This is a genomic window from Bradyrhizobium sp. dw_78, assembly GCF_018449525.1.
GTDB lineage: Bacteria > Pseudomonadota > Alphaproteobacteria > Rhizobiales > Xanthobacteraceae > Bradyrhizobium.
Window position 1 is genome coordinate 56,678 of the sequence record NZ_JAAVUS010000012.1, and the last position, 91,987, is coordinate 148,664.

At 61.8% G+C, this 91,987-nt stretch carries 84 protein-coding genes and 2 tRNA genes (1 of these 86 only partly in view); 27 read left to right on the forward strand and 59 right to left on the reverse strand.

Annotation, left to right across the window (positions count from 1 at the left end):
• Positions 1-1,024, reverse strand: the 5' portion of a protein-coding gene (locus tag HB630_RS28525; RefSeq protein ID WP_249781052.1) for a VOC family protein. The gene continues 395 nt to the left of window position 1, outside the view; the window shows 1,024 of its 1,419 coding nt (coding positions 1-1,024); its start codon is at positions 1,022-1,024; the stop codon falls past the left edge of the window.
• Positions 1,025-1,382: 358 nt separating this feature from the next.
• Between HB630_RS28525 and HB630_RS25175 the strand changes: the two genes are divergently transcribed.
• From HB630_RS25175 to HB630_RS25185, 3 genes are all read left to right on the forward strand, one after another.
• Positions 1,383-3,737, forward strand: coding sequence for a TOMM precursor leader peptide-binding protein (locus tag HB630_RS25175; RefSeq protein ID WP_213775412.1), 2,355 nt, complete (start codon positions 1,383-1,385; stop codon positions 3,735-3,737).
• Between the two features lie 85 nt (positions 3,738-3,822).
• The gene (locus HB630_RS25180; protein WP_213775494.1) at positions 3,823-5,223 is read left to right on the forward strand and encodes a SagB family peptide dehydrogenase; all 1,401 of its coding nucleotides are present in this window, start codon (positions 3,823-3,825) and stop codon (positions 5,221-5,223) included.
• 12 nt (positions 5,224-5,235) lie between these two features.
• A complete protein-coding gene (locus tag HB630_RS25185) occupies positions 5,236-5,436 on the forward strand; it encodes a hypothetical protein (RefSeq protein WP_213775413.1) in 201 nt (66 codons plus the stop codon).
• A 49-nt stretch (positions 5,437-5,485) separates the two neighbouring features.
• On the opposite strand, the gene HB630_RS25190 is transcribed toward HB630_RS25185, so the two are convergent.
• From HB630_RS25190 to HB630_RS25225, 8 genes are all read right to left on the reverse strand, one after another.
• A complete protein-coding gene (locus HB630_RS25190; protein WP_249781053.1) occupies positions 5,486-5,779 on the reverse strand; it encodes a hypothetical protein in 294 nt (97 codons plus the stop codon).
• Positions 5,776-6,057 carry a hypothetical protein gene (locus tag HB630_RS25195; protein ID WP_213775415.1) on the reverse strand — a complete coding sequence of 94 codons (282 nt, stop codon included), beginning with the start codon at positions 6,055-6,057 and terminating at the stop codon, positions 5,776-5,778. Before HB630_RS25195 ends, HB630_RS25190 begins: the two co-directional genes overlap by 4 nt.
• 4 nt (positions 6,058-6,061) lie before the next feature.
• Positions 6,062-6,283, reverse strand: a complete 222-nt coding sequence (locus HB630_RS25200) for a hypothetical protein (protein WP_213775416.1) — start codon at positions 6,281-6,283, stop codon at positions 6,062-6,064.
• Positions 6,284-6,596: 313 nt separating this feature from the next.
• Positions 6,597-6,673 (reverse strand) — tRNA-Pro (locus HB630_RS25205).
• Between the two features lie 160 nt (positions 6,674-6,833).
• Positions 6,834-7,322 carry a DUF192 domain-containing protein gene (locus HB630_RS25210; protein ID WP_213775417.1) on the reverse strand — a complete coding sequence of 163 codons (489 nt, stop codon included), beginning with the start codon at positions 7,320-7,322 and terminating at the stop codon, positions 6,834-6,836.
• A 172-nt stretch (positions 7,323-7,494) separates the two neighbouring features.
• On the reverse strand, positions 7,495-8,160 hold the full coding sequence (locus HB630_RS25215) for a cold-shock protein (RefSeq protein ID WP_213775495.1): 666 nt from the start codon (positions 8,158-8,160) through the stop codon (positions 7,495-7,497).
• 197 nt (positions 8,161-8,357) lie between these two features.
• Positions 8,358-9,119 (reverse strand): Sir2 family NAD-dependent protein deacetylase, encoded by a 762-nt coding sequence (locus tag HB630_RS25220; RefSeq protein WP_213775418.1) that lies wholly within the window; start codon positions 9,117-9,119, stop codon positions 8,358-8,360.
• A gap of 85 nt (positions 9,120-9,204) precedes the next feature.
• A complete protein-coding gene (locus HB630_RS25225; protein ID WP_213775419.1) occupies positions 9,205-9,450 on the reverse strand; it encodes a hypothetical protein in 246 nt (81 codons plus the stop codon).
• 192 nt (positions 9,451-9,642) lie between these two features.
• Between HB630_RS25225 and HB630_RS25230 the strand changes: the two genes are divergently transcribed.
• A complete protein-coding gene (locus HB630_RS25230; protein ID WP_213775420.1) occupies positions 9,643-9,810 on the forward strand; it encodes a hypothetical protein in 168 nt (55 codons plus the stop codon).
• A 173-nt stretch (positions 9,811-9,983) separates the two neighbouring features.
• Here the strand turns inward: HB630_RS25230 and HB630_RS25235 are convergent, their stop codons facing one another.
• Positions 9,984-10,343 (reverse strand): hypothetical protein, encoded by a 360-nt coding sequence (locus HB630_RS25235; protein WP_213775421.1) that lies wholly within the window; start codon positions 10,341-10,343, stop codon positions 9,984-9,986.
• Between the two features lie 436 nt (positions 10,344-10,779).
• Between HB630_RS25235 and HB630_RS25240 the strand changes: the two genes are divergently transcribed.
• On the forward strand, positions 10,780-10,941 hold the full coding sequence (locus tag HB630_RS25240; protein WP_213775422.1) for a hypothetical protein: 162 nt from the start codon (positions 10,780-10,782) through the stop codon (positions 10,939-10,941).
• 548 nt (positions 10,942-11,489) lie between these two features.
• Here HB630_RS25240 and HB630_RS25245 read toward each other — a convergent pair.
• Positions 11,490-11,834 carry a GrlR family regulatory protein gene (locus HB630_RS25245; RefSeq protein ID WP_213775423.1) on the reverse strand — a complete coding sequence of 115 codons (345 nt, stop codon included), beginning with the start codon at positions 11,832-11,834 and terminating at the stop codon, positions 11,490-11,492.
• Between the two features lie 538 nt (positions 11,835-12,372).
• On the opposite strand from HB630_RS25245, the gene HB630_RS25250 reads away from it, so the two are divergent.
• A complete protein-coding gene (locus tag HB630_RS25250; RefSeq protein ID WP_213775424.1) occupies positions 12,373-12,825 on the forward strand; it encodes a VOC family protein in 453 nt (150 codons plus the stop codon).
• A gap of 295 nt (positions 12,826-13,120) precedes the next feature.
• Positions 13,121-13,762: a glutathione S-transferase N-terminal domain-containing protein gene (locus HB630_RS25255; protein ID WP_213775425.1), complete on the forward strand. Its 642-nt coding sequence runs from the start codon at positions 13,121-13,123 to the stop codon at positions 13,760-13,762.
• 28 nt (positions 13,763-13,790) lie between these two features.
• Here the strand turns inward: HB630_RS25255 and HB630_RS25260 are convergent, their stop codons facing one another.
• From HB630_RS25260 to HB630_RS25270, 3 genes are read right to left on the reverse strand one after another with little or no spacing between them, the layout of a single operon-like run.
• Positions 13,791-13,943 (reverse strand): hypothetical protein, encoded by a 153-nt coding sequence (locus tag HB630_RS25260; protein WP_249781057.1) that lies wholly within the window; start codon positions 13,941-13,943, stop codon positions 13,791-13,793.
• Between the two features lie 22 nt (positions 13,944-13,965).
• Positions 13,966-14,217 carry a porin gene (locus tag HB630_RS25265; RefSeq protein WP_249781054.1) on the reverse strand — a complete coding sequence of 84 codons (252 nt, stop codon included), beginning with the start codon at positions 14,215-14,217 and terminating at the stop codon, positions 13,966-13,968.
• Between the two features lie 32 nt (positions 14,218-14,249).
• The gene (locus tag HB630_RS25270; RefSeq protein WP_213775427.1) at positions 14,250-14,507 is read right to left on the reverse strand and encodes a PilZ domain-containing protein; all 258 of its coding nucleotides are present in this window, start codon (positions 14,505-14,507) and stop codon (positions 14,250-14,252) included.
• Between the two features lie 193 nt (positions 14,508-14,700).
• On the opposite strand from HB630_RS25270, the gene HB630_RS25275 reads away from it, so the two are divergent.
• A tRNA-Glu gene (locus tag HB630_RS25275) sits at positions 14,701-14,775 on the forward strand.
• A 440-nt stretch (positions 14,776-15,215) separates the two neighbouring features.
• Here the strand turns inward: HB630_RS25275 and HB630_RS25280 are convergent.
• The 19 genes from HB630_RS25280 to HB630_RS25365 all read right to left on the reverse strand — a co-directional run bounded on the left by HB630_RS25280 (position 15,216) and on the right by HB630_RS25365 (position 32,772).
• A complete protein-coding gene (locus HB630_RS25280; RefSeq protein ID WP_213775428.1) occupies positions 15,216-15,779 on the reverse strand; it encodes a hypothetical protein in 564 nt (187 codons plus the stop codon).
• Positions 15,780-15,942: 163 nt separating this feature from the next.
• Complete coding sequence (locus tag HB630_RS25285; protein WP_213775429.1) at positions 15,943-16,716, reverse strand: hypothetical protein; 774 nt, start codon at positions 16,714-16,716, stop codon at positions 15,943-15,945.
• A 925-nt stretch (positions 16,717-17,641) separates the two neighbouring features.
• Positions 17,642-17,845, reverse strand: coding sequence for a glycosyl hydrolase 108 family protein (locus tag HB630_RS25290; protein WP_346656139.1), 204 nt, complete (start codon positions 17,843-17,845; stop codon positions 17,642-17,644).
• Between the two features lie 81 nt (positions 17,846-17,926).
• Positions 17,927-18,973: an acyltransferase gene (locus HB630_RS25295; RefSeq protein ID WP_213775430.1), complete on the reverse strand. Its 1,047-nt coding sequence runs from the start codon at positions 18,971-18,973 to the stop codon at positions 17,927-17,929.
• Between the two features lie 100 nt (positions 18,974-19,073).
• Positions 19,074-21,230 (reverse strand): hypothetical protein, encoded by a 2,157-nt coding sequence (locus HB630_RS25300; RefSeq protein ID WP_213775431.1) that lies wholly within the window; start codon positions 21,228-21,230, stop codon positions 19,074-19,076.
• Complete coding sequence (locus HB630_RS25305) at positions 21,227-21,511, reverse strand: hypothetical protein (RefSeq protein ID WP_213775432.1); 285 nt, start codon at positions 21,509-21,511, stop codon at positions 21,227-21,229. Before HB630_RS25305 ends, HB630_RS25300 begins: the two co-directional genes overlap by 4 nt.
• A 54-nt stretch (positions 21,512-21,565) precedes the next feature.
• Positions 21,566-25,195 (reverse strand): phage tail tip lysozyme, encoded by a 3,630-nt coding sequence (locus HB630_RS25310; RefSeq protein ID WP_213775433.1) that lies wholly within the window; start codon positions 25,193-25,195, stop codon positions 21,566-21,568.
• A complete protein-coding gene (locus HB630_RS28710; protein ID WP_276571642.1) occupies positions 25,188-25,322 on the reverse strand; it encodes a hypothetical protein in 135 nt (44 codons plus the stop codon). The genes HB630_RS25310 and HB630_RS28710 overlap by 8 nt, the downstream gene beginning before the upstream one ends.
• 28 nt (positions 25,323-25,350) lie before the next feature.
• Positions 25,351-25,752: a hypothetical protein gene (locus HB630_RS25315; RefSeq protein ID WP_213775434.1), complete on the reverse strand. Its 402-nt coding sequence runs from the start codon at positions 25,750-25,752 to the stop codon at positions 25,351-25,353.
• Positions 25,753-25,768: 16 nt separating this feature from the next.
• The gene (locus tag HB630_RS25320) at positions 25,769-26,182 is read right to left on the reverse strand and encodes a hypothetical protein (protein ID WP_213775435.1); all 414 of its coding nucleotides are present in this window, start codon (positions 26,180-26,182) and stop codon (positions 25,769-25,771) included.
• Between the two features lie 25 nt (positions 26,183-26,207).
• A complete protein-coding gene (locus HB630_RS25325) occupies positions 26,208-26,411 on the reverse strand; it encodes a hypothetical protein (RefSeq protein ID WP_213775436.1) in 204 nt (67 codons plus the stop codon).
• A 1,024-nt stretch (positions 26,412-27,435) separates the two neighbouring features.
• Positions 27,436-28,731: an AAA family ATPase gene (locus tag HB630_RS25330; protein WP_213775437.1), complete on the reverse strand. Its 1,296-nt coding sequence runs from the start codon at positions 28,729-28,731 to the stop codon at positions 27,436-27,438.
• Entirely contained in the window at positions 28,710-29,177 is a 468-nt protein-coding gene (locus HB630_RS25335; protein WP_213775438.1) for a hypothetical protein, read from the reverse strand. The genes HB630_RS25330 and HB630_RS25335 overlap by 22 nt, the downstream gene beginning before the upstream one ends.
• Positions 29,174-29,545 (reverse strand): transcriptional coactivator p15/PC4 family protein, encoded by a 372-nt coding sequence (locus HB630_RS25340; protein ID WP_213775439.1) that lies wholly within the window; start codon positions 29,543-29,545, stop codon positions 29,174-29,176. The genes HB630_RS25335 and HB630_RS25340 overlap by 4 nt, the downstream gene beginning before the upstream one ends.
• On the reverse strand, positions 29,542-29,748 hold the full coding sequence (locus HB630_RS25345) for a DNA-binding protein (protein WP_218626238.1): 207 nt from the start codon (positions 29,746-29,748) through the stop codon (positions 29,542-29,544). The genes HB630_RS25340 and HB630_RS25345 overlap by 4 nt, the downstream gene beginning before the upstream one ends.
• 73 nt (positions 29,749-29,821) lie before the next feature.
• A complete protein-coding gene (locus tag HB630_RS25350) occupies positions 29,822-30,409 on the reverse strand; it encodes a hypothetical protein (RefSeq protein WP_213775440.1) in 588 nt (195 codons plus the stop codon).
• On the reverse strand, positions 30,406-31,689 hold the full coding sequence (locus HB630_RS25355; protein WP_213775441.1) for a site-specific integrase: 1,284 nt from the start codon (positions 31,687-31,689) through the stop codon (positions 30,406-30,408). The genes HB630_RS25350 and HB630_RS25355 overlap by 4 nt, the downstream gene beginning before the upstream one ends.
• A 289-nt stretch (positions 31,690-31,978) precedes the next feature.
• On the reverse strand, positions 31,979-32,356 hold the full coding sequence (locus HB630_RS25360; protein WP_213775442.1) for a hypothetical protein: 378 nt from the start codon (positions 32,354-32,356) through the stop codon (positions 31,979-31,981).
• Between the two features lie 197 nt (positions 32,357-32,553).
• On the reverse strand, positions 32,554-32,772 hold the full coding sequence (locus HB630_RS25365) for a hypothetical protein (RefSeq protein WP_213775443.1): 219 nt from the start codon (positions 32,770-32,772) through the stop codon (positions 32,554-32,556).
• A 1,033-nt stretch (positions 32,773-33,805) separates the two neighbouring features.
• Between HB630_RS25365 and HB630_RS25370 the strand changes: the two genes are divergently transcribed.
• Positions 33,806-34,840 (forward strand): PrsW family glutamic-type intramembrane protease, encoded by a 1,035-nt coding sequence (locus HB630_RS25370; protein WP_213775444.1) that lies wholly within the window; start codon positions 33,806-33,808, stop codon positions 34,838-34,840.
• 155 nt (positions 34,841-34,995) lie between these two features.
• Positions 34,996-35,574 carry an HdeD family acid-resistance protein gene (locus tag HB630_RS25375; protein WP_213775445.1) on the forward strand — a complete coding sequence of 193 codons (579 nt, stop codon included), beginning with the start codon at positions 34,996-34,998 and terminating at the stop codon, positions 35,572-35,574.
• Between the two features lie 92 nt (positions 35,575-35,666).
• Here the strand turns inward: HB630_RS25375 and HB630_RS25380 are convergent, their stop codons facing one another.
• From HB630_RS25380 to epmA, 3 genes are all read right to left on the reverse strand, one after another.
• On the reverse strand, positions 35,667-35,933 hold the full coding sequence (locus tag HB630_RS25380) for a hypothetical protein (protein WP_213775446.1): 267 nt from the start codon (positions 35,931-35,933) through the stop codon (positions 35,667-35,669).
• Positions 35,934-36,009: 76 nt separating this feature from the next.
• Complete coding sequence (locus HB630_RS25385) at positions 36,010-37,125, reverse strand: lysine-2,3-aminomutase-like protein (RefSeq protein WP_213775447.1); 1,116 nt, start codon at positions 37,123-37,125, stop codon at positions 36,010-36,012.
• Positions 37,122-38,174 (reverse strand): EF-P lysine aminoacylase EpmA, encoded by a 1,053-nt coding sequence (gene epmA, locus HB630_RS25390; protein ID WP_213775448.1) that lies wholly within the window; start codon positions 38,172-38,174, stop codon positions 37,122-37,124. Before epmA ends, HB630_RS25385 begins: the two co-directional genes overlap by 4 nt.
• 126 nt (positions 38,175-38,300) lie before the next feature.
• Here epmA and efp point away from each other — a divergent pair, with 126 nt between their 5' ends.
• Positions 38,301-38,867 (forward strand): elongation factor P, encoded by a 567-nt coding sequence (gene efp, locus HB630_RS25395; protein WP_213775449.1) that lies wholly within the window; start codon positions 38,301-38,303, stop codon positions 38,865-38,867.
• A gap of 12 nt (positions 38,868-38,879) precedes the next feature.
• The gene (locus HB630_RS25400; RefSeq protein ID WP_213775450.1) at positions 38,880-40,511 is read left to right on the forward strand and encodes a M23 family metallopeptidase; all 1,632 of its coding nucleotides are present in this window, start codon (positions 38,880-38,882) and stop codon (positions 40,509-40,511) included.
• A gap of 109 nt (positions 40,512-40,620) precedes the next feature.
• Here the strand turns inward: HB630_RS25400 and recJ are convergent, their stop codons facing one another.
• Positions 40,621-42,462 (reverse strand): single-stranded-DNA-specific exonuclease RecJ, encoded by a 1,842-nt coding sequence (gene recJ, locus HB630_RS25405; RefSeq protein ID WP_213775451.1) that lies wholly within the window; start codon positions 42,460-42,462, stop codon positions 40,621-40,623.
• A 342-nt stretch (positions 42,463-42,804) separates the two neighbouring features.
• Here recJ and HB630_RS25410 point away from each other — a divergent pair, with 342 nt between their 5' ends.
• Positions 42,805-43,905: a methyl-accepting chemotaxis protein gene (locus HB630_RS25410; RefSeq protein ID WP_213775452.1), complete on the forward strand. Its 1,101-nt coding sequence runs from the start codon at positions 42,805-42,807 to the stop codon at positions 43,903-43,905.
• A 26-nt stretch (positions 43,906-43,931) separates the two neighbouring features.
• On the opposite strand, the gene HB630_RS25415 is transcribed toward HB630_RS25410, so the two are convergent.
• The 5 genes from HB630_RS25415 to HB630_RS25435 all read right to left on the reverse strand — a co-directional run bounded on the left by HB630_RS25415 (position 43,932) and on the right by HB630_RS25435 (position 48,932).
• Complete coding sequence (locus tag HB630_RS25415) at positions 43,932-44,651, reverse strand: haloacid dehalogenase type II (RefSeq protein WP_213775453.1); 720 nt, start codon at positions 44,649-44,651, stop codon at positions 43,932-43,934.
• A 70-nt stretch (positions 44,652-44,721) separates the two neighbouring features.
• Positions 44,722-45,723, reverse strand: a complete 1,002-nt coding sequence (gene glpX, locus HB630_RS25420) for a class II fructose-bisphosphatase (RefSeq protein ID WP_213775454.1) — start codon at positions 45,721-45,723, stop codon at positions 44,722-44,724.
• An 82-nt stretch (positions 45,724-45,805) separates the two neighbouring features.
• Entirely contained in the window at positions 45,806-47,125 is a 1,320-nt protein-coding gene (locus HB630_RS25425; protein WP_213775455.1) for a homoserine dehydrogenase, read from the reverse strand.
• Between the two features lie 66 nt (positions 47,126-47,191).
• Positions 47,192-48,412 (reverse strand): LL-diaminopimelate aminotransferase, encoded by a 1,221-nt coding sequence (locus HB630_RS25430; RefSeq protein WP_213775456.1) that lies wholly within the window; start codon positions 48,410-48,412, stop codon positions 47,192-47,194.
• A gap of 196 nt (positions 48,413-48,608) precedes the next feature.
• Positions 48,609-48,932: a hypothetical protein gene (locus HB630_RS25435; protein WP_213775457.1), complete on the reverse strand. Its 324-nt coding sequence runs from the start codon at positions 48,930-48,932 to the stop codon at positions 48,609-48,611.
• 265 nt (positions 48,933-49,197) lie between these two features.
• Between HB630_RS25435 and phaC the strand changes: the two genes are divergently transcribed.
• Both phaC and HB630_RS25445 read left to right on the forward strand, forming a co-directional pair.
• Positions 49,198-51,003 carry a class I poly(R)-hydroxyalkanoic acid synthase gene (phaC, locus tag HB630_RS25440; RefSeq protein WP_213775458.1) on the forward strand — a complete coding sequence of 602 codons (1,806 nt, stop codon included), beginning with the start codon at positions 49,198-49,200 and terminating at the stop codon, positions 51,001-51,003.
• 78 nt (positions 51,004-51,081) lie between these two features.
• Positions 51,082-51,480 carry an MAPEG family protein gene (locus HB630_RS25445; protein WP_213775459.1) on the forward strand — a complete coding sequence of 133 codons (399 nt, stop codon included), beginning with the start codon at positions 51,082-51,084 and terminating at the stop codon, positions 51,478-51,480.
• A 141-nt stretch (positions 51,481-51,621) separates the two neighbouring features.
• Here HB630_RS25445 and argC read toward each other — a convergent pair whose 3' ends face one another.
• From argC to HB630_RS25460, 3 genes are all read right to left on the reverse strand, one after another.
• Positions 51,622-52,602 (reverse strand): N-acetyl-gamma-glutamyl-phosphate reductase, encoded by a 981-nt coding sequence (gene argC / locus HB630_RS25450; RefSeq protein ID WP_213775460.1) that lies wholly within the window; start codon positions 52,600-52,602, stop codon positions 51,622-51,624.
• The gene (locus tag HB630_RS25455) at positions 52,599-53,267 is read right to left on the reverse strand and encodes an FMN-binding negative transcriptional regulator (protein ID WP_213775461.1); all 669 of its coding nucleotides are present in this window, start codon (positions 53,265-53,267) and stop codon (positions 52,599-52,601) included. The genes argC and HB630_RS25455 overlap by 4 nt, the downstream gene beginning before the upstream one ends.
• Positions 53,268-53,537: 270 nt before the next feature.
• Positions 53,538-54,068 (reverse strand): DedA family protein, encoded by a 531-nt coding sequence (locus HB630_RS25460; protein ID WP_213775462.1) that lies wholly within the window; start codon positions 54,066-54,068, stop codon positions 53,538-53,540.
• A gap of 375 nt (positions 54,069-54,443) precedes the next feature.
• Between HB630_RS25460 and parE the strand changes: the two genes are divergently transcribed.
• The 3 genes from parE to HB630_RS25475 all read left to right on the forward strand — a co-directional run bounded on the left by parE (position 54,444) and on the right by HB630_RS25475 (position 58,501).
• Positions 54,444-56,501, forward strand: a complete 2,058-nt coding sequence (parE, locus tag HB630_RS25465; protein WP_213775463.1) for a DNA topoisomerase IV subunit B — start codon at positions 54,444-54,446, stop codon at positions 56,499-56,501.
• A 221-nt stretch (positions 56,502-56,722) separates the two neighbouring features.
• Positions 56,723-57,517: a porin family protein gene (locus HB630_RS25470; RefSeq protein ID WP_213775464.1), complete on the forward strand. Its 795-nt coding sequence runs from the start codon at positions 56,723-56,725 to the stop codon at positions 57,515-57,517.
• A gap of 213 nt (positions 57,518-57,730) precedes the next feature.
• Positions 57,731-58,501 carry a glucose 1-dehydrogenase gene (locus tag HB630_RS25475; protein ID WP_213775465.1) on the forward strand — a complete coding sequence of 257 codons (771 nt, stop codon included), beginning with the start codon at positions 57,731-57,733 and terminating at the stop codon, positions 58,499-58,501.
• Positions 58,502-58,618: 117 nt separating this feature from the next.
• Here the strand turns inward: HB630_RS25475 and HB630_RS25480 are convergent, their stop codons facing one another.
• Positions 58,619-59,887, reverse strand: a complete 1,269-nt coding sequence (locus HB630_RS25480; protein WP_213775466.1) for an FAD-dependent oxidoreductase — start codon at positions 59,885-59,887, stop codon at positions 58,619-58,621.
• 338 nt (positions 59,888-60,225) lie between these two features.
• On the opposite strand from HB630_RS25480, the gene HB630_RS25485 reads away from it, so the two are divergent.
• Both HB630_RS25485 and HB630_RS25490 read left to right on the forward strand, forming a co-directional pair.
• A complete protein-coding gene (locus HB630_RS25485) occupies positions 60,226-61,659 on the forward strand; it encodes a DEAD/DEAH box helicase (RefSeq protein WP_213775467.1) in 1,434 nt (477 codons plus the stop codon).
• A gap of 332 nt (positions 61,660-61,991) precedes the next feature.
• Positions 61,992-63,050: a diguanylate cyclase gene (locus tag HB630_RS25490; protein WP_213775468.1), complete on the forward strand. Its 1,059-nt coding sequence runs from the start codon at positions 61,992-61,994 to the stop codon at positions 63,048-63,050.
• A 63-nt stretch (positions 63,051-63,113) separates the two neighbouring features.
• Here the strand turns inward: HB630_RS25490 and HB630_RS25495 are convergent, their stop codons facing one another.
• The 8 genes from HB630_RS25495 to HB630_RS25530 form a co-directional block, all read right to left on the reverse strand.
• Positions 63,114-63,569, reverse strand: a complete 456-nt coding sequence (locus HB630_RS25495; RefSeq protein WP_213775469.1) for a TfoX/Sxy family protein — start codon at positions 63,567-63,569, stop codon at positions 63,114-63,116.
• A 56-nt stretch (positions 63,570-63,625) separates the two neighbouring features.
• On the reverse strand, positions 63,626-64,030 hold the full coding sequence (locus HB630_RS25500) for an iron-sulfur cluster assembly accessory protein (RefSeq protein ID WP_213775470.1): 405 nt from the start codon (positions 64,028-64,030) through the stop codon (positions 63,626-63,628).
• A gap of 67 nt (positions 64,031-64,097) precedes the next feature.
• Positions 64,098-64,469 (reverse strand): SUF system Fe-S cluster assembly protein, encoded by a 372-nt coding sequence (locus HB630_RS25505; protein ID WP_213775471.1) that lies wholly within the window; start codon positions 64,467-64,469, stop codon positions 64,098-64,100.
• Positions 64,466-65,713: a cysteine desulfurase gene (locus HB630_RS25510; RefSeq protein ID WP_213775472.1), complete on the reverse strand. Its 1,248-nt coding sequence runs from the start codon at positions 65,711-65,713 to the stop codon at positions 64,466-64,468. Before HB630_RS25510 ends, HB630_RS25505 begins: the two co-directional genes overlap by 4 nt.
• The gene (sufD, locus tag HB630_RS25515) at positions 65,710-67,032 is read right to left on the reverse strand and encodes a Fe-S cluster assembly protein SufD (RefSeq protein ID WP_213775473.1); all 1,323 of its coding nucleotides are present in this window, start codon (positions 67,030-67,032) and stop codon (positions 65,710-65,712) included. Before sufD ends, HB630_RS25510 begins: the two co-directional genes overlap by 4 nt.
• An 18-nt stretch (positions 67,033-67,050) precedes the next feature.
• Positions 67,051-67,803 carry a Fe-S cluster assembly ATPase SufC gene (gene sufC, locus HB630_RS25520; protein WP_213775474.1) on the reverse strand — a complete coding sequence of 251 codons (753 nt, stop codon included), beginning with the start codon at positions 67,801-67,803 and terminating at the stop codon, positions 67,051-67,053.
• 129 nt (positions 67,804-67,932) lie between these two features.
• Positions 67,933-69,429, reverse strand: coding sequence for a Fe-S cluster assembly protein SufB (gene sufB, locus HB630_RS25525; protein WP_213775475.1), 1,497 nt, complete (start codon positions 69,427-69,429; stop codon positions 67,933-67,935).
• 94 nt (positions 69,430-69,523) lie between these two features.
• Positions 69,524-70,678 carry a cysteine desulfurase family protein gene (locus tag HB630_RS25530; RefSeq protein ID WP_213775476.1) on the reverse strand — a complete coding sequence of 385 codons (1,155 nt, stop codon included), beginning with the start codon at positions 70,676-70,678 and terminating at the stop codon, positions 69,524-69,526.
• Positions 70,679-70,980: 302 nt separating this feature from the next.
• Here HB630_RS25530 and HB630_RS25535 point away from each other — a divergent pair, with 302 nt between their 5' ends.
• Positions 70,981-71,628: an alpha/beta hydrolase gene (locus tag HB630_RS25535; protein WP_213775477.1), complete on the forward strand. Its 648-nt coding sequence runs from the start codon at positions 70,981-70,983 to the stop codon at positions 71,626-71,628.
• Positions 71,629-71,652: 24 nt separating this feature from the next.
• Here the strand turns inward: HB630_RS25535 and HB630_RS25540 are convergent, their stop codons facing one another.
• A complete protein-coding gene (locus HB630_RS25540) occupies positions 71,653-72,756 on the reverse strand; it encodes an anhydro-N-acetylmuramic acid kinase (RefSeq protein WP_213775478.1) in 1,104 nt (367 codons plus the stop codon).
• A 170-nt stretch (positions 72,757-72,926) separates the two neighbouring features.
• Between HB630_RS25540 and tyrS the strand changes: the two genes are divergently transcribed.
• The 3 genes from tyrS (at position 72,927) to HB630_RS25555 (ending at position 77,357) form a co-directional block, all read left to right on the forward strand.
• Positions 72,927-74,183, forward strand: coding sequence for a tyrosine--tRNA ligase (gene tyrS, locus HB630_RS25545; protein ID WP_213775479.1), 1,257 nt, complete (start codon positions 72,927-72,929; stop codon positions 74,181-74,183).
• A gap of 66 nt (positions 74,184-74,249) precedes the next feature.
• The gene (locus HB630_RS25550) at positions 74,250-75,509 is read left to right on the forward strand and encodes an MFS transporter (protein ID WP_213775499.1); all 1,260 of its coding nucleotides are present in this window, start codon (positions 74,250-74,252) and stop codon (positions 75,507-75,509) included.
• Positions 75,510-75,662: 153 nt separating this feature from the next.
• Positions 75,663-77,357, forward strand: a complete 1,695-nt coding sequence (locus tag HB630_RS25555; RefSeq protein ID WP_213775480.1) for a methyl-accepting chemotaxis protein — start codon at positions 75,663-75,665, stop codon at positions 77,355-77,357.
• Between the two features lie 39 nt (positions 77,358-77,396).
• Here the strand turns inward: HB630_RS25555 and HB630_RS25560 are convergent, their stop codons facing one another.
• Positions 77,397-81,149: a DUF3971 domain-containing protein gene (locus tag HB630_RS25560; RefSeq protein ID WP_213775481.1), complete on the reverse strand. Its 3,753-nt coding sequence runs from the start codon at positions 81,147-81,149 to the stop codon at positions 77,397-77,399.
• 220 nt (positions 81,150-81,369) lie between these two features.
• Between HB630_RS25560 and HB630_RS25565 the strand changes: the two genes are divergently transcribed.
• Both HB630_RS25565 and HB630_RS25570 read left to right on the forward strand, forming a co-directional pair.
• On the forward strand, positions 81,370-82,083 hold the full coding sequence (locus HB630_RS25565; protein ID WP_213775500.1) for a peroxiredoxin: 714 nt from the start codon (positions 81,370-81,372) through the stop codon (positions 82,081-82,083).
• Between the two features lie 191 nt (positions 82,084-82,274).
• Positions 82,275-83,633, forward strand: coding sequence for a M23 family metallopeptidase (locus tag HB630_RS25570; protein ID WP_213775482.1), 1,359 nt, complete (start codon positions 82,275-82,277; stop codon positions 83,631-83,633).
• Positions 83,634-83,671: 38 nt separating this feature from the next.
• Here HB630_RS25570 and prfB read toward each other — a convergent pair.
• The 3 genes from prfB to HB630_RS25585 all read right to left on the reverse strand — a co-directional run bounded on the left by prfB (position 83,672) and on the right by HB630_RS25585 (position 88,931).
• A protein-coding gene (gene prfB, locus HB630_RS25575; RefSeq protein ID WP_213775483.1) for a peptide chain release factor 2 occupies positions 83,672-84,803 on the reverse strand; the annotation gives its coding sequence in 2 pieces (ribosomal slippage) (positions 83,672-84,733 and positions 84,735-84,803; 1,131 coding nt in all).
• Between the two features lie 108 nt (positions 84,804-84,911).
• Complete coding sequence (locus tag HB630_RS25580) at positions 84,912-87,398, reverse strand: penicillin-binding protein 1A (protein WP_213775484.1); 2,487 nt, start codon at positions 87,396-87,398, stop codon at positions 84,912-84,914.
• 171 nt (positions 87,399-87,569) lie between these two features.
• Entirely contained in the window at positions 87,570-88,931 is a 1,362-nt protein-coding gene (locus HB630_RS25585; protein ID WP_213775485.1) for an N-acetylmuramoyl-L-alanine amidase, read from the reverse strand.
• 701 nt (positions 88,932-89,632) lie between these two features.
• On the opposite strand from HB630_RS25585, the gene HB630_RS25590 reads away from it, so the two are divergent.
• Positions 89,633-91,987, forward strand: a 2,355-nt coding sequence (locus HB630_RS25590) for a ribonuclease E/G (protein ID WP_213775486.1), incomplete at its 3' end; no start/stop codon positions are given.

Genomic DNA, 91,987 nt, shown 5'->3' on the forward strand with positions numbered 1-91,987 from the left:
AGCCCAAAAGCTCACCGTAGAACGCAACGGCCTTGTCCGGATCGGCGGCAAGCAATTCATGCCAGCCCACGCGCCCGGGCTGGTCCACTGCGGCGGCATCATGCCGGCCCAGTTTCAATCCATCGACCAGCGCAAGCGTCGCGCCTTGCGGGTCGGCGACGACCGAAATGCGGCCAATATTGGTGTCGGTCGGCGGAACATAAACCGTTCCGCCCAGACGCTTGAGGCGGCCTGTCACGGCGGCCACATCGTCGACGCCGACATACCCCATCCATCGCGGCGTCGCGCCTTTTTTCGTCGCCTCCGGAGGCAGGTCCATGAGGCCGCCGATCTCGGTCGTTCCCGAAATGAACAGCGTGTAGGCGAGACCGGAGGTTGACGCATCCCGGGCATCCCAGCCGACGATCTCGGCATAGAAGGCCTTGGCAGAGGTGACGTCCGTCGTCATCAGCTCGTGCCAGGCGAAACGCCCATGATTGTCGGCCACGTCTTGTCTCCCTGCGAATCCGAAACAGTTGCGATGGATTGATCGGTAACTGCCGGTCTCGATAGATTCTACGAATTGTTTTCGGGGTACGTGAAGTGCAAGTGCCACGTGGTTGACGCCGGCTTTCTCCTGGTTGCCGTCGATAGCATCGATGATGAACAATGGATGAATAGATAGGCCAATCTCGTTCATCAAGATGAACCAAATACCTGCCGGTAACGACCAATTCAGCGCAACAGATGCAATCGCCTTGCACGGCGAATTTGCAAAGGATAAACTTACTGCGCTGGAGTCAGACCAATTACAGGTATGGAGGTTGCGACTATGCAACGTGTAAAACAAGCGTCGAAGAAAAAGCACGTGACGAAATCCGTTCCGGTGCTGGGGGCAGCCGGCTTGACGTTTTCCATGGTTGGCGGTGCGTCGGCAGCCGCTGTGCCGACGGCGGACGTGACGCAGGCGCCGGCCGCCGGCCTTGGCCAACAGCTTATGCTGGGTGACGAAGAAATCGCCGACGTCAGCCTGGCGACGTTCCATCTGTTCGACAAAGAGAATGTCGCGAGTAGCGGCGGCGTTCAGGTGGCCCGCGCTTGCGGCGGCTGCCGGGGTTGTCGCGGGTGCCGAGGCTGCCGTGGTTGCGGATGTCGTGGCTGCCGGGGTTGCGGTGGTTGTGGCGGCTGCTGCGCCTCCTGGGGAGCCTGCCGCTTTTGCTAAGCCACGCGGCCTTCCGATCAAGTTGACAGAAGCAGTTCGTTATGGCCGGGTTCGACAATGTCGACCCGGCCAATCCATGTCTAGTTTGTACTGCTCTTGTCTGCACCGCTCTTGTTTGCACTGCGAAACCGCCCGCGCGCGGCGGCAGGTCCTTACATGACCGCCGAGTAGGTCTTCAGCCTTGTCGAAAAAAGCCCGCGTCCAAGCAGGACGAAAAAAATCCGTCGTTCGGAAAGCACGCCCCAAGCCTGCGAAACGAAGCGGTCAGCGCACCAAAGGCGCGGGCGCTGCAAAACGCAGGACCGCGCCGGCGCGGCGCCCCGCCCCGGACGTTCCGCAATTCGCGCCGAATTTCACCGTCTATGTGCTGCCGCCCGACGCGGTGTGCCTCTATTCCGAGGATCGGAAATTCTTTCTTCATGGCGAACTCTATTGCGCGATCGCGACGGCGATCGGTAAAGGCGGAAAGAACTTCGCCGAGCTCGCTCAAGAACTGGCCAAGAATTTTCCGGCCGACAAGATCGAGGAAGCGCTCAAACGGCTGATGGAGCGCCGCTACATCGTTCCGGCGTCCCCTTCCTCCCCCAATGCCATGGACGGCTATTGGGCCAGCCTTGGTCTGCCACCCGGTGTCGCCGAGCAAAATCTCTCAAATTGCCGTGTGCGCGTCGAAGCGATCGATGTGCAAGGCGCCGCCGAACTCAGCGCGGCCCTGAGCGGACTTGGCGTCCAGGTGGTCAAACGTTCTCCCGACCTGACGGTGACGCTGGTCAACGACTATCTCGAGCGGCGGCTGGCCGAGATGAACCGGCAGCGGGTATCGGAGCGCACCCCGTGGTTGCTCGTGCAACCTTCCGGCGCGTTTCCGCTGGTGGGGCCGGTGTTCGATCCCGGCAAGACCGCCTGCTGGACCTGCCTGTTCGATCGCATGATCCGCAACCGGGAAATCAAGGGCTTCCTCGACCGCGGATCGGCGCGGCCGGTCGCCGTTTCGCCGCTCGTACACAACACGCTCGGACAGGGCGCAATCCAGTTCGCGGCGATCGAAGTCGCCAAGGCCATTGCGACGGGCTTTCGGACCGAATTGAACGATCACATCGTCAGCCATGATTTCATGGGCATGAATGTCGCCAAGCATTACGTGGCCAAACGCCCGCAATGTCCGACCTGCGGCGACCGGAAGCTGATTGACCCGCGCCGGACGCCGCAGCCGGTCGAGCTAAGTGACGGCGCAAAGCTGGTGATGACAAGCGGCGGCTATCGCACCGTATCGTCGCGCTCGACGGTGGCCCGCTTCCGCAAGCATGTGAGCCCGCTCACCGGCGTGCTGACGCGGCTCGAGCGGATCGAAGCCGATTTGCCGATGAACACCAATTTCTTCGCGCAGCATAATTTTTCCGCACCGGCCCAAAGCATCGACCAGCTCCGCGACGGATTGAGCGGCGGCAGCTTCGGCAAGGGCTCGACCGCCGAGCAGGCCGAAGCCAGCGCGCTGATGGAGGCGATCGAGCGTTATTCGGGAATCTTCCAGGGCGACGAGATCAGGATGACGCGCCGCTTCACCGATTTCGCAGCGGGCGACGCCATCCGTCCCAACGACGTGCTGCTGTTCAGCGACGCGCAAAGGCAGGCCGACCAGGCGTTGTCCGATGTCGCCGAGCAGACGATCCCCACCCCGTTCGATCCCACAGCCGAGATCGAGTGGTCGCCGGTCTGGTCCTTGCGCGACGGCCGCTTCAAATATCTGCCGACCAGCCTGTTGTATTTTTTCTACAGCGGTCCTGCCGCCTTTCAGGCGGATTCCAATGGCTGCGCCGCCGGCAACACGCTGGAAGAAGCCATCGTTCAGGGCTTCCTCGAACTGGTCGAGCGCGACGCCTACGCGATCTGGTGGTACAATCAATCACAGCGCGCGGAAGTCGATTTTGGCCAGTTCAACGACTCCTATATCGCTGATCTCAAAGCCCAGCTCGCCGACACCGGCCGCAAATTATGGGTGCTCGACGTCACCAGCGATCTCGGTATTCCGACCTATGTCGCGATCCTGCACTGGATGCAGAACGGGCAGGAAAATATCGAGTTCGGCTCCGGCGCGCATTTCGACAAACGCATCGCCATGCTGCGCACGCTGACGGAGCTGAACCAGTTCCTGTCGATCGGCCTGATGGACGGCGGCAGCGGCGAGAAGCCGAGCCTCGACGGCACGACGCCGCTGTACCTGCCGGATTACCCGTTCCTGATCCCGAACAACGCGGTGAAGATCCCGGCCGCTTCGGACTTCGGCCCGCTCGACCATACACGCAACCAGGTGCTGGCCTGCGTCGAGATCGCAAGGCGTGCCGGCCTCGATTTCCTTGTCCTCAACCAGACGCGGCCCGACGTGGAAGTGCCTGTCGTCAGGGTCATCGTTCCCGGCTTAAGACATTTCTACCGCCGCTTCGGGCCGGGCCGGCTATACGACATTCCGGTCAAGCTCGGATTGCGCGATCAGCCGATCCCCGAAAGCGAGCTGACGCCGTTCCTTCCCCACAGCTAGGATTGGCCGCTTGCGCGCTCCCGTGAAAAAGACCGGGCGGAAGAACGCGGCGCCGGCCATTTCCGTGCGGCTGAGCGATCGCGTCATGCTCGAGGCGCAGGCGGACGGCAGCCTCGACGCCTGGTTCGACGGCTATTCAACCGGTCTTGGAAACTTCAGCGCCGCCGCGATCGGTCGCGCGCAAGATTTAAGCACGGGCCTGCGGCTCAGTTCCTTTTCCCCCGATGGCAAACCCGTCGAGAAGGAAATCGATGTGCTGGTCCGGCGATTGGCCCGGCGCGGTCTTGTGGAATACCGCCTGGCGCACCCGGCCGATGCGAAGGAGCTGGTGGCGATCGAGCCGCAGCTTCCCGATTATTGGCCGCGAACGCTGAAACCCGACAATGCGGACGTGATCGCGCTATCGCGGTTCGCCTATTTGCGTCGCCGCGGCGGCGAGATGGTCCTGGAATCGCCGCGCGCCGGGGCATTGTTCAGGATCGGCGATCCGAAAATCGCCTCCATCCTCGCCTTGCTGGCGACGCCGCAAAAAATCAGCAGGCTCCGCCGGCAGGACGGCTTTCCGGGAATGGAGTTTCTCGGCCTGCTGATGGATTGCCGGATCCTGTTCAAGGTCGAGGCCGAAGGCGATGGGTTCCGCGCCGACGAAGGCGACGACAATCTCGTGCTCTGGGACTTTCACGATCTCCTGTTCCATGCGCGCAGCACCGAAGGCCGGCAAGCCAATCCGATCGGTGGACTTTACCCCTTTGCCGGCATCATGCCCCCGCCGCCGGCTGTGCGGCCGAGCTGGCCGGGAAAACAAATCGACATGGACGGGTTCCTGGACGGGTTCAATGCGCTTTCGGAGCCATTGCCGGGGATCGCAGGCGTGTTGCGCGAGCGCCATTCGGTGCGCGATTTCGACGACACGCGACCGGTCACGCTCACCGAGCTTTCGCGCTTTCTCGATGGCAGCGCACGGATTCTGTCGAAATGGGAAAGCCCGCTGGATCCCGAGGACGGCGATAGCCCCCTCATCGACTATACGACACGGCCCTACCCGTCCGGCGGCAGCAGCTACGAGCTCGAACTCTATCTTGCCGCCGCCAATTGCGAGGGATTGACCCGCGGCTTCTATCACTACGATGCCGGCCGGCACGCGCTGACGCCGATCGATGTGCGGCCGCAGGATTTCGACGCGATGCTGACCTCGGCCGAACTGGCGATGGACGCGCCCGGCGCGCCCCAGATCCTGATCACGATCGCCGCACGCTTCGGCCGGATTTCATGGAAATACAGCGGGCTCGCCTATTCGTTGATCCTGAAAGATGTCGGCGTATTGATGCAGACGTTCTACATGGTGGCGACCGGCATGGGCCTCGGTGGATGCGCCATCGGGACCAACAATATCGAACTGTTCGCAAAGATGACCCACATCGACTTTCATGTCGAAGGGCCGGTCGGTCAATTCGCCGTCGGCCGCGCCCTGCCGGACCAACCATAAAGACGTTGCACGATGGATGATCCTACAAACCATCCCAGGAACGACTCCGATCGAGGCGAAAGCAGACGCCCGGCGATTGCAGGTCTCGTGATCGCGGCGGTGTTGCTGGTGGCGGGACTGTGGCTTGCCCATGAGTTGACGGCAGCCAGCAAGATGCAGGATTGCCTGATGTCAGGCCGCACCAACTGCAACGTGATTGAGCCGGCCCAATAGGCCGGATCTCATCCCCCTCGATTCTGATTCAATCAGAGCCGATCATGCTCTAATTGCAGGAATGGCGCTGACCGTCCTGGCCCCGGTAGTTCGCGGAAGACCGTTCGCAATATCGGCCGAAGCCATCGTAAATCCCGTATGGCCTGCCGGTCACGGGATAAACCACGCGATCGGGTGGCACGTTGGTGCCGGGATAAAAATCCGGCGGCCCATAATTATGCAAGTAGATATCGTCCGCACCGTGCGCGTGCCTGTGATGGTGCCGGATATGCATGTCGGCGTCGGCCGCAAATGACGGCGCTGAAACCGTCAGCAGGATCGCCGCAGCAGTCAAAAACCTCATTTGCATTGCCTGTCCTCGTGATTCGGGGCGCCATCATCCCGTTCGTTCCGCCTTGAGTCAAAATCTTGGGCGGCCATGACTTCAGTGTTTCCCAAGGCATCGACGAGAGCAACAAAAAGCAACGTAGGCCGACGGTTTTCCGACAAAAGTGCCCGAATCGGCACATCTCGGGCAGAAATCTTCGGCCACAAGGCGCGCCGCTTCATCATATGGAAATATGCGATCGAGTTTTGAAGACGAATGGTGCCGTCGAACAAGCCCGTCAGCGCCCCCGCCACGTCCTCATTCGAACAGACGCTCTTCGCTCAACAGCCACGCGTGGATGACCCGCCACTTGTCACGCCCCCTCGACCGGAAATTCAGGAGCGGAGACCGTATATCCTGCAACTCAAAAAAGAACTTCAATGAGTGTTTGCCGGTAGGGCCGCCGGGTTCGTCCGGCTGCGCCTGAAGCCAGCGATCCCATTCCTGGATAATGAGGGTTCTTACTTCTTTCTGCTTCATCCAAGCACGCGTCCTTAACCGCAAGGCGAACCCGATGAGGGCCCGAGGTGGTCGCGCTGGATTTGAAGATTGTGGATGATGCCGATCGGTGGACGATCAGCCAGCCACATCGAAGGCGATGGGGGTGATTGGCCTGCCGCCGTGCCAATCGATGCCTTCAGGTTCCCTTGTGACAGGAAGACCTTAAACGTTCCTAAACGTATATGAACACACCCGCTGGCGGGTTGGCAATTCGCGAAATCAGCGGGAAATCGTCGTGCAGGCGTAGACCCCCCTGCATGTCGACGCCTGCCCTGGCAGGGATTGAGAATTTTGGTCGGGGCACACGGATTCGAACCGTGGACCTGCAGTACCCAAAACTGCCGCGCTACCAGGCTGCGCTATACCCCGCCGATCTCCGAAACGACGTCGATACACGCTTCAACCGCGGCCAGCAAGAAGCTAACGGCTCGGCCCCGGTTCGAACCGGCCTTCGGCGGCCATTAAGCATTTTCTACACGGAAACCATGACCACCCATGTCACCGGCGGCCTTTGCCCGAGGATATGATCTCAATGGCTGCCGAAAAGCGGATGCGCCACACGGTCTCCGGGCCGGATCCCGTATTTCTGCGCGGTGCCGGCAATCACCTCCAGCACCCCCTTCACCGGTCCGTTCGACGGGATGATCCTGGTCGACAGCGGCTCGGTATTTTCGGCTATGCGCAGGATCCGGCCATCGGCCCGGATGAAAATCATGTCGAGGGAGATGTAGGTGTTTTTCATCCACATCGACACCTCCTGCTCCGGCGAGAAATCGAACAGCATCCCCTTCCCGTCAGCCAATTCCTTGCGGTACATCAGCCCGGTGGTCTTCTCTTCCTCCGTCGTCGCCATCTCGACCGAGAATACATGCACGCCGGTCTTGGTCGCGATCTCAAGCGGCTGAACGCTCGCCGCCTGCGCGCCACGGCCGCTGAAAACACAAAGCGCAATGGCCGCAACGACGACGCAAAGCCAAGCCCGCAGACAAAACCAGCCAGCAACCCGATCAAAATTCATGGACACACTTAAACCCGGCCGTGAAGAAATTCGCTCACCCGGACCGTAGCCGGACGATCATGGCAAATAGCAGACGGAGAGCCCCACCGCGACATCAATTTGCGCGTGGCCCATGACTTCTCTCACACTTCCGTCGGGTAACACGGAAGTGTTACGCCTCGAAGTCCCCTGCTTAATGCGACGACAGGGCTGGCGAACCGTTCTCAGGGTGAATTTCGGCTGCCATCATGCCCTTGGAGCCGGGCCCGAACCGGACCAGCACATACTGGCCGGGACGCAGTTCAGTCATTCCAAAACGGCGCAATGTTTCCATGTGAACGAAGATATCCGGCGTTCCCTCGCCGCAGGTCAGGAAACCGAACCCGCGCAGCCGGTTGAACCATTTGACCTGCGCCCGCTCCAGGCCGCTGGTCGGGGTAACACTGACATGAGTCCGGGGCGGCAACATTTGCGCGGGATGGATCGCCGTCGACTCGTCCATCGAAACGATCCGGAACGCCTGATAACCCTTCGCCCGTTGCACGCATTCACAAACCAGCCGCGCCCCCTCATAAGCCGTCTGGTAACCGTCGCGCCTGAGCACCGTCACGTGCAGCAGCACGTCGGGCGAGCCATTGTCAGGAACAATGAAGCCGTAGCCCTTCGAGGCATCGAACCATTTGATGACACCGCTCACCTCGACAAGGTTGGCGCTGTCACCAAGAACCGATAGCGCATCGAACGCCGCATCCCGGTCAGGACCCGCAGAAAATTCGCCCGGTCCCAGTCTGCGACCCGGCCCTGTCGCGCCCGACGACAGGCCTCCTAACTTCTTGGACTCAAATCCGTCCGACCCCATGACCCCGGACCCCACACTTGTCCATAGCCCATCCTTGACAAGATGGTGCTGCTCACGCGCCCGCCTGTGAACATTCACGACGACATCACGCGAATCTCTCAAGACAAAAGATAACACTCCCTCCCGCCGCGCATAGCTAAAAAACGAATCTGTCAGCATCTATGAACAATCTTGCGCGGTCGCGAATCAATCCGTCATCAGTTGCCGACGAACGGCCCGAGCGTCTCACCGATGTCGTGCCGGATCACCAGATCGGCGATATCGTCCTGTTCGGTGGGCTCGTTGTTGATGATGACCAGCTTGGCGCCGCTATTCCTGGCCATCAGCGGAAAGCCCGCGGCCGGCCACACCACCAGCGAGGATCCAATCGCCAGGAACAGGTCGCATTGCTGCGCAAGTTCGGCGGCGCGGCGCATCGCATCCTCCGGCATCGCCTGACCGAAGGAAATGGTCGCAGTCTTGACCGGCTCCGCGCAGATCATGCAGTCCGGCGCGGTCCCCGCCGCATCGAAACGCTGCCTGACCCACGGCAGATCGTAAGCCTGACCGCAACCGATGCAGCGTGCGTAAGTGGTATTGCCGTGAAGTTCCACGACATGATCCGCCGCAAAACCAGACACCTGATGCAGATTGTCAATGTTTTGCGTCACGATGGCGGGAATCTTGTCCGCCTTGTAGAGCGAGGCAAGCGCGCGGTGGCCGCGCCCGGGCCGTGCCGCAGCAAAAGCCGGCTCCATCGCAAAACGCCGGCGCCAAGCTTCATCTCGCGCATCGGAACTCGCGACGAAATCGGCGAACGGGATGGGACGGTTGCGAGTCCACAATCCGCCCGGAGAGCGAAAATCGGGAATCCCGCATTCGGTCGAGATGCCGGCCCCGGTAAAAGGCACAATCACAGACGACTCGGCGATCATCACGCCGAGTCGTTCCACGCCGCTGCGAAGATCCGATGCAATCAAACCCGACTGTCCGAAAATCTGCCTTTCAGACTATAGCACGGCCTTCCGGCGCGATCTCATGCAACCTCGTCAGGCCGCCTTCTCGTCAAGCGGCCTTGGCGACCGGCTCATTGGTCCCGGCAGCGCTTTTCTCTTCGTTCTTCTTGGCCTTCGCGACGGGGGTGGCGCCCTGAGGCTTTTTCGCGGACTTGCCGTACTGGGACAGCTTGTCCAATTCGGCTTCGAGTTCAGCCTGTCGCGCCGCTACCTTTTCCGCAAGCTTCTCGATCGCGAGGTCGCGCAAGTTTGCGAGCTCTTCGATGCTCAATGAATCCAGATCGATCTTTGCCATACAGGCCTCCCAGTTTCCCTTGTTTCGCTACCGGGAAGGCATGAGAGCAACAAGCGCGGCATGGCTCTTATCCACCGGGAAGATTGCGTGTGAACAAAGCATCCACAGTCTTGCAACGCCGTGTCCCATTCACGCCCCAATCCCGGCGGCCAATACATTACGAGTAAGACTCAAAATTAAAAAGGACCGGCAATGACCGAACAAAAAGATCGCCTCGCGCGTGCGCGGGAAGAAATCGCGGCACGCGTCGCGCGATTCAAGGCCACGCAGGAAAAATTCGAGCGGGAACGTGAGCAATATTGTACGACGACACTCGAAAACGCGCTGAACGGATTCGAGGGCAAACCGTTCTGGTCTTGAAAACGTTCGGATACTCGGGTCCTCGGAAAGAGTCCGTCGCTTCGTCTGCTGGAGTCGTTGTTGAGGTAGCGTGGTTGAAATCGCGTGATCGCCTGTGTGCTGTCAGACTCCTGCGTAGCGGATGAAAAGCGACACTCAAAAAAGCCCGGAACCGATGTTCCGGGCTTTTTGCTTCACCAATGGCGCCAGTAGCGGCGATGATAATAGGGTCCGCCGTAATAGGCATACGGTCCGGAGCCGTAATAGGCCGGCGCATAATAGGCGGGGGCATAATAGCGAGGACCGTAATAACCGTAATAGCGAGGACGATAATAGCCGGGATAGCCGTAGCCATAATAGCTGGGACCATAATATGAATATGGCGCCCCCCAGGCGCCATAGGCGCCCGCGGCAAGCGCGCCCGCAGCCAGCCCGAATGCGAGACCTGGCCCGAAGCGTCCGAAGCCGAACCCCCGCGCCTCGGCGGGCGGCGCGGTGACTGCGGTAACGCCGACGGCGGCCACGGTCGCCAGAATTGCCAATGTCTTTTTCATGCGCAACTCCTCCATTGAGAACCGCAAGATAACGCCGAAATTTTTCAATGGTTGCAGGGAGCCGATCGTTCTCAGGGCAACCGGCAATTGTCGCAGCAACGATCCATGAACAACCGCCACGACAAATGCGACGGACCATCGGCAATCACAGCCGCTCAGCCTTGGCCCGGAATCCCGCTGCCAGACGCGCCCTGAAACAAATGATTTGATTTAAGGAACGACTATTCGTTTTCGGCATTGAGCCGTGACATCGTCACCCGAACGGAATGGCCGTGATTTTCAAGTGGTTCAAACGATTGCGCCGGAAAGATGTGCCGCCTCCACCGCCGAGACGCGAGGATAATAGCAGCATGGCGCTTCTTGTCCGACTGCTGCAGGAACAGACGGAACCTGCCGAGTAATCCGTTCGGCCTGGAGACGTTCCGAAGGCCCTCGAATGGTCAAAGCCGGCCACTACAAATACCCGCGCGGAACCAACGCCCGCGACGCGGTTTGCCTCGGCATGCAGTGGATCGAAGTCCTCATCAACCTCCTGGCCTTCGCCGGATTTATCGGCATCGCGTCGCATTCGTCTCGCAAACACCGTGCCGACAAATAAGCCGAATAACAAAGGGACCAAGTCCAGTTCGCGAGCCCAGTTCACAGGTCCAGTTTCAGAACCGGCTTTGCCTGCGGTCGGACCGAGCAGCCTTCCATGAGACAGCGCCGGAACAGCGTTGCGGTCAGCCCGCCATGTGTCTCACATTCGCGTGAAATTCTCCGAGCCGCCTTTCAAGGTCGCGAAACCTGTGGCGACCGCGCGACTTGTTCCCTCCATTGGCATCGCTCGGCGAAGTCCTTGCGTTTTCAGCGTAAATTGTTTTGAACCTTTTGCTCGGATCCCTAGACCTAATTTGTGCTGGGGATTTAAGGGCCCAGTGAATAGAGCAGCGCCACCTAGCGAATATACTCCGCTTAGGGGGCGCTGTTGTTTTCTGGCCTTGAGTGCCTATGTCTCGGCGTACGACGCCAGCGACGACGCGCCCTTGCGATCCCCAGACGCTGGCGGCCGAAAACCCCGCTCACCCCCTGTGCGGGGTTTTCTTTGCCATTAAGAACCGTCATATACGGCCTTTCGTGACGATCTCATCGCCACGCTACAGCTCATCAATCCGCCAGCTTCTTCAACGTCGCGCGAAAACTCAGGCTGCGATTGCCTGCCAGCGTGGTGCCGAAAACCTCGGCACGGCCGGCGGCAAAGGTCCCGGAAAATCCGCTGGTCACTTCCTGCCCGCCAAATAACGGCCGGATGAACGGATCGGAAAACGGCGTGTGCTGATTGGTGCTGAGCTGTCCCTTCCAGGTTCCACCGCCGACGGTGTAAGTGCCGACGGACCAGAAATAAGGCCCGCCGCCGAACAGCACACCGTCGCGGAGAATGAGCACGCCGCTGTCGCGGCCTTTTACGCCGTCGAGCATGTGGATGTGGATGGAATAGAGCCCATTCTGCATGAAAAAGCCGCCGCCCTTCCGGCAGCGCACAATACAGCCTGTGCGGATGAGCGTCGAGAAGCGGAAGATGATCGGCTGGCGTCGCGAACGGCCGCCAGCAAAACTCCGGCCCTAACGCGAAACACCCCGCCCTTTTCAGACGGGGTGTACTCACACCGCGGACGGTACGCATACTCTCTACCCGCCCGCGACATACGATGTCGGCAAAGGATTAAAAAAAAGAAAAGTATTGGAAAGATCGACAGGCATCTTCAGGGAACCGGATGATCTTCGGACATGGCCGACACCTGAACAGCAAACGGCGCTTCCGGCCCGAAAATTTTTGCAGGCAGGCCCGCGCTAATACACGCCGCACAGACCGGATTTCCGGGCCACGAAGAACCGCTCGACCGCCGGCGAGCCCGAACCGCATTCGCCGCTCATCGTATTTACTCCTCCAGACATCGCACGGCCCCTGCCCTCTGCGCCACTTTACTGCTATTCAATGCCCCGCCCGAACCCACACGGCAAAATCTCCAAATGTTCAAGGAGCAAGAACATGCGTTATCTCCACACCATGCTGCGTGTCCGCAATCTCGATGTCGCGCTGAAATTCTATCAGGACGCCCTGGGATTGAAGGAGGTGCGCCGCATCGACAATGAGAAAGGGAGATTCACACTGTTGTTCCTGTGCGCACCCCAGGATGAGAGTCTGCTGAAGAATCTTCCTGCGACACGCGGCGCGCCGCTGGTCGAGCTCACCTATAATTGGGATGAAGAGAAATACGGCGAGGATCGCTTTTTCGGTCATCTCGCCTATGAGGTCGACGACATCTACGCCACTTGCGACCGCCTGATGAAGCTCGGCATCACCATCAACCGCCCGCCGCGCGACGGCCAGATGGCCTTCGTCCGATCGCCCGATCTGCATTCGATCGAGCTGTTGCAGAAGGGCGAGGCCAAGCCGCCCGCAGAGCCATGGGCTTCGATGCCGAACACAGGACATTGGTAAGCGGTGCTTCACCCATTGCAGGAACAAGCTCTCCCCTCGCACGTTCTCTCTTCAATGAAAGCTTTGAAGGAGGAGACGATGGGACGAGGAATTCTGCTTTGGCTTTTAGGCGTGCCTATACCGGTGATTATCTTGTTGTGGCTGTTTCTGGGTCGTTGAATATTGCGGCCATGCACATCGGGCCCCGCGCCATGCGCGGGGCTTTTTGCGTGGCGCTATTTTTTAAGGCGGTGCGCGCTTCCGAAAATTCCGATATGACCCGCGAACAAGGTCAATGGGCCATCGGAGCAAACGCGTGCCGGACAAGGGACAAATCACGATTTGGGGCCGGGCCAACTCGGTCAATGTGCAGAAGGTGCTGTGGTGCCTGGCGGAGTTCGACCTCGCCTATGAACGGATCGATGCCGGCATGGCATTCGGCCGCAATCGCGAGCCTGATTACCTTGCGATGAACCCCAATGCGCGCGTGCCGACGCTGGTGGATGGCGACTTCGTGCTCTGGGAATCCAATTCGATCATGCGTTATCTCGCGCTGGCCTATCGTCCGGAATCGCCAATCTACCCGCAAGCGCCGCAACGGCGCGCGGCCATCGACCGCTGGCTCGACTGGACGCTTTCCACCGTGCAGCCGGCCGATCGTCCGGTATTCTGGGCGCTGGTGCGCACCCCTGCGGCACAGCGGGACATGGTTGCGATCCAGAAGGACGCCGACGCGGAGGCTATCGTTTGGCGGATCGCCGACGAACAATTGGCGACGCGGCGCTTCCTCGAAGGCGACGATTTCACGCTGGCCGACATCTCGGTCGGGGCCTACGCCCGGCGCTGGTTCGGCGTCGAAGGCATCAGCAAGCCGAAGCTGCCGCATCTTGAACGCTGGTTTGCGCAATTTTCCCGCCGTCCGGGCTTTCAGCGATTCCTCGCGCCGCCGATGTCGTAGCGCGCCAACGAGCGGCGTCGAACCCCGATCAGAAGCCGCCACGCTCGAACAGCAAAACGCCGATGATGACGGCCAACGTCACGGCCGTCACCGCCAGCCGCCTGGTCCAGCTCAGCCTGCGGCCGATCCACCACAGCATCGCGCAGCACATCATGACGGGAACAAGGATGTCAGGGCGCAACGGAGGGGGGCTTTCTGCTCGATCAGCGCGGCCCCGCGGACCCGCTGACATCAACGCGAACGGCGCCGCCGACCTTCATGCAGGTATCGGTACCCTCAACTTTCATAAAGCCGGGACCGAACGCGGCGCAGGGATTGCCGGCGCCCATGCCCTTGACCGGGAGCAGCCTGCCGGGCGAGACGGCATAGTCCGGCTTTTGGCGGGCCGCCGGATCGGCCAGAACCGTCGAGCCCGACAGGACGGTAACAAGCATGGCGAGGAAGACAGTCCGCATCGCGCCTGTTTATCGCTTGCAGGCCGATTTTGCTACCGCACGAATTTCAGGCCCAGCGACTTTCCCCGGCGCCAGACCACCTCGCAGCTATGTCCCGTTCTGGCATCGCGCGAAAATGCCAACCGCAACCGGCCGGCCAACGCGCTGGGATCGTCAAGCGTGATCATGGCGCCCGAACTCGAAATGTCCTGCACCACACATGGCCGTGCGGCAAAGCCGCCGTCGAGGGTGATCCAGCCGGGCCGGCGCAGCGATTTGCGCGGGTCCCGTTTCCTGGTTCCTGCCTTCATTCGGGTTGCTCCTGGAGCCGCCCTTTACTGTCGCGGTGCTTTAAAAACCGTTGCAACCGGCATGGAATCATGGGCTATTCCGGGTGCTGGAACATGCCCGATTTGCCCCCAGAAGCCTGATATCGGCGGCTTGCCCGGCTGCCGAAAGGTCATTATACGTCTGCCGGGCCGTGGCCTTATGGCCAATAGTCTAGCTCCCTTCGTCTATCGGTTAGGACGCCACCCTTTCACGGTGGAGAGAGCGGTTCGATTCCGCTAGGGAGCGCCAGCAAAATCAAGCACTTAGGCAATCCGCCTCGCCGAGTGTCCAACATCTGTCCAATATACGGGTGTGGATGTACGTGGAAGCGCTGCTCTTAATGGCAGTGCTCGTGGCGCTCATGGTGATCGTATTCGTCTTGTCTCTGTGGCCGATTCGGTCCGAGCGGCAGCTTGCCTTACGGGAGGCACTCATCTGCGGCCGCCGCGAGGCAGATCATCCTCGCGATATTTGATGGCCACCGCCGCAGCGGGAGAAAATCACGCGGCACGGTAAGGCGGCCGAATTCGACGTGTTAGGCGCAGCGTAATTATTATTTGGGATTCGGCCATTGCTGGCCCGGAGCGATGGGCTTTGACGGTGCAGGCCCCGGCAACGGAGGCAGCGTGATTTCTAGCATCTTCCATTCTCCCAAATGCGTACGGACATAGGAACAAGAGATCAGCTATTCAATGAATTGCAGTATTATCACGATCGCCGTTACTTTTCCCTTCGTCCTTCAAAACAGCTTCAATTTTGCTTTTCAATGTGGCCGCATTGTCACGTGCATAGTCGCGATGCTCTACCCCGCACTGGTGGAGAAGATCCCCCAGTCTCTTGCTGAATGCCTGCCAGCGATCGAGTAGTTCGCTCTCCGTGATTTTCCCCAATTTCACGTACTCAGAGAAAAATTCCACTTCCTCGGCGAGGGCATGGAAGCGTGCGGCGTGACCGAACCATTCGAAACGTTTTCCACCGCTGCCAACGACCAGGCTATAAATCGCTAGGAACGTAGCGAGAGCACCGAATACAGCCCATACGGGCGTAAGCGCTGGCGGATTAAGCTTGTCAAGCGCACCGGTGACCAACGAGATAAGGACGGAGATAAGGACGGACCATCGGACAAGCCCCTCGATTTGACTGGCGCGCCGCATGAGCTCGTCGCAGATCAACTCGTTGTATCGAAAGCGTGTGTACAATTCAAAAAGCTTGGTCTTGTACTGTTCGATATTTGCAATGAGACCGGTGCTCACCAATTAATCCCCCCACTAACAGCAAGCAAAGATCAGTATACCATCGTTAGTTATTTCAACCAATAGGCGAATCAGGAAATGGGTCGTCAGGTTACGAGTCGGGCAACCTAGCCGCCTGGCGCGAGATGCGGCCGGTTACGCCGGCGCATCTCGCGGAGATGTCTCACGCGGCTTCTTCTTCGTCTCGCTCGATCGGAAAGCCGCTGAGTGATGACAGCAAACGGACGATCATGCCCAACTCTTCGTAGTGCGATTCCTTGATAATCCCGTCGTGCAAGTAGAGAACGTGAGCGATAGCCTGAACTCGCAAGCCTGCGGGCGTTTGCGCCTGGATCTTCGTCATCCGATCGAAGACGCTATATAGTTGGTCCGAGATCTCGTCTTCGGCTTTGTTCGCCTCTCGAATTCCCGTTGCCTCCCCCACTTCATGGATGGCTCGCTTATAGTTGTCCCAGACTGAAAGCAGCTCAGTTGCCCGCTTTTGACGGTGAGTATCCGGCCAGGATTCCCATAGATGCTCAAACCCTTTGACTGGCGGAAGACCGTCCGTGTCCTCCGGTCTCTCCAGGTGGAGCTTTTTGTAATCATCCTCGGAGCCTTTGAAGGCCCATTGCCTAAACTCGCGGCCGCGGCAGTTTTCGAGTTCACCGGTGTTGCACCAAAGCTGCCTTTTCCCATCCTCGGTGCGGATCACGTAGCCTACTGGGTCGTCGAGACGCCAGCGTAATGCCTCGGGCATCTCAGGTTTGGCTTTTAGGTAGTCTTTGCGCCGAGCGGAGGTTTCAGTGGACGCTAGACCGAGGCGCAGCTTTAGGTCCTGCAGTTGATCGAATAGCTCGATAAGAACCTCGTCACCATTCGAGCTGTAGCGCTCCGGAAGGTCCGGGGCGCTCGTCGGAACGAACGTGGCGATCGGCAGTGCAACGATTGAATTCATGAGGAAACTCCTACGGGTACTGATAGCGGGCGCAGATACACTCGACGCGTCGACCGGTGGGGAATTTCCGTGCGTTAAGGTTGTCATGAGAAGGCTCACTGGTTTTCGGCTTTCGACAGCCGTCGCCCCGTGTCAGACGAGACAGCCGGGGGGTCGAAACCAGCCAGTGAGACTGGTAGAGCGTTTTTACGGTTTCCCGCTGGACAGCGCGCTCTCCCCCGGCCATATTCGGCCGGTCGGAGCCACGCCGCCAAGCGTGCCCGTTGAGCCCCTGGGCTCATATCCGCGGCCCTCGACGCCAATCGAGAGCACTGATCCTTAGATGGATTGCGGGTAGTCACTGGTCCGGGTTTCGACACCCACAGACATACTCTCATTGATTTGGTGATTTTTCAATTAATTTCCCCTCATCGGGGAATCGTGTTTGCATGGCTAGGCCATGGATGCACCAGACGTCATCACTCCCAAGGAATTGGCAAGGCGGCTCGGCTGGTCTGAGCGGCGCGTGCGCAACCTAGCGAGGGAGATCGGGGCTTGCCGCGTTCTCGGCAACCGCATGGTACTCATCAAGGAGGATGTCGAAGCGATTTTGGAGGCGACCAAGCCAAAGCCGCTACCGACTTTTTCGCCTCGCCGGCTATGGCGGTCAGGACCAGCGTTCCCGAGCGGCGGCTACGCTGAACTTTTGAAACTTCGGGAGCAAACGGAAAAGCCAAAGCGGCCTCGCCGGCCAAGAGGGAGATTGTCAAGATTCAAGCCGAAAGACGAAGTCTGACCCATCCCATCGGGACGCTTTCGCGCGCGCGGAGGTTGCGCTAGGCTTGGCACTCTTGCCTTCGACCTTCGGTTGCGCTTGGATACCGCCGGGCCTGGGGGAGATTTCTTTGCAATGAGGATCTGGATTGTCGTAGCGCTTTGTGCTGCCTTAGTCGGCTGCGCAGCGTCGAGACAGGAAGTCGCTGCGCAACGGCAGACCCTTTGACCGCCGGTATTTGTCGTATTCCCGCTGAATGATGCCTTTATGCGTCCGGCCGCCGGGATCATGCGGATCGTCCGAGTTGCCGCCCTCCTGCTTCAGGGTAAACGGCAGGCAGATCGCGAAGCGCGTATTTTCGGAGGTGTCGACCACGGCAGGTCTCCCATTGCGGGATGACCTTCAGGGGAGCATGGATGTGTCGCAACGCACCGCCAGATCAAGGTAGGGAAGCAGCTATTCCGCAGCCACGACTTCAACGTGGGCGGCAGAGTCAAGCTTAAATTTGCCTGACAGAATAGCTGACAGCGGCTTGATCAGCCTGCGCTCGACGAAGAAATAGACCAGCCACGCCACCAGAGCCATACAAGCCGGCACGGCAACGGCGCGTAATATCCATGCGTTCGCCGGGACGTTTAGCCACTTGATAATCATGAGACCGATTTCTTGGTGAACCAGATAAAGCGGATAGCTGATCAAGCCGATCCATGAGATCGGGCGTAAAACCGCAACTATGTATCTGTTGCGGGGGCAAAAGGCGGCGGCCGCTACGAGAAGCGTGGAGACCCAAAGAAATTCGGTCCTGCCTTGGCCTATTGGCGCCGACGGCTGCACAAAACCAAATTTCAGATGATACAGATCGAGAGCCCAAGCGAAGAGAATTGCCGCCACTCCCGTGGAGACCTTGCGACGGACGATCGCCGCAATCCCCATGCCGCAGATAAAAAATGGAAAAAAATCAAACGAACCGTTTATCGCCAATCCGGTCGTCAGCGTGTGCAAGAGCGCAACAATACACACGAACCAGATCAACCGATCCCGAGCGCCGACGATTATTCCAGCGAAGCATACAACGTAGAACTGAAACTCAACAAGCAGTGACCAGTAGGCTCCGTCCGGCATTTGAAAAGGAACCCGAAAAATTCCAAGCGTCGGAGCCGACACTAAAAAACTGACATAATCCCACCACGAAATAACCTGCCGATCCGACAACATCAGCTCTGGGAACTTCGATTTCAGATATGTCGTGAGCGCACCACAGACGATCAGAGCCGGCATCAACCGTCCCAATCTCTTGGCATAGAACTGCCATCCAGAATGGGAACTCTCAACGCTGAATGGGATGCAATATCCGCTGATCACGAAGAACAGCAGGACGCCATAGAAGCCATGATTCAATATTGGGATCTGGACATAGTGATACCAGACGACAGTCAGAATCGAGGCACCACGCAAAAAATCGATTGCGGTTGATCGATCGACGCCTGCCCCACGAACCTCCATGACGCGCGAAGCATAGCGACATCACGGAAAGGTTGCAACATCACGTTAGAAAACCGTGGGCGCGATAATATTGGCGCCTACCTGCGGACCTTGAAATTCGTCAGAATGCCTGATCTTCGCCGATTGCGCCGGTAACGAGAGTGCCGCCGTTGTTGACAGTCGTAGTGCATCCGTTCGGCTCTACGCCGCCAACGATAAGGGCTCCCGCATTGCTACCGCTTTGCTTGGTGATGAGATTTTGGCAGATTCCGCCACCACCGCCAGTGACAGTGTGAAGCCTGACGATCGTACTGCCAGTGACGAAGGAATAGATTGGATTGGCAAGACCTTCGGAATGCCATCCATCAATATCAACCACTCCGCCAGTGGTAATGTCGAGGCCGTAGGTGCCCGAAACCGGACCCCCGCTCTCAACCACGGTATCGACAAGATGGATATATGCTGCACCGTACGTAATAACAACGCCCGGATTGGTAGTGGTTCCGTAGAGATTGCAATATAGGTTGCGGCCACTGAAGTTCGCCGCGCCGCCGTAACCAGTGTCACCTAGAAGGCATATGCGGTCGCCCGGATATATAGTGACATTGTCGTAGATCAGGTTTTGTTGTGCGCAATTCGTATACAGCATCGCGATGCCGCTACCGGCACCGCCGGTTCCCGTGAACAGTTGCATATCACGGATGGAGACGCCGAAGCAGGCGAGTTGCGCCGCCCGATCACCTAGGACAACAAAAGTGACATTGGGGCCATCACTATCGCATTGCTTCAAGATGCTTGAGGTCGGCCCCGCTGCACGAAAGACGACTCCCATGGGCACGACCAGTCCGTTGCAGACCTTGGAAGCGCCGGCCGGGACGTACACACTTCCATTAGTATGCCCACCGGCATCAGGCGAATAGACAACATAGCCAGCAAAGGCCAGAGCGGCATTGATGGAGGGACCGTCATCGGTAGCAGCGGCGTCCCCGCCCGCATGAGTGTAATTTTGAACCGCGCCGAACTGGCGGATGTTGGTGTTCTGATCCGCGATGATTTGCCAATGATTCCCGACAGCGTCGGTGAAAGAGCCTAAAGGGGATGTGACGGCAGTTATCGTAATGGTAGGCTGGGTTGTACATGGCAAATCGCGGCCCAGAGATCCTGAACCGCCCAAAGTGAGGACATTGTTTACGTTGTACGCGTTGCCGGCATTTGAGATACTAAATGCCAACATCGCTCCACCGGAGATCGTGACTGTGGCTGTAAGCCCAACACCGTCGCCCCCCGTGGCTTTAACCCCCGGATAAGTACCTGCCGTACAACCAGCGCCGGCATTGGTGGTGGTTTCTGAAGAGACAAAGCTGTCGATGAAGGCTGCCGATCCGACATTCTTAAACGTCGCACCGCCGCCATCGCCGGGCTGGGCATAGCCGCCAGTCTGGATCATGCCGAAGGTGTGAAGATCGGTTGCCGCTGCGGCTGCTCTTGATGGCAAGAGTACGGCGCCGTTAGAGCTGCCTCCGGCCGATATCACCGTTGGGTTAGTCCCAGTGAAAGCGATCCCAGTGCCGGGGACAAAGGTTGGCGTCGAGATGGTGGTGGGGTTAGCGCCGGTGAATGTGATGCCGTCGCCGGCCGCAAATGATCCGGATGGCGCGCCAATACAGGGCGTGAGATTTGCGCTGCTGTCGAAGCACGCTCCCATGTTGGCCCGGTTGGCGGCGGGCGGCAGCGTGGCGAGCGTCTCGCCGGCGGGCGCGCGGATCACACGTCCAGTGACATCGTTGATCTTGTCCCAGACCTCCCGCAGCATCGCGACGATATCGGTCAGCACCTGGTTGAGGTTGCGGGCCGGAACGCCGGTGTTCTCATTGAACTGAGAGACGCGCCGCGGTCGGCGGGCGCCGACGATCTGGACGGTCCCGGTCTGTACATTCGTGAAGGTTAGTACAGCGTTCGTGATCGGACGCGGCAAATTGGCAAGCGGACCGCTCGGGCTGGTGATCGTCCATCCGAACGTCGGGTCATTGAAGGCGACGTTGACGCCATTCAACCAGACTTCGACCCAATCCTGGTAGTCGGTCGAATCCCCGTAAATCGCGAAATTGACCGCACAGGCGCAGTTCGATGCCGTGATACTGTAAGAAGTCCGCCGCTCAGTATCGGGAAGCGCCGGAACTGGCGTGGGCACTCCGGCGACACTGGCCGCGATCGACGACAGCGTAATGGCTGTTGTAAGGGCAGCGAGAACCAAAGCGCGGATGCGGCGGGTGATCACTTCCCGATCACCTCAAGACGATCAGCGAGCTCCTCAAACGTATCTGCGATCGCGCGAAGGTATGCCGCACTGTCGCGGGCGTCATGGATCATTCCCCCGTAGATCGACGGCTCGGCCTTGACCGCAGCCAAGAGCGCTGCGCGAGGCAGCGCGCCTAATCGCGCGGTGATCTCGGTCAGCGTCGGTACGGTCGCGAGATGTTGGGCAACATCGAATGCTGCGGGGGAAATGTCCCGGCCGAGATAGATGGGCGCGAAGTCATCGTGCGTTTCATCGGTCATAGACCGATGAAAGTCGGCCCAACGTTTAGTCGCAACGCACCGAAGCGCGTCGCCCTATCCCGCTATCGCCATCGTGCTGTCGATCGGCGAATTGACGATGTCCCTCTTGCGATAGGCCTGCACGGCTTCGTCATGGTACGGCTGGCTCGGGTCAAACCGGATGCGCGCGGGGCGACCGTTCTGACCCATCATCATGCCCCACCGGCCATTCGGGTCTTGCAAAATGACCTGATAGCTTGGCGGCCGGCCTTGAGCGATGTCAGACTGCGTGGTGGGATCAGATACAAGCGCGCGTGGCGCTGCGTATTGTCTCTGACCGACGATTGAGCGTCTGTCCTCCGCGTACTTCACATCCCTGTCCATGTAGGGCTGCATCTGCTGATACCGTGCGGCAGCGGCTTCCGGCGTGGCATAGGACGGGAATTTGTCCCAGCCAACCCTTTCGACATGTTCGAGCGCTTGCTGCGACGGCTTGGCGGCGAGCCCGCTCTCGTCCGCATTCGGCGCCACGTCCGTGAGCACCTTGCCGCCCCACACCGTCGGGATGCTGTAATAGCGGCCGTCGTGCTCCTGCGGTATCGCCGCAAGCGTGAGGCGAGAACCGTCCGGAGAGCTGACGCCGCCCGGACCGGTAACGTTCGATTGGTGGATCTTGAAAAGATTCTGCTCCTCCGGCGTCAGATGCAGATCGGTAAGCGCACTATAAAAATTGCGCGCAGGATTATTACCCGCCTCGATGATTTTGCTGAACGGCGTGATGTCAGCGGCGCTGCGGCCGCCCTGCTGTCGCGCTTCGTAGGCGTTCGGATACGAGCGGCGCGGCGACTGTTCGACGCCAAGCGCGTTCGCGACCTCCTGATCGAGTTGCTTTGCGATCCAATCGTAGGAACCGTTGACCATCGGATAGTAGGCTGGATTTTCCGGCGCATAGGCCATAACCCGGTTATTGTTCGTCGGCGAGACGGCGTATTTCATCTTCAGCCGTTCCATCGCGTATTGGTCCGCCATCGTGGCGTCCCGGCTAACGGCAAATCCTTCGCGGTAATTCGCATCGTAATCGGCCTTCAAAGCTCCAGCAGCCATGGCTGGGGCCTCGCCCGCAGGCGCATTGGCGGTGGTCCCGATCAGGGGCCAGCCCGTCGAGAATTTCGACACCACCTTGTCGGGCGAGACGTTTTTCAGCGCTTCATCGGCGACGTCATCGGACGCCTTGCGGGCCTCGATTTCCTGCGGCAAGTTGAGGGTCTCCATCTTCTTCGCCAATGCGTCCGGCGTGTAGAATGAGATCATCGACTGCCATGCGCGCAGGTCGCGCAAGCCGTCGGGAAATTGTTTGTTGAATTGCATGGGATTCTGCCGTTGCAGGCTATCCATGAACGAAAACGCAGCGTTCATTTTGGCCTGGTCACCCGACCGGGACATGCCGGTGATGCTGTCGGCCAGTTTCGTCTTGTCGAACAGCGTGGTCAGGTCCTGAGGTTGCAGTCCGGACGAGAGACCTGCGAGCACGTCCGGCCCGTTCGGCCCCTGCAGAGCGGCCTGCACCTGGCCAACGTCCTGTTTGTCGAGCACGGACAGCGGTGCCGTTTGCCAGTTCTGCGCGCCGAACTTGGCAATTCTGCTGCGCGCCGCGAGTCCTGCGGCGAGCCCTTGGGCCGAAGAGACGTCCAGCGGCCCCGGATCCTTCACCTTGTCCGGGAAGTTCGCCACGGTGGTAGCGATCGGATTTTCGTTCAGACCGGTGTTGATCGCGTTGTACCTGCGCTGCAGATCGGTGATCAGTTGCGAATTGCCGGGCGATAGACGGCCGGCGTTGCCCGCGGCGGTCAGGTCGGTGATGTTGGACTGCTGCACCACCAGTGGCGCGCGTGCGCTCTGTCCGGCAAGGTCCATGACCTCGCTGTCGTGGGCGATGGTATCGAGCAGAGCGGGATCTCGTGCCACCCGTGCGGCGTTCACAATGTCATTGGCCAGTTGCAACGGCGGCCGGCTACCGCTCTCGCGGTAATCCTTCATGATCGTCTGCCACTGGGTATAGGCGGCGGTCCCGAGCGTGCGCGCCCGGTTGGCCTCGAGCCACATGCTGCCGGCCGGCCCCATCGACATGTCCGCGGGCCTGCCGTTGAAGATCTGCCGCGCCAACGCCCTCCTGGACTCGTAGCCGAGTCCAGCGGCGGGGTTTTGCTGCGTCCAGCCCTGCGGCCGCTCATAATCGATGAACGCACCAGCGGCGTCCTCTGGCGTCGTGGCGGCCTGTAGCTTGGCGAGCGTGCCGGCTTCGGTGGTGTGCAGCTCATGATCGATAAAGTCGACCTGGGTCTGTAGGTCGGACACGGGCTTGCCCTGCGCAGCCGCGAAGGCCTTCAGCGCCGTCAGCCGCTCATTGTGCCACTGCGCGAGGCCGCCGGACGTCCCATTGTCGCCAACAGCGGTCGGATCGACACCCGATTCATGAACCACATTGCCGACAATGCCGGCTGCTGCGATCGGGGAATAGCCTTTGGCGATCAGAGCCGAGTTTACGAAGGTGATGGCATTGGCCCCGTGCAGGGCCGCAAGCTGCTTGGTCTGCTCTGCAAGCGGCTGCTGGCCGAAGGAGTCGTTCAGAGGCTTCCGGATGAACGAGGAATAGACCGCAGCGGCAAGCCCGGGGTCGCCCGCCTTGCGCGCGCTATCGGCAACATGCTCGACCATGTCAGAACTGACCTCGCCGCCGGCCGCGCTCACCATCGACAGGTCGTTAAATGAGGCTCGGGCTTCCGCCACATCCTGATGGCGCAGCGCCTCGTTGGCGCGAATGTCGGCAGTGGCCTTGTGGAAATAGGCTTCGCGCTGTGGCTGGGAAAGCTGGTAGGCTGGGTTGACGAGGATATCCTGGGCCTTTGCCATAGCGCCGGCATAGCCCTGATTTTTGTAGGTCGAGTCTACGTCATACAACCATCTGCTGGCGCCGGCCTCAGAGTGAAAGGTCTGCCGATCAAAGTCGGCCTGTTCCTTTGAGTATCCGAACAGCGGATTGGCCGCGCGGGCCGATATCGCGGCGTCCACCTGTGCGAGACGGCTCTGCACCGCGGGATCGGCGAGCGACGCACCGCCGCGCAACATGGCCAGCACGTCATCCTGGGCGCTGGTCTGCGTCGCCGTGAGCGCGCCGTGCTGCCTGGTAAGGTCTAAATTGGCGGCCGTGTTCGTGATTGCATTGAAGTGCTGGGTCTGAAGCTGATCCGCCTGCTGCTGGATCGCGAGGCCGACTTCGCCGCCGCCATGATCAGCGGTGTATCTGGCCTTCCACGCATTGGCAGCCGCATTAAAGCCGGCCGGATCAGTCGGGTATTTCTGGTGAATGTCGTTCATCTCCTGCGAGATGACATTCGAGTGCTGGGCGATCGTGCCTGCTTGCACGGCTGCGCCATACGCCTCACCGGCTCGTCCAAAGATGACCGAGTTGGCAGGATTGACGATGTTAACCGAGCCGTCGGCGTTCAGCGTGACCTTCTGATTTTGCAGATCGTCCGCCGCTTGCTTCTTCGCCATGTCGGTGGCGATATCCATGGTGGTATCGGCCACCTTGGACATGGCATTCGCCATCAGGTCAGCATTCTGCTGGATATCGCCGCGCGACACCGACGACTGCGGCGCGGTCGAGGTGACGATCTGATTTCCGACTGTGGGAAGGTCAACCATCTGTCGGTGTCCCGTTCGAGGCAAATGCCGCGTCGATATTCGCCAAGGCGCGCGTGAGCGAACTGATCAGCGGTTCTGGCGGCGGCGCCGGGCGCAGCTTTGCGCGCATCTCGGCGAGGTTGATCACCTTCGCGAACGATTCCTCATTCGAATCGCTAGCCATATTTGCTGCCCCGCCTTTTCGCGGTGTCCGCGACGGGCGCGGCTAATTCATGATCCCTCGGCGTGAGCCGCGACGCATTGCCAAAGCGCTGGTTGGAGCGATCAACTGGCGTGCGAAGCGCGAGCGTGCGGGCAGTGGCGACGTCGTTCTCGATGATGAGGATCTTCAGGCCTAGCACACCGAGCATCGCTTCGAGAGCATAGGGCCACATCTTCTTGTTCTTGCGTCGGGGCTCACCAGCGTCCCTGCCAAGGATTTTCCCGGCATATCCGACCGGCAATCCGCCAAGCCGATCGATTTCCAGGCGGGAGATCCCGAGTTCATCCGCGCGGGCCCGACAGGTCTCGACCAGCCCGCGGTAATCGTTGATCAGCCGGCCAAGCTGGGCACCCATGTCGAGGCCTCGCCCGTCAGACGCCTGCGACGCGCGGAATCAGTGGTGTGGTGATCTTCGGCAAAGGATTCGAGAGGCCATCGTCGAGATGTATCTGGCCATCGCGCCATGGCGAGCGCTGCAAGCGCGATTTCTGGCGGGAGGTGAAAAACTCGAGAACCCGCTGAGCGCTGAAATTCAACGGGGTCATTGTTCCCGGGTTCGGCCACTCGGTGGTTTCAATGGCCTCACCGGCCTTGTGGATCCGCTCGCCGTACTGCCAGACATCGCTTTCCGAACTACTCGAAAAAGGGGGTTCAAACCTGAACCGCTCTTTCGGGGCCGGCTTGGTGTCCCGGCTGATCCGGTATTTGGGGATTTCGTGCCGCCAGTTGAGCGATGGTAACGCGGGAATGGGCTTGCGGTCGTCAGTTGCGGTCGTGGTCGACATGGTGCGTGTCCTTGGTTGAGGGAGATCAGCTCGTGGCGACTGCCGTGTAGGTCCAGCTGCCGATCAAGTTGGCGCCGGTGTCCAGGATTTCACCTGATGCCTGAGCACCGCCGGCGCCGCGGATCGATTGCGCCGCGAGCTCACAAGCCCGGGCAACCGAGGCAGTCTCTTGGGCCCTCGTGGAGAGCGCGGGGCTCGGGACGTTCACGGTGATGACGGCTAGCGACATGTCTTGGTCTCCAGAATGGCCCTAGATAGGCTTACGGGACTCACTGATTAGTCCGGGTGATTGGATGGGGGATTGAGTGAAGAACGGCGAAAACGAATCCAGAGTCGTTTCTGCGCGATTGAGCGCGGGTCCGGAAGTTTTCGCGGGAAAATAAAATCTGAGGGTCCGAAGATTTCGGGGGTGATGCGAGAGGGCGAAACACGAGCTCTATGAACTCGCCGACTTTTTCCCCGGATGGCCTCGCGGGCGATCGTGGGGAAAGGAGGACCGCACCCGGCACCCTCCTCCATCTCGCGGCTGCGAGCCAATCGGTCTAACCGAAGATGCATGGTGTTCCACATATCGCTGCTTATTGGACAGCAGTTGGACACTGATTTGCGCACGATTGCAAATACCCCTTCAAATATAGTCCATGCGCGTCTGTCGGCGTCCAATCTCTTCACCTTGTATCAGTGGCGATCTCGATCACTCGGTGCTCCGCGACATCGACATCGATCCTCGCGCCGGCCGGTCCGATGGTCTCACCGCTCTCGAAAATGTTTGAGCGGTGATCGCTCGCGCAAAACATCTCAAAACATGAGTTTTACGTGAGGCTTCACAGGGACGGAAATTCCGTCTCACTGATGGCCTTTCAAGAACCAAGACGTTGATACGACTCCGGAATTGGAGTTGTGCTTCCTTTCTGAGCACAGGGAGTCACACACGTGAGGGCCACCACACATACTTGCTGTTTTCTGCACGGATTTGACTGCTTTCCAGCATGTAGTTGTCATGCCTGCGCTTGCTTCTGATCTTGTTCGGCACAAGCGGTGCGCTAGCGAGCGTCGCCGGAGGCAGAGCGCTGCTGGCGCATAGCGGGTGGGACGGAATATGCGAGAGGCGCGCTTGCGCCATTGGTGCGCCACCAGCAATCGGGGTAATGGCGCGCGCTTTTGCGCCATCCCCTGCCCTAGGGAAATTTCAATGACGGCGCAGATTGAGTTGCGCCATTGGTGCGCCATTGAATTTTTGGTAATGGCGCAGGTCATGAAGGCCTCTTTGCGTGACAAACACGCAGGCTCTTGCGGGGCTTTCTCGCGATCGGATCGTCGTGATCTTCGACCAGCAGCACGCCGTTCTTGAGCCACGTTTTCACTATCTCGCGGCACTGGGACTCGGTGTGGTCCGGACAATGGCGTTGTACAGCCGCCCAGGCAGCACGATCGTCGGCCCTTGGAGCGTCGGAATAGCGCTGGCCATTCGGTAGGCCGGCCTCGATCTCGTCGAGTGCGGCATTAAGCTGCGCGTTGGAGAGATTGTCCCACGTCCTCGGTGGGTGCCACCGGATCACGGTCTGGACGTCGTCGCCATTGGGATAGTCAGCTGTGCCGTTGTCGAGATGAACGCCGATCAGCTTGAACCAAGTTGCCTCGTCCGCTGGCGGCGCGAGGTTGACCTTGCTGGAGTCGAGTCGGACATAAAGTCGGCGTTCTGTCGCTGGGACACCGAAGGTGTCGCCCTCGGCGTCAGTCATGCGGGTGAGCGTGTACATGAGCCGCCCGGCGTCGCGGGCTGCGCTGGCGCCGCGGCCGGCATCGGCGTCCCCAGCCGTCTGTAGGCCCTTCTTTGTGTGATGGGGGACGTCGATCGCGATATTAAACTCTATCGCCAGTTTCACGAGCAGGCCGCAGACAAAATCCATGGAAGAGTTGTCGTTTTCCTCAAGCGCGTGCAGCTTGACGAAGGGATCCAGCCCGAGCAGGTCAATCTGCCGATCTCTGATGACCTGGCGTAGCATCGCCTCCAGCGGCCCGCTCACGCGCGCGCCGTCCTTGATGTCGGCGAGCTTGATACCCTTCGGCGTGGCGCAGAAAAGCCAGCCCTTTAGGTCCGAGGGTGCGATCCCGTGATGGATGCGAGCCGCGGCGAGCCGCCGCCGGAGCTCGTTGTCGTCGTCCTCGAGGCTGAGCAGGAGCACACGGGAGCGCTTGAAGACGTGCTCACCAGTCAGCGGCCGGCCTGTCGCGAGGGAAAGGTACTGCAACGTCCGCAGCGCGGTCTTGCCGGTGGCGCCCGGCGCCAGCAGACCGGAAAGAAACTGACGGCAGAACTGATTGCCGAGCAGCCATTCCCGAGGCGGCGGCATATTCGAGTGCTCACCTGCATCCCACTCGTTCAGCGAGGAGTCTCCTTTCGCCTGGATGACGTCCGGATCCAGCTCATAGACCGGCTCCCCATCGACACTATCCGGATAGGACTCGTACGGCGGCGGCTCCTCGCTTACCGGGGGACCAACACCCACTTTTGCGAAAGCCAGAGCTACGCTGCTGCGGTCGAGCACTTCGCTCTCCAAATTTCGTTGAGATACGAAGCGTCGCGCGAATGATCTGCGAGCCAGAGAGAGAGCCGATCGGCATCGCCCTGTCGGAGAACGCACCAAAAGGCGTCGATGACGCTCTGAGGCGTCCGGTACCGCGCAGGCTCGGTAGCGACCGGCACCGGATTGCGGTCTGCGGCCTCCCAGCACTCAATGCGACGCTCCATCTCGCGCCGGTCGAAGTCGCTGAGAGGTGGGCTGTTCACGCTGGCTTCATCATGAGGCGCCGGAGCAAACGCGATGATCGCTTGAATCGTGTCCTGGCCATGGACCTCAGGCAGACCCCAGCACTCGGCGAGTCTCTGGAGGGTATCGACCGCAACATGCAAGTCGATCAGGCCGCGGTCATACAGTTCCGCCTGAAGGCCGCAGACTTCGATGAAGTCATCAAGATCGCCGAGCACCGTCATTGCACGGCCTCGAGGAGACCGAGTTCGATCGCCAGCACCTCAGCCTTTTCCAGGGCCTTCCGGATCTCTGGGAGCCTGTCGATACCGATCGCGACGCCACGGGTGGTCGGCCTGCTGCACCCGTCCGATCCAACGAAGAATTGCCGGATGTCGAGAATCGGCCTGCCTTTGTACCGTTTCAGCGTCACACGGACATGATTGACGCGGCGGCGCCCCTTCCAGACGTCGGCAACCTTGATATCTTCGGCGAGGGGATCGTCGGCTGGGGACGTTGCGAACTCGGGGTCCGAGCAGATATCGAGAGGCTGCGACCACCTTCCACAGCGATCAGCCTTTCGACCCCGCCCTCTCACGGCGGGGTTTTTCATGCTGCGCTCGGATTCATCGCCGGCAAGGCGGCAAGCCAGGCGCTTTCGTCCTCGATTGTGATGAGCGTGGCACTGCCGACCTTTCGGGCATTCAGCCGGCCGGCCTTCAGCTCGAGGTAAACTTGAGCGCGTGAGATGCTGTTACGGTGAGCAAATTCGTCGATGCGAAAAGCTCGCTTCTGAAAAGTCGGCTGAGTGTCCATCGGAATTTTCCTGCGTGCTGTTGATGCAGGAAAGATGGACTGATCCGGCGCGGATGTCGGACGACAATGGCCGCTAATGGCCGGCCGGTAATTCTGCCCGAATGCGTTTCAAGATTTCCGTGACCTTCCTCTTAAACTGTGACTCGCGAGGGACTGGCTGCCTCCTGCGCTCCAGGTAGTCCGTAACCGATCTGATCAGATCGTTTTGAGATCGCCAGCCCTCGGTTTTGTTTTCCGGTTTTAGGAAGTCGCCGAGATCTGCAAATTTCGTGCGAATGAACTGCTCAATATCGTCCCAATCATATTTTACAGCGGCGCCAGGTCCCACGCGGGGCACTTTTGGCGCTGGAAGATCTTTTCGATCGACATAAACCCAATGTGGCACGGGGATTCGACGACGAATACGGGACGGGCGGCGCCGATCGCGATCAATGACCATTATCTGATACGGCTTTAACTGCGGATCGCGCGCGCCGTCCCGATCATGGGTAGCCCCATCGGCAATACAAAACGCTGCTGCTGAGATAGGCACGGGATCGAGGTCACCCCGCGCCTCGCCGCTGTAGATGTAGGGAGTGATCTCGCCTGCCAGTATTTTCGCCCAAAGCTCTGGGCCAGCAACAATTACGTAGTTGGGAAAGGGAGGCGACTTGTCACTCACGAAGCGGCTTTCGTCATCGAGGCGACGTTGCTTTGCTCTACCCCGCCGAACCGCGGCGCGCCGGCCCGGATCGCATCCGCGACATAGCTTGGCGCCAGATGGCCGTAGTGCTTTTCCACCATGCGGGTGTCGCTGTGACCGAGGTTCTTCGCTACGACCATTAACGGCACACCGTTCATGACCGCATGGCTGGCCCAGGTGTGGCGCAAGCCATGGAAATTGATAGGGGGGTCGATCTTCGCGTGCTTATTAGCCTCACTCATCGGCTCTTTCTGATGATCCTTCTTCCACGGCTCGCCGTCGTCCTTGAGGAACATGAAAGTGGTCCCCGGGCGGCCGGCGGTGATCGAGCGGAAGAATGCGGCGCCGTCTTCGGTCAGGTGAATATGCCGCGACTTGCTTGATTTAGATTTGCGAATCCCTACCGTGCCCGAGTTATGGCTGAAGTCGGACACTTTGAGCCTGGTGAGTTCGCCATAACGCGCCCCGGTCTCAAGCGCTCCGCGGGCCAAGCGGCGAAAATCCGTCTCGGAGGCGTTCAGCAGCCGCGTAACCTCGCTAAGCTCGAGATACCGCACGCGCGCGGCGTCGACACCCTTGAATGGCTCGACGGCCCGCCAAGCAGCGTCGGTTGGCACCTTTCGGTCCCTCCATGCCCTGTTCAAGGCAGCCTTGAGGACGGTCAGGATACGATTTGCGGTCGAGCGGCGGCGGCGCTGGTGCTCCTCCGGGTCGGTGATCTCCTTGAACCGTTGCTCCTTGCCCTTCTTCACTCGAATCCGCGCGCCAGCCTTTACGAGGTTGTGATGCCATTCCTCGATCGCGTCCTTCGTCAAATCCTTGACCTCGGTGCTGCCGAGCGCGGGCAGGATGAAAGCATCGGCGGCATACCGGCTGAACCGGGCTGATTTACGCTTGGCTTCCAGGAACTCGATATAGGCGTCGATGGCGGCTTTCACCGTAAGCGGGCCGGTCTTGCCGGCAGCCTGATTGGCCCGCTCGACCATCAGGTCCCGCGCCTTCGATTGGGCCTGTGAAAAGCTCAGGATCTTCTCGCCGTCGGCGTCGGAAAAGTCGTCGGCCGGGCCGATCGTCTCGACCTCGTACTTCTGCTCCCCGACATAGTGCCGAACTACCCAATTGCCGGCACCGGTCTTGAGTCTTCGATAGCCGAGGTGAAGCCCCTCCTCCATGACGCGGTAATGGGGCTTCCCGCGCGCCGGCAATCGCCGACGGGCCTCCCGCTTTTCCAGGTTCGCGTCGCGGACAGTACGGGCCATGGATTGCGCCTCTACAAGGATGAGAAATCGCCGTGTCCAACATCTGTCCAATATACGTGGCTAGACGTCAATGGACAGGCATGGCCCTATGTGGCAGATTCTACTGTATTATTTGAGGTTTTCAAACGGAGATAGACGGCCATGAACCAATTCTTATCTCTTTCACGGTGGAGAGAGCGGTTCGATTCCGCTAGGGAGCGCCACGGCGCAAAATCTTAAAAAATTCAATCACGCGCTTCGACGTGCAGATTCTGTTCGACAACCGCGAACCGAGCTCCCGTCACATGGATTATTCCGGCTCGTCAACCGCTACATGGATGCGGGCAAGAAAGAGCGGGCTATGGCGACGTGACGATTGAGGCCCGGCTTCGCGCAAGATACTCTCGCGCAGTCGATCCCGAATGACGTAAACGCTACGGCCGGCTGGCGTGGCCTGCCATCCATCCGCGCTCTTTTCAATCAAGCCGTGCTCCACCAAACTGACAAAACCTTCATCCGTCGGCTCATAACTCGAGCCTTCAACCAGTTTTCTCAATAGGTCTCGCGCATCGGCACTCAAATTGTTCCAGTGAACCATCGGCGCCCCAAAATCGATTTCTTCAATAATTTTGAGGTCACTGGTCCAGCAGCATGCGTGCGAAAACGCTCCCCTGCCGATGAATCTCAAACCTCAGAAAAGTAATTCTGATCACGCCATTCGCGTTCCGCACACGAAGAGAAAAATCCACGCCGTACAGCGAGCCCGAAAACAAGCTCGTCGGCTCAGTTGCCCTGAAGCGGAATTGCAGCCGACAAGACCAAGGCGCCGCGATGGCGGAACGCCAACATCAAAGGCGACGATATGGAATCTGCTTTTTGGTCGGCTTATTTTTGACTGGCCGCATCCGGAGAAGGATCGACGATCAGACGCGGGGCGTCCGCATAGGCGGGCTCGCCGCGAGCGTTCACATACCAACGGCTTCGCAGGAAAAGACTCTCAACCAGAAAGGGAAAACTCGGGAAGGCCTGACCGGTCGGCGGCTTGATCACACGAGCCGCAATTCCCGGAAACTTCAGCCTGTAAATTTTACCAACACGCAGCATGGCACAAACCTAACTAATGGATCGTTACCATCTGGGTTCCCGTGCGTAAATGGGATTTTTTGCAAGGACACGATAAGGTTACAGGACAGCCGCAAGCGGGAACTGCCTCCGGAATCGGGAATGCACGGGGGATGCCCCACCAGCGGCGTCCCCTTCCCCAATCGCAGCAAGACAGCTCAAGTCGATATGCGGCGTTGGCGTTTCATGGTTTTATATTACCTTTTCCGATCTATCGCTTTTAAATGGCGGATCAACATCCCCGGCAGATCGGCCACAGCATTTGCCGATCTGCTGACCTCACAGAATATTTCGATATGTTGCTCATCATGACTGATCGCGGCCATACCCGGCGTCCCCAAGGTTCACCACGGGGCCATCGTGAGACCCGACCGCCCCCTCTGCTCCTCGGAAAAAGATCAGCCGACGCGTCTCTGGCGTAGACCGATCACAGATACATCATGGCGCCGCACCAGAACGCGGTGCGGCCTGTGTACGGGAGCAGAAAATCGCACGCCCGCCGATAGACATGGCGCGCGATTACAGGCATTTTGCTGAAAGAAATCCGATAAACTCCTTGATCGTATTAAATAATAGCGAAAGCGCTCGCCAGCATTCCGGCGGGATGCTGTTATAAATCAAAGGATTGGAATGAAACTCTTTCCTATCGTCGCGGCGATGTGCGTGCTGTGCGAAGCGGCGAATGCGCAGACGCCGGACTGCAGATCGATACCGGATCCTGCCGCCAGACTGGCGTGTTACGACCGATCAGCACCGTCGGTTGCGTCATCGCCAGCCACCCGGCAAGCCATGCGCGCGGCGCCGGCTCCGAAAGTCGACGGCGCCGGATATGTCGACTCGATCGCCGCGGAGGACGCGCTCATGAAGGATCGAATGAAAGGGATCTGTCGCGGCTGTTGAGCGGATAACGCCGTCGGCGCCAACCGAGGGAACATCCGCCGCCCTTCGGGGTTCGCCTTCACAGCCAAGTTTCAAGCGGTCGCTAATATAGAGAAATGGCCTGTTTGTCGTCCCGATGAACCTCCTGGCGTCCCTCCCGACCGTTATCGGCACTGCGGCCATCGCACCTGCGTTGCTGATCCTGTGGCTCGTCATCGCTGCGGACGAGCGTCCGGGTCCGGCCCCCAGGGTCTGGACCGCCTTCCTGCTCGGCGCCGCCAGCATTTTGCTGCTGGGAATTGCGCGCGCGCCGTTCGTGCGGTTGCTTGAGACACCCGGAAACCCGTGGATTTCACAGGTTTTGCATTCGATCTTTGGAGTCGCCCTGCCGGAGGAAGCGGTCAAGATCCTGGTCATCGTCGCGGTTTCCGCGCGGCGGCGGCCGCTGGTGGACCCGATGGACACCGTTGTCTACGGCGCGGCGGCCGGCCTTGGCTTCGCGGCTTACGAAAATCTCGCTTATCTGGTGCAGCATGCCGACATGTGGCGCGCGCTGGCGGCGTTGCGCAGCGTCCTGACGGTGCCGTTTCATGGCGCGCTCGGCATCATCGCCGGCGCCTATCTGGCGATCGCCCGTTCGGGCACCGCGCTCGGCGCTCACCGGCACCACCGCGACTGGGCCCGCGTCTCAAGCTGGCTCCTCGTTCTGTTTGCGCCGGTTGGGCTGCACGCCGCCTTCGATTTTCCGCTGCTGAGCTTGCAGCAAAACCCAGACATCGATTCCACCGTCAGGTTCGTTCTGGGATCGGCGAGCGTGCTGATCGGATTCAGCTCTATCGCGTTCGCGATCCGGCTGGTGCGGCGCGTCGGCCGCCATCACGCCCCGCGCACCGAGCTTGCGCGCGAACGGCTGGCCCAGTTGCGGCGGATGTGGGCATTGCTGGTGGTGGGCAGCGGCGCGGGCTTTGTCGGGCTTGCCTTTGTGCTGACGTCGATCCACCACTGGGTGGTCAATCCCGAACGCGAGGTGTCGCTGGTCATTCCCATCGGCTTCGTGTCGATCATGATCGGCATCGCACTCCTGGTGGTGACCACGGCGATCTACTTTCTTGGCCGCAGCCGGATGCGCGGGACATCGCAAGGCCTTTCTTCGGCGTCCAGTCGGGGATAGGCTTGCGTGCCCTTGGACTCGACTCCTTTTGACGTGGCTCAAGGCTCGCCTCGGGATTTGGTTTACTTGGCCGCAACAGCGCCGTGCATACATCCGATCCGCGTCGCTGAACTGTTGTTATTCCAGATCGGCAGCGTCGGCATCGGGAGACTCCAATGACCCTTCCTCAGGACCTCACTAATCTGCAATCCAAAGTAGGCGCCGCGGTACACGAACATTGGAAGGCCTTCCTGTTTGAAGGCATCCTGCTGGTCGTGCTGGGATTGGCGGCGATCATCGTTCCGCCGCTCGCCAGTCTGGCCGTCACCATTTTTCTGGGCTGGCTGTTTCTGATCAGCGGCATCGCCGGACTCGTTTTGTCGTTCTGGGCACGGCAAGCGCCGGGTTTCTGGTGGTCGCTGATTTCGGCGGTGCTGGCGATCGCCGCCGGCTTTATCCTGCTGGCGCAGCCGGTGCAGGGCACGCTGACTCTGACCATCGTGGTCGGCGCCTATTTCCTCGCCGAAGGCGTCACCACCATCATGTACGCGCTGGAACATCGCCGCGAATTATCGGAACAATGGTCATGGCTGCTGATATCGGGTCTGATGGATATCGTGATCGCCGGCATCATCATCGCCGGGTTGCCGGGATCGGCGCTGTGGGCCGTCGGCCTGTTGGTCGGCATCAATCTCGTGTTCGGCGGCGCGACACTGATCGGCGTGGCGTTCGCCGCCCGCAACAGCGCATCGTAGCGCCTTCGCGCAAACAGCTTGCGGATAAACAGTTTGCCCCGGCTTGAACCGGGGTAACTATCCGAAACGGACCTGCCTTGGCAGCGTGCCGGTCAGCAGCCTCGGCAGATACTCTTGATCTTGCGGTCGAGGTCGGCGTCTTCCTTGTTCACCGGATTGTTCGGATCGCTGAGGTTCTTCTCGTTCGGCACCTGATCGGCACGTGGCTGGCGATGGCCGACCGGGGCCTCGGGAAGGGCTCCGGATGATGAATTGGGAGAGGACGTTGACGCCCCCGTGGTCGTGCCCTGCGCCATCGCCAGAGAACCTCCGGCCAGGAACAGCATCGTTGTGACGGTTGTTATGATCAGCTTACGCATCTGAATTCTCCACTCCAGAGAAGCGCTCACCTTACGGTTGCGAATCGTAGCGCTTCCTCCGCCTGTCTTCGCTCGATCACTGCCTTGGAGGATAGATATGAACATCGCCGCAGTAATCAACGACACGATAGCGCAATTCCGGAACCGGTTCACCTTGCGTCGAAAAAGAATTTGCTGCCGAACCGGAGTTTGACGGCGACAGGTAATTCGGGCCGACCGGCACCTTGCCGTAACCGCCGGGGATATCGAGCACGTAATCCGGCTGGCACAATCCGGACACCCGCCCCCGCAGTACACGCATCAGTTCCTGTCCCTGCACCAGCGTCGTACGCAGGTGCGAAGTGCCCGGAGCAAGGTCGCCGTGGTGCAGGTAATAGGGTTTGATCCGGCACTCGACGAAAGCGCGCATCAGCGCTTCCAGGGTCGCGGCATCGTCATTGACGCCGCGCAGCAAAACCGACTGGCTCACCAGGGGAATACCGGCGTCGACCAGGCGGGCGCAGGCGGCGCGGGCGTTGCCGGTCAGTTCCCTGGCATGATTGGCGTGCAACGCGACCCAGATGGCCGCACCTTCCACCTTCAACGCCGCGACCATTTGGTCTGTGACCCGCGCGGGATCGGCAACCGGCACGCGGGTATGAAGCCGGATGACCTTGACGTGATCGATCGCCGCCAGATCCGCCATGACCTCCGCAAGCCGCCGCGGCGACAGCATCAGGGGATCGCCGCCGGTCAGGATGACCTCCCACACTTCGGAATGCGCGCGGATATAATCGAGCCCGTCGCGATAGGCCGCGGGCGACAACGCCGTCGCCTTGCCGGGGCCGACCATTTCCCGGCGGAAACAGAAACGGCAATAGACTGCGCAGACATGAACCAGCTTGAACAGCACCCGGTCGGGGTAGCGATGCACGATGCCGGCGACCGGAGAATGCGCGTGATCGCCGATCGGATCGGCATGTTCGCCGGGCTCGCTCACCAGCTCCTCGGCGCTTGGAATGAACTGTCGCGCGATCGGATCCTCGGGATCTTCCGGATCGATCAACGCCGCGATGTCTTCGGTCACGGCGACCGCATAACGCGCGGCGACTTTTTCGAGCTCAACGCGATGGCGCTCCGGCGCAAGCCCTCGGGCGACCAGTTCGGCGGGCTCGCGCAACGTGGCGGAAGCCTCGACACGATTGCGGCTCATGCCTCCTCCGCCGGCGGCGTCCACACCACCTGATCGATCCTGATCGCGCCGCTTGCCAGCATTACCAGCCGGTCGAAGCCGAGCGCGACACCGCTTGATTGCGGCATCTCGGCAACCGCATGGAGAAAATCCTCGTCGAGCGGATAGCGCTCGCCATAGCGCCGCTGCTTTTCATCCATCGCGGCCGTGAAACGGCGGCGCTGCTCCGCAGCATCGGTCAATTCGCCGAACCCGTTCGCCAGTTCAACGCCGCAGGCATAGATCTCGAAACGTTCGGCGACGCGCGGATCGGTTTGCTTGGCGCGCGCCAGCGCCGCCTCCGGCGCCGGATATTCAAACAGGATCGTCAACCGCCCTTCGCCCAGCCTTGGCTCGACATGCTCGACCAGAACCTTGCTGAAGATATCGGACCAGGTGTCGTCGTCGGTGACCCGCACCCTCGCCGCGGATGCGGCGGCGAGCGCGGTGCGGTCGCCTTCGCCGCCGCTGATGGTCGCCAGCAGATCGATGCCGGCAAAACGCGCGAAGGCGGCCGCCACCGTCAGCCGTTCCGGCTCCGCAAAGGGATCGGCGCTCCTGCCGCGGAACGAAAAGCGGGCGATACCGGTGGCCTCCGCCGCGCCGGCAATCACGGCCATACTGTCGGCCATGACCGCGTCATAGGAGGATCCGGCCCGGTACCATTCCAGCATGGTGAATTCCGGCAAATGCAGATCGCCGCGTTCCCGGTCGCGGAATACCCGCGCGAATTCGAAAATCCTGGGTTCACCGGCGGCGAGCAGCTTCTTGCAGGCAAATTCCGGCGAGGTCCGCAGATAGCGTGTCGACCGTCTGCCATCGGCACCCGTAAGCTCGGTGCGGGGCGCATGCAGGTGCGTCTCATTGCCCGGGGAGAGCTGCAGGATGCCGGTTTCGACCTCCGCAAACCCCTGCTCCTCGAACCATGCCCGGATGGCCCTCGTGACCGCGCCGCGCGCCATCAGGAACGGCCTAATATCGGCATACCGGGGCGCCGACCACCATGGCGAAAGCTGGTCGTTTTCGGCCATCACCGGGCCCGTAAACCGCTGGCGTCGGGTGGCAAAATCAGTATGTTGCAGCCCGAAACCGCCCCGGTGGCCGCAGGATTCTCCTGGCTGGGCCAGCCGGAGGCCAGAAATTCAGGAAAAACAGCTTTGAGAGTCATCGCCAGTTCTATTCGCAAGGGCAACGTCATCGAGCAAGATGGCAAGCTTTACGTGGTTCTGACTGCCGAGAACATCCATCCCGGCAAGGGAACCCCGGTCAGCCAGATCGAAATGCGCCGAATCAGCGACGGGGTAAAGATTTCCGAGCGCTACAAGACCACCGACCAGGTCGAGAAGGCGACCATCGAGGACCACAATTTCAACTATCTGTACGAGGACGGCGACGGCTTCCATTTCATGAACACCGAAACCTATGATCAGGTCCAGGTGCCCAAGGATATTGTCGGCACCGCCGCGCCGTATTTGCAGGAAAACATGACCGTGAAGCTTTCGCTTCACGACATGATTCCGGTCGCCATCCAGTTGCCGCAGCGGGCGACGCTCGAAGTCGTGGAAACCGAGCCCGTCACCAAGGGCCAGACCGCCTCGTCCTCCTACAAGCCTGCTGTGCTGTCCAACGGCGTGCGCACGGCCGTCCCCCCGCATATCAGCACCGGCACACGGATCGTGATCATGACCGAAGACGGCTCCTACGTCGAGCGCGCAAAGGATTAGGCATTTCCGGACATGCTTGGGCGGCGGTTGAGAAACAAAGCTGTCTGCCGCCCCCCTGCCCGGCTCCTTGCATCGGCGTTGTCATTCCTGCTGCTGATAGCCGCCGGCGGGTGGTCCGCGCCGTTCGCCGACGAATTCAAAACGCCGTCGATTTCCGCCATTCATGTCGAATGGCGCGCCGTTCTCGACCGGCTCCGGTCCGAGATCAGTACCCGCCCTTCGGTCGCGCAGGCCTTCACCTTCGCCGCGCAACGCCGCCTTCCGGCCTCCGATCCGCGCTCGACGCCGGCGCTGGTACAACTGAACGCGGTGACCGCACCGTTTTTTCCGGGAATCGCGCAGAGTCCGATTCCTGTGCTGCTGCCGTTCGATACCGCGGCGTTTCTCGACGCCCGGTCGCACGGCGCGCCGGACGACCTGCCGGTGTCGCGCTATCAGGCCGATTTCCGCCCGGTCGATGTCTTCGACGCCGGCCAATCCGGCTATGACGCGGTGTTTTCGCTCGAACCGGGTGCCGGCGACGGAATGCCGCAACGGATATTCGTCAAACCCATCGAGGTGCAGATCACCGGCTCGATCCTGATCTACGACATCAGCGACGCCGTCAGCGGCAAGGGCGAACCGGTCAGATCACTGACCGCGCAGTTTCCCGATCTGCGCCGCTTTATCCGTGAAGGTTATGTCCGATATGCTTTCACGCGGTTCGGCGTCCCCTATGTGGTGTCGATCCAATGTCTCGACAGCGCGCCCCGCGAGCGTCGGCTGGCCTGCCGCGAGGCCTATCCCGTCGCCGAACGCTTCCTGAAGGCGCTCCGCGTCGCCGGCGGCCAGCCCTCGCGCCTGCGAACGGATATCCAGTCCGAGATCGCCGAGCGTCCGGCGATGTCGGCACCTGACTTCACCTATCGCGCCCCCGGCGACATCATCGCCAACAGCGGCGTCCACAAACAAAGCGGACGCGCTGACTTCATCGTCTATTCGCAAATCCGGTTTCCGCTGGACAGGGCGCCGGCCTTTGTCCGCTCGCAATCGTTCGGCAAGCGTAACAAGGCCGATCTTCCCTCCGGCGGATATCCCTGGCGCGATAATTTTTGCGAGGCCCGCAGCTTTGCGGTCGGGCAATGCCCCGGCGGTTTCGGTCATCAGGGCGAGGACATCCGCCCTTCGCGGTGCCCGGCGCAGATCGGGGCCGGTGAACCTTGCGATCCCAGGCAGCAGCCGGTCCTCGCCGTGCGCGACGGCGTCGTGATCCGCTCACCGAAACAGCAGGCGGCGACGTTGCAGATCGACACCGCCAACGAGCACATCCGCTTCCGCTACATGCATATGAACCCGTTCGACATGGATTCCGATGGCGTCCTGAACGGACGCCGTGTCGCGGAAGGCGAACGGATCGGCGTCGTCTCGAATTATCTCGATCATCCCAACGGCACCACGCGCCACCTTCACTTCGACGTGCAGGTGTTCACGCGCGACGGCTGGATCTGGGTCAATCCCTATGTCACCCTGATCTCGGCCTATGAGCGCATGATCCGCGGCCGCGGCCATGAGGTCGGACCTGAAATCGCGGCATCGCCCGCGGTCGCGCATATATCGCCCGAAGATGCCGTCCGTCCCGATCCGTTGGAAGGCGGTGGGAATTGATTTTTACGCCGCCGCGTGGAGCGTTTTGGGCCGCGCCGGTGGCGTCTATCGATAGGCGACGTGCAGGAAATGCAGACCCGGCTAACCATAGCCGGATTCGATGTGGGGACTACCTGATCACCGCTGGCCCGCGGTCCGGCACCGCCACGTCGAGCACGCGCAACTGCACGCGCTCGTTGCCTTGCCAGCGATCGACCGCGAGCGATCCCGCCACATGCAATGGCTGCCCGCGATTTTCGACAAGCGCGTTGCCGAGCTTTTGTCCGATCGCGCGGAAAGCGATGCCGTTGACCATCGCGCCGTCGCCGGATTTGAACCGCACCCGCAGATGCGCCTGACCCACTTCGTCGGCATAGACCAGTTGATGCGCCGGCAGCGCGATCACGGGCTCGGGATTGGCGCTGCCGAACGGACCGGCGCGATTGAGAGTCGCGACGAATTCAGGCGTCACGGCGCGCGCGCTGACGGCGCCGTCGATGAAGAACTCGTTCTCATGCCGGGAATTGGCGACGTCCGCCGCCAGCGCACTCTCCATGAAGGCGCGGAATTCCGACAATCGTTCCTTGCGCAGCGTGACCCCAGCGGCCATGGCATGGCCGCCGCCTTTCATCAGCAGGCCCGCTTTCACCGCATTGCGTACCGCCTTGCCGAGATCGACGCCGGAAATCGAACGGCCGGATCCGGTGCCGATGCCGCCCGGCTCCAGCGCGATCGCAAACGCGGGGCGCGCAAACTTCTCCTTCAGCCGCGAGGCGACCAGACCGACGACGCCGGGATGCCAGCCCTCCGACGCCGTGACGATGACCGCGCCCTTGTCCTCAAGACCGAGCGAGGCGAGCGCCTCGGCTTCGGCCTGCGCCTCGGCCGCCTGTTCGATGATCCGGCGCTCGCTGTTCAGGCGATCGAGTTCGGCGGCGATCCGCGCCGCCTCGGAAATATCGCCTTCCAGCAGCAGACGAACCCCGAGATCGGCGCGCCCGATCCGGCCGCCGGCGTTGATGCGCGGCCCCAGCATGAAGCCGAGATGCCAGGCCTCGGGCGGGCCATTCAGCCGCGCCACGTCCATCAGCGCGGTATGGCCGACATGGTCGCGGCGGCGCATCGCGATCAGCCCCTTGGCGACAAAGGCGCGATTGAGCCCGATCAACGGCGCTACATCAGCGACGGTGCCGAGCGCCACGTGATGCAGCATGCCGAGCAAATCCGGCTCCGGCCTTTCGGCGGTCCAAAAGCCGCGGCCGCGCAGCTCCCGGTTGACCGCGACCAGCGTGACCAGCACGAGGCCGACGGCGGCGAGATGACCGAGGCCTGACAGGTCGTCGGGCCGATTCGGATTCACCAGCGCATCGACCTCGGGCAGTTCGTCGCCGGACTGGTGGTGGTCGATCACCACCACCGACATGCCAAGCCGCCGCGCCTCCTTGAGCGGTTCGTGGCTGGTGGTGCCGCAATCGACGGTGACCAGCAGCGTCGCCCCCTTGGCTGCGAGCGCCTTCACCGCCTCGGTGTTGGGCCCGTAACCTTCGAAAATCCGATCGGGAATGTGAATCAGCGGATCGAGCCCGCAATGGCGCAGGTGCCAGGCCAGCAGGGCGGCCGAGGTCGCGCCATCGACATCATAGTCGCCGAAGATCGCAACCTTTTCGTGCCGCACGGCCGCATCCGCAATGCGCTTGGCGGCGGTTTCCATCTGCGTCACGGTAAAGGGGTCGGGCATCAATTTGCGGATGGTCGGATCGAGAAAATCCTCGACCGCGTCGACCTCGACGTCGCGCCCCGCCAGCACCCGCGCCAGCATTTCCGGCAATTGATAACGCTGCGCGATCGCCAGCGCGCGCGCCGCCCCGCGCGCATCGAGCCGGTCGCGCCACAGCTTTCCGATCGCAGAACGCCCGACGCCGAGAAAAGCCTGCGGCGCTTCAACGGGCAATGCGGATGCGGAAAGCGTCATGATGCCCGAGAGCAGATAGGCAAACCGGTCCGCAGTTCAATGATTCGCGCGGCACCACACCGGACTTATACCCGCCATCCCCCGAATCATCGTAATCTGGCTGATAATCCTTTGAATATCTCGCTGCTTAATTTGACGTCGGAAACACCCGCACCACTGCGCTGAAAAAAGCGGCTGACTGCAAAAACAAGATGCAGCTTTAGCGAAGCCGAAAACATCCTGCCCGGCGGAAATTAAACCGACGTTAGAATAAATCAGCGACAAGGGAACTCATCAGTTGCGTGCTTCTGACGACTCTCGCATTGGGCATGTCAGGCGCCGCAACGCAAAGGAAGTCCGTCCATGTCCACCGCGCTCGATCGTACCTCGCGTCCGACGATGTCGATCGTGAACCAGCCGGCCAATCCGGCAGGCGTCGAAGACGAATCCGATATTTCCGCGCTGATCGGGCGCCTGACCGCCGAGGTCAACCAGATCGCCTGCGAGAAGACCAAATCGATCCAGAGCATCACCAACCAGATGAAGATGCTGGCGCTGAACGCACTGATCGAAAGTTCACGCGCCGGCGCTCAGGGCGCGGGCTTTGCCGTGGTCGCGCAGGAGGTGAGAAATGTCGGCCAGCAGGTCGAAACCATCGCGCGCGAGCTGGAGACCCAGTTGACCGGGCGCACCGGCAATCTCATGAATTCGATCGAACGGATGACCGAGCGCGCGCGCGGCGAGCGCATGGTCGATCTGTCGTTGAACGCCATCGAACTGATCGACCGTAATCTCTATGAGCGAACCTGCGACGTGCGCTGGTGGGCGACCGATTCCGCCGTGGTCGACTGCGCCGCCGCGCCGGAAGCCGCGGCCGTGTCGCATGCGTCGGAGCGGCTGGCGGTGATCCTCGGTGCTTATACCGTCTATCTCGATCTCTGGCTTTGCGATCTCGACGGCAAGGTCCTGGCCAGCGGCCGCTCGGACCGCTTCAAGGTGATCGGGCAAAACGTCGCCAGCACAAAGTGGTTTCGCGAGGCTCTCAGCCTGCGTTCGGGAGACGACTACGTCGCCGGCGATATCGAGAGCCAGCCACTGCTCGGCAACGCTCAGGTCGCGACCTATTGCGCGAGCGTCCGCGCCGGCGGCAAGGCCAATGGCAAACCGATCGGCGTGCTGGCGATCCATTTCGACTGGGAGCCGCAGGCCCGCGCCATCGTTCAGGGCGTGCGCGTCGGCGCCGCCGACAAGGCACGGGTATTGCTGGTCGATTCGAATTTCCGGGTGATCGCCGCCTCCGACGGTCATGGCCTGCTCACCGAGCGTGTGCCGCTGACACAGGATGGCCGGCGCAGCGGCTTCTACCATGACCGGTCCGGCGCGCTGATCGCGTTCCACGGCACGCCCGGCTACGAGACCTATAAGGGGCTTGGCTGGTTCGGCATGATCGTCTGCGCGGCGTAATAACCCGAGCTACGGTATGTGAGGTATTAGCAGCCCAACCGGTCTGCGATCCCGCCGAAATCCCCGACGACGATGTCCCAGTCGCCTTCGGCTTCGAAATCGCGTTTTTGCAGCGGGCCATATTCGGTCGGACGCGCGACGAAGGCGGTCTTCAATCCGAAATTCTGCGCCGCTTTCAGGTCGTGGTTATGCGCGGCCACCATCATCACCTGTCCGGGCGACAGGCAAAGCAGGCGCGCCGCCCCGAGATAGGCTTTGGGATCGGGCTTGTAATGCTCGAACAGTTCGGCCGACATGATGAGATCCCACGGCAGGCTGGCGAATTTCGCCATCTCGGTCAGCAGCGCTACATTGCCGTTCGACAGCGGGCTGATGATGAATTTCTGCTTCAGCCGCGTCAGGCCGGCGACGCTGTCCGGCCACGGATGCAGCCGATGCCATCCCATGGTGAGGTAATGCAGATCGGCATCGTTCAGGCCGGTAATCGAATGCTGCGCGACCAGCTTTTCCAGCGATCGGCGATGCAGCACGTCGAGGATTACGTAACCGCGCTCGGGGTGCTTTCGCACCTCATCCATCGAAGCGGCATAGACCGCGCGCCAGCCATCCACCAGCGCCGTCCAGTCCGCTCTGATGCCGCGTTGTTCACCCCATTTGGTGAAATCCGCGATCAGGCTGGTGCGCCAGTCGACGACGGTGCCGAAGACGTCGAACACCAGGGCTTTGACTCCTGAAATGTCGGACATGTGCGCTCCTCCCCCGCCGTCGTCATTCCGGGTTCGACGCTCACGCGTCGCCCCGGAATGACACCGAGATTTAATCCAGATGAAACTTCTCGACCTGCCGGTGTTCGGCCTTGATGTAGCGCACCGTGCCGGTGACCGAGCGCATCACCACCGTCTCGGTCTGGATCACGCCGTCTTTGCGGAACTTGACGCCCGACAGCAGCGAACCGGTGGTGACGCCGGTCGCGGCAAAAAGGCAATCGCCCTTCGCCATATCCTCAATGCCGTAGATCATCTTCGGATCGTTGACGCCCATCTTGGCGGCGCGCTCGCGTTTTTCCTCGGTGTCGAGGATGAGGCGGCATTGCATCTGGCCGCCGATGCAGCGCAGCGCCGCCGCAGCCAGCACGCCTTCCGGCGCACCGCCGGTGCCGATATACATGTCGACGCCGGTGTCGTCGGGGGTTGCGGTGTGAATGACGCCGGCGACGTCGCCATCGGTGATCAGCTGCACCGCGGCGCCGGTGCTGCGCACCCCCTGAATGATGTCGGCGTGGCGCGGGCGATCCAGAACCAGCACCGTGATGGCCGAAGCGTCAACGCCCTTGGCCTTGGCCAGCCGCCTGACGTTATCGGCCGGCGAGGCGTCGAGTTCGACCACGCCCTTGGCATAGCCGGGGCCGACCGCGATCTTCTGCATGTAGACGTCGGGCGCGTGCAGCAGCGTGCCGCCATCGGCCATCGCCATGGTCGCGATCGAACCCGGCATGTTCTTGGCGCACAGCGTGGTGCCCTCGAGCGGATCGACCGCGATATCGACCTTCGGGCCGGCATTGATACCGACCTTCTCGCCGATGAACAGCATCGGCGCCTCGTCGCGCTCGCCCTCGCCGATGACCACCGTGCCCTCGATCGGCAGCTTGTTGAGTTCGCGGCGCATCGCGTCGACCGCGGCCTGGTCGGCCGCTTTCTCGTTGCCGTGGCCGCGCAGCCGCGCCGCCGACACCGCGGCACGTTCGGTCACACGCACGATCTCAAGGGTGAGAATGCGCTCGAGCAGCAATTGCGGCGGAACAGAAATATGGGTCGACATCGGTTTACTCCCTCGAAACCTGACAGCCGATCGTTCGGCCTGCACATCTTAAGCTTCAACGCATCGTCCGGAGGACCACGCGCTAGTTCTTCTCAATCCGTATCACCTGCGGCCGGCCGCTGATCACCTTGTCGCGCTGCACCGCCTGCAACGCGCGATAGACGGCATCCTCGCTGGTCGCATAGGTAATCAAAATGACCGGCACCGGAGAGGATTTTCCGTTCAGGGCGGCCGTGTCAACGCCGTTTGCATGGCGCTGCACAATCGATTCAATGGAAATCTTCTGTTCCGCAAGCCGGGTCGCGATGGTCGCAGCGGTGCCTGCCAGATCCCGCGCCATCAGGCGGATATAATAGCCACCTTCATGGCGCTCCATCGGCGCCTTGCTGGTCGCACGCAACTGCGCCACCGGCCGCCCGAACGGCTTGGCGCGGATGCCGCGCGCGACGTCGGCGATATCGGCGACGACGGCCGACGCCGTCGCGGCCCCGCCCGCGCCGGGCCCGACCAGCGTGATCGGAGCGATCCCCTCGCCGTCGATGGTCACGGCGTTGGTGACGCCCATGACCTGCGCGATCGAGGATGATTTCGGCACCATGGTCGGATGCACGCGCTGTTCGATGCCCTTGGCCGTTTTTACCGCCACACCAAGAAGCTTGACGCGGTAGCCGAGTTCCTCCGCGGCGCGAAGGTCCTCCGGCGCGATCGAGGAAATCCCCTCGACATACACTGCCTTCTCGGCAATCTCGGTGCCGAACGCCAGGCTAGCCAGGATCGCCAGCTTCTGCGCCGTGTCATGGCCGTCGACGTCGAACGACGGATTGGCCTCGGCATAACCGAGGCGCTGGGCATCCTTCAGGCATTCGGCGAACGACAACCGCTCCTGCTCCATCCGGGTCAGGATGTAATTGCAGGTGCCGTTGAGGATGCCGTAGACCCGCTGCACGGAGGTGCCGGCGAGGCCCTCGCGCAAGGTCTTGATGACGGGAATGGCGGCGCCGACCGCGGCCTCGAAGTTCAGCGCACCGCCATGCAGCTCGGCCAGTTTCGCCAGCCGCAGCCCATGCTTGGCGATCAGCGCCTTGTTGGCGGTCACCACGGATTTGCCGGATTTCAGCGCGGCCTCGATCGCCGACAGTGCAGGCTCACCCGCGCCGCCCATCAATTCGACGAAGCAGTCGATCCTGGCATCATTCGCCAGTTCCAGCGGATCCCGCGCCCAACTGATACCGCGTAAATCGATCCCGCGTTTTTTTGCCTTGGAGCGCGCAGTGACGCCGACCACGCGGATGTCACGCCCGGTGCGCGCCGACAGGATCCGGCCCTGCTGCTCGATGAGGCGGACGACTTCGGATCCAACCGTGCCGAGCCCCGCAATACCCACGTTCAGGGGTGCGACCATAACGAGAAAAACCTGCCGGAGAGATTGTGACCAGTCCCGATCGGGTGGCGAAAACCGCGATCAGGCCTAGCGCCGGTTGGCGAGAGGAACCACGTTGTGCAACGTTTCAATGCCGCTTTCAAGGAAGCGGCGCACCCCGCGCGCGGCCTGGCGGATGCGTTGCTCGTTTTCCACCATGGCAATGCGGACATAGCCCTCGCCGTGCTCGCCGAAGCCGACGCCCGGCGATACCGCCACCCCGGATTTCTCGACCAGCAGGGTCGCGAACTGCATGCTGCCGACCTCGCGGAACGCTTCGGGCAGCGGCGCCCAGGCGAACATCGAGGCGGAAGGCGGCGGAATTTCCCACCCCGCACGCCCGAACGATTCCACCAGAACGTCACGGCGTTTGCGGTAGGTGTCGCGCATCTCGCGGATGCAATCGTCTGGACCGTTGAGCGCCGCGGTCGCGGCCACCTGTATCGGCGTGAACGCGCCATAGTCGAGATAGGATTTGACCCGCGCCAGCGCCGCGATGATGCGCTCGTTGCCGACGGCAAATCCCATGCGCCAGCCCGCCATCGAATAGGTCTTGGACATCGAGGTGAATTCCACGGTCACGTCGATCGCGCCGGGAACCTGCAAGACCGACGGCGGCGGATTGTTGTCGTCGAAATAGACTTCCGCGTAGGCGAGGTCGGAGAGAATGAAGATCTCGTGCTTCTTCGCGAACGCCACCAGGTCCCGGTAGAAATCGAGGTCGGCGACATTGGCGGTCGGATTGGACGGATAGCAAACGACGATCGCGATCGGCTTCGGGATCGAATGGATGATCGCGCGCTCGACCGCCTCGAAGAACTGCGGCGTCGGGTCCGACGGCACAGAGCGGATCACGCCGCCGGCCATCAGGAATCCGAAGGCATGAATCGGATAGCTCGGGTTGGGGCACAACACCACGTCGCCCGGCGCCGTGATCGCTTGCGCGACATTGGCAAAACCTTCCTTGGAGCCCAGCGTGGCGACGATCTGGGTTTCGGGGTTGAGCCTGACGCCGAAACGCCTGGCGTAATAGCCCGCCTGAGCCTTGCGCAGGCCGGTGATGCCGCGCGAGGCGGAATAGCGGTCGGTCCTGGGCTTACCCAGCGTTTCCTTCAGCTTTTCGATGACATGCTGCGGCGTCGACATATCCGGATTGCCCATGCCGAGATCGATGATATCGGCGCCAGCATTGCGCGCGGCCGCCTTGGCGCGGTTGACCTGTTCGAACACGTAAGGCGGCAGACGGCGTATGCGGTAAAACTCTTCCATGGCTCCTGGCTCCGGCAACCGGTAAGGGCGCAATCACAAATTTGGCAACGAATCGGAATGCGCTTTCGTCCAGAAATTCACGCTAGATCAGAGACTTAACGTGAATAAAGGCGCGAAATTGGTGTCTTCGCCCCGATTTGCGGTTGAACTGGATTCTTTTACCACGGATACCCGGTTATGCCAGTGCAGCTTCGGATTACTTCGAGGCCGGCCCCTGATTCTGGCTCTCGTTTTGGCCTTGACCCTGCTCCTTGGTGGTCGATGCCTGACGATCTCTGGCCGCGAGCAGTTCCTTCTTGATCTTAGCCTGCTCATCCGGCGCGATCGCCGCCTGGTCCCGATCGGGAGGCAAATCTTCCACCGGCAGGTAAGCCCCCGGCTCCTTCGAACGCCCCGGCGCGCCGGCCGGCGTCCCGACCAGGGGCAGATCGGCGATCGACGTCGCACAGCCGCCGAGCGCAAGCGCCGACAGCAGCAGCGCGCCCCAGATCAACACCCTCGTGTTCCGATTTACCGACATGCGTCTCCGCCGCCTACCTTCGCCCTACGCGCATGACTTTGCAGCCAACTGACACATATTTCATCAGCGGCCGACCGCAACCTAAACGACTGTCGTCGGAAACGATTAAGGCCTGAACTATAGACTGAGCCGTTGAGGCCTCAATATGACGGAACCAAGATTCTTTGTCGCAGTGCAACACGTCCGGCACAAAGATTAACATCCGCTTTGCCGTCGGCGATCGACCGCGGTGACGAACTTCGAATGAACCTGTAGTGTTGCCGACATGAGCGACGTCACCACCCAAACCGAGCCCACGAAAAAATTCGACCCCGAAGCGTTCGCACTGAACCTTGCCCGGGCGATGGAGAGCAGCGGCCAGGCGCTCGCCGCCTACCTGAAGCCGCGCGAAAACGGCGAGCCCAAGGACAAGCCGCCGAGCGAACTCAGCGAACTCGTCAAGACCTTCACCGCCGTCGCGGAATACTGGATGTCGGACAAAACGCGGGCGACCGAGGTGCAGATGAAGATGGGCAAAGCCTATCTCGATCTGTGGGCCTCGTCGGCGCGGCGTCTTGTTGGCGAACCGGCTGAGCCGGCGGCCGAGCCCTCGCCGCGCGATCGGCGCTTCAAGGATCCCGAATGGAAATCGAACCAGTTTTTCGATTTCCTGCTGCAACTCTATCTGCTGACGACGCAGTGGGCGCAGGACCTGGTGCATAACGCCGAAGGCCTCGATCCGCACACCCGCCAGAAGGCCGAGTTCTACGTCCAGCAGATCGCCAATGCGCTGGCGCCATCGAACTTCGTGCTCACCAATCCGGAAGTGTTGCGCGAGACGCTGGCCTCCAACGGCGACAATCTGGTCCGCGGCATGAAGATGCTCGCCGAAGACGTCGAAGCCGGCCACGGCACGTTGCGGATCCGGCAATCCGATCCGGATGCGCTGTCGGTCGGCGTCAACATGGCGACCACGCCGGGCAAGGTGATCTTCCAGAACGATCTGATGCAGCTCATCCAGTACGAACCGACGACGGAAAACGTGCTGCGTACACCGCTCCTGATCGTGCCGCCGTGGATCAACAAATACTACATTCTCGATCTCAGGCCGGAAAAATCCTTCATCAAATGGTGCGTCGATCAGGGCATCACGGTGTTCGTGATTTCCTGGGTCAATCCGGACAAGCGGCTCGGGGCGAAGACCTTCGACGATTACATGAAGGAAGGCCCGCTGGCGGCGATGGATGCGATCGAGCAGGCCACCGGCGAAATGAAAGTCCACACCATGGGCTATTGCGTCGGCGGCACGCTGCTTGCGGCGACCCTGGCCTGGCTCGCCGAGAACCGCCGCGTCAAGGTGACGTCGGCGACGTTGCTGGCGGCGCAGGTCGATTTCAGCCATGCCGGAGATCTCCTGGTGTTCGTCGACGAAGACCAGATTTCGGCGCTGGAACGCGACATGCAGGCCTCGGGCGTGCTCGAAGGCAGCAAGATGGCGATGGCCTTCAACATGCTGCGCTCGAACGATCTGATCTGGTCCTATGTCGTCAGCAACTATCTGAAGGGACAGCCGCCCTCGTCGTTCGACCTGTTGCACTGGAATTCGGACGCGACGCGGATGCCAGCGGCCAATCATTCTTATTACCTGCGCAACTGCTATCTGGAGAACCGGCTTTCCACCGGCAGCATGGTGCTCGACAATACCCTGCTCGATCTGTCGAAGGTGAAGGTGCCGGTCTACAATCTGGCGACCCGCGAGGACCATATCGCGCCGGCGGAATCGGTGCTCTACGGCTCGCAATTCTTCGGCGGACCGGTGAAATACGTGATGTCGGGATCCGGGCACATCGCCGGCGTGATCAATCCGCCGGCGGCGAACAAATACCAGTTCTGGACCAACGACAGGATCAAGGACATCACGCTCGCCGACTGGATCAAGGGCGCCGAGGAACACAAGGGCTCGTGGTGGCCCGACTGGCGCGAATGGCTCGGCGGCATCGATCCGGAGGAAGTGCCCGCGCGCGCGGTCGGGACAGAAGCGCTGCCTCCGATCGAAGATGCGCCCGGCAGCTATGTCCGGGTTCGCGCGTAGCGTCACGAGCCACCTTCGAATATAATCGACGCGTCCCGCCCGGACGGGATTTGAAATCGAACTGAGGGGGAAGTGTCTATGACGCGCGAATTGTTCTGGCTGACACTGACGGTCATCTTCACGGGACTGCTTTGGATCCCTTACGTGCTCAACCGCTGTCAGGTGCGCGGCCTTGGCGGCGCGATGGCCAATCCCGCGCGTGGCGACAAACCGCTGGCCGACTGGGCCACCCGCCTGATGTTCGCGCATGACAACGCGGTCGAGAATCTGATCATCTTCGCGCCGCTGGTCCTGATCCTCAACGCGATCGACTATTCCAGCAAATGGACCGTGCTCGCCTGCGCGGTCTATTTCTGGTCCCGCGTCGCGCATCTGATCGTCTATACGCTCGGCCTGCCGGTGTTCCGCACGCTGGCCTTCGTGGTCGGATTCCTGGCGCAGGCCGTGCTGGCGCTGGCGATTTTCGGGCTGGCTTGAGAAATCAGACACTCTGCCGTCATTCCGGGGCGATGCGCAGCATCGAATCCGGAATCTCCCGCCATCGCCTCTGGATTTCGGGTTCGCGACTTCGTCGCGCCCCGGAATGACATCTCAACAGGAAATGCGGACCGTTGGACCCTACGCGTCCGCGAGTCCCAGCATCAGCCGCATGTTTTGCACCGCCGCGCCCGAGGCGCCTTTGCCGAGATTGTCGAGACGGGCGACGAGAACCGCCTGACGGTGTTTGTCGCTGGCAAACACATAGAGTTCGAGCCTGTTGGTCTCGTTGAGCGCCTCGGGCTCGATCCGCCCACTCTTCGCCGCTTCGTTATCGAGCGGCATCACCGAAACGTAGCGGCTTCCGGCATAGCGCTTCGCCAGCGCCGCGTGGAGGTCGGCTCCGCCGGGCTTACCGGGAAGCGTATCGAGCTGCAGGGGCACGGAAACCAGCATGCCCTGCCGGTAATTGCCGACCGACGGCACGAAGATGGGCCGATGCGCCAGCCGCGAATAGAGTTGCATCTCCGGCACATGCTTGTGCTCGAAGCCGAGGCCATAGAGCTCGAAGGCCGGCGCTGTGCCGTTCTCGAAGCTTGCGATCATCGACTTGCCGCCGCCCGAATAGCCGCTGACCGCATTGACGGTGACGGGATAGTCCGCAGGCAGGAGACCGGCATCGACGAGCGGTCGGAGCAGCGCAATCGCGCCGGTCGGATAGCAGCCGGGATTCGAGACCTTCCGCGCCGCCCGGATCTTGTCAGCCTGATCCGGCGCGAGTTCGGGAAAGCCATAGGCCCAGTCGCTGGCAACGCGAAATGCCGTCGACGCATCGAGAATCTTGGGGGCCGAAGCCCCCATGCTGTCGATCAGAGCGACGGTCTCTTTCGCGGCATCGTCCGGCAGGCAGAGGATCACGAGATCCACCTCCTCCATCAGCGCGCGCTTGGCTCCCGCGTCCTTGCGCTTTTCTTCCGCGATGCTCTTTTCCACGACACCGCTCTGCAGGCTGAGGCGCTCGCGAATACCGAGGCCCGTGGTGCCGGACGCGCCGTCGACAAACACGCTGGCTTTCGCGGAGGCGCCGGTGGCCGGAGAGTTACTGATATCGGCGAAGGTCATGGGACGTTCCTTTCGAACCTGTTGGTTTCGCCTGCAAAGGCCTGTGGCAGCGTTTCCCGCATCAAATCCGCAATCCGTTGCGCGCCCGCATTCGGCTGGGCACCGAGTTCAGCTGCGACAGCGGCGTAATCGGCCTCGGACTTGTGCTGATTGAGTTTGAAGCTGCCTTCGACCTCTTCGACGGTCATCACCAGTCCCACGATCGCCTTCTTCATGGCATCCAGCCGTCCCGGCGTCATCTTCCCTGAAGTCCAGGGCCTCTTCGGCAACAGCCGGTCCTCGAATTTGGCACTGAGCCTGTCGACCTGTACGCCGAGTTCATCATCCGACAACCGCCGTACCGGTCCTGTCAAATGCACGGCCTGATAAAGCCAGGTCGGCACCTGATCCGGCGACACATACCAGTCAGGCGAGACATAGGCATCCGCCCCGGTGGCGGCCAATAGCCAGGGCGAGTCCCCGCCGGCAAGCTTTACCAACGGATTATGACGGGCAACATGAAACGCCGCCAGCGGGGCACCGTTATCGGCATAGCTCAGATAAAACGGCAGCGCGGACGCGATGGGCTTGACCCCGTCCCAGGCGCAGACCGTGCCAAATCCGCGCTCTTCCGCAAAGCCAAGGCTTGCGGCGCGGTCGGCCTTGAACGAAGGGGGCGTGTACATCCGGGAACTCCTGCTGGATTGAGGAGCCGCCAGACCGAACCGCGTGATTTTTTGGGACGAAAAAGCCGCGGGATGATCCGGCGGCAGGGGCAGATGTCTTAAACGCAGACGTCCGCCCGTACCGCGAAGGTACGGCGGCGGCGAACGATCAGAATGGTCGCAGCGTTGATCATGAGCGCGGCTATAGGACCGCGCCCGTTTTGCGTCAAGCCGAAACCGCCGGGGCATCAACACCCTGCCCGCCCGGTTCGGCTTACTCCGAAACCGGCGTCAGAACACGCGCCATAGCCATTCGGCGATTTTCGCGATCACGTCGCCGAATACCAAAAGCGCCGCCGACCAGACCAGCGCGGATACGAAGTTGGCGATTTGAAACGGCCAATAGGGCATTTCGAATATCCCGGCGGCGAGCGGCACGGAGGCGCGCAACGGACCGAAAAATCGCCCGATGAAGATGCTCGGCACGCCCCAGTTTCTGACAAAGGCTTCGCCACGCGGCAGGATTTCCGGGTATCGCGACAGCGGCCACATCCGCGCGACCCGTTCCTTGTATGTGAAGCCGAACCAGTAGGAGAGCCAATCGCCGAGCGCGGCGCCGAGCCCGCCGGCGATCCAGACCGGCCAGAAGCTGATGCCGCTGGCGCCGATCAGCGCGCCGATCGCCACCAGCGCTCCCCAGGCCGGGATCAGCAGCGAAATGAAGGCGAGCGATTCACCGAACGCCAGCAGCAGCACGATCGGAGCGGCCCAGGCCGAATGATCACGCACGAAATCGGCGAGCGCGCGCGCAATATCTTCCATTTGCCGAAATGCCTTCCCGCCTCGGTTTGTCCGTTCGGACCTCTCTTTGGACCCTTCTTGGGGGATCCTTGATTAAGGACAGGTAAGCTGCCCGCTTCCATGACATCAAGTCACAAAGCGGGCACGCCAGGAGCCGGCGCAGGCCTGCCCCGAACCTGTCCGAGGCGTGTTGCCATGAGCGCCGCTCCCTGTTACCGGGCGTTGCGGCGATCATGTTTCGCACCTCGCAGGCCGTGGACCGGCATCTTATCTGTCCAATCAGCCAGGATGGGGCAACCGACGCCCAGCCCCCGCGGTCACTTTTTAAGCCTATCCATGGCATAGTCCGAGCAACGATTCGTCGCGTGCGATACGCGCGCCTCCACATGAAGAGCCATGTCTAAATCATTGAAACCAGCAACTAAAACAAAATCCGCAAGCGATCTTTTCGGAGCCGCCGAACCGAAGGCCAGGACGGCCGCGAAAGCCGCCCCGAAGCCTTCGAACGCCGAGGCCGCCTATACCGCCGCCGACATCGAGGTGCTCGAGGGCCTGGAGCCGGTGCGCCGGCGTCCCGGCATGTATATCGGCGGCACCGACGAAAAGGCGCTGCATCATTTGTTCGCCGAGGTCATCGACAATTCGATGGATGAGGCGCTGGCAGGCCACGCTTCGTTCATCGAGGTCGAACTGGACGCCGACGGATTCCTGACCGTCAGCGACAACGGCCGCGGCATTCCGATCGACCCGCATCCGAAATTTCCGAAGAAGTCCGCACTCGAAGTCATCATGTGTACGCTGCATTCCGGCGGCAAATTCGACTCCAAGGTCTATGAGACCTCCGGCGGCCTGCACGGCGTAGGCGTGTCGGTGGTGAACGCCCTCTCCTCGCGATTAGAGGTCGAAGTCGCGCGCAGCCAGAAGCTCTATCGGATGAGCTTCGAGCGCGGACACCCGAAGGGGAAGCTCGAAGACCTCGGCAAGGTCAACAACCGCCGCGGCACCCGGATCCGTTTCAAGCCCGACACCGACATCTTCGGCGCCAAGGCCACGTTCAAGCCGCAGCGGCTATTCAAGATGGCCCGCTCCAAGGCCTATCTGTTCGGCGGCGTCGAAATCCGCTGGCATTGCGCTCCGGAACTCCTGAAGGGCATCGAGGATGTGCCCGCCGAGGACACCTTCCATTTCGCGGGCGGCTTGAAGGATTATCTCGCCGCCGCGGTCCATGCCGATACGCTGGTGCATCCCGACATCTTCTCCGGCAAGTCCGGCCGCAACGGCGCCCATGGCGGCTGCGAATGGGCGGTGGCATGGACGGCGGATGCCGACGGCTTCCTCTCCTCCTATTGCAACACGGTGCCGACGCCGGACGGCGGCACCCATGAATCGGGCATGCGCAGCGCGCTGCTACGCGGCTTGAAGGATCATGCCGAGCGAGTCGGACAGGGCAAGCGCGCCGCCAGCGTCACCTCGGAAGACGTCATGGTGGGCGCCGGCGTCATGCTTTCGGTGTTCGTGCGCGAACCGGAATTCCAGGGCCAGACCAAGGATCGCCTCGCCACCGCCGAAGCCCAGCGCATCGTCGAGCAGGCGATCAAGGATCCGTTCGATCATTGGTTGTCGGGTAATCCGGTACAGGCCAGCAGGCTGCTCGATTTCGTGGTCGAACGCGCCGACGAACGGCTGCGCCGCCGCGCCGAAAAGGAAACCTCGCGCAAGACCGCGGTCAAGAAACTGCGTCTGCCGGGCAAGCTCGCCGACTGCACCAACACCGCGACCGAGGGCTCGGAGCTCTTCATCGTCGAGGGCGACAGCGCCGGCGGCAGCGCCAAACAGGCGCGTGACCGCAAGACGCAGGCGGTGTTGCCGTTGCGCGGCAAGATCCTCAACGTCGCCTCCGCCGGCAAGGACAAGCTGACCGCCAACGCCCAGTTGTCGGATCTCATGCAGGCGATCGGCTGCGGCATCGGTCCGCATTACCGCGAAGAGGATCTGCGCTATTCGCGCATCATCATCATGACCGACGCCGACGTGGATGGCGCCCATATCGCTTCGCTGCTGATCACATTCTTCTATCGGCAGACCCCGCGGCTGATCGATGAGGGCCACCTTTATCTCGCGGTGCCGCCGCTCTATCGCCTCACCCACGGCAGCAAGACCGTTTATGCCCGCGACGACTCCCACAAGGACGCGCTCCTGAAGAGCGAATTCAACGCCAATGCCAAGGTCGATGTCGGTCGATTCAAAGGCCTCGGCGAAATGATGCCGGCGCAATTGAAGGAAACCACCATGGACCCGGCCAAACGCGCGATGCTGCGCGTGGTGCTGTTGGCCGATGACCGGGAGGGCACCGCCGATTCGGTCGAGCGGCTGATGGGCACCAAGGCGGAGGCGCGGTTTGCCTTCATTTCGGACAAGGCGGAGTTCGCCCGCGACGACTTATTGGATGTGTGAGATTCCAATAAATTCTCATGTAATTACAAAGCGTTATATTTAACGCAACGCTGCCGGTGCAAAACTCTTGTTAGGGTCGTTTTCCGGCAGGTGTGCCCGCAGGGTAACAGCATTCCGGGCAGAACCGTTTATAACTTGGTCAACGGTTTTCGAGATTCGGTGCATCCGTATCGTTCAACACGCGGTCGGGTTCAGGCGCATCAAGGCTGAGGGTTAAAAAAATGAAGAAATTACTGCTCGCTCTGACGGCGGCGGCGGCGTTCACTGGATCGGCTTTCGCAGCGGATCTTCCGGCCCGTACCTACACCAAGGCGCCTCCCCCGGTTGCGGCTCCGGCCTGGACCGGTTTCTACGTCTTCGGCGGCGGCGGCGGCGCAGTATGGGATGCTGACACCGGCATTCAGGGGACTGCGAGCGGCGCTCCCCTCTTGGGCTTCAATCAGCGCCAGGGTGGTGACGGCTGGTTCGGCACGGTCGGTGCTGGTTACGATTGGCAGTTCGCGACGAGCTGGGTCGCCGGCATCTTCGCCGATGGCCAGTTCGGCAGCATCAAGGGAACGGTCCAGGATCAGGGGCTTGGCGGCGGCGTTGCCGGTAACTTGAAAGCCCGGGACACTTGGGCAGCGGGCGTGCGTGGCGGCTATCTGGTGGCGCCGAACGTGCTGTCCTATGTCAACGCCGGTTACACTGGCTCAGATTGGTCCGGCACGACCTTGTTCAATACCGGTTCTGCTCTTCCGGCAGGCTTCCACACCAACAGCTTCGACGGTCAGGGCTGGTTTGTGGGCGGCGGCGTGGAAAACAACTTGGACATTTTCGGCCTCTCGGCTCCTGGCTGGTTCATGAAGACCGAATATCGGGCCGCCTATTACGACAAGAAGAACATCTCGGAACTGGTTGACGGAAGCGAAGCGCTGACCGGCCGCGATGTTACCTTCCATCCGCTGGTTCAGAGCGTCAGCACCTCGCTGGTCTATCGCTTCAACTGGGGTGGCCCGGTCGTCGCCAAGTATTGATTGGCTCACGTACTGATCTGATCAAGCGCTGATCTGATTTCGCATCGCGCTTAAAAAGCCCCGGTCTGGTCCGGGGCTTTTTTGTGCCCAGGCCATGGCAACGCCATTCAGATGCGTTGTTCTCGCGCTTGCCCTCTCCGCCTCGCAGCGTCACTCTGGCGGTCGCCGCGCCGTAACCGCGCGGCGGGGGTAACGGGCATCCGGATCACAAGCATGAAACAGCAGCTATTCGATCTCAGCGGCAAGGTGGCGATCGTCACCGGTGGCAATGGCGGTATCGGCCTTGGCATGGCGCGCGGGCTTGCCGACGCCGGCGCGCACATCGCGATCGTCGCCCGCAATGAAGCGAAGTCGAACGATGCCGTCGCGGACCTGCGGCAGCGCGGCGTCAAGGCCATTCCGGTCATCGCCGATGTCACCGACAAGGCTGCGGTCGCGGCCATGGTCGAGCGCGTCAAGCAGGAGTTCGGCCGGATCGACATCCTCGTCAACAATGCCGGCATCAATATCCGCAAGCCCCCGCACGAGCTCGATATCGAGGAATGGAATCGTGTCATCGATACCAACCTCACCAGCGCGTTCCTGTGTTCGCAGGCGGTGTACCCAGTGATGAAATCCGCGGGCGGCGGCAAGATCATCAATATCGGGTCGATGATGTCGATCTTCGGCGCCAGTTTCGCGCCGGCCTATGCCGCCAGCAAAGGCGGCATCGTACAGTTCACCCGTGCCTGCGCGTGCGCCTGGGCCGCGGACCATATCCAGGCCAACGCGGTGCTGCCGGGCTGGATCGATACCGATCTGACCAAGCGTGCGCGGCAGGAGGTCGACGGCCTGCATGGCAAGGTATTGGCGCGCACGCCGGCGGCACGGTGGGGCGACATCGCCGACTTCGCCGGCATCGCCGTGTTCCTGAGCTCGGCGGCTTCGGATTTCGTGACCGGCACCGCGATTCCCGTCGACGGCGGCTTTTCGATTATGGGTTAGAGCGGGATGACTTTTCTTCGAATCGTCATCCATCTCTAACTTTCTGTTTGAGCATGATCTCCGCGCAAACGCGTTCCGCGTTTGTCGCGAGGGAAAACCGGTTTCCACTTTTCCGGATCATGCTCTAGACGAAGCTGTCGAGGCTGCCGGCGAGCGGACATGTTCCGAGCGAACACCGATCGCCAGGAAGCGCGCGGTAAGGCCTTGCAGCCACGGCACCGCATTGACGATGCGCGCGAACAGCGGAACCCTGAGCGGGCGATCGCCCGGCTCGAGCGCGACGCTGATGATGTTGTTCTGCACCACGATCTGCATTGCCTGCGTCATCCGCATCGGAAACTCCCGCCGCCGCCGTACGGCGTCGAGTTCATTTTCATCAGGGCAGCCTTTGGCCAGCTTCGCCGCCAGCAGGTTCGCGGTCGCGACCGCATCCTGCACCGCGAGGTTGACGCCGACGCCGCCCACCGGCGACATCGCATGCGCGGCATCGCCGATGCAGAGCAGGCCGGGCCGCGTCCAGCGCTTCATTCGGTTGATCGCCACCGTCAGCAGCTTCACGTCATCCCAGCTCTTCACATCCGCAATCCCGGAGCGCAGCATCGGCGCCGTGGCGACGACATCGCTTTGGAATGCATCCAGCCCGCGCGCCTTGACCGCATCGTACTGGCCCTTGGCGATCACATAAGCGCATTGCCAGTAGGTGCCGCGGTCGAACGTCACCATCATCTTGCCCGGCTCAAGCCGGGCAAACACGTTTTCGATCTCGTCGGGACGCCGGCCGGCGCGAAACCACAGCACATCCATCGGTGCTCCGATTTCCTCGACCTTGAGCCCGGCGCATTGGCGCACCGTCGAATGCCGCCCGTCGCATCCGATGGTCAGGTCGGCCTGAATTCGGACAGGCCCTTCCGGCGTATCGGCGATCACCCCGGCGACCCGGTCGCCCGACCAGATGAGATCGGTCGCGTCCGCCTGCATCATGACCTTGAGCGGCGGAAACCGCTTGCCGGCCTCGCGCAGGAAATTGAGAAAATCCCATTGCGGCATGAAGGCAATGAAAGGATATTTGGCGCCGGTGCGGCCCAGATCGGCGATGCGGACCGACCTGCCGCCGAACTGGCCGTCCATCTTTTGCAGTTGCTGGTGCGGCAGTTTCAAGAACCCGTCGATCAGGCCCAGTTCATCCATCACCTGGAGCGTCGAGGGATGCACGGTGTCGCCGCGGAAATCCCGGAAGAAATCCGGATGCTTTTCCAGCACCACCGTTTCGATGCCGGCGCGGCCGAGCAGATAGCCCAGCATCATCCCGGCCGGTCCGCCGCCGACAACGCAGCAGCGGGTCGTGATCGTGCGTTCTGATCGTTCCGGGGGACTACTGGCGTCCATGATCTGTCTTTGTCGTTGAAGGGCATCAGGCGGCGCGCCCTGGAGCTCCGGCAATGGATTCGACGCGCACCTTATTTGAAGCCCGAATGACAAAAAGCCCCTTATTTGTGCGAAAACATTAAGCTTTTTCCGCCATTTGCGCTGCGGCAAGATTGACTTTGGCCGTTTCGTCCCTATGTTTCGATCAACGCGGCCCTGGATCGAAACGCGATTCTTTAGGTTAGCCGCTGGTCAGCGTAGGTTCAGAGCCCCCAGCTTTATAAAGCGCGCCGTTTCGGGGCTAAACGCGACAGCCTTTTTACTTTCGATTCCGAACGGCGGTGTCGATTAGAGGCTCAATGTCTTTTTCCCATCTTGGCTTATCCGACAAGGTGCTCGCCGCTGTCGCGGCCACCGGTTACACCACCCCTACCCCCATCCAGGAACAGGCGATTCCCTATGTTCTGGCCCGCCGGGACGTCCTCGGCATCGCCCAGACCGGCACCGGCAAGACCGCCGCTTTCGTCCTTCCCATGCTGACCATGCTGGAAAAGGGCCGCGCCCGCGCCCGGATGCCCCGCACGCTAATCCTGGAGCCGACGCGCGAACTCGCCGCGCAGGTAAAGGAGAATTTCGACAAATACGGCGCCGGCCAGAAGCTCAACGTCGCGCTTCTGATCGGCGGCGTCTCGTTCGGCGATCAGGACAGTAAATTGACGCGCGGCGTCGACGTGCTGATCGCGACACCGGGACGGCTGCTCGACCATACCGAGCGCGGCGGCCTCCTGCTCACCGGTGTCGAATTGCTGGTGATCGACGAAGCCGACCGCATGCTGGACATGGGTTTCATTCCCGACATCGAGCGTGTCTGCAAGCTCGTTCCCTTTACCCGGCAGACGCTGTTCTTCACCGCGACGATGCCACCGGAAATCCGCCGTGTCACCGAAGCCTTCCTGCACAATCCCGAAAAGATTGAAGTTTCCAAACCGGCGACAACCGCCGTTACCGTGACCCAATCGCAGGTCGCCGCCGGCCGCGAGCCGCACGAAAAACGCGAGATCCTGCGCCGCCTGTTGCGCGACGCCAAAGACCTCAAGAACGCGATCATCTTCTGCAACCGCAAGCGAGAAGTCGCGGTCGTCTACAAATCATTGCAGAAGCATGGCTTCAGCGTCGGCGCGCTACATGGCGACATGGATCAGTCCGCGCGCATGACAGCGCTCGATCAATTCCGCAAGGGTGAACTGCCGCTGTTGGTCGCCTCCGACGTCGCCGCCCGCGGCCTCGATATCCCCGAGGTGAGCCACGTCTTCAATTTTGACGTTCCCCATCACGCGGACGATTACGTCCATCGCATCGGCCGTACCGGCCGCGCCGGCCGTACCGGTACGGCGATCTCGATCGTCACGCCGCTCGACCAGAAGTCGATGGTGGCTATCGAAAAACTGATCGGGCAGACCATTCCTCGCGCCGACAGCGGCGTCGAGATTCGGCCAGCCGACAACATGGCCCCGGATTCCGGCAGCGAGCATGAGCGCGACTCTCATGCGCGCGAAGGTTCGCGTGGCGGCCGCAAGCCCCGCCGCGAACGCGAAGGCCGGCGTCCTAATGGTCCCAATGGCGGCGGTGGCCGGGGTCACGCGCCGCAGCAGCCTCAGCCGCAGGCGGCCAGTTCGCGGGTGCCGTCGATTGGCCGCGCCGAAGCGCCGCCGTCCGTCCAGCACGATACCGAACCTGCCGATCACTCACATCTTCCGGCATTCCTGCTCCGGCCCGTGCGCGCCCGAGTCTAGGCGTTTTCGCGCGAATCAGAACCGACGCTCTGGAATTATTTCGATTCTGACGGAATCGGAACCGAGACTTTATCCTTTTGTTTTGACGCGTTTTCTTTGCGCGAATCGAATCCACCCCGGATCAAATCCGGGGCAGGTTTTGGTTTGAACAACACGACCGATACCGCATCGCAGGATTTCGATGGCATCGGTCGGATATCCGCCGGCCCAGGAACCCGCTACGGAACCCGTTTACCGGTCATTCATCCTCGCCCGTTAGCTTGGCGGCAATATTTCGAGATATTGCGCTTGGGGACGACGGGCAGAAGCTCGCTATTTTTGGGGACACGACCGTGCTCGACGAACACGAACGCACGCTGGCCTTTGCTGAAGTCGCGCTGGGCCAGATCAAGTCGCTTCGGCAGACGGCCGTCCCCCGCAATTACGAAATCTGGTACGTCTACGCGACCGGATACAATCCGCCGCTCAACAAGATCATCAACGAGACGCTGGCGCATAACGGTAAGCTGACCGAGGCCGATCTCGATCAGATTTACGATACCTATCTTTCCCAGATCAAGACCACCGACCGCATCGACAAGGTCGGCGCGCGCGTGATCGGCGAGATCGACGACGTGATGGCCCTCATGACCGACGCGCTGGGGATGTCGGCCAGCTACGAGGAAAGCCTGTCCGGCGCCGCCCGGCAACTCAGCGCCGTGAAAAATCATGACCAGCTCAAGATCATCATCGAATCGCTGGTCAAGTCCACGCAGGAAATGCGCGAGACCAACAAGGTGCTGGAAGATCGGCTTCAGCTCTCGAAAACAGAGATCGCCAATTTGCAGCACAGCCTCGACGCCATCAGGGCGGAGAGCCTGACCGATCCCCTCACCGGCCTCGGCAACCGCAAATATTTCGATCGCTCGATCGAACGCGCGGTCGAGCATGCGCTCGCCAATAATGAACTGCTTTCGCTGTTGATGTTCGACATCGATCACTTCAAATCGTTCAACGACTCCTATGGGCACCTGACCGGCGATCAGGTGCTCCGCCTCGTCGGCATGTCATTGAAGCAGACCATCAAGGGCCAGGATATCACCGCGCGTTACGGCGGCGAGGAATTCGCGGTCGTGCTGCCCAATACCGGGCTGCGCCAGGCGCTGACGGTTGCCGACCACATTCGCTGCGCCGTGATGGCGAAAGAGCTGAAGAAAAAATCGACCGGAGAAATCCTCGGCCGCGTCACCATCTCGGTCGGCGTTTCCATCCTCAAGCCCGGCGACGACACCGATTCTCTGATCGAACGCGCCGACGCCTGCCTTTACGCCGCCAAGCGCAACGGCCGCAACCGGGTCATCTGCGAAGTCGATCCGGAATACGCCACCGAGATCCAGAACCAGGTAGCTTAGCAAGAGACCTTCATGAGGTCTCATACCTGGCCATCCTTCGAGATGCGCGCTAAAGCGCGCTCCTCAGGATGAAGACTTTTTCTTCGAGCTATTCCTCTTTCCAGCGGCCTTCGCGCTGTTTTTGTTTTTAGCGGCAACCTTGGTGGCGGCTGCCTTGTTGCTGCCCGCCTTGGCCTGCTTGCGCGTTCTCGGACGTTTTCTCAACGCCGCACGTTGCGCCGCCGCGAGCGCCGCCCTGGCCCACTGCGTCAACTCTTCGGGCTCGTCGAACAGCCGCGCCGGCAATTGCCAATAGGAGCCGACCGTGACGCTCCTGGTGCTGGTCTGATACTGGAACGGCGTTGAGCCTTCCGACTCGAATTGCGGAATGGTTTGCTCGTCGGCGCGGAAATACAGGCCCGCGCGCAGCGCCATCGCGAAATTGGTACCGTCAACCGAAATGCCGAATCCCGAGAACATCGGGCGGATGGTTACCGGGCCGAAATCGGCAAACAGGTCGATCAGGAAATCGCGGTCCATGCACCGCCCGTGTTTCCGCCTATCGTCCCGGCATTCGCCGGAACGATATCAAGGATTTACACCTTCGCGGGCGTCAGTTGCACCGACTCGCCGCAGCCGCAGGCGCTCACCTGGTTCGGATTGTTGAAAATGAACTGCGCCGACATCCTGTCGGCCTTGTAGTCCATCTCGGTGCCCAGCAGGAACAGCACCGCCTTGGGATCGACCAGGATCTTCACGCCCTTGTCTTCGACGACCTCGTCGGTCGGACGGACTTCGTGGGCGTATTCGACCGTATAGGATTGCCCGGCACAGCCGCCGTTCTTGATGCCGACGCGCAAGCCGACGATTTCGGAATCAGCGCGCTTGGTCAATTCCCGGACGCGCTGCGCGGCGGCTTCGGTCAGTTTCATGACCTGCGGGCGGGGCCGCGGCTTCGGCTTGGAGCTCGGAATGGATGATGCGGGTGTCATGTCAGTCATGTGGCCCATCCCAACGGCAAATCAATGCCCGTTATTTTCCCATAAACCAGTTAAACACGCGAATGCGTCACCACATGTTGAGGACGAGACGCGCCTCGTCACTCATTCGATCCGGCGACCACGCCGGCTCCCACACCAGATTGACGCTGACGACGCCGACACCGGGAACGCTGGCGACGGCATTCTCGACCTGCGTCGGCAATTCTCCCGCTGCCGGACAATTCGGCGTCGTCAATGTCATGACGACGTCGACGCTGCGATCGTCCTTCAGGTCGACCTTGTAGATCAGGCCGAGCTCGTAGATATCGGCCGGAATTTCCGGATCGAACACCGTCTTCAGCGCGGCGACAATTTCACCGCTGAGCCGTTCCGTCTCTTCCGGCGGCAACGCCGAACTGGTCTCGATATGACTGGTTTTTGCTTCGGCCGTATCGGTCATGAAAACAATTCCCGTGCCTTGATAAGCGCCTGCGCCAGGTGATCGACTTCCTCGCGCGTATTATACATTCCGAACGAAGCCCGGCAGGTCGCAGTGACGTTGAAGCGCTCTAAAAGCGGCATCACGCAATGGGTTCCGGCGCGCACCGCGATCCCCTGTCGGTCGATCACGGTCGCGACATCATGCGGATGGGCGCCCTTCATCTCGAACGAGATCACCGGGCCCTTGTCGCGCGGTGTGCCGATCAGTCGCAGCGAATTGATTTCGCGCAGCCGCTCCATGGCGTAGGTCAAAAGGCCATGCTCATGCGCGGCGATGCGCTCCTTGCCGATCGAATTGACGTAATCGATCGCCGCCCCGAAGCCGACCGCCTCGACGATCGCCGGCGTTCCGGCCTCGAATTTGTGCGGCGGATCGCCATAAGTAACCCAGTCCTTGGCGACTTCGCGGATCATCTCGCCGCCGCCATTGAAGGGCCGCATCGCTTCCAGAATCGCATATTTGGCGTAGAGCGCGCCGATACCGGTCGGGCCGTAAACCTTGTGACCGGTGAAGACATAGAAATCGCAATCGATGTCCTGCACGTCGATCGCAAGATGAACCGCGGCCTGGCTGCCATCGACCAGCACCGGAATGCCGCGGGCATGCGCCAGCTTCACCACGTCCTTGACCGGAACGATGGTGCCGAGCGCGTTCGACATCTGCGTGATCGCGACGAGCTTGGTCCGCGGCGTCAACAGCTTCTCGAACTCGTCGATCAGGAAGTTGCCTTCATCGTCAACCGGCGCCCATTTGATGACCGCGCCATGACGCTCCCTGAGAAAGTGCCAGGGCACGATATTGGAATGGTGCTCCATGATCGAGAGCACGATCTCATCGCCAGCCTTGATGTTCGACTCGCCCCAGGAGTAAGCGACCAGATTGATCGCCTCGGTGGCGTTGCGGGTGAAGATGATCTCCTCGTTGCGCCGCGCATTGAGGAATTTAGCGACCTTGGCGCGGCCGCCCTCATAGGCCTCGGTCGCCGCATTGGCGAGGTAATGCAGACCGCGATGCACGTTGGCGTATTCGCTTTTATAGGCTTCGGTCATGCGGTCGAGCACGGCCATCGGCTTTTGCGCGGAAGCCGCGTTGTCCAGATAGACCAGTTGCTTGCCGTAGACCTTGAGCGCCAGCGCCGGGAAATCCTCCCGGACGCGCGCCACATCATAGGAGCCGTTCACCACCGCCGGATGCAGGGTCATCGTCGCGCCTCCAGCCAGCGTTGCGCCGTCGCGGTCACCTGCTCCCGCAAGGCATCGCTGGCGATCTGTTCGATCGCCTCGCCGACAAAGGCCTGGATCAGAAGCGCCTGCGCTTCGTTCTCGGAGAGGCCGCGCGCCCGTAAATAAAACAGCAGGCTATCATCCAGCGCGCCCGTGGTCGCGCCGTGGCCGCAAGCGACGTCGTCGGCGAAAATCTCGAGCTCCGGCTTGTTGTCCGCCTCGGCTTCATCGGACAACAGCAGAGCCCGCGTCATCATCCTGGCGTCGGTCTTTTGCGCCTTGGGCCGGACGTTGATGCGGCCCTGAAACACCGAATGGGCGCGGTCATCGACGACAGCCCGGAAGATCTCCCGGCTGACGCAATTCGGCACGGCATGATCGACCACCAGCGTCATGTCTCCGTGCTGCTTGCCTCGCAACAGATTGACGCCGTTGATGGACAGTTCCGTGCCCTCACCGTTCAGCGTGACAAAACCCTGAAACCGGCCGACCGCGCCGCCGCTGAACATATTGAACAGATTAAGCTTGGCCTTGGCGCCCACGGTAAAAATGCCGGACGTGATGTTCACAGCATCGGTCCCGTCGTCCATCAGCCGCACCTGCGACAGGTCCGCCCCATCACCGATCCAGACGATCACCGCGTCGTTGACCTGATGCGATCTGGCGCCATCGGCCGCCACAAAATTCTCGACAAGAGTGGCGCGCGCGCCGTGACCAACCTTCAGATAGGAGCGCGTGAAGGCCGAAGCCGACGGCGCCGTCGCCACGTGAATGATCTGGATCGGACGGGAGAGCGCGGCGCCATCGGCAATGCCAATCACGACGCCATCGGTCGCCAGCGCCGCGTTCAGCGATATCATCGCATCGGTCGTATCGGTGAGCAGCAAATCGGACCGGGCGTCGTTGCTGGCGTCCTCCAGCGTCGCACGCAAGGTCTTGACGCTGACGCCGGCCTCAAGCTTGGTGAGATCGGAAAGCTCCGGCACCAAAACGCCGTCCACCAGAACGAGCTTTGACGCATCCTCGACCGCATGCAATTGCACCGCAACGCGCGCACGCTTGAGCGCGACGGCGTCCGGCGCCGCCGCCAGCGGCAGCACCTCGCGCATCAGCACCCGCAGATCGGTATATTTCCACTCCTCGACGCGCCGGTTGGGCAATCCCGCGCGTTCATAGGCCTCGAACGCCTGTTGACGCACGCCGGCGACCTTGCCCGCGCCGGGCAACCGGTTCCGCGCGATAGCGAAAATATCGCTCAACGCTTTGCCGGTTTCGGTTTTTGCCAGTACCAGGTTCATCATCAATCCGTTTATGCGTCAGGCCGCGTCTTCGAACTGCGCGTAGCCGGAAGCTTCCAGCTCCAGCGCCAGCTCCTTGCCGCCGCTTTTGACGACGCGGCCCTTCGACATCACATGCACGATATCGGGAACGATATAGTCCAGAAGCCGCTGATAGTGCGTGATCACCACCATCGCCCGCTCCGGCGTCCGCAACGCATTGACACCGTCGGCAGCGACCCGCAACGCGTCGATGTCGAGGCCCGAATCCATCTCATCGAGGATGCACAGGCTCGGCTGGAACAGCGCCATTTGCAGCACCTCGTTGCGCTTCTTTTCGCCGCCGGAAAACCCGACATTGACGCCGCGGCGCAGCATGTCCTGCGGAATATTCAGGGAGCTCGCGACCTCGCGCACCTTCTTGAGAAAATCAGGCGTCGAATATTCGCCCTCGCCGCGCGCCTTGCGCTGCGCGTTCAGCGCGGTGCGCAGGAACGTCATGGTGGCGACGCCCGGGATTTCCACCGGATACTGGAAGGCGAGGAACACCCCCTTGGCGGCGCGCTCGTCCGGCGGCATCGCCAGCAAATCCTCGCCCTTGAACAGGATCTCGCCGCCGGTGACTTCATAGCCCGGCTTGCCGGCGATGACATGGGAGAGCGTCGATTTGCCGGAGCCGTTCGGTCCCATGATGGCATGCACTTCGCCAGCGTTCACCGTCAGCGTCAGCCCGTGGAGAATCTCACGCTCCTCGACACGGACTTGCAGATTTTTGACTTCGAGCAGTGACATCGAATTATCCTTAGGAGACCGACTTAGAAGTCTTCGTCATTGCGAGGAGCTCCTGCGACGAAGCAATCCAGCTTGGTTCGCCCAATGGATTGCTTCGCTGCGCTCGCAATGACGGCACCAAACCCGCCATCACCCCACGCTGCCTTCGAGCGAGATCGAGATCAGCTTCTGCGCCTCGACCGCGAATTCCATCGGCAGCTGCTGCAGCACGTCCTTGACGAAGCCGTTGACCACCAGGCCGACGGCCTCCTCCTGGGAGAGCCCGCGCTGGATGCAGTAGAACAGCACGTCCTCGGAGATCTTCGACGTCGTCGCCTCGTGCTCGAACAGCGCCGACGAATTCTTGGCCTCGACGTAAGGCACGGTATGCGCGCCGCACTGGTCGCCGATCAGGAGCGAGTCGCAGGCGGTGAAGTTGCGCGCCCCGGTCGCCTTGCGGTGCGCGGTGACCAGGCCCCGATAGGTGTTCTGCGACTTGCCCGCCGCGATGCCCTTGGAGATGATCCGGCTGGTGGTGTTCCTGCCGAGATGGATCATCTTGGTGCCGGAATCGACCTGCTGGTAGCCGTTCGAGATCGCGATCGAGTAGAACTCGCCGCGGGAATTGTCGCCGCGCAGGATGCAGCTCGGGTATTTCCAGGTGATCGCCGATCCGGTCTCGACCTGGGTCCAGGAGATCTTGGCATTGTCGCCGCGGCAGTCGCCGCGCTTGGTGACGAAATTGTAGATCCCGCCCACCCCTTCGGAGTTGCCCGGATACCAGTTCTGCACCGTCGAATATTTGATCTCGGCATCGTCCAGCGCCACCAGCTCGACCACCGCGGCGTGCAGCTGGTTCTCATCGCGCTGCGGCGCGGTGCAGCCCTCGAGATAGCTGACGTAAGCGCCCTTGTCGGCGATGATCAGGGTGCGCTCGAACTGGCCGGTGTTGCGCTCGTTGATGCGGAAATAGGTCGATAGCTCCATCGGGCAGCGCACGCCCGGCGGCACGTAGACGAACGAGCCGTCGGAGAACACCGCCGAGTTCAAGGTCGCGAAGAAATTGTCCGAGGTCGGCACCACGCTGCCGAGATATTGCTTCACCAGGTCGGGATGCTCGCGGATCGCCTCCGAGATCGGCATGAAGATCACGCCGGCCTTCATCAGCTCTTCCTTGAAGGTGGTGGCGACCGAAACCGAATCGAACACCGCATCGACCGCGATCTTGCGCCTGGCCGTATCGGCTTCGCCCGGGCGCGGCTCGACGCCTTCCAGCATCGCCACCTCGCGCAAGGGAATGCCGAGCTTCTCGTAGGTCTTGAGGATCTCCGGATCGATCTCGTCCAGCGACGATACCTGCTTCTTCGGCTTCGGCGCGGCGTAATAATACAGATCCTGATAGTCGATCTTCGGGTATTCGACCCGCGCCCATGCGGGCTCGGTCATGGTCAGCCAGCGCCGATACGCCTCCAGCCGCCATTCCAGCATCCAGGCCGGTTCGCTCTTCTTCGCCGAAATGAAACGCACCGTGTCTTCCGACAGCCCTTTCGGAGCCTTGTCGGATTCGATCAGCGTCTCGAAACCATATCGGTATTGATCGACGTCGACCCGCCTGACGCGGTCGACCGTCTCTTGTACTGCCGGCATTCCATCCTCCGCTCGCGGTTTCAAGGACCGCGGTGGATCAATTCCGAAACTTTACTACGATGTTTGTCGGACAAAATCACCTGCTTAGAACCGTTCAAGCTGTGTTTCGTCCCTCTTTAACTAGGGTACTGGAGAGCTTTCGCCAAGCCTCAAGGCAGCGATTAATGTCGTCCTCCGACGTGGACCAGCCCAGACTGAGCCGCACGGCTCCCTGGGCAAGATCCGGGCCGAAACCCATGGCTTGCAGCACATGGGACGGCTGAACCTTCCCGGACGAGCAGGCCGAGCCTGAAGACACCGCAATGCCGGCGAGGTCGAAGCCGATCACCGCCGTCTCGGCCTTGAGTCCGGGAACCGTGAATAAAGTGGTATTGGGCAACCGCTGCACATTCTCGGAGAAGACAATGATTTCAGGGGCTTGCCGCAGGCCCCTCTCAAGCTGGTTGCGCAACCTTTCCAGCCGGGAGGCGTCATCGTCCAGGGCAGCCATGGCAGCCCGCGCCGCCGCCCCAAAGCCTGTGATGCCTGCCACGTTCTCCGTACCCGCCCGGCGCCCAAGTTCCTGACCGCCGCCGCGCAGCAGCGCGCCGAGCCCCTCCACTTCTTCCGCCAAGACGACGGCTCCGACGCCCTTGGGGCCGCCGATCTTGTGCGCCGACAGCGTCACCAGATCGGCACCCGTCGCGCCGATCTCGAACGGGATTCTTCCAAACGCCTGGATCGCGTCGACATGGAGCAGACCGCCAGCGGCATGAACCAGCCTGGCCGCTTCCGCCACCGGCTGCACCGCGCCGGTTTCGTTGTTGGCGAGCATCACGGACACCAGCGCGGGCGGTCCGCTCTCAAGCGCCGCCCGCAACTGATCCAGGTCGAGCACGCCGGAGCGGCCAACTCCGACGGACGTGATCGACTCGGACGGAAACTGCCCGCCGGCAAGAACCGAAGCATGCTCGACGGCCGAAACCACCAGCCTTTCGACCGAGGGTCCGGAGCCTCTTCGAAGGCCGGGCTTCAGCGCAAGCACATTCGCTTCGGTGCCACCGGAGGTAAAGACGATGTTTCGGGGCATAGCGCCAACGGCAAGCGCGACCGACGCCCTCGCCTCTTCGATCAGCTTGCGGGCCTCGCGGCCCTCCGCATGGACCGAAGAGGGATTGCCGCAGAGATCCCATGCTGCAGCCATCGCCTCGCGGGCTTCCGGGCGAAGCGGCGTGGTCGCATTCCAGTCGAGATAGATACGATCCAGCATCTAGTATTATATTACCGTGACAAGGACTTTCAGAACGGACGATGGCAGCTTTCGATCACGTCCGGTGTTTCCTCAATTGGCGATCCGGGCGTGACTTGCAATCGAATTCCCGGCGCTGAATGCATCGGCGAATGTTCAAGATGCTTGCTTTTTGCCCCTCGCCCTATGTTAGAAGGCGGCCTCAAATTCACCCGCGCCGTTCGCGCATCGCCAGACGGCGCCTGATCATCCCTTCTCTGCAAGGTTCATCTGACGGACAGATGGAGCCCGCATTAGGTCGGTTGATTACTCTAGGAACACGCATGCCTGAAGTCATTTTCACCGGTCCCGCAGGCCGTCTTGAAGGCCGTTACCATCCGGCCAAGCAGAAGAACGCGCCGATCGCGATGATCCTGCATCCGCACCCGCAGTTTCACGGCACGATGAATCACCAGATCGTCTACCAGTGCTACTACGCTTTCGCGCATCGCGGGTTTTCGGTGCTGCGGTTCAACTTCCGCGGCGTCGGCCGCAGCCAGGGATCGTTTGACCACGGCACCGGCGAACTCTCGGATGCGGCTTCCGCGCTGGACTGGGCGCAGACCATCAATCCGGAGGCGCGCGCCTGCTGGGTGACGGGCTTCTCGTTCGGCGCCTGGATCGGCATGCAATTGCTGATGCGCCGCCCGGAGGTCGAAGGCTTCATCTCGATCGCGCCGCCGGCCAATCTCTATGACTTTTCGTTCCTAGCGCCCTGCCCGTCCTCCGGACTGATCGTGCATGGCGAGAAAGACGCGGTGGTGCCGCCCAAGGACGTCAACACGCTGGTCGAGAAGCTCAAGACGCAAAAGGGGATCGTGATCGATCAGCAAATCATCCCCGGCGCGAACCATTTCTTCGACGGCAAACTGGAGCCGCTGATGGAAACGGTGACGAGCTATCTCGACATGCGGCTCGCCAACGTCCGCTGAGCCGCGTTTCGAGACGACGCCCGGTCACGGCCGGGCGATCACGCCGCCGGTCATCGGCATCGGCACGCCGGTCGTGGCGGGATAGCTCAGCGGCAGGCCTTTGAGGCCGCGCGCTGCCAGAAAGCCGAACGCCTGTGCCTCGATGGCGTCCGCCGACCAGCCCACGACGCCGGCCGCTTCGACCGTGGCCTGCGTCAGCCGCTCGCGCAGCATCCGCAGCATGGTGAGGTTGCTGGCGCCGCCACCGGCGACGATCCAGCTCTTGGGCACCTTGGGCAGCAACGGCACGATCCGGGCGATGGCCGCCGCCGTGAAAGCGGTCAGTGTTGCAGCGCCGTCGGCGGGGCTCACATCGCCGAGCTTCAGCGCCGCAAAATCGTTGCGATCGAGCGATTTGGGCGGCGGCGACGCAAAGAACGGAAGCGCCAGCGCGCGTCCGATCCAGGCCTCGTCCGCCACGCCCTGCGCGGCCAGACGGCCCTCGCGATCAAATCGCTGCCCCATGACGCGGAACATGAAATCGTCGAGCAACGCGTTACCGGGACCGGTATCGCAGGCCATCAGGACATCGGAACCGTCGATATAGGTGATGTTGGAAACACCGCCGATATTAACCACGACGATCGGCCCCTCGCGCTCCAGCGACTGGGCCAGCGCGCGGTGATAGACCGGCACGAACGGCGCGCCCTGGCCGCCGGCGGCGACATCGGCGGCGCGGAAATCGTGCATGACCGGAATATGGATGGCCTTGGCCAGCGCCGTGGCGTCGCCGATCTGGACGGTCAGCCGCTGCTCCGGCCGGTGCAGCACGGTCTGGCCATGAAAGCCGACGATGTCGATGTCCTCGGCGGTGAGGCGGTTCTGCGCGGTGAATGTCGCCACCGCTTCGGCGTGCGCGAGCGTCACCACGCGCTCGGCCTCGCGCAGAATTCCCGGCCTGGCGTCGCGTTGCGTCAGCCCGGCCGCCTCGGTCAGGGCCTGGCGCAACAGCACCCGCTCCGGATCGGTGTAGGGCCTATATCCGGAAGGGCCGAGCGCCTTGACCTGCTTGCCGTCGGTTTCGATCAGTGCAACATCGACCCCGTCGAGCGAGGTGCCGCTCATGAGACCGACCGCCGTCATCATCATCGCCAAAGTGCCTTCGCGACGCCCTGCCCGGATTTCGGGTTCGGCCAGCTTGTGCCAAACCAGCACATCTTATAATGCCACAGCGCGGACAGCTGCGGCAGTGCGTTCCGCCATAGTTCCGCAATTAGCTGCAAACAGCGTAAAACAAGAATGATCAGAAAAGCCAACCTATGACTGCCTTTAAGTCTGATTTTCTCAATGTGCTGCAAAGCCGCGGCTTTATCCATCAGATTTCGGACCCGGATTCGCTGGATGCGCTGGCGGCCCGGCGCGAACTCACCGCCTATATCGGCTTCGACTGCACCGCGCCTTCGCTCCATGTCGGCTCGATGGTGCAGATCATGTGTCTCTATTGGCTGCAGCAGACCGGCAACAAGCCGATCGCCCTGATGGGCGGCGGCACCACCCGCGTCGGCGATCCCTCCGGCAAGGATGAGACGCGCAAGATCCTGTCGATCGAGGACATCGAGCGGAACAAGAACGGCATCAAGCAGGTGTTCTCGCGCTTCCTGCAGTTCGGCGAGGGCAAGAGCGACGCGGTCATGCCCGACAACGCGGAATGGCTGACCAAGCTCAACTGGATCGACATGCTGCGCGACATCGGCCGGCATTTCTCGGTCAACCGCATGCTGGCGATGGATTCGGTCAAGCTCCGCCTCGAACGCGATCAGGAGATGAGCTTCATCGAGTTCAACTACATGATCCTGCAGGCCTACGATTACACGGTGCTCAACAAGCGCTACGATTGCCGCCTGCAGATGGGCGGCTCCGACCAGTGGGGCAATATCGTCAACGGCATCGACCTCGGCCGCCGTCTCGGCACGCCGCAATTGCACGCCTTGACGACGCCGCTGATCACGGCGGCTTCGGGCGAGAAGATGGGCAAGACAGCCAGCGGCGCGGTCTGGCTCAACCCCGACATGAAGAGCCCCTACGAATATTGGCAGTTCTGGCGCAACACCGAAGACGCCGACGTGCCGCGCTTCCTGAAACTGTTCACCACGCTGCCGCTGGACGAAATCGATCGGCTGGCGATGCTGCAGGGCGCGGAGATCAACGAGGCCAAGAAAGCGCTGGCCGATGCCGCGACCGCGCTGCTGCATGGCGCGGACGCCGCCCGCACCGCGGCTGAAACCGCAAGGCAAACCTTCGAGGAAGGCGCCATCGCGGAAAACCTGCCGACGGTGGAAATTCCGGGCAGCGAGCTGGACGCCGGCGCCGGCGTGCTCGGAATGTTCGTCAAGGCCGGTCTTGTGGCCTCGAACGGCGAGGCGCGGCGCCAGATCAAGGGCGGCGGACTGCGCGTCAACGACGTCGCGGTATCGGATGAGAAGATGGTGCTGAACCGCTCCAACCTGACCCCGGAAGGCGTGATCAAACTGTCGCTCGGCAAGAAGCGCCACGTCCTGCTCCGGCCTGCCGAGTAAGGCCTGCATAGGCGCATTCCCGTTTGACCCTTGCTCGGAGCGCCGGAAACGCGCTCCTTGCTCCGCATGAATCAGAATGCGCCAAGGGAAAATCCAGGGGAGGATATCGCCGCCAAGCCGTTCAAGCCGGTTCGGGTGGCGCTGAGCGTTCTCGGGGTTTGCTTTGCCTTATCGGTGCTCGGCCGCGGCCTTAACGAAAGCTTCACGGTCTTCCTGAAGCCGATCTCATCGAATTTCGGCTGGGACCGCGCCGATGTCGTCTCGGTGTATTCGCTGTCGGCGCTGGCCGGCGGATTGGCATCGCCCCTGATCGGGCGGCTGTTCGATCAATATGGGCCGCGCACCGTCTATGCGCTGGGCCTGTTGCTGCTGGGCGGCGCGTTCGTCATCACGGCCTTCTCGCAGCATCTCTGGCAATTCCAGTTGGCGCTCGGCCTGTGCGTCGGCGTCGGCGTCGCCTTCATCGGTCCGGTACCGAACTCGATTCTGCTTGGCCGCTGGTTCGGCCCGCGGCTCCCGACAGCCATGTCGGTGGTGTATTCGGCGACCGGCGCCGGCGTGCTGATCCTGCTGCCGGCCTCGCAAGTGCTGATCGACCATTTCGGCTGGCGCGGCGCCTATGAGATTTTGGGCGGCGGCACGTTGATCCTGCTGGTGCCTCTGTTGGCGCTGCCGTGGCGGCTGTTCTCCGGCGGCGCACCGCATATCATCAGGAAGGTGGCGTTGGACCTGCCCGACGAGGCCTGGACCTTGCTGAGCGCGATGCGGCATCACGCCTTCTGGGCACTGTTCGCCACTTTCTTTTTTACGGCCATCGGAATGTATGCCATTTCGCCGCAGGTCGTCGCCTATCTGATCGATGCCGGATTCCCGCCATTGCAGGCGGCGACCGCCTGGGGGTTCAGCGGCGTCGTGCTGCTGTTTGGCATGCTCGGCGTGAGCTGGCTCGACGGCATCATCGGCCGCAGGCCTTCAGTGCTGATCAGCTATGCAATTTCGATTGTCGGGATCGTCCTGCTCTGGCTGCTGCAATGGTATCCGGACTTCTGGATGCTGACCGGCTTCGTCATATGCTTCGGCAGCATGATCGGCTCGCGCGGTCCGCTGCTCGCGGCCACCGCAATGAAGATCTTCCGCGGCGAACGGCTCGGCACGATTTACGGCACCATCACTATCGGCAGCGGCCTCGGTTCGGCCTTTGGTTCGTGGAGTGGCGGCCTGATTCACGACTGGAGCCACAGCTATAATCCACTGATCGCGTTCGCCCTGGTCAGCGTGTTGCTCGGCATGATTCCATTTCTGGTCGTGCCGGCCTTGCGGACGTAGCGTACCGTCCGGCCCGGACAAAAAGCCGCAGCGCAACGTTTGCGTTTCGATACCTACGGCGTCCGGATCGTTCGCATCCGATTACCGGTATTCACGATTGGTAAGCAGGTTCCTGATAATCGGCTGTGGTGAATTTACGCTGCAGGGGTCTACATGAACGTGCTCAGCCAACTGAAAATCCGCACCAAGCTCGCAGCCATCGTTGTGCTGGCAGCCCTGACCATCTGCCTCATCATTGGGATTTCGGCGTGGCTGAACGAAAACCGGATGCTGGCGGACCGGGTCACCCAGATGCGCACGGCGGTCGATCTCCTGTACGGCATGGCCCAGACGCTTCAGGATGAGGTCACAGCCGGCAAAATGACCATTGCCGAGGCGCAGACCGAATTCCGGAAGCGCGGCAGGAAAATGACCTTCAATGACGGGCAAGGCTATCCCAATGTCTATAATGCCGATACCTCGCTTCTCCTGAACAGCGGCAACCCACAAATCGAAGGCAAGATCACCGGCGCAAAGGATGCCAACGGCGTCCTGATCGTCGACGCCCAGGTAGCCGCCGCCCGGCAGAGTCCTGAAGGAGGCATTGCCTCCTTCCTCTACCCCCGCCCTGGCAATACCGTTCCCGTCCGGAAGATGGCCTATGCCCGCAGCTTCGGGCCCTGGAACGTGGTCATGAGCTATGGGCTTTACGTCGATGACATCGACGCCGATGTGAACGCCCTGCTAATGGAGCTCGGCGCGATCGGCGGCGGACTCATGATCCTGATGGGCCTGCTGTCATGGCTGATCGCCAGCGATGTGCTCGGGGCGCTCGACCGGTTGAGAAGCCGGATGCAGGGAATCTCCGAAGGAGATCTCGACCAGTCGGTCGGAGAATCCGGCCGCGGCGACGAGATCGGACGGATGGCCGAGACGCTGGAAGTGCTGCGGCAGACGGCGATGACGGCGCGCGCGCTTGAAGCCGAACAGGTCGCGACCAAGCAACAGGCCGAGAAAGAGAAACGGCAGGCTCTGATCGCCCTCGCCGACCGGTTCGACACCTCGGTCGGACATCTGGTCGGGCTGATGGCATCCGGATCGACCGAATTGGAAAAGACCGCGCAATCGATGACCGACACGGCGGAGCGCACCAATCAGCGCGCCTCGGCAGTGGGCTCGGCGGCGACGGAAGCCAGTTCGCGCGTCCAGACAGTCGCAGCGGCAGCCGAGGAATTGTCCTCGTCGATCACCGAAATCAGCCGGCAGGTGGCGCAATCCGCCGCGATCACCAGCCGCGCCGTCGAAACCGCGCGCCACACCGATACCACCGTGCGCGCGCTGGCCGATGGCGCCAAACAAATCGAACACGTCGCGGAACTGATTTCGAACATCGCGGGCCAGACCAACCTGCTCGCACTCAACGCGACGATCGAGGCGGCACGCGCCGGCGAAGCCGGCCGGGGATTTGCCGTGGTGGCGGCCGAGGTCAAGAGCCTCGCCAGCCAGACCGCCGAAGCCACCAAGGAGATCGGCACCCGCATCGCCCAGATCCAGGGTGCGACACGGGAAGCCGTCGAGGCCATCCAGGGCATCACCGCCACGATCGAGGAAGTCAGCGTCATCGCCGCCACGATCGGCTCGGCGATCGAGGAGCAAGGCGCGGCGACGGCGGAAATCGCGCGCAATGTCACGCAGACCGCACATGCGACCCAGGATGTCACGACGAATATCGGGGGCGTCAGCATGGCGGCCAATGAAACCGGCGGCGCCGCCGGTCTTGTCCTGAGCGCGGCAACCGATCTCTCCAAGCAGGCCGAGCAATTGTCAGGCGAGGTGAATACCTTCCTGTCCGGCGTGCGCGCGGCGTGAGATCGAATAGCCTTTAAGCGATCACCGGGCGCCGCGGCCTCATCGCGGCGGCCGGTTTTCATCGGAAGGAAAGTCGACCGGACCGCTTTGCTTGCCGGTGTTGAACTCGAATATCTTTCTGAACACGCCCGGCGCCATCGCCGAAATCGGATTGACGCGAAGCACCGGCTGGCCGGGCGAACCGACGAGCTCGTAGGTCACGCCGATCAGTCCCTCGTTGCTGCCGCCGCCCAGGAACAAGCCGACAATCGGAATCTGGCCGAACATGTTGTTCAGCCCATACATCGGAACGAAGGTGCCGCTCATGCGCACCTGGTTGCCGGGGTAATCGATACTGCCTTCGATGGTGCCGCCGACCATCGGCCCCTTCACCACGCCCTCGCGAATCGTAAGCTGGCCGTTTTGCCGGGTGAACTCGGCGCGCATTCCCGAAAAGGCAATGCCGTTCTGGACTCCGGCCGGGCCACCGGCCGCGATGCGATCGAGCGCGGCCTCGCCCTTGATGGAAAAATCGCGAACCAGGATCCGGCCTTCCTTGGCGCTCGATTCGGCGCTCGGCGGATCCATCGCCAGCGAAAGCTGGCCTCCGATCATCTTGGCGTAGGTGTCGGTAAAGCGAAACAGCGCGCCGGCATCATTGGTATCGAGATAGATCATGTCGCGGCCCTGGGGACGGCTGCGCAGCTCTCCCGTCACCGGCGTATCGCGCCCGAGCTTGCCGCTGAGCGCGAGAGACTTGAGCGCTCCGCCCCGCCGCGACATCTTGACGTCGACACCGCGCAGCGCCTCGCCGTCATAGCCGATGACCGCTCCGAGCTTGACGTCCACGTCGAAATCAACGTTCTTGGCCTTGCTCTTGGCGTCGGCCTCCTTGCCTGAAATGGCCGACTTGATGAAGCCGCGCCCGTCGAACACATCGCCGCGCATCGTCACCCTGAAAACGCCGTCGGGGCCGCGATCGGCCTTCAGCGAGACCTTGTCGCCGTCGGAAGGAGAATAGGTCGGGAAGTTCGCATTCATCAGGTCGTTGTTCTGATCGAACTCGAGCGATCCCTTCATCGACGTGCCGCCGCCGTCGATGACGATATCTTCGAAGCGCGTCGATTGCGGCTTCGGCACCACGTTGAAAACGGCATGGGCCGGCTTGCCCGCCGCCTTGACCCAGCCCGGAAGGATATTGTCGAGCTTCAACGCGGTCAGATCGGCGTCGACGCCGATGCGGCTGTCATGGTCCGGAGCTCCACTGATCTTCCCCGTCACCTTGACTGGAATTGTGCCGCTCGCCGCGGGGCCCAAATCGAATAATCCAAGACGCGCACGACCCGCATCATCGAGCGTCGCCTGCAACTTGATATCGGCATCGCCGTCATTCGGCTTGCGGTAATCCAGCGAAGCCGGTTGCCCGTTGATCTTGACGTCGCCCTTGACCTGGTAGCCCTGATTGTTGGCGACCACTTTCAGCGCATTGGCCTCGAGCTTCTGGTTCATCACCAGTTTGTCGGCGGAAAATCCGGTGAGGTCCGCGGTGACGGCGTAGCTCGTGTCGGCTGCGGTGATCGCACGCTTGATCGGCAGGCCAAGCATCACCTGGGCCGACACCGTTCCCTTGCTCGAATCGGGATCGACCAGGGTGCCGGCGAATTCGCTGAGACGATCGGAAGCGAGAATTTCAGCCGCCGCCGGCACCGGACCGTCGATCCGGAATCGCACCTTTGCCGGCGAAGGCTTGGGCGCCAGATCCGGCACCTCGAACGCGAAATCGGAGATGTTGAGTTTGCGTCCGGCGGGCGTGTCCACCACGGCCTGCCCGATCGTCACCGTCGCCGTACGGCCGGTAACATGGGCTTTCAAATCCGCATCATGCACCAATGGCAAACCATCCACCGGGCGCAACGACACGCCGCCGGCGACGATGTTGACGGAAAGACCGTCGTCCGGGATCGGCGGGCCCCGCCGCGAAAGGTTGTGAACCGGCGAGTTGACGCCAATCTCGATGCGCTGAAGCGAGCCGCGCTCGACCCGGTCGAGGACCCACTCCCGGACCTCGGGAACGATCAGGGTCGGCCAGATCAGCTTGAGCTGTGCCGCCGACATCGGCGTTCCAGCGATGCCAAGTTGCAGCCGCGGTTCGCCCGCATAATCGATGCTGCCGCTGCCGGCGACGCCAATCTCGCCGTTGCTGATGTCGGCCTGGGATAGCAGCACCCGGTGCTTTTCCGTGTCGAACCGCAGCGCGACCGAGACGCGGTTGAAGATCAATGGCTGTTCGTCGCCGTTTCCGGCAAGCACGATGGTGCCGCCGCTGAGGCCCATTTGCCAATCGGTGTCACTGCCGTTGGGCGGTTCGAGATGCGCCAGAAGCGTGATCCGGTTGGCGCCCGAGACGATCTTGAACGGCGCGAGCAATACGTGCCGCGCTGAATCCCACTCGATATCCGTCTCCGCCGAATCGATCGCCATCGGATAATCGGGCGTATCGCTATCGATGATGTGTCCCTCACCGGCGCGGATCTTGCCGCTGAAATAGGTCGGCGATCCGTCTCGGCCGAGCTCGCCCTTCAATTCGCCCGACAGCAACAAATCGGCGCTGTAGGTCAGATCCTTCAGCCGCAGCGCCAGCAGGATATTCGCCGTCGGCACCTTGTCGGCACGAATATCGACCGATCGCACGCCGTTCGCCAGCGCGCCGACCGCGACGCGCAGCGACCACGCATTATTGCCCTCTTCGCCGACGCTCAGCGCCACGCCGCCGCCGCTCGGGCGGCGAAGACTGAGGCTGATATTCTCGAAATTCCATTTGTTGCCGCGCTGCTCGTCGTCGACGATCAGGTTTCCATTCTTCAAACCGATTTCGTTGAGGTTTTGTCCATCGAGCCCGGTCAGGCTCAGGCTGTCGAGCCAGTCGAGTCCGGCGAGCAATCCGCTCGGCGCGCCGCGATTATCGGCGCCGGCCGTCGCGCCGGACGGAGCGGGAGGCGATGGCGCGGCAACAGCGGGCGACGGCTGCGATGCCGGAAGCTGGGCCGGAGACGATGGCGGCGCTCCGATCTGTCTTTTCGACGTCACGCCGGTTGCGATCGGCCGCGCATTGGCGCCGGTGGAAACCGTCACATAGCCGTCCGGCGTGATGCGCACCGCGAGGGTGGCATCCACCAGATTGAGGCTTTCGGCGCGAAGCTGCCCCATCAGGAGCGCGGTGCCCGACAGCCTTACCTCGGCTTTCGGCGCGCTGGCGACAACGGCATGGTCGCGGTCCCTGACGATGATGTCGCGGATTCGCACCGCAATGCGGATTTTTCCGGCGCGCTCGATCTGGGTGCCGCCGACTTCGACGGTATTGTCGTGGCCGATATTCTCCTCGATCGCCGACGCCAGCCACGGCGTCGCCATGTCGAGATTGATCGGACCTGCACCGAGCCGCCACCATAGCGCACCGAAACCCGTGGCGAAGATCGCGATCAAGACCGCGACCGTGATCGCCGCACGCTTTATCCAGCGTTCGCGTCCAAGCCACCGGCCCAACGCACCAAAGCGATCGCCGAACCGGTGGTAGCCGGAGTTCGAGCGCGACAGCAACCGACGTGCATGGCGGCCGGTCGCCTCTTCGTGATCGTGGTCCCAGCCGGTATTATCCAACGGCAAGGGTTGGATATCGGCACGCGAACTGGAGCCTTTGGCCCCCTGGGGCGACGTATTCCTTGCCATTGCCTCTCGGTCGCGGCGTTGATTGTCGGATTGGTCGATGCAAAGGCCACGCCCGTCGATATGTAACGGGCGCTCCCGTGCAGGCATCGCCGGCAATCCTCGATTGATGTCACTACCCGTCATCCAGCCCCAGGAACGCACTCAACGCGCAGACAGGTAACGAGCAGACGAGTGATGTCTCGAATTCCGTCCAACCTTACCCCGCGGCCGTCGGATTTGCCCAGCCGCCTATTCGATTCGAGCTTGCCAGGACATCGCCTGCCATAGACTAATGATTGATCCGCCGAAAGCGACGAAAGGAAGGCGTATGTCCAAGAAAACGCGTAAGAAATCCTCTAACACGTCCTCCGGCAAAACGGCTCGCGCCGAATCGAAACGATCGACCGCAGCGACGGCGGCAAAAAAACGCGCCGCAACGGCGGCCAAGCCGGCCCGGAAAACCGGCAAGCGGCCCGCCAGCGCTGCGCCGAAAGCATCGAATCGGACCGCGCCCAAACCGCCGAAACCGCTGCGGCCAAAAGTCGCCGCCGGTGCAGACGCGGCGCCGGGCGGCCGCCATGTCCTGACCGAAGGCGCGAAGGCTCCGGCCTTTCGTCTGCCGCGCGACGGTGGCGAGACGGTTTCGCTGGCCGATTTTGCAGGCCGAAAGCTTGTGCTGTTTTTCTATCCCCGCGCGAACACGCCGGGTTGCACCAGCGAAGCCATCGACTTCACCCGGCTGGCCAAGGCATTCGCCGAAACCGATACCGCCCTGCTCGGTGTCTCGGCCGACCCGGTCAGATCCCAGGAAGCGTTTCGAGACAAACACAAACTCTCTGTTCCTCTCGCGTCGGACGAGCAGCACGGAATGCTGGAGGCTTATGGCGTTTGGGGTGAAAAATCCCTGTACGGTAAAACCTTCCTTGGAATCGTTCGAACGACGGTTCTGATCGATGCCGAGGGGCGGATCGCAAGAATCTGGCGCAAGGTGAAAGTCGACGGTCATGCCGACGAAGTGCTGGCAGCCGCCCGATCCGTCTGATTTGCGATGAAACCGAATATTTTCTCGCATTTTCTCCCCACAAACCGGCGTCCATTCCAGATCGAGTCCGAAGCCGGGTTTCGCTCGAAAACGCGACAAACCGTTTCCTGAAAATTAATCATGAGAAGGTCAAATCGGTTCCGCCAATCTTGCCGTACGGACCCCCCTCTCCGACCGGCGCTGGAGTGCCGATGTCGTACCGTACGGGTCATTATTCCGAGTATCCCCAACATCACCCGCATGACCATGGCAGGACCTCAGCTCGCCGTCCGGCGGGCGCCCACGCACCTGCCCCCACGTCCCCGGCTCAAAACGGCTATACGCTCGTCCACGCCGGCAAGCAGGTCCGGTTCGGTCCGGTCGTGTTCTGGATCGTGGTCGGCACGGTGGTCATGCTTGGCGCTTGGTCGGCGGCCACGGCGACCTATTTCACCTTCCGCGACGACGTGCTTACGCGGCTGATCTCCCGTCAGGCCGAGATGCAATATGCCTATGAGGATCGCATCGCCGAATTGAGGGCCAAGATCGATCGCACCACCAGCCGCCAATTGCTCGACCAGGACCAGTTCGACAAGAAGCTCGACCAGATCATGCGCCGTCAAGCCGCGCTGGAAGCCCGTGCCATCGCGCTCGGCGCCATTCCGGACGCCCAGGGCGTCACCGGATCGATCAGGCCGCCGTCGCGTGGCAACGACACGGCGCCCGCGACCCCGCCCAAGCCTTCGCCGATCAGCGACACCGTCATTTTCACGGCGCCTCCCGATCGGGAAGCCCGCCTTGAATCGCGTGCGCCGCTGGTCGCCGATCCCGGCCCCAGCCAGTTCGCCAAGATCCAGGGCGTCGATAGCGTTCTCGCCCGTCTGCAAACCTCGCTCGATCAGGTGGAAAGCCGGCAGATCGCGGCGGTCAATTCGGTCGAAGACGGAATGGAATCGCGGATGCGCCGGATGCGGGGCGTCATCACCGATCTCGGCCTCGACATGGCGCAGCTGGAGGCCGCCACGCCGCGATCCGGCATGGGCGGTCCCTATGTTCCGGTCAAACTGTCCGGCGACACCGGGCCGTTCGAGCGGCAGCTCTACCGGATCAATATCACCCACGCCCAGATGGATCGCCTGAACCGGGTGCTGGCGCTGGTGCCGTATCGCAAGCCGGTGATCGGTGAAGTCGAATTCACTTCAGGATTTGGCGTTCGCAGCGATCCGTTCCTCGGCCGCCCGGCCATGCATACCGGCGTCGATTTCCGGGCCTCGATGGGCGATCCTGTGCGCGCCACGGCCAACGGCAGGGTAGCCTCGGCCGGGTGGGCCGGCGGCTATGGCCGCATGATCGAGATCGATCACGGCAACGGCCTGTCGACCCGCTATGGCCATCTGTCGGAGATCGGCGTCAAGATCGGCGACATCATCAAGATCGGACAGGTGATCGGTGAAGTCGGATCGACCGGCCGCTCCACCGGTCCGCATCTGCATTATGAAACCCGGATCGACGGCGAAGCGGTCGATCCGCAGAAATTCCTGCGCGCCGGCGTGCGCCTCAGCGCGGGCTAAGGTTCACCGGAACATCCGCCCTTGCGGAGCTTCTTCGATTATTCGACGTCCTCGACCGCGCCGGGCGAGATGCCGAAGGCGCGTTGCGCCAGCGTCGCGGCCATGAACTCGTCGAGGTCGCCATCGAGCACACCCGCGGTGTCCGATGTCTGCACGCCGGTGCGCAGGTCCTTCACCATCTGATAGGGCTGCAGCACATAGGAGCGGATCTGGTGGCCCCAGCCGATATCGGTCTTGGCGGCCTGGTCGGCGGCGGCCTGTTGTTCGCGCTTCTTCAACTCGATCTCATAGAGCCGCGCACGCAGCATGTCCCAGGCCTGCGCCCGGTTCTTGTGCTGCGAACGGCCGGCCTGGCAGACCACCGCGACACCGGTCGGAATGTGCGTCAGCCGCACCGCGGATTCGGTCTTGTTGACATGCTGGCCGCCGGCGCCGCCGGAACGCATCGTATCGGTGCGCACGTCGGATTCCTTGATGTCGATCTTGATGCTGTCGTCGATGACCGGAAAGATCGCGACGCTGGAGAATGAAGTGTGGCGGCGCGCATTGGAATCGAACGGCGATATCCGCACCAGCCGATGCACGCCCGCTTCGGTCTTCAGCCAGCCATAGGCATTGTGACCGCTGATCTGGATGGTAGCGGATTTGATGCCGGCCTCTTCACCCTGGGATTCTTCCAGATATTCGACCTTGAAACCGTGCTTTTCGGCCCAGCGCGTGTACATCCGCAACAGCATCGCGGCCCAGTCCTGGCTCTCGGTGCCGCCGGCACCGGCGTGGACTTCAAGATAGGAATCGAACTTGTCCGCCTCGCCGCCGAGCAGCGCCTCGAGTTCGCGGCGCGCGACCTCCTTCTTGAGCGCTTTCAACGCGGCTTCGGCTTCCGCCACCACCGATTCATCGTTCTCGGCCTCGCCGAGCTCGATCATGCCGATATTATCTTCCAGCTCGCGCTCGACCTTACCGATGCCTTGAAGCGAATCCTCCAGCGAGGTCCGCTCCTGCATCAGCTTCTGCGCCTTCTGGGGATCGTTCCAGAGATCGGGGTCTTCCGCGAGCTTGTTCAGCTCCGCGAGTCGTGCAGTCGAGGCATCGACGTCAAAGATGCCTCCTCAGCAGCCCGACCGACTGCTTGATCTCTTCAACTAAACGTTCAACTTCAGCCCGCATGGGTCTCTCTGGTCCGCGGCAAGTGCCGCCGTTGCAATGTTGTCAGGGATGTAGCGAGGCGCGTCGCAAAGCGCAATCGGCTTCAAACCGCGCTACCATCTTGCCGGACTAATACAATCCGCCGGTGCCGGAGCGCAGGATGGTGCGGTCGGCGTCAGGTGACACCGTGAGCGTCCGGCCATCCGCATCGGCAACGCCGATCACCGAATAATTGTCCGGCGGCGCAGTACCCGGCTTGAAAGCCTCCAGGATGGCCTGGGGGTCATTGGGGCCGGCCCGCATGCCGGTCATCTGATCGACGCGGATCAGCTTGATTCCAGCCGGCACCTTGAACGGAACCGCCGGCTTGTCGGCGAGCGCGAGCTTCATGAAATCCCTGGCGATCGGCGCGGCGGTGTGACCGCCTTGCGCCAATCTGCCCAGACTGCGGGGCTTGTCGTAACCAAGATAGAGACCGACCACGAGATCCGGCGAGAAACCGACGAACCAGACGTCCTTCTCATCATTGGTGGTGCCGGTTTTGCCGGCGATCGGCTTGCCCACGTCGCGCATCACGGTCGCCGTGCCGCGCTGAACCACGCCTTCCAACATCGACGTGATCTGGTAGGCCGTCATCGAATCCAGCACCTGCTCGCGGTGGTCGACGAGCTGCGGCTCCGGCTGATTCTTCCAGCCGCCGGGCGCATCGCAGCCGCGGCATTCGCGCTGATCCTGCCGGAAGATGGTGTGGCCGTAACGGTCCTGAATGCGGTCGATCAGCGTCGCCTTCACCCGCCGGCCGCCATTGGCGAACATCGAATAGGCCGTGACCATCCGCATCACTGTCGTCTCGCCCGCGCCCAGCGCATAGGACAGGTAATTCGGCAACTCGTCATAGACGCCGAAGCGCTTGGCGTATTCGCCAATCAAGGGCATGCCGATGTCCTGCGCCAGCCGCACCGTCACCGTGTTGAGCGACCATCTCAGCGCGTTGCGCAGCGTCGTGGGGCCGCGGTATTTGCCGGCGGAAAAATTGTCGGGACGCCAGACCCCGACGCCCTGCCCCTGATCGATTTCGATCGGCGCATCGACCACGACGGTCGACGGCGTATATCCGTTGTCCAGCGCCGACGAATACACGATCGGCTTGAACGAGGAGCCCGGCTGCCGATAGGCCTGCGTCGCGCGGTTGAACTGACTCTGGTCGAACGAGAAACCGCCGACCATCGCCAGCACACGGCCGGTCCACGGATCCATCGCCACCATCGCGCCGGAAACCTCCGGCAGCTGGCGCAGCCGGTACTGGCCCTCGACCGGATCGCCGTCCTTGATCAGCGGGTCGGCATAGATCACGTCGCCCGGCGCAAGTACCTGCGATACCGCGGCCGGAGTCCGGCCGCGCGCCGGACCCGACGCCGGCTTCGCCCACCTGACGCCGTCCAGCGTGATGATCCCGGTCTGGCGGTCCTTGGAAACGGCGCCGCCCAGTTCGCGGCCGGGCTGGAATCCGATCCGCGCCGACTGTTCGCTGGTCTCCAGCACCACCGCCATCCGCCACGGCGATACGTCCGACAGCGACTTGATATCGGCAAGCTTCACGCCCCAATCGCCGGAGACGTCGATCCTGTTGATCGGGCCGCGCCATCCCTGCGCTTCGTCATAGTTGACGAGGCCGGCCGCCATCGTCTTGCGCGCCATCATCTGAATCTTCGGATCGAGCGTGGTGCGGACCGAAAGACCGCCCTCGTAGAGTTTCTTTTCGCCGTAGCGCTCGAGGATGTCGCGACGGACCTCCTCGGCAAAATATTCGCCGGCGAAGATGTGCGCGGCATTGGCGTGGTTGGTCACGATCAGCGGATCCTTGCGGGCGATATCCGCATCGGACTGCTTGATCCAGCCGTTTTCCAGCAGCCGGTCGACCACGTAATTGCGTCGCTCGATCGCACGGTCATGGTTGCGCACCGGATGCAGCGCCGCGGGCGCCTTCGGCAGCGAGGCCAGGTAGGCCGCTTCGGCGACGGTGAGTTCGTTCACCGATTTGTCGAAATAGACCAGTGACGCTGCGCCGATGCCGTAAGCGCCGAGGCCGAGATAGATTTCGTTGAGATAGAGCTCGAGGATTTTGTCTTTCGAGTAGGCGCGCTCGATCCGCATCGCGAGCAGCGCCTCCTTGATCTTGCGGGCGAAGGAAACCTCGTTGTTCAGCAGGAAGTTCTTCGCCACCTGCTGGGTAATGGTCGAAGCGCCCTGCGGCCGCCGGCCCGAACCGTAATTCTCCGCATACAGAATGGCGGCGCGCGCCATGCCGGAGAAGTCGATACCGCCATGCTCGTAGAAGTTCTTGTCCTCGGCAGCGAGGAAGGCGTTGATCACAAGCTTGGGCACCGCCTGGATCGGCAGGTATAGCCGGCGTTCCTTGGCATATTCGGCGAGCAGCGAGCCGTCCGCGGCATGGACGCGCGTCATCACCGGCGGCTCATAATCCTGAAGCTGCGAATAGTCCGGCAAGTCCTTGGAAAAATGCCAGATCGCCCCCGCCACCGCGGCGACGCCCACCAGAAACACGACGGTTCCGGCGGCGAACAGGAAACCCAAGAACCGCACCAGCAAGCGCATTACCGAATGTCCGTTTCAACCTTTGCGCCGTCAGATCCGGCGTTTTCCTTGGAATATGACGACCATTACGGGATCATCGCGCCCCGCCGGCCGAAACCGGAATCCTGATCGATTCCAAATACGTTGCCGCGGTTTTATAGAGCCGCCGCTGTGGCCAAACTAGGGCTTCCTTCAATTCGCGGGCCCGGCCGTCGCCAGGCGTTTGGCAAAAAATGCATCAATGGCCTGGGTCATGGACCCGACGGTCCGCGACCGCCAGTTCTCGGATACCAGATGTTCGAGATCGCTCTTGTTCGAGACATAACCGAGCTCGACCAGGACCGACGGCACATCGGGCGCCTTCAGTACCCTGAAGCCGGCAGACTTCAAGGGGTGCTTGTACATCCGCGCGGTGTTTTTCATCTCGTTGACGAGCAGACGCGCGAACCGGTTTGAAAAGGTACGGGTTTCCCGTTGCGCCAGATCGATCAGGATGTCGGCGACGTCGGTCGGCTCCTCCGTCAGATTGACCCCGCCGATGGCGTCGGCCCTGTTTTCCGAATCCGCCAGCCGTTCGGCTTCGGTGTCGGAGGCGTGGTCCGACAGCGTGTAAATCGTGGCGCCCTGGGCATCGCCTTCCCGGTGCGGCAGCGAATCGGCGTGGATCGACACGAACAGCGCGGCCGATTGATCACGCGCGATCTTCACCCGGTCGGAGAGCGGAACGAACGTATCGTCGGACCGCGTCATGACGACGCGGTATTTGCCGCCCTTTTCGATACGGTCGCGCAGCGCCAATCCGAACGCCAGCACCAGGTTCTTTTCGCTCTCACCGTCGGCCTGGGTGCCGTTGTCGAGGCCGCCATGCCCCGGATCGATCACGACCACGGGGCGTGGATCGGTGACGGCGGGCTCGGAAAGCTTGGCGCCGGGGGCCGATGCGGCGGCGGGGGATGCGGAATCGACCGCATCGGCGATAGCAGGCCGCAATTGCGGCCGGCTGTCCGACGCCAGCGACTGAACGAACGCGGTGCGATCGACCTCGGTAAACTCCAGCACCAGCCGCGCCGGCTGCCCGTTAGCGGCATCTAGCACATAGGAATTGGAGATTTTGGCCGGACCGGTCAGGTCAAACACGATACGCGAGCCGCCCGGCATCACCAATCCGTAGCGAAACGCCTTGACAAGTCCGCGTCCGGTGCTGCCGATTCCCGCGCCAAGCTGAAAATTGACCTGCGGGATATCCACAACCACCCGGTACGGGTCGGCCAGGGCGAAGGCGCGAAACGGAATGGTTTTGTCGAGGTCCAGAACAAAACGGGTCTGCTTGCCGTCGCCGGCCAGCCGGGCGTCGGAAGCCAGGGGGAAAACGGGAACGGCAAGCGGGGCCGCGGCGACCGGGGCGGATGCGGCGACTGGCGCAGATGCAGGTGATGGCTCTTCGGTGGCATCGACATTGGTGGAGCCGACAACGGCCACGCCGGTCCACGCCAATGCTGCGGCGCACAGGAGCGCAAACGCCAGCAAAACACGGTAATTTGCGCGGCTCGCCAACGATTCGGTGCCTCCGAGCTGCCTCATACCCCAAATAGGACCGCAGGGTTAATCGTGACTTAAGAATCCTTCGGTGAATAAGGTGGAGTGTTGCAGTGCTGCGACGCTTCCCTTGCGCGAAGCGGCCAATCCACGTATGTACAGAGAGCTGACGGCTAATACTCCCGGTTGTGTCGCGTTCAGCCTCCCGGTGCAGCGCCGGAAATCTTCGATATCCGAGGATTCCAGCGTCTTTCCGATCCCTCCCAACCAGCGCAGCGCGCGGCTGACATGGAGTGGCGGTTTCGAGCCCGAGCGGCGCCGGTCCCAGGTCACACTTTTGCTCCAGGGACAGTTTCAGACACGGCATAACCGGTTACCGGGCCGCAAGGCCCGGATATGCGATGGCCGGCGAGCGCTTCGGCGCCTCACTGGGGCCTTCAGCGACAGACAAGGTGGCGCCTTTCGCCGCCAACGTGTTCAGACGGGCCGACGCTTGATGCGCCAGACTGTGTTGCCAACGGTGATCCACGCACGAACCGCGCCGATGCGGAGCGAAAGCTCCGCGCGTCGCCTGTTTCCGCACGGATCCTGTTTGGCGAGGCGTCCCGGGTTGCGTTTCGGCCTTCCCCTCACCCCCGAATCAGGTGGACCGTCGCGTCACCCGGCCGCGCGAGACGCGCGCGCCGCTATACGCGCCCGCTGCCGTCAAGAGTTCCAAAATGCCCAACAAAATGTTGATCGACGCCACCCACCCGGAGGAGACCCGGGTCGTCGTGGTCCGCGGCAATCGCGTCGAAGAGTTTGATTTCGAGACCGCCCAGCGCAAGCAACTGCGCGGAAACATCTATCTCGCCAAGGTCACGCGGGTAGAGCCCTCGCTCCAGGCCGCCTTCATCGAATATGGCGGCAACCGCCACGGCTTCCTGGCCTTCAGCGAAATCCATCCGGATTATTATCAAATCCCGGTCGCCGACCGCCAGGCGCTGATCGAAGCGGATGAGCGCGCGCACCGCGAAGCCGAAGAGGAGAGCGAGAATCGCTCCAGCCACCGGCGCCGTCCACGCCACCGCAACGCGCGGCGGCGCAGCAATGGCGACCGCGTCCAGAGCGAGATCGTCGAAAATACCGCTCTCGATCCCTCGCAGACCCCGCAGCCTTATGAGAACCAGCACGCCGACGACGGTCACGTCCACGCGCATGATGCCGGGCCTCACGATGACGGTGCGGAACATCATGATCATGATGCCCATGAGCATGAAGCGCACGAATATGCCGGGGATCACGATCATCCGCACGATGATCATGACCACGAATATCATGACCATGAGACGGCCGTGGGCGCGGCGGTCGAGGCCTCCGTTGCCACGGCATCCGGAGTTCCGGTCAGCGCGGAAGCCGGCGAAGAACCCGCGCAGGACGAGCGTATCAGTGAAGAGCAGGCCGCGGAGAATGCCGCTTACATCGACAACGCCCCGCATGCCGAACCGGCCGAGGCCGGGCACGCCGCCTCGGACCACGCCGAACACGCGCTGGTGCCGCATGACGATGAGCACCACGACGATGAAGACGACGGCGAGGACGCCGAGGAAGAGGTTGAATCCGTCGGTGGCGACGACGTCATGGAGGAAGTGCCGGAACGCGCCTTCCGCCCGCGCCGCCAGTACAAGATCCAGGAAGTCATCAAGCGCCGCCAGGTGATGCTGGTTCAGGTCGTCAAGGAAGAGCGCGGCAACAAGGGCGCCGCACTGACAACCTACCTGTCGCTCGCCGGCCGCTATGCCGTGCTGATGCCCAACACCGCGCGCGGCGGCGGCATCAGCCGCAAGATCACCTCGGCGCAGGACCGTTCGCGGCTGAAGGAAGTGGTGCAGGATCTGGACGTGCCCGAGGGCATGGGCATCATCCTGCGCACGGCCGGCGCGGCGCGCACCAAGCCCGAGATCAAGCGCGATTTCGAATATCTGATCCGGATGTGGGAAACCGTGCGCGACCTGACGTTGCGGTCGCAGGCGCCGAGCCTCGTCTATGAAGAAGGCTCGCTGATCAAGCGTTCACTGCGCGACCTCTACAACAAGGAAATCGACGAAATCCAGGTCGCCGGCGAGGCCGGCTACCAGGAGGCGCGCGATTTCATGAAGATGCTGATGCCGTCGAACGTTCGCGCGGTGAAGCTCTACCGCGACGGCCAGCCGCTGTTCTCGCGGATGGGCGTCGAAAGCCAGCTCGACGCCATGTTCTCGCCGACCGTGCAATTGCGGTCCGGCGGCTACATCGTGATCAACCAGACCGAGGCGCTGGTTTCGATCGACGTCAATTCTGGCCGCTCGACCCGCGAACATCATATCGAGGATACCGCGCTCAAGACCAATCTCGAGGCCGCCGAGGAAGTCGCAAGGCAGCTCCGGCTGCGCGATCTCGCGGGCCTGATCGTCATCGATTTCATCGACATGGACGAGAAGCGCAACAACCGCGCGGTGGAGCGCAAGCTCAGCGACTGCCTGCGGCAGGACCGCGCCCGAATCCAGGTCGGGCGCATCTCGCATTTCGGCCTGCTCGAAATGTCGCGCCAGCGCATCCGCGCCAGCGTGCTGGAAAGCTCGACCGAGCCCTGCCCGCAATGCGGCGGCAGCGGGCATGTGCGTTCGGTTTCCTCGGTCGCGCTGCAATTGCTGCGCGGCATCGAGGAAATCCTGATGAAGGGCGCCACCCACAATCTCACGGTCCGTACCCGGACCGACGTGGCGCTTTACGTCCTCAATCACAAGCGCGGTCATCTGCGCGATCTCGAAGACAGCTTCAAGGTCACGCTTGCCGTCATTGCCGACCCGACCGTGAGCGGCCAGCAATCCTTCATCATCGACCGCGGCGAACAGGTGCATACGCTGGAGGCGGCGAAGGCGCTGCTGGCAGCGCAGGCCGCGGCCGCTCCGCCGCCGTTCGAGGACGCGGACGAGCCGGAAGAACCGTTCGATATCGAAGGGGAAATCGAAACCGAAGAAACCGAAGGCCTTGCCGACGAGCACGAACAGGTGGCCGGCGAGGAAGCCGCCGAGGGCGATGGCCCGCGCCGTCGC

What these genes read in the sequence shown, in the direction of transcription:
- HB630_RS25180 (WP_213775494.1), top strand. Translation starts at nt 3,823, where the DNA reads ATGCTCGAGGCGCAGGCGGACGGCAGCCTCGACGCCTGGTTCGACGGC.
- HB630_RS25185 (WP_213775413.1), top strand. Translation starts at nt 5,236, where the DNA reads ATGGATGATCCTACAAACCATCCCAGGAACGACTCCGATCGAGGCGAA.
- HB630_RS25190 (WP_249781053.1), bottom strand. Translation starts at nt 5,779, where the DNA reads ATGAGGTTTTTGACTGCTGCGGCGATCCTGCTGACGGTTTCAGCGCCG.
- HB630_RS25200 (WP_213775416.1), bottom strand. Translation starts at nt 6,283, where the DNA reads ATGAAGCAGAAAGAAGTAAGAACCCTCATTATCCAGGAATGGGATCGC.
- HB630_RS25210 (WP_213775417.1), bottom strand. Translation starts at nt 7,322, where the DNA reads ATGAATTTTGATCGGGTTGCTGGCTGGTTTTGTCTGCGGGCTTGGCTT.
- HB630_RS25215 (WP_213775495.1), bottom strand. Translation starts at nt 8,160, where the DNA reads ATGGGGTCGGACGGATTTGAGTCCAAGAAGTTAGGAGGCCTGTCGTCG.
- HB630_RS25225 (WP_213775419.1), bottom strand. Translation starts at nt 9,450, where the DNA reads ATGGCAAAGATCGATCTGGATTCATTGAGCATCGAAGAGCTCGCAAAC.
- HB630_RS25230 (WP_213775420.1), top strand. Translation starts at nt 9,643, where the DNA reads ATGACCGAACAAAAAGATCGCCTCGCGCGTGCGCGGGAAGAAATCGCG.
- HB630_RS25235 (WP_213775421.1), bottom strand. Translation starts at nt 10,343, where the DNA reads ATGAAAAAGACATTGGCAATTCTGGCGACCGTGGCCGCCGTCGGCGTT.
- HB630_RS25240 (WP_213775422.1), top strand. Translation starts at nt 10,780, where the DNA reads ATGGTCAAAGCCGGCCACTACAAATACCCGCGCGGAACCAACGCCCGC.
- HB630_RS25245 (WP_213775423.1), bottom strand. Translation starts at nt 11,834, where the DNA reads ATGCAGAATGGGCTCTATTCCATCCACATCCACATGCTCGACGGCGTA.
- HB630_RS25250 (WP_213775424.1), top strand. Translation starts at nt 12,373, where the DNA reads ATGCGTTATCTCCACACCATGCTGCGTGTCCGCAATCTCGATGTCGCG.
- HB630_RS25265 (WP_249781054.1), bottom strand. Translation starts at nt 14,217, where the DNA reads ATGCGGACTGTCTTCCTCGCCATGCTTGTTACCGTCCTGTCGGGCTCG.
- HB630_RS25270 (WP_213775427.1), bottom strand. Translation starts at nt 14,507, where the DNA reads ATGAAGGCAGGAACCAGGAAACGGGACCCGCGCAAATCGCTGCGCCGG.
- HB630_RS25285 (WP_213775429.1), bottom strand. Translation starts at nt 16,716, where the DNA reads ATGAATTCAATCGTTGCACTGCCGATCGCCACGTTCGTTCCGACGAGC.
- HB630_RS25295 (WP_213775430.1), bottom strand. Translation starts at nt 18,973, where the DNA reads ATGGAGGTTCGTGGGGCAGGCGTCGATCGATCAACCGCAATCGATTTT.
- HB630_RS25305 (WP_213775432.1), bottom strand. Translation starts at nt 21,511, where the DNA reads ATGACCGATGAAACGCACGATGACTTCGCGCCCATCTATCTCGGCCGG.
- HB630_RS25310 (WP_213775433.1), bottom strand. Translation starts at nt 25,195, where the DNA reads ATGGTTGACCTTCCCACAGTCGGAAATCAGATCGTCACCTCGACCGCG.
- HB630_RS25315 (WP_213775434.1), bottom strand. Translation starts at nt 25,752, where the DNA reads ATGGGTGCCCAGCTTGGCCGGCTGATCAACGATTACCGCGGGCTGGTC.
- HB630_RS25320 (WP_213775435.1), bottom strand. Translation starts at nt 26,182, where the DNA reads ATGTCGACCACGACCGCAACTGACGACCGCAAGCCCATTCCCGCGTTA.
- HB630_RS25325 (WP_213775436.1), bottom strand. Translation starts at nt 26,411, where the DNA reads ATGTCGCTAGCCGTCATCACCGTGAACGTCCCGAGCCCCGCGCTCTCC.
- HB630_RS25335 (WP_213775438.1), bottom strand. Translation starts at nt 29,177, where the DNA reads ATGACGGTGCTCGGCGATCTTGATGACTTCATCGAAGTCTGCGGCCTT.
- HB630_RS25340 (WP_213775439.1), bottom strand. Translation starts at nt 29,545, where the DNA reads ATGAAAAACCCCGCCGTGAGAGGGCGGGGTCGAAAGGCTGATCGCTGT.
- HB630_RS25345 (WP_218626238.1), bottom strand. Translation starts at nt 29,748, where the DNA reads ATGGACACTCAGCCGACTTTTCAGAAGCGAGCTTTTCGCATCGACGAA.
- HB630_RS25355 (WP_213775441.1), bottom strand. Translation starts at nt 31,689, where the DNA reads ATGGCCCGTACTGTCCGCGACGCGAACCTGGAAAAGCGGGAGGCCCGT.
- HB630_RS25365 (WP_213775443.1), bottom strand. Translation starts at nt 32,772, where the DNA reads ATGCTGCGTGTTGGTAAAATTTACAGGCTGAAGTTTCCGGGAATTGCG.
- HB630_RS25370 (WP_213775444.1), top strand. Translation starts at nt 33,806, where the DNA reads ATGAACCTCCTGGCGTCCCTCCCGACCGTTATCGGCACTGCGGCCATC.
- HB630_RS25375 (WP_213775445.1), top strand. Translation starts at nt 34,996, where the DNA reads ATGACCCTTCCTCAGGACCTCACTAATCTGCAATCCAAAGTAGGCGCC.
- HB630_RS25380 (WP_213775446.1), bottom strand. Translation starts at nt 35,933, where the DNA reads ATGCGTAAGCTGATCATAACAACCGTCACAACGATGCTGTTCCTGGCC.
- HB630_RS25385 (WP_213775447.1), bottom strand. Translation starts at nt 37,125, where the DNA reads ATGAGCCGCAATCGTGTCGAGGCTTCCGCCACGTTGCGCGAGCCCGCC.
- epmA (WP_213775448.1), bottom strand. Translation starts at nt 38,174, where the DNA reads ATGGCCGAAAACGACCAGCTTTCGCCATGGTGGTCGGCGCCCCGGTAT.
- HB630_RS25400 (WP_213775450.1), top strand. Translation starts at nt 38,880, where the DNA reads ATGCTTGGGCGGCGGTTGAGAAACAAAGCTGTCTGCCGCCCCCCTGCC.
- recJ (WP_213775451.1), bottom strand. Translation starts at nt 42,462, where the DNA reads ATGACGCTTTCCGCATCCGCATTGCCCGTTGAAGCGCCGCAGGCTTTT.
- HB630_RS25410 (WP_213775452.1), top strand. Translation starts at nt 42,805, where the DNA reads ATGTCCACCGCGCTCGATCGTACCTCGCGTCCGACGATGTCGATCGTG.
- HB630_RS25415 (WP_213775453.1), bottom strand. Translation starts at nt 44,651, where the DNA reads ATGTCCGACATTTCAGGAGTCAAAGCCCTGGTGTTCGACGTCTTCGGC.
- glpX (WP_213775454.1), bottom strand. Translation starts at nt 45,723, where the DNA reads ATGTCGACCCATATTTCTGTTCCGCCGCAATTGCTGCTCGAGCGCATT.
- HB630_RS25425 (WP_213775455.1), bottom strand. Translation starts at nt 47,125, where the DNA reads ATGGTCGCACCCCTGAACGTGGGTATTGCGGGGCTCGGCACGGTTGGA.
- HB630_RS25430 (WP_213775456.1), bottom strand. Translation starts at nt 48,412, where the DNA reads ATGGAAGAGTTTTACCGCATACGCCGTCTGCCGCCTTACGTGTTCGAA.
- HB630_RS25435 (WP_213775457.1), bottom strand. Translation starts at nt 48,932, where the DNA reads ATGTCGGTAAATCGGAACACGAGGGTGTTGATCTGGGGCGCGCTGCTG.
- phaC (WP_213775458.1), top strand. Translation starts at nt 49,198, where the DNA reads ATGAGCGACGTCACCACCCAAACCGAGCCCACGAAAAAATTCGACCCC.
- HB630_RS25445 (WP_213775459.1), top strand. Translation starts at nt 51,082, where the DNA reads ATGACGCGCGAATTGTTCTGGCTGACACTGACGGTCATCTTCACGGGA.
- argC (WP_213775460.1), bottom strand. Translation starts at nt 52,602, where the DNA reads ATGACCTTCGCCGATATCAGTAACTCTCCGGCCACCGGCGCCTCCGCG.
- HB630_RS25455 (WP_213775461.1), bottom strand. Translation starts at nt 53,267, where the DNA reads ATGTACACGCCCCCTTCGTTCAAGGCCGACCGCGCCGCAAGCCTTGGC.
- HB630_RS25460 (WP_213775462.1), bottom strand. Translation starts at nt 54,068, where the DNA reads ATGGAAGATATTGCGCGCGCGCTCGCCGATTTCGTGCGTGATCATTCG.
- parE (WP_213775463.1), top strand. Translation starts at nt 54,444, where the DNA reads ATGTCTAAATCATTGAAACCAGCAACTAAAACAAAATCCGCAAGCGAT.
- HB630_RS25470 (WP_213775464.1), top strand. Translation starts at nt 56,723, where the DNA reads ATGAAGAAATTACTGCTCGCTCTGACGGCGGCGGCGGCGTTCACTGGA.
- HB630_RS25475 (WP_213775465.1), top strand. Translation starts at nt 57,731, where the DNA reads ATGAAACAGCAGCTATTCGATCTCAGCGGCAAGGTGGCGATCGTCACC.
- HB630_RS25480 (WP_213775466.1), bottom strand. Translation starts at nt 59,887, where the DNA reads ATGGACGCCAGTAGTCCCCCGGAACGATCAGAACGCACGATCACGACC.
- HB630_RS25485 (WP_213775467.1), top strand. Translation starts at nt 60,226, where the DNA reads ATGTCTTTTTCCCATCTTGGCTTATCCGACAAGGTGCTCGCCGCTGTC.
- HB630_RS25495 (WP_213775469.1), bottom strand. Translation starts at nt 63,569, where the DNA reads ATGGACCGCGATTTCCTGATCGACCTGTTTGCCGATTTCGGCCCGGTA.
- HB630_RS25500 (WP_213775470.1), bottom strand. Translation starts at nt 64,030, where the DNA reads ATGACTGACATGACACCCGCATCATCCATTCCGAGCTCCAAGCCGAAG.
- HB630_RS25505 (WP_213775471.1), bottom strand. Translation starts at nt 64,469, where the DNA reads ATGACCGATACGGCCGAAGCAAAAACCAGTCATATCGAGACCAGTTCG.
- HB630_RS25510 (WP_213775472.1), bottom strand. Translation starts at nt 65,713, where the DNA reads ATGACCCTGCATCCGGCGGTGGTGAACGGCTCCTATGATGTGGCGCGC.
- sufD (WP_213775473.1), bottom strand. Translation starts at nt 67,032, where the DNA reads ATGAACCTGGTACTGGCAAAAACCGAAACCGGCAAAGCGTTGAGCGAT.
- sufC (WP_213775474.1), bottom strand. Translation starts at nt 67,803, where the DNA reads ATGTCACTGCTCGAAGTCAAAAATCTGCAAGTCCGTGTCGAGGAGCGT.
- sufB (WP_213775475.1), bottom strand. Translation starts at nt 69,429, where the DNA reads ATGCCGGCAGTACAAGAGACGGTCGACCGCGTCAGGCGGGTCGACGTC.
- HB630_RS25530 (WP_213775476.1), bottom strand. Translation starts at nt 70,678, where the DNA reads ATGCTGGATCGTATCTATCTCGACTGGAATGCGACCACGCCGCTTCGC.
- HB630_RS25535 (WP_213775477.1), top strand. Translation starts at nt 70,981, where the DNA reads ATGCCTGAAGTCATTTTCACCGGTCCCGCAGGCCGTCTTGAAGGCCGT.
- HB630_RS25540 (WP_213775478.1), bottom strand. Translation starts at nt 72,756, where the DNA reads ATGATGATGACGGCGGTCGGTCTCATGAGCGGCACCTCGCTCGACGGG.
- tyrS (WP_213775479.1), top strand. Translation starts at nt 72,927, where the DNA reads ATGACTGCCTTTAAGTCTGATTTTCTCAATGTGCTGCAAAGCCGCGGC.
- HB630_RS25550 (WP_213775499.1), top strand. Translation starts at nt 74,250, where the DNA reads ATGAATCAGAATGCGCCAAGGGAAAATCCAGGGGAGGATATCGCCGCC.
- HB630_RS25555 (WP_213775480.1), top strand. Translation starts at nt 75,663, where the DNA reads ATGAACGTGCTCAGCCAACTGAAAATCCGCACCAAGCTCGCAGCCATC.
- HB630_RS25560 (WP_213775481.1), bottom strand. Translation starts at nt 81,149, where the DNA reads ATGCCTGCACGGGAGCGCCCGTTACATATCGACGGGCGTGGCCTTTGC.
- HB630_RS25565 (WP_213775500.1), top strand. Translation starts at nt 81,370, where the DNA reads ATGTCCAAGAAAACGCGTAAGAAATCCTCTAACACGTCCTCCGGCAAA.
- HB630_RS25570 (WP_213775482.1), top strand. Translation starts at nt 82,275, where the DNA reads ATGTCGTACCGTACGGGTCATTATTCCGAGTATCCCCAACATCACCCG.
- HB630_RS25580 (WP_213775484.1), bottom strand. Translation starts at nt 87,398, where the DNA reads ATGCGCTTGCTGGTGCGGTTCTTGGGTTTCCTGTTCGCCGCCGGAACC.